This is a genomic window from Apibacter sp. HY039, from assembly GCF_004023655.1.
GTDB classification, from domain to species: Bacteria; Bacteroidota; Bacteroidia; order Flavobacteriales; family Weeksellaceae; genus Apibacter; species Apibacter raozihei.
In genome coordinates, this window is sequence record NZ_SAYM01000003.1 from 346,030 (window position 1) to 453,327 (window position 107,298).

At 31.5% G+C, this 107,298-nt stretch carries 101 protein-coding genes (1 of these 101 only partly in view); 40 read left to right on the forward strand and 61 right to left on the reverse strand.

Features of this window, described 5'->3' with window-relative positions; translation table 11 throughout:
* The 7 genes from EQ921_RS08890 to lpdA form a co-directional block, all read right to left on the reverse strand.
* Positions 1-647, reverse strand: partial view of a T9SS type A sorting domain-containing protein gene (locus tag EQ921_RS08890; protein ID WP_128331386.1) — the 5' portion only. Its footprint begins 1,279 nt before the window's first position; the window shows 647 of its 1,926 coding nt (coding positions 1-647); it begins with the start codon at positions 645-647; the stop codon falls past the left edge of the window.
* A gap of 161 nt (positions 648-808) precedes the next feature.
* Entirely contained in the window at positions 809-2,149 is a 1,341-nt protein-coding gene (locus EQ921_RS08895) for a peptidylprolyl isomerase (protein ID WP_128331387.1), read from the reverse strand.
* Between the two features lie 61 nt (positions 2,150-2,210).
* Complete coding sequence (locus EQ921_RS08900; RefSeq protein ID WP_128331388.1) at positions 2,211-4,076, reverse strand: hypothetical protein; 1,866 nt, start codon at positions 4,074-4,076, stop codon at positions 2,211-2,213.
* A gap of 35 nt (positions 4,077-4,111) precedes the next feature.
* Positions 4,112-4,879, reverse strand: coding sequence for a hypothetical protein (locus EQ921_RS08905; protein WP_128331389.1), 768 nt, complete (start codon positions 4,877-4,879; stop codon positions 4,112-4,114).
* Positions 4,880-4,888: 9 nt separating this feature from the next.
* Positions 4,889-5,452, reverse strand: coding sequence for a Maf family nucleotide pyrophosphatase (locus tag EQ921_RS08910; protein ID WP_128331390.1), 564 nt, complete (start codon positions 5,450-5,452; stop codon positions 4,889-4,891).
* Between the two features lie 121 nt (positions 5,453-5,573).
* On the reverse strand, positions 5,574-5,900 hold the full coding sequence (locus EQ921_RS08915) for a DUF4870 domain-containing protein (protein WP_128152574.1): 327 nt from the start codon (positions 5,898-5,900) through the stop codon (positions 5,574-5,576).
* Positions 5,901-6,141: 241 nt separating this feature from the next.
* The gene (gene lpdA / locus EQ921_RS08920) at positions 6,142-7,530 is read right to left on the reverse strand and encodes a dihydrolipoyl dehydrogenase (protein WP_128331391.1); all 1,389 of its coding nucleotides are present in this window, start codon (positions 7,528-7,530) and stop codon (positions 6,142-6,144) included.
* Positions 7,531-7,641: 111 nt separating this feature from the next.
* Between lpdA and EQ921_RS08925 the strand changes: the two genes are divergently transcribed.
* Complete coding sequence (locus EQ921_RS08925; protein WP_128331392.1) at positions 7,642-7,947, forward strand: TM2 domain-containing protein; 306 nt, start codon at positions 7,642-7,644, stop codon at positions 7,945-7,947.
* Between the two features lie 64 nt (positions 7,948-8,011).
* On the opposite strand, the gene EQ921_RS08930 is transcribed toward EQ921_RS08925, so the two are convergent.
* Together EQ921_RS08930 and pheS are read right to left on the reverse strand one after the other, a co-directional pair.
* The gene (locus EQ921_RS08930; protein ID WP_128331393.1) at positions 8,012-9,748 is read right to left on the reverse strand and encodes a thiamine pyrophosphate-dependent enzyme; all 1,737 of its coding nucleotides are present in this window, start codon (positions 9,746-9,748) and stop codon (positions 8,012-8,014) included.
* Positions 9,749-9,863: 115 nt separating this feature from the next.
* The gene (pheS, locus tag EQ921_RS08935) at positions 9,864-10,880 is read right to left on the reverse strand and encodes a phenylalanine--tRNA ligase subunit alpha (protein WP_128152570.1); all 1,017 of its coding nucleotides are present in this window, start codon (positions 10,878-10,880) and stop codon (positions 9,864-9,866) included.
* A gap of 499 nt (positions 10,881-11,379) precedes the next feature.
* Here pheS and EQ921_RS08940 point away from each other — a divergent pair, with 499 nt between their 5' ends.
* The 8 genes from EQ921_RS08940 to EQ921_RS08975 all read left to right on the forward strand — a co-directional run bounded on the left by EQ921_RS08940 (position 11,380) and on the right by EQ921_RS08975 (position 21,445).
* Complete coding sequence (locus EQ921_RS08940) at positions 11,380-12,444, forward strand: peptidylprolyl isomerase (protein WP_128331394.1); 1,065 nt, start codon at positions 11,380-11,382, stop codon at positions 12,442-12,444.
* 234 nt (positions 12,445-12,678) lie between these two features.
* Entirely contained in the window at positions 12,679-15,456 is a 2,778-nt protein-coding gene (locus EQ921_RS08945) for a TonB-dependent receptor (protein WP_128331395.1), read from the forward strand.
* A 12-nt stretch (positions 15,457-15,468) separates the two neighbouring features.
* A complete protein-coding gene (locus tag EQ921_RS08950) occupies positions 15,469-16,164 on the forward strand; it encodes a rhodanese-like domain-containing protein (RefSeq protein ID WP_128331396.1) in 696 nt (231 codons plus the stop codon).
* A gap of 3 nt (positions 16,165-16,167) precedes the next feature.
* A complete protein-coding gene (locus tag EQ921_RS08955; RefSeq protein ID WP_128331397.1) occupies positions 16,168-17,364 on the forward strand; it encodes a carcinine hydrolase/isopenicillin-N N-acyltransferase family protein in 1,197 nt (398 codons plus the stop codon).
* 130 nt (positions 17,365-17,494) lie between these two features.
* The gene (locus EQ921_RS08960; protein WP_128152565.1) at positions 17,495-18,088 is read left to right on the forward strand and encodes a DUF4199 family protein; all 594 of its coding nucleotides are present in this window, start codon (positions 17,495-17,497) and stop codon (positions 18,086-18,088) included.
* Complete coding sequence (locus tag EQ921_RS08965; RefSeq protein ID WP_128331398.1) at positions 18,048-19,007, forward strand: glycosyltransferase family 2 protein; 960 nt, start codon at positions 18,048-18,050, stop codon at positions 19,005-19,007. Before EQ921_RS08960 ends, EQ921_RS08965 begins: the two co-directional genes overlap by 41 nt.
* A 2-nt stretch (positions 19,008-19,009) precedes the next feature.
* Complete coding sequence (locus EQ921_RS08970) at positions 19,010-19,726, forward strand: GIN domain-containing protein (RefSeq protein WP_128152563.1); 717 nt, start codon at positions 19,010-19,012, stop codon at positions 19,724-19,726.
* Between the two features lie 15 nt (positions 19,727-19,741).
* On the forward strand, positions 19,742-21,445 hold the full coding sequence (locus tag EQ921_RS08975) for a phospho-sugar mutase (RefSeq protein WP_128331399.1): 1,704 nt from the start codon (positions 19,742-19,744) through the stop codon (positions 21,443-21,445).
* 638 nt (positions 21,446-22,083) lie between these two features.
* Here the strand turns inward: EQ921_RS08975 and epsC are convergent.
* The 8 genes from epsC to EQ921_RS09015 form a co-directional block, all read right to left on the reverse strand.
* Positions 22,084-22,944, reverse strand: coding sequence for a serine O-acetyltransferase EpsC (epsC, locus tag EQ921_RS08980; RefSeq protein WP_128331400.1), 861 nt, complete (start codon positions 22,942-22,944; stop codon positions 22,084-22,086).
* 152 nt (positions 22,945-23,096) lie between these two features.
* Positions 23,097-23,879: a zinc ribbon domain-containing protein gene (locus EQ921_RS08985; RefSeq protein WP_128152560.1), complete on the reverse strand. Its 783-nt coding sequence runs from the start codon at positions 23,877-23,879 to the stop codon at positions 23,097-23,099.
* 162 nt (positions 23,880-24,041) lie between these two features.
* On the reverse strand, positions 24,042-25,142 hold the full coding sequence (locus EQ921_RS08990; protein WP_128331401.1) for a Nif3-like dinuclear metal center hexameric protein: 1,101 nt from the start codon (positions 25,140-25,142) through the stop codon (positions 24,042-24,044).
* 119 nt (positions 25,143-25,261) lie between these two features.
* Positions 25,262-25,726, reverse strand: a complete 465-nt coding sequence (rplI, locus tag EQ921_RS08995; RefSeq protein WP_128152558.1) for a 50S ribosomal protein L9 — start codon at positions 25,724-25,726, stop codon at positions 25,262-25,264.
* Between the two features lie 19 nt (positions 25,727-25,745).
* Positions 25,746-26,051, reverse strand: a complete 306-nt coding sequence (gene rpsR, locus EQ921_RS09000; RefSeq protein WP_128152557.1) for a 30S ribosomal protein S18 — start codon at positions 26,049-26,051, stop codon at positions 25,746-25,748.
* Between the two features lie 3 nt (positions 26,052-26,054).
* Complete coding sequence (gene rpsF, locus EQ921_RS09005; RefSeq protein WP_128152556.1) at positions 26,055-26,396, reverse strand: 30S ribosomal protein S6; 342 nt, start codon at positions 26,394-26,396, stop codon at positions 26,055-26,057.
* Positions 26,397-26,532: 136 nt separating this feature from the next.
* On the reverse strand, positions 26,533-27,585 hold the full coding sequence (gene aroB, locus EQ921_RS09010) for a 3-dehydroquinate synthase (RefSeq protein ID WP_128331402.1): 1,053 nt from the start codon (positions 27,583-27,585) through the stop codon (positions 26,533-26,535).
* 16 nt (positions 27,586-27,601) lie between these two features.
* Complete coding sequence (locus EQ921_RS09015) at positions 27,602-28,303, reverse strand: zinc metallopeptidase (protein WP_128331403.1); 702 nt, start codon at positions 28,301-28,303, stop codon at positions 27,602-27,604.
* A gap of 142 nt (positions 28,304-28,445) precedes the next feature.
* On the opposite strand from EQ921_RS09015, the gene EQ921_RS09020 reads away from it, so the two are divergent.
* Both EQ921_RS09020 and EQ921_RS09025 read left to right on the forward strand, forming a co-directional pair.
* A complete protein-coding gene (locus EQ921_RS09020; protein WP_128331404.1) occupies positions 28,446-29,570 on the forward strand; it encodes a GNAT family N-acetyltransferase in 1,125 nt (374 codons plus the stop codon).
* Positions 29,570-30,274, forward strand: a complete 705-nt coding sequence (locus tag EQ921_RS09025) for an acyltransferase (RefSeq protein ID WP_128331405.1) — start codon at positions 29,570-29,572, stop codon at positions 30,272-30,274. Before EQ921_RS09020 ends, EQ921_RS09025 begins: the two co-directional genes overlap by 1 nt.
* A 4-nt stretch (positions 30,275-30,278) precedes the next feature.
* Here the strand turns inward: EQ921_RS09025 and EQ921_RS14925 are convergent, their stop codons facing one another.
* From EQ921_RS14925 to EQ921_RS09085, 13 genes are all read right to left on the reverse strand, one after another.
* The gene (locus tag EQ921_RS14925) at positions 30,279-30,596 is read right to left on the reverse strand and encodes a GNAT family N-acetyltransferase (protein WP_370449520.1); all 318 of its coding nucleotides are present in this window, start codon (positions 30,594-30,596) and stop codon (positions 30,279-30,281) included.
* The gene (locus tag EQ921_RS14930; protein WP_255424464.1) at positions 30,524-30,769 is read right to left on the reverse strand and encodes a hypothetical protein; all 246 of its coding nucleotides are present in this window, start codon (positions 30,767-30,769) and stop codon (positions 30,524-30,526) included. Before EQ921_RS14930 ends, EQ921_RS14925 begins: the two co-directional genes overlap by 73 nt.
* 80 nt (positions 30,770-30,849) lie before the next feature.
* Positions 30,850-31,626 (reverse strand): succinate dehydrogenase/fumarate reductase iron-sulfur subunit, encoded by a 777-nt coding sequence (locus tag EQ921_RS09035; RefSeq protein WP_128152550.1) that lies wholly within the window; start codon positions 31,624-31,626, stop codon positions 30,850-30,852.
* Positions 31,627-31,645: 19 nt separating this feature from the next.
* On the reverse strand, positions 31,646-33,661 hold the full coding sequence (locus EQ921_RS09040) for a fumarate reductase/succinate dehydrogenase flavoprotein subunit (RefSeq protein ID WP_128152549.1): 2,016 nt from the start codon (positions 33,659-33,661) through the stop codon (positions 31,646-31,648).
* Positions 33,662-33,691: 30 nt separating this feature from the next.
* Entirely contained in the window at positions 33,692-34,342 is a 651-nt protein-coding gene (locus tag EQ921_RS09045) for a succinate dehydrogenase cytochrome b subunit (RefSeq protein WP_128152548.1), read from the reverse strand.
* A gap of 561 nt (positions 34,343-34,903) precedes the next feature.
* A complete protein-coding gene (locus EQ921_RS09050) occupies positions 34,904-35,425 on the reverse strand; it encodes an energy transducer TonB (RefSeq protein WP_128331406.1) in 522 nt (173 codons plus the stop codon).
* Positions 35,426-36,062: 637 nt separating this feature from the next.
* Positions 36,063-36,680 (reverse strand): energy transducer TonB, encoded by a 618-nt coding sequence (locus EQ921_RS09055; RefSeq protein WP_128331407.1) that lies wholly within the window; start codon positions 36,678-36,680, stop codon positions 36,063-36,065.
* 593 nt (positions 36,681-37,273) lie between these two features.
* Entirely contained in the window at positions 37,274-38,107 is an 834-nt protein-coding gene (locus tag EQ921_RS09060) for an energy transducer TonB (protein WP_128331408.1), read from the reverse strand.
* Positions 38,108-38,126: 19 nt separating this feature from the next.
* Positions 38,127-38,660 (reverse strand): biopolymer transporter ExbD, encoded by a 534-nt coding sequence (locus EQ921_RS09065; RefSeq protein ID WP_128152544.1) that lies wholly within the window; start codon positions 38,658-38,660, stop codon positions 38,127-38,129.
* A 36-nt stretch (positions 38,661-38,696) separates the two neighbouring features.
* Positions 38,697-39,308: a biopolymer transporter ExbD gene (locus tag EQ921_RS09070; protein ID WP_128331409.1), complete on the reverse strand. Its 612-nt coding sequence runs from the start codon at positions 39,306-39,308 to the stop codon at positions 38,697-38,699.
* 77 nt (positions 39,309-39,385) lie between these two features.
* A complete protein-coding gene (locus tag EQ921_RS09075; protein WP_128331410.1) occupies positions 39,386-40,204 on the reverse strand; it encodes a MotA/TolQ/ExbB proton channel family protein in 819 nt (272 codons plus the stop codon).
* Positions 40,205-40,387: 183 nt separating this feature from the next.
* Entirely contained in the window at positions 40,388-40,852 is a 465-nt protein-coding gene (gene coaD / locus EQ921_RS09080) for a pantetheine-phosphate adenylyltransferase (protein ID WP_128152541.1), read from the reverse strand.
* 4 nt (positions 40,853-40,856) lie between these two features.
* Positions 40,857-41,855, reverse strand: coding sequence for a D-alanine--D-alanine ligase (locus EQ921_RS09085; protein ID WP_128152540.1), 999 nt, complete (start codon positions 41,853-41,855; stop codon positions 40,857-40,859).
* Between the two features lie 140 nt (positions 41,856-41,995).
* Between EQ921_RS09085 and EQ921_RS09090 the strand changes: the two genes are divergently transcribed.
* The 8 genes from EQ921_RS09090 (at position 41,996) to fabD (ending at position 51,229) form a co-directional block, all read left to right on the forward strand.
* The gene (locus EQ921_RS09090; RefSeq protein WP_128331411.1) at positions 41,996-43,024 is read left to right on the forward strand and encodes a PASTA domain-containing protein; all 1,029 of its coding nucleotides are present in this window, start codon (positions 41,996-41,998) and stop codon (positions 43,022-43,024) included.
* A 13-nt stretch (positions 43,025-43,037) separates the two neighbouring features.
* Positions 43,038-44,087 carry an RluA family pseudouridine synthase gene (locus EQ921_RS09095; RefSeq protein ID WP_128152538.1) on the forward strand — a complete coding sequence of 350 codons (1,050 nt, stop codon included), beginning with the start codon at positions 43,038-43,040 and terminating at the stop codon, positions 44,085-44,087.
* 94 nt (positions 44,088-44,181) lie between these two features.
* Positions 44,182-45,000, forward strand: a complete 819-nt coding sequence (kdsA, locus tag EQ921_RS09100; RefSeq protein ID WP_128331412.1) for a 3-deoxy-8-phosphooctulonate synthase — start codon at positions 44,182-44,184, stop codon at positions 44,998-45,000.
* A gap of 48 nt (positions 45,001-45,048) precedes the next feature.
* Entirely contained in the window at positions 45,049-45,585 is a 537-nt protein-coding gene (locus tag EQ921_RS09105; protein WP_128331413.1) for an NIF family HAD-type phosphatase, read from the forward strand.
* A 7-nt stretch (positions 45,586-45,592) separates the two neighbouring features.
* The gene (gene hemN, locus EQ921_RS09110) at positions 45,593-46,954 is read left to right on the forward strand and encodes an oxygen-independent coproporphyrinogen III oxidase (protein ID WP_128331414.1); all 1,362 of its coding nucleotides are present in this window, start codon (positions 45,593-45,595) and stop codon (positions 46,952-46,954) included.
* A 109-nt stretch (positions 46,955-47,063) separates the two neighbouring features.
* On the forward strand, positions 47,064-48,653 hold the full coding sequence (gene bshC, locus EQ921_RS09115; RefSeq protein ID WP_164875613.1) for a bacillithiol biosynthesis cysteine-adding enzyme BshC: 1,590 nt from the start codon (positions 47,064-47,066) through the stop codon (positions 48,651-48,653).
* Positions 48,654-48,694: 41 nt separating this feature from the next.
* Positions 48,695-50,308: a LysM peptidoglycan-binding domain-containing protein gene (locus tag EQ921_RS09120; protein ID WP_128152533.1), complete on the forward strand. Its 1,614-nt coding sequence runs from the start codon at positions 48,695-48,697 to the stop codon at positions 50,306-50,308.
* 30 nt (positions 50,309-50,338) lie between these two features.
* Positions 50,339-51,229 carry an ACP S-malonyltransferase gene (gene fabD, locus EQ921_RS09125; RefSeq protein ID WP_128152532.1) on the forward strand — a complete coding sequence of 297 codons (891 nt, stop codon included), beginning with the start codon at positions 50,339-50,341 and terminating at the stop codon, positions 51,227-51,229.
* 92 nt (positions 51,230-51,321) lie between these two features.
* Here fabD and EQ921_RS09130 read toward each other — a convergent pair whose 3' ends face one another.
* A complete protein-coding gene (locus tag EQ921_RS09130; protein WP_128152531.1) occupies positions 51,322-51,711 on the reverse strand; it encodes a group III truncated hemoglobin in 390 nt (129 codons plus the stop codon).
* Positions 51,712-51,805: 94 nt separating this feature from the next.
* Here EQ921_RS09130 and EQ921_RS09135 point away from each other — a divergent pair, with 94 nt between their 5' ends.
* The 7 genes from EQ921_RS09135 to trxA all read left to right on the forward strand — a co-directional run bounded on the left by EQ921_RS09135 (position 51,806) and on the right by trxA (position 60,827).
* Positions 51,806-52,501 (forward strand): ABC transporter ATP-binding protein, encoded by a 696-nt coding sequence (locus tag EQ921_RS09135; protein WP_128152530.1) that lies wholly within the window; start codon positions 51,806-51,808, stop codon positions 52,499-52,501.
* A 9-nt stretch (positions 52,502-52,510) separates the two neighbouring features.
* Complete coding sequence (locus EQ921_RS09140) at positions 52,511-53,743, forward strand: ABC transporter permease (protein ID WP_128152529.1); 1,233 nt, start codon at positions 52,511-52,513, stop codon at positions 53,741-53,743.
* A gap of 30 nt (positions 53,744-53,773) precedes the next feature.
* Positions 53,774-55,030: an ABC transporter permease gene (locus EQ921_RS09145; RefSeq protein ID WP_128331416.1), complete on the forward strand. Its 1,257-nt coding sequence runs from the start codon at positions 53,774-53,776 to the stop codon at positions 55,028-55,030.
* A 185-nt stretch (positions 55,031-55,215) separates the two neighbouring features.
* Positions 55,216-57,834 (forward strand): valine--tRNA ligase, encoded by a 2,619-nt coding sequence (locus EQ921_RS09150; RefSeq protein ID WP_128331417.1) that lies wholly within the window; start codon positions 55,216-55,218, stop codon positions 57,832-57,834.
* Positions 57,835-59,472, forward strand: a complete 1,638-nt coding sequence (locus tag EQ921_RS09155) for a hypothetical protein (protein WP_128331418.1) — start codon at positions 57,835-57,837, stop codon at positions 59,470-59,472.
* A 58-nt stretch (positions 59,473-59,530) separates the two neighbouring features.
* Positions 59,531-60,226 carry an aspartate/glutamate racemase family protein gene (locus tag EQ921_RS09160; RefSeq protein ID WP_128331419.1) on the forward strand — a complete coding sequence of 232 codons (696 nt, stop codon included), beginning with the start codon at positions 59,531-59,533 and terminating at the stop codon, positions 60,224-60,226.
* Positions 60,227-60,335: 109 nt separating this feature from the next.
* Complete coding sequence (trxA, locus tag EQ921_RS09165; RefSeq protein WP_164875614.1) at positions 60,336-60,827, forward strand: thioredoxin; 492 nt, start codon at positions 60,336-60,338, stop codon at positions 60,825-60,827.
* A gap of 38 nt (positions 60,828-60,865) precedes the next feature.
* Here trxA and EQ921_RS09170 read toward each other — a convergent pair whose 3' ends face one another.
* Positions 60,866-61,381, reverse strand: coding sequence for a matrixin family metalloprotease (locus EQ921_RS09170; protein WP_164875615.1), 516 nt, complete (start codon positions 61,379-61,381; stop codon positions 60,866-60,868).
* 256 nt (positions 61,382-61,637) lie between these two features.
* Here EQ921_RS09170 and EQ921_RS09175 point away from each other — a divergent pair, with 256 nt between their 5' ends.
* Positions 61,638-62,534 carry a hypothetical protein gene (locus tag EQ921_RS09175; protein ID WP_128331421.1) on the forward strand — a complete coding sequence of 299 codons (897 nt, stop codon included), beginning with the start codon at positions 61,638-61,640 and terminating at the stop codon, positions 62,532-62,534.
* An 85-nt stretch (positions 62,535-62,619) separates the two neighbouring features.
* Here the strand turns inward: EQ921_RS09175 and prmC are convergent, their stop codons facing one another.
* From prmC to EQ921_RS09190, 3 genes are all read right to left on the reverse strand, one after another.
* Positions 62,620-63,486, reverse strand: a complete 867-nt coding sequence (gene prmC / locus EQ921_RS09180; RefSeq protein WP_128331422.1) for a peptide chain release factor N(5)-glutamine methyltransferase — start codon at positions 63,484-63,486, stop codon at positions 62,620-62,622.
* Positions 63,487-63,575: 89 nt separating this feature from the next.
* Positions 63,576-66,902 (reverse strand): preprotein translocase subunit SecA, encoded by a 3,327-nt coding sequence (gene secA / locus EQ921_RS09185; RefSeq protein WP_128331423.1) that lies wholly within the window; start codon positions 66,900-66,902, stop codon positions 63,576-63,578.
* A gap of 95 nt (positions 66,903-66,997) precedes the next feature.
* The gene (locus EQ921_RS09190) at positions 66,998-67,219 is read right to left on the reverse strand and encodes a DUF2795 domain-containing protein (protein WP_055424695.1); all 222 of its coding nucleotides are present in this window, start codon (positions 67,217-67,219) and stop codon (positions 66,998-67,000) included.
* A gap of 133 nt (positions 67,220-67,352) precedes the next feature.
* Between EQ921_RS09190 and EQ921_RS09195 the strand changes: the two genes are divergently transcribed.
* Positions 67,353-68,300 carry a nitronate monooxygenase family protein gene (locus EQ921_RS09195; protein WP_255424465.1) on the forward strand — a complete coding sequence of 316 codons (948 nt, stop codon included), beginning with the start codon at positions 67,353-67,355 and terminating at the stop codon, positions 68,298-68,300.
* A 52-nt stretch (positions 68,301-68,352) separates the two neighbouring features.
* Here the strand turns inward: EQ921_RS09195 and EQ921_RS09200 are convergent, their stop codons facing one another.
* From EQ921_RS09200 to EQ921_RS09235, 8 genes are read right to left on the reverse strand one after another with little or no spacing between them, the layout of a single operon-like run.
* Positions 68,353-68,952: a porin family protein gene (locus EQ921_RS09200; RefSeq protein WP_128331424.1), complete on the reverse strand. Its 600-nt coding sequence runs from the start codon at positions 68,950-68,952 to the stop codon at positions 68,353-68,355.
* Positions 68,953-68,981: 29 nt separating this feature from the next.
* Positions 68,982-69,854 carry a succinate--CoA ligase subunit alpha gene (gene sucD / locus EQ921_RS09205; protein WP_128152519.1) on the reverse strand — a complete coding sequence of 291 codons (873 nt, stop codon included), beginning with the start codon at positions 69,852-69,854 and terminating at the stop codon, positions 68,982-68,984.
* A gap of 53 nt (positions 69,855-69,907) precedes the next feature.
* The gene (locus EQ921_RS09210) at positions 69,908-70,819 is read right to left on the reverse strand and encodes a UDP-3-O-(3-hydroxymyristoyl)glucosamine N-acyltransferase (protein ID WP_128331425.1); all 912 of its coding nucleotides are present in this window, start codon (positions 70,817-70,819) and stop codon (positions 69,908-69,910) included.
* A gap of 25 nt (positions 70,820-70,844) precedes the next feature.
* On the reverse strand, positions 70,845-71,408 hold the full coding sequence (gene efp / locus EQ921_RS09215; protein WP_128331426.1) for an elongation factor P: 564 nt from the start codon (positions 71,406-71,408) through the stop codon (positions 70,845-70,847).
* Positions 71,409-71,436: 28 nt separating this feature from the next.
* Positions 71,437-72,231, reverse strand: a complete 795-nt coding sequence (gene lpxA, locus EQ921_RS09220; protein ID WP_128152516.1) for an acyl-ACP--UDP-N-acetylglucosamine O-acyltransferase — start codon at positions 72,229-72,231, stop codon at positions 71,437-71,439.
* Positions 72,232-72,234: 3 nt separating this feature from the next.
* Entirely contained in the window at positions 72,235-73,629 is a 1,395-nt protein-coding gene (locus EQ921_RS09225; protein WP_128152515.1) for a bifunctional UDP-3-O-[3-hydroxymyristoyl] N-acetylglucosamine deacetylase/3-hydroxyacyl-ACP dehydratase, read from the reverse strand.
* A 50-nt stretch (positions 73,630-73,679) separates the two neighbouring features.
* Positions 73,680-74,702 carry a UDP-3-O-(3-hydroxymyristoyl)glucosamine N-acyltransferase gene (lpxD, locus tag EQ921_RS09230; protein ID WP_128331427.1) on the reverse strand — a complete coding sequence of 341 codons (1,023 nt, stop codon included), beginning with the start codon at positions 74,700-74,702 and terminating at the stop codon, positions 73,680-73,682.
* A 44-nt stretch (positions 74,703-74,746) separates the two neighbouring features.
* Positions 74,747-75,979 carry an HD domain-containing protein gene (locus EQ921_RS09235; protein ID WP_128331428.1) on the reverse strand — a complete coding sequence of 411 codons (1,233 nt, stop codon included), beginning with the start codon at positions 75,977-75,979 and terminating at the stop codon, positions 74,747-74,749.
* A 55-nt stretch (positions 75,980-76,034) separates the two neighbouring features.
* Between EQ921_RS09235 and EQ921_RS09240 the strand changes: the two genes are divergently transcribed.
* On the forward strand, positions 76,035-77,579 hold the full coding sequence (locus EQ921_RS09240) for a PglZ domain-containing protein (RefSeq protein WP_128331429.1): 1,545 nt from the start codon (positions 76,035-76,037) through the stop codon (positions 77,577-77,579).
* A gap of 102 nt (positions 77,580-77,681) precedes the next feature.
* Here the strand turns inward: EQ921_RS09240 and EQ921_RS09245 are convergent, their stop codons facing one another.
* Entirely contained in the window at positions 77,682-78,131 is a 450-nt protein-coding gene (locus EQ921_RS09245; protein ID WP_128331430.1) for a thioesterase, read from the reverse strand.
* A 211-nt stretch (positions 78,132-78,342) separates the two neighbouring features.
* Between EQ921_RS09245 and EQ921_RS09250 the strand changes: the two genes are divergently transcribed.
* Together EQ921_RS09250 and EQ921_RS09255 are read left to right on the forward strand one after the other, a co-directional pair.
* The gene (locus EQ921_RS09250; protein WP_128331431.1) at positions 78,343-78,951 is read left to right on the forward strand and encodes a hypothetical protein; all 609 of its coding nucleotides are present in this window, start codon (positions 78,343-78,345) and stop codon (positions 78,949-78,951) included.
* A 50-nt stretch (positions 78,952-79,001) separates the two neighbouring features.
* Positions 79,002-79,616, forward strand: coding sequence for a DUF4230 domain-containing protein (locus tag EQ921_RS09255; RefSeq protein WP_164875294.1), 615 nt, complete (start codon positions 79,002-79,004; stop codon positions 79,614-79,616).
* A 77-nt stretch (positions 79,617-79,693) separates the two neighbouring features.
* Here the strand turns inward: EQ921_RS09255 and EQ921_RS09260 are convergent, their stop codons facing one another.
* Genes EQ921_RS09260 through EQ921_RS09275 form a run of 4 tightly spaced genes read right to left on the reverse strand, consistent with a single transcriptional unit; the run spans position 79,694 to position 83,412 of the window.
* Positions 79,694-80,944 carry a DUF1015 domain-containing protein gene (locus EQ921_RS09260; protein ID WP_128331432.1) on the reverse strand — a complete coding sequence of 417 codons (1,251 nt, stop codon included), beginning with the start codon at positions 80,942-80,944 and terminating at the stop codon, positions 79,694-79,696.
* 23 nt (positions 80,945-80,967) lie between these two features.
* The gene (locus EQ921_RS09265) at positions 80,968-81,921 is read right to left on the reverse strand and encodes a D-2-hydroxyacid dehydrogenase (RefSeq protein WP_128331433.1); all 954 of its coding nucleotides are present in this window, start codon (positions 81,919-81,921) and stop codon (positions 80,968-80,970) included.
* 17 nt (positions 81,922-81,938) lie between these two features.
* Positions 81,939-83,009 (reverse strand): 3-phosphoserine/phosphohydroxythreonine transaminase, encoded by a 1,071-nt coding sequence (gene serC, locus EQ921_RS09270; protein WP_128152506.1) that lies wholly within the window; start codon positions 83,007-83,009, stop codon positions 81,939-81,941.
* A gap of 52 nt (positions 83,010-83,061) precedes the next feature.
* Complete coding sequence (locus tag EQ921_RS09275) at positions 83,062-83,412, reverse strand: 4Fe-4S dicluster domain-containing protein (protein ID WP_128152505.1); 351 nt, start codon at positions 83,410-83,412, stop codon at positions 83,062-83,064.
* A gap of 64 nt (positions 83,413-83,476) precedes the next feature.
* On the opposite strand from EQ921_RS09275, the gene EQ921_RS09280 reads away from it, so the two are divergent.
* The 8 genes from EQ921_RS09280 (at position 83,477) to rarD (ending at position 92,142) form a co-directional block, all read left to right on the forward strand.
* Complete coding sequence (locus EQ921_RS09280; RefSeq protein WP_128331434.1) at positions 83,477-84,511, forward strand: acyl-CoA reductase; 1,035 nt, start codon at positions 83,477-83,479, stop codon at positions 84,509-84,511.
* Between the two features lie 121 nt (positions 84,512-84,632).
* Positions 84,633-85,520: a 4-hydroxy-tetrahydrodipicolinate synthase gene (gene dapA / locus EQ921_RS09285; protein ID WP_128331435.1), complete on the forward strand. Its 888-nt coding sequence runs from the start codon at positions 84,633-84,635 to the stop codon at positions 85,518-85,520.
* Between the two features lie 122 nt (positions 85,521-85,642).
* A complete protein-coding gene (locus EQ921_RS09290) occupies positions 85,643-86,521 on the forward strand; it encodes an outer membrane protein assembly factor BamD (RefSeq protein WP_164875293.1) in 879 nt (292 codons plus the stop codon).
* A gap of 26 nt (positions 86,522-86,547) precedes the next feature.
* Positions 86,548-86,868 carry a DNA-directed RNA polymerase subunit omega gene (locus tag EQ921_RS09295; RefSeq protein ID WP_128152501.1) on the forward strand — a complete coding sequence of 107 codons (321 nt, stop codon included), beginning with the start codon at positions 86,548-86,550 and terminating at the stop codon, positions 86,866-86,868.
* Positions 86,869-86,885: 17 nt separating this feature from the next.
* Positions 86,886-88,088 carry a bifunctional phosphopantothenoylcysteine decarboxylase/phosphopantothenate--cysteine ligase CoaBC gene (gene coaBC / locus EQ921_RS09300; protein WP_128331436.1) on the forward strand — a complete coding sequence of 401 codons (1,203 nt, stop codon included), beginning with the start codon at positions 86,886-86,888 and terminating at the stop codon, positions 88,086-88,088.
* A gap of 10 nt (positions 88,089-88,098) precedes the next feature.
* Positions 88,099-89,007, forward strand: a complete 909-nt coding sequence (locus EQ921_RS09305) for a DUF4835 family protein (RefSeq protein ID WP_128331437.1) — start codon at positions 88,099-88,101, stop codon at positions 89,005-89,007.
* Positions 89,008-89,012: 5 nt separating this feature from the next.
* A complete protein-coding gene (recN, locus tag EQ921_RS09310) occupies positions 89,013-90,668 on the forward strand; it encodes a DNA repair protein RecN (RefSeq protein ID WP_128331438.1) in 1,656 nt (551 codons plus the stop codon).
* Positions 90,669-91,230: 562 nt separating this feature from the next.
* Entirely contained in the window at positions 91,231-92,142 is a 912-nt protein-coding gene (gene rarD, locus EQ921_RS09315; protein ID WP_128331439.1) for an EamA family transporter RarD, read from the forward strand.
* Between the two features lie 42 nt (positions 92,143-92,184).
* On the opposite strand, the gene EQ921_RS09320 is transcribed toward rarD, so the two are convergent.
* The 9 genes from EQ921_RS09320 to EQ921_RS09355 form a co-directional block, all read right to left on the reverse strand.
* Complete coding sequence (locus tag EQ921_RS09320) at positions 92,185-92,508, reverse strand: hypothetical protein (protein WP_128331440.1); 324 nt, start codon at positions 92,506-92,508, stop codon at positions 92,185-92,187.
* 2,379 nt (positions 92,509-94,887) lie between these two features.
* Positions 94,888-95,352: a DUF4375 domain-containing protein gene (locus tag EQ921_RS09325; protein WP_128331441.1), complete on the reverse strand. Its 465-nt coding sequence runs from the start codon at positions 95,350-95,352 to the stop codon at positions 94,888-94,890.
* A 324-nt stretch (positions 95,353-95,676) separates the two neighbouring features.
* The gene (locus tag EQ921_RS09330; RefSeq protein WP_128331442.1) at positions 95,677-95,979 is read right to left on the reverse strand and encodes a hypothetical protein; all 303 of its coding nucleotides are present in this window, start codon (positions 95,977-95,979) and stop codon (positions 95,677-95,679) included.
* Between the two features lie 6 nt (positions 95,980-95,985).
* Positions 95,986-96,153, reverse strand: a complete 168-nt coding sequence (locus tag EQ921_RS14750; protein ID WP_164875616.1) for a hypothetical protein — start codon at positions 96,151-96,153, stop codon at positions 95,986-95,988.
* Positions 96,107-96,487 carry an RHS repeat-associated core domain-containing protein gene (locus EQ921_RS09335; protein WP_185144511.1) on the reverse strand — a complete coding sequence of 127 codons (381 nt, stop codon included), beginning with the start codon at positions 96,485-96,487 and terminating at the stop codon, positions 96,107-96,109. Before EQ921_RS09335 ends, EQ921_RS14750 begins: the two co-directional genes overlap by 47 nt.
* A gap of 501 nt (positions 96,488-96,988) precedes the next feature.
* Positions 96,989-97,525 carry a hypothetical protein gene (locus tag EQ921_RS09340; RefSeq protein WP_128331443.1) on the reverse strand — a complete coding sequence of 179 codons (537 nt, stop codon included), beginning with the start codon at positions 97,523-97,525 and terminating at the stop codon, positions 96,989-96,991.
* A complete protein-coding gene (locus EQ921_RS14935) occupies positions 97,503-98,045 on the reverse strand; it encodes an RHS repeat-associated core domain-containing protein (RefSeq protein WP_128331444.1) in 543 nt (180 codons plus the stop codon). The genes EQ921_RS09340 and EQ921_RS14935 overlap by 23 nt, the downstream gene beginning before the upstream one ends.
* A gap of 456 nt (positions 98,046-98,501) precedes the next feature.
* Entirely contained in the window at positions 98,502-98,843 is a 342-nt protein-coding gene (locus EQ921_RS09350) for a hypothetical protein (protein ID WP_128331445.1), read from the reverse strand.
* Between the two features lies 1 nt (position 98,844).
* Positions 98,845-99,432, reverse strand: coding sequence for an RHS repeat-associated core domain-containing protein (locus EQ921_RS09355; protein WP_128331446.1), 588 nt, complete (start codon positions 99,430-99,432; stop codon positions 98,845-98,847).
* A 45-nt stretch (positions 99,433-99,477) separates the two neighbouring features.
* Between EQ921_RS09355 and EQ921_RS09360 the strand changes: the two genes are divergently transcribed.
* A complete protein-coding gene (locus EQ921_RS09360) occupies positions 99,478-99,753 on the forward strand; it encodes a hypothetical protein (RefSeq protein WP_128331447.1) in 276 nt (91 codons plus the stop codon).
* Between the two features lie 65 nt (positions 99,754-99,818).
* On the opposite strand, the gene EQ921_RS09365 is transcribed toward EQ921_RS09360, so the two are convergent.
* From EQ921_RS09365 to EQ921_RS14760, 4 genes are all read right to left on the reverse strand, one after another.
* On the reverse strand, positions 99,819-100,313 hold the full coding sequence (locus tag EQ921_RS09365; protein ID WP_128331448.1) for a hypothetical protein: 495 nt from the start codon (positions 100,311-100,313) through the stop codon (positions 99,819-99,821).
* Between the two features lie 8 nt (positions 100,314-100,321).
* A complete protein-coding gene (locus tag EQ921_RS09370) occupies positions 100,322-104,641 on the reverse strand; it encodes a DUF6531 domain-containing protein (protein ID WP_128331449.1) in 4,320 nt (1,439 codons plus the stop codon).
* 10 nt (positions 104,642-104,651) lie between these two features.
* Positions 104,652-105,986: a hypothetical protein gene (locus EQ921_RS09375; RefSeq protein WP_128331450.1), complete on the reverse strand. Its 1,335-nt coding sequence runs from the start codon at positions 105,984-105,986 to the stop codon at positions 104,652-104,654.
* Between the two features lie 15 nt (positions 105,987-106,001).
* Positions 106,002-107,298: phage baseplate assembly protein V (locus EQ921_RS14760; protein ID WP_221410482.1), on the reverse strand; the 1,297-nt coding region annotated here is incomplete at its 5' end.

Sequence of the window (107,298 nt, forward strand, 5' to 3'; positions counted from 1 at the left end):
ACATTATTCCAAGAATTCACTCTGAATTTAGCATGCTTATAAAGAGCATAAAAATCTCCTGCTTTTAATCCTTCCCAATCTCCGTTCATACGACCTCCACCAGGCATTAAATTGAATCCGTACACATTTTTATTAGGTTCAAACCAATATCCATTACTAAAATCACCACTTCCTATAAGATTAACTGCTGCCGGATTATCATTGGGTTTGGCTCCTAGATATTCTTTAATATCTGTATAGGATCCCGTACCACACATAGCAAATAATTGATTAAAATCACTCATATTCGGAAATCCCCATCCTGAAGATAGTTTGTTATTTTCATACATTTCACCATAAGGTAAATCATCTGGTCCATAATATCGTCCGTAATACCGATCGAAATCTTTTGCGGAAACATTATAAGGGACTCCCCATACATCCATGTGTTTATGAATTACCTCCTCAGATGCATATCCTACAGATCCTATTGGCTCATATAAATTATTATCTATCCAATAATATTCTCCAATTTTAACTCCATTGTAAATTGTCTTACTATCGCGAACCTGGTATTCTAATTTTAATACTTCGTTCTTCGTTAAATTTTGTCCTTTTACCTGCCACAGGCTGAATGACATTATTAAAAGTAAAAAATAGTTTTTCATATAGCTTATTTTTATTATTAGGATACAAATATACGTAATCTATCCCATAAATATTTATATATATAAATGTTATATATCATATTAGTATACAAAATAATTTTTTGCACAAAAAAAAGTCTGTGTAATCACAGACTCTTAAATAAAATAATATATATTTAAAATTATTTTTTATTTGTTTGCAACCAATTTAAAGAAAATTTACATTTTTTATATTGATCCTGAACAGTTATAAAAGTGGTTGGTATTTGATTTTCAACCCATTTCTCTACTATTTCATTTTCTTTGGTCTTTTGAGCAAAGTTTTTAATTCTATTATAATCTATATCCAAATTCATTTTATGAGGAGGTATAACGTCTGTAATTTTTAATAATTTAACTACTGTTCTATTATTATCTGTATCTTCAAATACTTCAGAAACATCCCCTTTAACTAATCCTGACAAATTATATAATATTTTAGTAGGTAACTTAATTTTCTCAAATCTATTATCTCCCGTCTGTTGATTAGACAATACTCCTCCATTATATTTTGTATATCTATCATTAGAGTACTTTAAAGCAGCTTCACTAAATGTTAGTTTACCAGCTTTTATATCTGATTTAATCTGTTCTAATTTCTTTGTAGCCTCTCTGATTTCATCTTTATCAGGAACTGCCATAAGCAAGATATGTCTTAGGTTAAGTACCTGCCCTTTTTTCTTTTCCAGATACACTATGTGATAACCATATTCTGTTTCAAACGGATCCGAAATCTGTCCTTCATCCAGACTAAAAGCTACAGCATCAAATTCTTTAACCATTTGTCCTCTTTTAACGTTGGTTATAAGTCCACCACTTTCTGCTGAACCCGGATCCTGAGAATATTTTTTAGCCATATCAGAAAAACTGGCACCTTCCTGTATCTGTTTCTTGATGCCTTTAAGCTGATCAATTAATTGCTGCTTATGCGTTTCTGATAATTCAGGATATAAAAAAATTTGTGCATATTCAATTTCTTCATTTAGGTTAGGAAATTCAGATTCATGTGAATTATAAAATTTCTTAAGATATTCGGGTGAAACATCCACATTTTTAGTAATACTCATCATTTTTCTCTGAGTATACATTTGATTTTTTATCATGGTTTCCAAAACATTTCTTAATTCTCCCATGGTTTTAAACTTGAAATTCTTTAAAACATTTTCATCGGATCCGAAATAATTCCTATAACCATCTAAACGAGAATCGGCTTCTCTGGAAACTTCATCTTTACCTACGGTTACCAATGTGTCTTGTTTCGCTTTATAAAGAATGATTTTTTCTTTCATCATGGTTTCAACAAAATTACATTTGTCTGAAACTATTTGCCCTTCTGAACGAGCATAATTTTCAGCATCATTAATGTCTGATTCTGTAATGATTTCATCACCGACTACTGCTACAATTCCGTCAATTTTCTTCTCCTGACCAAAAGTCAATAATGTGAACGAAAAAAACATGAGCGTTATAAATAATTTATTCATTTCTGTCTTTCTATTTCTATAATTTAATTTTTATTACTGTTCTTAATATATTGTTACCTGTTTATTTTGAGTATTTAGTCTCCAATTCTTTTTCTTGTGAAGGTACAATTTCAATTTTAGCTTTACTTTTCAATTTTTTTATTTCCTGATCTATTTTAAAATCAATGTATAAATCTATATAATTTGTTCTAAACTCTTCCAAATCCATAGGATCATTATTTTTAATATCTTTAATATTAATAACTAATTTTTTAGTTTTATAGTCTGTTGTGTAAACTTTTTTATCGAGTTTGGTATCATTAGGCAAATTCAAAGATTCTCTAGTTAATTTCCCTTGATTAATTATCAGCAAAGGTTCATTTTGATCGTTTACCTTATCTTTATACAATAATTTTATTTCTTCAACAGATTTTTTATCGTTTAGTAATTCTAAAACTTTATTTTTAACTTCATTATTTAAACAATAGTAAAAGTCACCATTGATTCTTTCTTTCCAAATAAACTGTTGCTGATTTTCTTTCAAATACTTTTTTTGACCTTCTGTATCATTTATAGCTTTATCTGTGATTATTGATATGGCTGCATTGATCAAGAGTTTATCATTCAATTTTTTCCATTCCTCTTTATATCTATCAAGTTCAAAATAAAAAAAATCGTAATATTGAACTAAATATGTATTTTCCCATGAATTAATATAAATATTAATTAAATTTTCTATTTCATTAATATTTTTATCAGTAATATTCTGTTTAAGTATCTTAAGCAAGTCTTGATTAGTATACAAATATTCACCATTTCCAATATTAACTAAAGTTTTTGTGTCTGAAAGAGTGAAATTTTTAAAATCATTATAATTTTTAGGTAAATTTTGTTTAAAAAGTTTAATTTCATCTTCATCTTCTTTAAAAGAAACTTTATTTTTTAATTCATTTATAAGATTCAAATTTAAATCTCCAACCATATTAGATTGTAACAATCTGTTGTATAGTCTTTTTCTGACTTTAGAATATTGATCATATTGAATTCTGTCTTTTACCACATAGACAGAATAACAACTATCTGTACGAATAGGCTTTAAAACTGCTGAACTATTATTTAAAACCTGATTGTATAAATCATCGTTATTAATAACTTTTAGTTTTATATCATGGAAAAGCAAAATTGAATCATTATTTTTCAGAATATTATCTACACTTTTATTATTTTTTAAATCATCGTATATTAAATCAGCAATATTTTTGCTAGAAGGTGAATTATTTTTTATTCTGTATTCCTTTAATTCTAATTCACCTAAATAATTTCTTTCTTCAGAAACTAAAATCAAGTAATTACCTTGATCTTGATTTACTTCATACACCTTGTTTAAAGGAGCTTTATAAATTTCATTAACCAAAGATTTATTTAATATAAAGAGGTCATAATATGCTGGAATTTTAAAATTAAGCAAAATTGAATACTTTTCAACGGCTTCACTAAATTTGGTTGTATTATTATTAATATTTTTTATTAAGTCCTGAACAAACTTTTTTCGGTTTTTTCCATGTGAGGATAAAAAATTGTCTTCAAAAAACAGAATTTGAATTTTCCTGTCTTTAATAATCTTTTGATAATAATCTTGTAGTAAAGGTTCAATTAAATCTTTTCTGTAATAAAGACTATCTTTCAATTTTTCGCCTTCTTTTATTAAAAGTCTTTCATACATTTCTGATTTATCTACTTTGTATGATAAAGCATATTGTTTAAGTAAATTAAAATCAATGTAATTATTAATGGTTTGCTGAACACCTATTAATTTTAAACTTTTTTGTTGTTGAATTTCAAAATCTTTTGTAAAAATAGTATCACTGTTGATTTTCATCAAAACAGCTTGAGAATACATTGAGATCCCATACAATAAAACAAAAATTGAAAAAAATATTTTTTTCATTTTATTATTATTTTTATACAAAAATAGAGAAACTCCTAAGACCTTGAAAATATTTTTTTGGCTTCATTGTATGACGATTCAAAACTTAACATATTAAACTTGAAATTAGTATTTTTATCCGCTAAAAATGTTAGTATTTTTTCGGTCGGGGGTAAGAAACCAAAATTGTTGCTGACTCGACCATCAGTACTTACCTCCAGGAATTTACACTTCAATGAATTCAAGAGCATGAATAATTCTTTAATTACCATGTCATTGTTTAGATAAAAATGTCCTCCTGAAGACAATCCAGGAAAATTTTTATCACAGAAATCAAAAACATTTTTTACTATATCTAAATCTAATAAAGAATTTTCATTACTAAATTTAACAGCGTAAATTTTGTTATTATACAGAACATCTATTTCTGTATCTATTTGATTTAAAATTATAAGCTCACCGTTTGAAAAATCAATATTTATTCTTACTACAATTTTTTCTTTTTGTAATGAATTTAAATTTTCAACTAAATAAATCAAATTCGAAGAAATTTCTATAAAATCAATATTATCAATATCTAAAGCTTTAAAAAAGTTTTTTTCATCCGAAACTCTTATATATATTTTAGTCTTGGCTTTATCTATTGAATTTATAAAACCATCTGTTTTTTTCAATAACATTGTATTATTTAAATCAAACAATCCTAAATCAATAGCAAAAAAACCTATTTCTGATAATCGGTTTATATAATTTATTAAAATTTTATCAGAGAGTTTTGCTGAATTACGATTAAATACATCTCCAATATTTTCAATTAATTTCATTGCTAAAATTTATTCAAAAGATTTTAAGTAATTATAAACTAAATGTGTAGGAAATCCCATAATGGTAAAGTATGAACCTTCTATTTTTTCAATTTTTGATAAACCTATCCAATCCTGTATACCATAAGAGCCAGCTTTGTCCATTGGATTAAAGTTATTAACATAATAATTAATTTCTTTTTGATCAAGCTTTAAAAAATGCACCTTAGCAGAGTCAGTAAAAACTTTGTAGTTATCTTTAGTACTAAATCCAACAGAGGTAAAAACTTCATGAGAATGACCTGATAGACTTTTCAACATATTTTCGGCCTCTAATGAATTATTAGGTTTTTCTAATGCTTTATTGTTGTACCATACAATGGTATCAGCTGTAATCAGTATTGTCTTTTCCGGAATTTCCCCATAACTCTTTGACTTATTATATGCTAAATATTCGGTTATTTCTCCGGCTTTCAAATTTCCAGGATAAGATTCATCTATATTTAAACTAATGGTATCAAATTCATATCCAAGACCTTTTAATAATTCCTTTCTTCTCGGAGATTGAGACGCTAATACAATTTGATAATCCATAGGTTGTTATATAATTTGCTAAATTATAAAGACTATTTAATTTTGCAAAAAATCAGATTAAATATTATTAATAAAAAAAGCCTTAAAAAAAGGCTTTTTCTATCTATTAAAATTATTTGAATTAAGGAATAAAATTAAATTTTCCTTCAAACATTTTTCCTATAACAGGTAAAGGTTTTTCTTCTCCTTTATTGGCATTTAATATCCCTATAATCATCAATACTAAAAAAACAAGTGATAGTATTCCTAATATGGAAAAAACATTAGAGATTTGCATTAAAATACTAGTCAGTACATTGTAAACAACTGCAACTATCATTAGACCAAATGATTGTCTTAAATGATAGGAAACAAGTGAATCTTTAGGCTGTCCTTTGTATGTAAAAAAAGAAACAAGCCATCCAATAAGTGTAATATACGACACAAGTGCTAAAGTCTTATTATTCATAATTTAAAAATTTAATAATTATTTTCTATCTTTTTGCTAAAATACATTATATTTCTTAATTATGATCTTTTGAATAACAGAAAGTATAAATTTTTATGAAATTTATTTCTATACCTATTAAATAGTGAATTATTTAGCTTGTCTATAAGTTAATATATGTAACTTAGATTACAATAATCAATATTCAAATAAAAAAACCTTGCAATTTTATTGCAAGGTTTTTTTATTTAAAAGTACTTTTTTATAAATCTATTGCTTCTCCGTATGCATCTTCAGTAGCACCTTTAAAAGCTTCAGATAGAGTTGGGTGTGGATGAACCGTTGTCAAAATTTCATGAGCGGTAGATTCCAGTCTTCTTACAGCAACTGCTTCTGCAATCATATCTGTAACTCCATTTCCCACCATATGACATCCTAAAAGTTCACCATATTTAGCATCATAAATTACTTTGATAAATCCTTCTGTATCTCCGTTAGCTGTTGCTTTACCAGAAGCTACAAGAGGAAACTTTCCAACTTTCAGTTCATATCCGGCATCTTTTGCTTTTTGTTCAGTCATTCCAACAGAAGCTATTTCCGGAGAACAGTAAGTACAACCTGGAATATTACCATAATCAATTGGTTCTACTTCTAAACCTTTAATTTTCTCAACACATAAAACACCTTCTGCAGATGCTACGTGAGCTAAGGCTGGTCCAGGAATAACATCCCCTATTGCGTAATATCCCGGTACGTTCGTTTTATAATAATCATCTACAAGAATACGTCCCTTGTCAGTAGCGATTCCAACTTCTTCTAATCCTAAATTTTCAATATTAGCAGCAATTCCTACTGCTGATAGAACAACATCAGCTTCTAATGTAACTTCACCAGCGGCAGTTTTTACATATGCCTTAACACCTTCACCATGAGTCTCTATTTTTTCGACTGATGAATTTGTCATAACTTCTATACCTTGTTTTTTGAGTGATTTTTCAAGATATTTAGATACTTCATTATCTTCTACAGGTACTATATTAGGTAAAAATTCTACAACGGTTACTTTTGTACCCATAGTTGCGTAAAAATATGCGAATTCAATTCCGATTGCTCCTGAACCTACAACTATCATAGATTTTGGCTGTGCAGGAAGAGTTAATGCTTCTCTATATCCTATAACACGAACCCCATCTTGAGGAAGATTAGGTAGAACCCGAGATCTGGCACCGGTTGAAATTATAATATGTGAAGCAGAATATTCAGAAACTTTTCCTTCACTATCAGTAACTTCAATTTTTTTACCAGATTTTACTTTAGCATTTCCCTGAATAACATCAATTTTATTCTTTTTCATGAGAAAGCCTACTCCCTTATTCATCTTATCAGCTACTCCCCGACTTCTTTTAACAATGTTGGAAAAATCAAAAGAGGCTTCAGTTTTATTCAAACCAAACTCTTCTGCATGTTTAATATATTCATAAACGTGAGCACTTTTAAGAAGCGCTTTTGTAGGGATACACCCCCAATTTAAACAAATTCCTCCAAGATTCTCACGTTCTACAACAGCTGTTTTAAACCCTAATTGTGATGCTCTGATAGCTGCCACATATCCTCCAGGTCCGCTGCCGATAACTACAATATCATAATTCATTATCTCAAGTATTTTTAAGGACAAAAATACATTATTTTTATAAATTGTTTATTATAAATTCAAAGTAAAAAAATATTGTCTTATTTTTGTTACTAATTTTATCATACCAAAATGGATCAAAAAAAATATTATCAGGAAGATAGTACTTCCAACGAATTTAATTTAACTCCTAAACAGGAAAACAAAAAAGTTGTCAGCGGAATACTTGCTATATTACTTGGAGCATTAGGCATTCATAAGTTTTATCTAGGTTACACTAAAGAAGGGCTTATCATGTTACTTGTATCTGTACTTTCATGTGGTATTGCCTCAGGTGTAATGGGAATTATTGGTTTAATAGAAGGTATTATTTATTTAACTAAATCCGATGAAGAATTTTACGACACTTATCAGCTAAATCATAAAGGATGGTTCTAAAAAATAAATTAAAAAAACTAAAAAAACAGATTACTTTTAATCTGTTTTTTTAGTTCAAGTAAACTTATAAAATACTTTTTATATGCTTAATGTTGCTTTCTATTGTATCAGCAACTTCTCTAATATTTCCTCCCAACATCATTTTAGCCATAGAAGTAGCCATACCTTTAATTTGAGTCCATTCGATTTTTGGTGGTAATGCTAATGAATTAGGATTTGTCATAATATTAACCAGTACAGGTCCCTGAGTTGAAAATGATTCTAAAATAGCTGATTCAACCTCTTCAGGTTTATGTACATTTATCCCTTTAAAACCCATTGCCTGAGCTATAAGGCCAAAATCAGGATTCACCATATCTGTTTCGTTATCCGGAATACCATCTACTTCCATTTCTAATTTAACCATACCTAATGATCGGTTGTTAAAAACAAAAAGTTTTATCGGCAACTGATATTGATGTATAGTCGCTAAATCTCCTAATAACATAGAAATTCCACCATCTCCGCAAAATGCTATAACTTGCTTAGATGGACATGTTAGTGCGGCTCCTATAGCCATCGGCATAGCATTAGCCATAGTTCCATGACTGAATGATCCTAACATTTTTCTTTCTCCTGTTGCATGAATATAACGAGCCCCCCAAACACAACACATCCCCGTATCAACTGTAAATATAGCATCTTTATCAGCCAGACGATTTATTTCAGAAGCAACGTATTCTGGATGGATTAAATCTTCCTTACCTGGATCTTTTACATATACATTCAATCCGCTTTTTACTTCTTCATATTTTTTCAATTGTTTTTGTAAAAACGAATCTTCTGTTTTAGTATTTATTAATGGTAGTAATACATGTAATGTATCCTCAACTTTTCCACATAGACCTAAATCTATTTTGGCTCTTCTTCCTAATCTTTCCGGTCTTTCTTCAATCTGAATGATTTTTTTATTAACAGGCATAAAATTAGCATATGGAAAATCTGTTCCTAACAACAAAACGACATCGGCTTCATGCATACTTTGAAATGCTGAAGGTAGCCCCAATAATCCTGTCATTCCAACCTCATAAGGATTATTATATTGTATTCCCATTTTCCCCCTGAAAGAATATCCTACTGGAGATTTTAATTTTTCAGCTAGCTGCAATAGAAGACTATGTCCTTTGGACGCTCCTATCCCACAATAAATTGTAACCTTATCATTATCATTTAAAATATTTGCTAATTCATGTAATTCATCTTCAGAAGGATGAAGAACAGGACTGGTTTTAAATGTTTTAATTGAGCTTACTATATCTACCGCCGGTTTAGATTCTAAATCTCCCGGTAAACCAAAAACAGCTACTCCTTTTCTTGAAATTGCATGCTGTAATGCTGCCTGTAACATTCTGGGAGCCTGTTCCTGCGTTGTTGCTATTCTATTATAAATACTACAATCATCAAAAAGTTTTATTGTATTGGTTTCCTGAAAATATTCTGTACCAAATTCTTGGGTTGCACATGTAGATGCTATTGCAATAACCGGAACATTCCCTCTATTTGCTTCATATAAACCATTGATCAAATGAACATGTCCCGGCCCTGAACTACCGGCACAGCAGGCAATTCCATCCAATTCAGCTTCTGCTGCTGCTGCGAAAGCGCCTACTTCTTCATTTCTAACATGAATCCACTTAATATTCCCATTTCTTTTTATTGCTGCATTAAATTCATTCAAACTATCTCCTGTTACAGCGTATACTCTTTTTACACCTGCCTCTACTAACATTTCGACCAACTGGTCTGCTACTTTTTTTGCCATGCTAATTATTTTTAGATCTACAGTTCAAATTTTATTCCATACGTTTAAAAAAACAGATAAATAAACAACAAAAAAAGCCCTGCGTTTAACAGGGCTTTCAATTATTTTATTTTAATTAAATTTCATTGCTGAATTGTTGCAACATTCTTATGTCATTTTCTGTAAACATTCTTATATCTCCAATTTGATACATAAGCATTACAATTCTTTCAATTCCCATACCAAATGCAAAACCACTATATTTTTCCGGATCTATATTAACATTTTTTAAAACATTAGGATCAACCATTCCACATCCTAAAATCTCTAACCATCCGGTACCTTTAGTTATTCGGTAATCTGTTTCTGTTTCCAATCCCCAATAAACATCTACCTCAGCACTGGGTTCAGTAAATGGAAAATAAGAAGGTCTCATCCTAATTTCGGATTTCCCGAACAGTTCAGTTGTAAAGTATTGCAATGTTTGTTTTAGATCGGCAAAAGAAACATTCGTATCAATATATAATCCTTCAATCTGGTGAAACATACAGTGCGAACGTGAAGAAATATCTTCATTTCGATAAACTCTTCCGGGAGAAAGAATACGAATTGGAGGTTCATTCTCTTCCATGTATCTGATTTGTACCGAAGAGGTGTGAGTTCTTAAAACTGTATCTGGATTTTTTTCAATAAAGAATGTATCCTGCATATCTCTTGCAGGGTGATATTCTGACATATTTAGAGCTGTAAAATTATGCCAGTCATCTTCTATTTCGGGTCCGTCTGCTACAGTAAAACCAATTTTTTTAAAAATATTTATAATTTTATTTTTAACTATGTTAATCGGATGTCTGCTACCTAAGTTTAAAGGTATTCCGGGTCTGGATAAATCTAATTGAATGTCTGTATTTTTTTGGCCAGCTGTCAATTCTTTAAGAGATTCGATTTTTTGTGTAACCAGTTGTTTTAAATCGTTTACCTGTTTACCAAATTCTTTTTTTTCGTCGTTAGGAACTTCTTTAAATTTTAAAAAAAGATCATTAAGAATCCCTTTTTTTCCTAAATATTTTATTCTAAATTGTTCAACCTCTTCTGGTTTTGCCGAAACAAAACTTTCAACTTCCTTCAAATAATTTTTGATATTTTCGATCATTTTATATTCTTTACTTTCTATTGAATAAATGCTACTCTATTATTATGATGCAAAAATAAGAAAAGAAAAATATATTAATTAACATTTTTATTTTCTTATTAAAAAGTTTTGATTAGTACTTTTTATAATTTACATTAAATCTATAAAATAAAAAAACCTCCAATATTAGAGGTTTAAGGTTTTTTAAAAGGTTTTAAATTAAATAAACATGCTATATAAAATATATTATACAAAGTTTATAAGAAATAGTTTATTATTTTCGGTTTCTATTGTATTTTCAAATATCATACCACAAAAAAATTTATCCTTATATTTCTTACTCCTTTAAAGAAAAAAGCATCGTGTGTATAAGCTAAGCTGTTAGATTGAGAACACTTCATTATAATATTTTTATTAAAGGAACCTTTGCAAAATATTTAGTAAATCAAATGATTACTCTTCTATTTATAGTGTCATTTAATTTTACTAATTTTGAGTTTTATTAGATATACTCTGTATCATGCTAAAAAAAATAATGGCCGTATGCCTAATATTAACTTTAATAAATTGTAAAACATTGGAAATAGACAAACAAACGTACGATAGTCTTGAAAACGGACTTTACGCAAACATTAAAACAAATAAGGGAGATATGCTGGTAAAATTCTATGATAAAGAATCTCCAGTGACAGTTGCTAATTTTATAGGTTTAGCTGAAGGTAAAATTCCAAACGATGCTAAAAAAGCAGGTGTTCCTTTTTATGATGGAATTATATTCCACCGTGTAATTAAAGACTTTATGATTCAAACAGGTGATCCTCAAGGTACTGGAATGGGAGGCCCCGGATATAGATTTGAGGATGAAAAAAACGATTTAAAGCATAGTGGAACAGGAATTTTGTCCATGGCTAATTCAGGACCTAATACTAATGGCAGCCAATTTTTTATCACAGAAGTTCCGACTCCATGGTTAGATGGACGTCATACAATCTTCGGTACTGTTATTAAAGGTTTGGAAGTTGTCAACACAATTGCGAATTCAAAAACGGGTGCTCAAGATAAACCTGTTGAAACAATATCAATGGAAAAAGTATCCATTATTACTAAAGGTGATGAATATAAAAATTATGATGCTGCCCATTTTTTTGCTGAAAACAAAGATTTAATTTCTGAAAGAAATAAAAAGTGGCAGGAGGAGAAAGATAAACTTGCTACAACTAAACTTGAAGAACTTAAATCAGGTATGACGCAAACTCCATCAGGTTTATTTTATAAAATAACAGAAAATGGAAATGGTTCGCAAGCTAAAGCAGGGGATACAGTATCTGTTCATTATGAAGGATCTTTAACCAATGGAAATGTATTTGATTCATCTTTTGCCCGTAATGAACCTATTGAGTTTCCTTTAGGTAAAGGAATGGTTATTCAGGGTTGGGAAGAAGGAATTGCTTTATTAAAGGAAGGTGACAAAGCTGAATTTTTAATTCCTCCAGCTTTAGGCTATGGGGCACAGGGTGCCGGTGGAGGAGTAATACCTCCTAATGCATGGTTACTCTTTAAAGTTGAATTAGTTAAAACAAAATAGTTTTACTGAACATAAAAAAGGGGATATAGACATATATCCCCTTTTTATTTTACGATTATTGTTTAATAAATATAATTAATTAAACAATAATCATTTTTTATTGAAAATATTATTATAAGTTTTTCATGATTTTTATCATAAAAATTTAGCTAAATATAAAATAAAGAGATTATATTTGCATGAAATTCCTACTACATTGATAGGAATTACCTATATAAAATTAGTAACTTAAGTATGAAGAGAAATTTATTATCTGTAAAAACTGCCGGAATCATTCTATTTAGTTCAATAAGCAGTTTAATATCAGCTCAAACTATTATTAAAGGTAAAGTTCAGGATGAGAAACAATCAGGTATAGCTGAGGTTCGTATATCCGTATCGGGAATAGATAACTTAGATACGTATACTGACGAAAATGGAGAGTATAATTTAACACTTCCTAAAGGTAATTATACTTTAACTGCTATAACAGTTGACAATGATGAAACTTCGCAAAAAATCATCGTTGATAATGAGCCTTCTAAAAATGTTAATTTTATAATTAATACTCATCAAATAGATAATATTATTGTAATAGGAACCAGATCCAAGCCCAGAACTTTATTAGATTCTCCTACTCCTGTTGATATAATAGACATAAAAAAGGTTGCAGATAATGGTGCACAGGTTAACGTTAATCAAATATTGAACTATGTTGCTCCATCATTTACCTCTACTCCACAGTCATTAGGTGGAGGAACAGATATGACCGACCCCGCTTCATTGAGAGGGCTAGGTCCCGATCAGGTGCTAGTATTGGTAAATGGCAAAAGAAGATACAATTCTGCATTATTAAATGTAAACGGAACTTTCGGTAAAGGAACCGTGGGAACCGATTTAAATTCCATTCCTGTATCTGCAATAGAAAGAATTGAAATACTCAGGGATGCAGCAGCTGCACAATATGGAAGTGATGCCGTAGCCGGAGTTATAAATATTGTATTAAAAAAATCAATAAATAAACTCAGTGCTAGTGTAACAGCCGGACAATACCTAAGTAAAAATGATGCACAAGGAAAAACATCCCATGACGGTGAAAATATTCAGGTAGGTCTAAATTATGGTATCCCTCTGGGAAACGATGGAGGATATATTAATTTTTCCGCTTCTTATGATCAAAGAAATCCTACGGATAGAGGAGGAATATATAACGGAAGTATTTACAAAGATTATTCAAGTGGTACTGCCATAGACAAAACTGATGAATTTTTAGAATCAACCAATACAAATAGAAGAGATTACAGCTTAATTGTTGGACAATCCAAAGCCTTAAACGGTCAATTATCCTATAATGCTTCCCTTCCATTAAATACAAATACAGAAATTTATTCGTTTGGTATTTTCGGGTACAGAAACAGTATTGCTTCTCTATTCTATCGATATCCCAATTCAGTTAACAATGTTGAGGAAATATACCCAACTGGATTCAGGCCTCAGGCTGAAGCAAGTATATATGATAAGTCTGCTGCAATAGGAATAAAAGGACTTGTTGCATCGTGGAATGTTGAGTTAAGTAATACCTTTGGACAAAACACATTTAACAATAAAACCATTCATTCATTAAATGCCTCGATGGGAAGTAATTCTCCGACCAGTTTTCAGGGAGGAAAATTACAATTTACTCAAAATGTCGTTAACCTGGATGTTTCGAAAAAATTTGATTGGCTTTCCGACGTTAATATTGCCTGGGGAGGAGAATACAGATATGAAAGATACCAAATTATTGCAGGAGAAGAAACATCTTATGCTAATTATGCATTAGGTCGTGAAGTGGTTAATCCAGATGGATCTGTTTCTGTAATTCCGGATATAAATGGAACAATTCCTATTAAATTCGGTCCTGACGGAAAAACTCCTTTGCCTGGAGGCGCACAAGGTAATGCCGGTTTTTCTCCCCAAAATGAAACTGATGCTAATAGAAATTCCCTAGCCGGATATGCAGATGTAGAAATTAATTTTTCTCCTTCATTTTTGATTGATCTTGCAGGGAGATATGAGTATTTTAATGATTTTGGTTCCACTGTAAATGGAAAACTAGCATTTAGATATAAAATTTCGGATCAAATAACATTCAGAGGATCCGGAAGTACCGGATTCAGAGCTCCTTCTCTGCAACAAAAAAATTATTCCAGTACCAGTTCATTATATATAAATGGTAACATGTATGAAGTGGGAACGTTTACTAATGATAGTAAAGTCGCTAAACTTCTGGGAATTCCAAGCCTGAAACCTGAAAAATCAAGGAGTGTAAGTGCCGGACTAACTGCGAAAGCTGGTAGGTTCAATTTTAGTTTAGATGGATATTTTACACGTGTAAATGATCGAATCATATATACCGATTTATTTGGTGGAGATCCAAACGGAACGGAAACAGATAAAGAAATTTATGAAATCTTGCAAAAAGCGGGGGCTCAAAAAGCTCGTTTCTTTGCCAATGCTATTAATACAGAAACTAAAGGTTTAGATGCTGTTATATCGTATCATTCTTCGTTAGGTAAAGGAAAATTATCCGTTGATTTAGCCGGTACCATATCTTATACTCAACAAGTGGGTACTATTAATACATCTGAATTGTTGAAAGGTAAAGAGGATATTTATTTTAGTAACGCCAGTAAAGTTTATATTGAAAATGTAATACCTAATCAAAAGTTTAATGTTTCAGTGACTTATTCAATTACAAAATGGAATTTCTTTGTTAGAAATAATTATTTCGGAGGTGTCACTGAACCATCATCTACTCTGGCTTTTCAGCAGTATTATAATCCAAGATGGGTCACTGATGCATCAGCCAGTTATCAAATAAATAAAGCAATTAAATTAACAGTCGGAGCAAATAATATATTTAATACTTATCCTGAAAAAGTAGACATTGCGGCTAACAGCAATAGTGGTCAGTTCGTATATTCCAGATATGTAAGTCAGTTTGGCTTTAACGGACGTTATATCTTTACCCGTTTAAATTTTGATTTTTAAATTATTAAACCTATGAAATATATTTTTTTAACACTAGTATCTTTATTGGGAATTTTCCTGTCTGGACAAACCAACGACCAATTATTAAATCCTAAAGAATTTGCAGAAAAATTCAATGATCCTAATATTGTAATTTTAGATGTCAGAACTCCTAAAGAATTTGTTACCGGTCATATTGAAAATGCTATTGACGTTGATTACAGGAATGAAGATTTTAAGGAACAGATTAAAAAGCTTGATCCGGATAAAACCTATCTTGTTTATTGTCGTACCGGAATACGTAGTGCTTCAGCAATAGATTCTTTAAAATCACTGGGATTTAAAAATTTATATGATTTGAAAGGAGGTATAACAGCTTGGAACCAACTAAGTATGCCAACTACAGGAGGACAGCCAGATAAAATATCTTCCGAAGAATACAACAAAATAATTTCATCAGATGCAATTGTCCTTATAGATTTTTATGCGCCTTGGTGTGGTCCTTGTTTAAAAATGGAGCCTATGTTTAAAAGACTTTCCGAACAATATAAAGACCGTCTGACTATTGTAAAAATTAATGCCGATGAAAACAAAGTTTTAGCTAAACCTTATATTGAGAGAGGCTTTCCATTACTTATTGCTTATAAAGATAAGTCCATACAATGGGAACGTGCAGGATTACTGGATGAAGCAGAACTTATAAATTTAATTAATGAATTAATACACTAAACCATGAAAAAAAATATTTTAGTTGTTTTTACACTTTTTATAATGGCCGTATCTGGAGTATACAGTTTTGCTTGTACTACGGCTGTTATCTCTGGAAAAGCAACTCCGGATGGAAGACCATTACTATACAAAAATAGAGATACTCCCTCTTTACATAGCCGTTTAATTTATTCCGATAAGGGAAAATATACTTTTATAGGAATGGTTAACCCTAATGATATTGAAAATAAGCAGGTTCTTAATGGTCACAATAGTGCCGGATTTGCGATAATGAATTCCGATAGTTACAATATTAACTCTGTTGAGTTAAAAGAAGATGACAGACAAGACGGCGAAATAATGAGACTTGCTCTTGAAACTTGTGCTACGTTAAAAGATTTTGAAAATCTGCTTAATTCTCTTCCTAAACCATTAAAATTAAGTTCTAATTTTGGTGTTATTGATGCAAACGGAGGAGCTGCTTATTACGAAACCGGAATTAATGGTTTTGTGAAATTTGATGCCAATAATCCTCAGACTGCTCCTTTCGGATATATTATTCGCACCAATTATTCATTTTCCGGTGATGTTTCCAAAGGAAAAGGATATAGCAGATATCTGCAGGCTCAAGAATTGATATACAATGGTTCTCTTTCAAATTCTTTAACTCCTAAGTACTTTATGCAGAATATTTCACGCAGCCTTGTACATGGACTTACTAAGACTGATTTAAATCAATATAAAGAAACGTATGCTGCATTCAGGGATTTTATTCCAAGATATTATACTGCTTCAAGCGTAATTTTTCAGGGAGTAAAGCCTGGAGAGTCTCCTTCCCTTACCACGGCTTGGACGGTTCTGGGTTCAACCTTAGGGTCAGTAACTATCCCAATCTGGATAAACGGAAAAAAATCTTTTCCAAAAATACTGACCGCTGACTCTAAACAAAATACACCTATGGACCAGTGGGCAACTCAAATCAAAAATAAACTTTTTCCTATTGAACGAGGAGAAGGAAATGATTATATTCAAGTTCCTTTGCTACTTTCAGTAACACCTCAGTTAATTTCTATTGAAAATTCAATTTTTGATAAATCATCAGAAATATTAACTCAATGGTATGAAAAAGGTAAACCCAACGAACAGGCACTTCAGGAGTTTTATTCTTGGATAGATTCCTATGTCACGCTGGAATATAAAAACAGATTTTTAAAAAATTAGTTTTGTAGATTATAAATGAAAAAATCCGGTCTAATGACCGGATTTTTTCATTTTGCTTTCTATTAATTTATAACCATGTTTCTGTAAGTTTCCATTCCATAAAAAAACAGTAAATTTGCGTTTATTGATTATGAAAAATACACCTTTACATTACGGAATCTCACTTGCAATTCTAACTTTAGCCTTGTTTTTTGCTGTCTACTTTTTCTTTTCGGGCTTTAACTATTATTTAATAAGTCTGAGGGTAAATGTATTTGTTTTACCTTCTATATATGTATTATTTACTGTTGTATTATTATATAAACGTACCTCAAAATACAGATTATCATTTAAAGAATGTTTCAAAATTTCATTTACTACTCTTTTTATTGGAGGCACTTTATCTTTACTTTTAATAATATTATTTTTGAATTATGCAGATCCGGATGCACAGATTTTATTACAACATCAAAGAATAGAACAAAACTTAAATAATCTTCATAGTGACTATAATTCTTTAAAAGAACCAACAAAAGAAGAAACAGCCTTGTATAAAGAGCTGGTAAAAAGTTTATCTTCTGACACTACAAAAAATGAACTTTTATTTAATTTTAAAAATTCTTTTGCTATTTTAGGCGTTATATATTTATTTTACCTAACAATATCCTTATTTTTGTCAATATTTTTTAGACTAAGAAATCCAAATGCAATTATCCATAGTAATACCCCTGCTCAACGAAGCTGAATCTCTTGATGAGCTCTTTACAAGAATACGTAAAGTATGTGAAAAAGAAAATTATACTTACGAAGTTGTTTTTGTTGACGACGGAAGTACGGATAGTTCCTGGGAAGTTATTTCCAAATTAAATCAGGAATATCCACAAGTCAAAGGAATCCGGTTCGCCCGCAACTATGGAAAATCGCAAGCTCTTAATGCAGCATTTAAATGTGTACAGGGAGAAGTAGTAGTAACCATGGATGCTGATTTACAAGATTTTCCAGAAGAAATTCCCGGATTAAAAAAGATGATTCTTGAAGATCATTTTGATTTAGTTTCCGGCTGGAAGAAAAAGCGTTACGATAACGTATTAACAAAAAACCTTCCTTCCAAATTATTTAATTGGGCTGCTCAGTCTACTTCCGGAGTAAAACTGCACGATTTTAATTGTGGGCTCAAAGCTTATAAAAATAGCGTTGTTAAGGCTATTGATGTCTACGGAGATATGCATAGATATATTCCTGTGCTTGCAAAAAACGAAGGTTTTTCTAAAATAGGAGAAAGAGAAGTTCCTCATCAAGCCCGGTTATATGGCAAATCAAAATTTGGAGCTAATCGTTTTGTAAGAGGATTTTTAGATCTTATTACTATTTGGTTCATGTCCAGATTTGGTTCCAGACCGATGCATTTTTTTGGTTTTATAGGTACGCTGATGTTTATCATCGGTTTTATATCTTCTGCCTGGATGGGTGTAAACAAACTGGTTAAAGTATGGAATAATATTCCTGCCCGTTTAATTACTTCCGATCCTTTATTTTATATTGCCTTAACCATGATGGTTTTAGGTGTACTGTTGTTCATTGCCGGTTTTTTAGGTGAACTTATAGTCCAGTTAAAGAGAGGTAAAAAAGAAGATTATACAATTTCTAATTATTTAAATTTATAATAATGAAAAAATATTTATTGAATTTTACAATTATTTCCGCTCTGTTTTTAGTATTATCTTCATGCAGTTTTTCAGTAAAAGGAGAAGGTAAAGTTACTACAAAGGAAATTAAGTTGAACAATATTTCACAATTGAAAGCTGAAGGAAACTATCGCGTAATCTATTTATATGATAATAAAAATCCGCGAATGGTTATTGAAACTTATAAAAATCTGATTGAAAATCTTAAAATCAATAATGCCGGAGGGCAGTTAAGTCTTTCAGAATCCAGAAAAGTTAAAGATACGGATCTTTATAACATTTATATTTATAATCCCGAAATTGAACGATTTGATTTACATAATTCTGTAAACGTAGATATAAATTCTCAGTTAAGAGTTTCCAAATTAAATTTAACTCTTTCTGAAACTTCCAAATTTTTAGGAAATAATATAATTACAGATGAATTAGTTGTAAAAGCGTCCAATACTTCTAAAATAAGTTTACAAGGCACAGCTAATAAAATTATTCTTACAGGAAAAGACCAAAGTGATTTTTCTGCTCCATATCTTGAAATTTCTGACGCTCAAATACTACTTTATAATGTAGCGACTGCTGAAATTAATGTTAAAAACAAACTTACAGGAACTATATCTGACAATTCACAACTTACTTTACTGGGAAATCCAGCTAAAGATTTAAAAGAAAAAGATTTAGCTCAAATAAAGAAAAAGCAATAACAAAAATTACATAAAATGAATTCATTAGAAATTGCAAAAACTTGGTTAAAGGAACCTTTTGATTCTGAAACACAAAAGGCTGTACAAAATTTAATTGATACAAATCCTACCGAACTGGATGATTCCTTTTATAAAAACCTGGAATTTGGTACTGGAGGAATGCGTGGAATTATGGGTGTGGGAACCAATAGATTAAATAAATATACATATGGGCAGGCAACTCAGGGTTTAGCAAATTATTTGCATCAGCAATTTCCTGAGGGTAAGATAAAAGTAGCTATTGCTTTTGATGTTCGTCACAATAGTGACACATTTGCCAAATTGGTGGCAGATGTACTTACTGCTAACGGTATTTTTGTTTACTTATTTGATGAATTCAGACCAACTCCCGAACTATCATATATAGTACGTGATCTCAATTGTAATGCAGGAATCGTTTTAACTGCATCGCATAATCCTCCTGAATATAACGGTTATAAAGTCTATTGGAATGACGGAGCACAGATTGTTCCTCCCCACGACACTGCTATTATTCAAGAAGTTAGAAACGTTAATTTTAAGGATATAAAATTTAACGGAGATGAGACAAAAATTACTTATATAGGTGCAAAAGAGGATGAAAAATTTATAGATGCAGCTATTGAAAATAATCTGTATTTAAAAGGAAAGAAAGATTTAAAGATTGTTTACACCTCACTTCATGGAACTTCAATTACAATACTTCCGGAAACTTTAAGCAAAGCAGGTTATGAAAATGTATTTATAGTTCCGGAACAAAAAAATCCTGACGGAGATTTTCCAACGGTTAAATCTCCTAACCCTGAAGAACCTGAGGCCCTTTCTCTTGCATTAAAATATGCAGAGGAACAAAATGCCGATATTGTTTTTGGTACGGATCCGGATGCAGACAGGCTGGGTATTGCTGTTAGGGATTTAAATGGTAAGTTAGTTTTATTAAACGGTAATCAGGCAAATACTATACTAACTGATTATATATTGCAAAAATGGAAAGCCGATGGAAAAATTGATGGGAAACAATTTATCGGTTCTACTATTGTTACATCTGATATTTTCTTTTCATTAGCTAAATTGTATAATGTAGATTGTAAAGTTGGGCTAACCGGTTTTAAATGGATTGCCGATTTAATTAGAAAAGCGGAAGGTAAAGAAAAATTTATTTGCGGAGGTGAAGAAAGTTTTGGTTTCATGCCTAGCGATTATGTTAGAGATAAGGATTCTATATCTTCTATTCTAGTTGCTTGTGAAGCTGCACAAGAGGCTAAAAATGAAGGTAAAACGTTGTTTGAGAAACTTATTGAAATTTATGAAAAAACAGGTTATTTTTATGAAGAATTAGTTTCTATCGTAAAGAAAGGAAAAGATGGAGCAGAACAAATTGCAAAAATGATGGAAGAATTCCGCATGAACCCACCTAAAGAATTAGTAAGTGAAAAAGTAACCAAAATGGATGATTATCAGTCTTCCGTATCTTTAAACCTTCTTACAGGTGAAAAAACATCTATTGATATTCCTAATTCTAATGTGTTGATTTTCTATACAGATAAAGGTACTAAACTTGCTTGCCGTCCTTCAGGAACAGAACCTAAAATTAAATTTTATTTTTCTGTACAGGATTCACTATCATCTAAAAATGAATTTAATGCTCAATTAGCCAAAGCGAAAAATAAAATTCACAAAATAAAAGAATTTTTAAGTTAGTTCTTTTTACGAGAAAAAAATGTCTGAATTTATCAGACATTTTTTTATTAGTATAATCTGATTTGTAAACTATAAAACTAAATCATAAATATGTTATACAAATGGTTAAATTTTTTTGTAATGTTAAAGCTTAAAAACTAATCTATATCTTCACTTAATATATCCACTTTGGATTTAATTATTCTATTTACTTATCTTTTTATGGTATTTTTACCTGATTGCTTTACTATTTGAGATTTTTTAATAATCATATTTAAAATTAATAATAGTCCTATAGAAAAAATTAAATGGTATATAGTTTGGGGTTTTATTTTATTTATTTATATCAATATAATAATATATATTTGGCTTATTCCCTTGTATTTGGATCGGTAGTGATCTATACTATATAATTAATGTTTGAGGTATAAAACACGCACCTAATCCTTGCTGTGAATGAGAACATGGAATTCCTCCCGAAATAATCGGAGAATCTGAAGGCTTAACGGAATTGACTTTTATGGAATGACTTTTTTTAGCACTTAACCAAACCCTGTTATCAAAAAATCTACTCCTTCAGGAAAATCTTCTATTATTTTTTAGCTGTTGCTTTTGAATATATTTTAGGTTACTCAAAATTTACTTTTATCTTCTTCTTTTTATATTATAAAATTTAGAGGTTCTTTAAAATCTTTGATCGTTTTTATTTTCATTTCTGATGAATAATAAGCCAAAGTATATGGTTCTACAGAATGTGTAAGCCAAACATTTCCTCCTATAACAGAATCATGACCAATACTTGTTTCACCTCCTAAAATAGTCGCTCCTGCGTAAATGACTACGTTATCCTCAACGGTTGGATGTCTTTTAACTTTAGATAGATTTTTAGTTACAAAAAGAGCTCCCAAAGTAACTCCCTGATAAATTTTAACATTATTACCAATAATGGTAGTTTCTCCTATCACTGTCCCAGTTCCATGGTCTAAAAAGAAATTATCTCCTATTTTCGCTCCCGGATGTATATCAACACCCACTTTAGCATGAGCATATTCAGAAAAAAGACGCGGTATGATAGGCACCTGCATTTTATAAAATTCATGTGCAATACGATGAACTGATAATGCAAAAAATCCTGGATAGGTCAATACAATTTCTTCAAGTGATTCTGCGGCCGGATCATGAGCTAAGAATGTTTTTGCATCATTATAAAGTCTTTGTTGAATACTTGATATTTTAGTAAAAAAATCAATAATTATCTTTTCAGCTTTATCAGCTTCCATAAGTCTTGAAAAATTGGAAAGCAAAATTTTATAAATAAGTAATAGTTCTGCTTCTGATTGATTATTATCCGGAATTTCACAAATTGGAAACATTTGAGAGAATAATTTTTCAACAACATTTTCCAGCTCTTGTTTATTAATAGGTAAATAAATAGGCTTGGATCTAAACTGAGTAATAAATTCATTTATCCGTTTATTTATATCTGAGGGAATAGTATCATTGTCTGATGATTTTTTCATTATTTGTCAATTAAGATTAATCAGGTTTTATTAATTCTAATTTTTAACCATTAAATTGGTTCAATTAAAATCTTAAAATTTATAATTAAAGTTAAAAAAAAAAGCAATTCTAAAATAGAATTGCTTATAATTTATTATTATTAAAGAAATATTTATTTCAATAAATCTTGCATTTTTTCTTGTTCTTCTCTGGCTAAGTACTCATCTACCAGAATTTTACCGCTATGCTCATCTAAAATTATTTTTTTTCTCGAAGCAATTTCTACTTGTTTTTGAGGAGGTACAGTAAAGAATGAACCTACTACAGCACCTCTATCTAAACTGGTTATAGCTAGACCGTTTTTAGAACTTTTTCGGATTCTGTAATAGCTATTAAGAAGTCTTTCATCTATTTTAGAAGCAAATTCCTGAGATTTTTCCAAAAGAAAATTTTCTTCTTTTTCAGTTTCTTTTATTAAGTTGGATAATTCCGCTTTTTTATGATTTAAGTGATCTTCAAAACTAGAAAATTTTACTCTTTGTTCTTCTATCTGTGACTTTTTGAACTCGATTTTAGCATTAAGCTCTTTAATTTTCTTGTTCTGTAATTGAATCTCCAGCTCTTGATATTCAATTTCTTTTGTTAAAGCTTCAAACTCTCTGTTATTTCTCACATTATCTTGCTGAGATTTGTATTTTTTAATCTGAGCTTCAGAATTTTTGTTTAATTCGTTTTTTACTTTAATATCATTCGTCAGGTTTACTACTTCATCTTCAATTTTTCCAATTCTTTTTTCTAAACCAGCAATTTCATTTTCCAAATCCTCAACTTCTATAGGTAACTCACCCCGTAAATTTTTTAACTCATCCAAACGAGAATCTATGATTTGTAAATCATATAATGCTCTCAGCTTTTCTTCTACTGTAGTGGTATCCGCTTTTTTATTTGTAGCCATAGGGTTGGTATAATTATTTTTAGAATTTATTTTCAACTTTCTTTAAGATTGCAAAATTACTAAATTTTATGATATATTTGATATTTAATCAAAGATTTCCGCTTAGTAACTAGCAACTTTATCTGACTAATGTCATCTACTCATGTTACTATTTATTATATTTCATAAAAAATAATTTACCGGATTAGTTTTTACTTCAGAAATTACCATTTTACAAGATTCAGAAATATAATTTTTTAAATAATTGAAGAGCAAATTTTTGGTAAACTGTTCACTTTCATAATGACCTATATCTGCTAGTAAAATTTTTCCTTCTGCCTGAAAAAACTCATGATACTTAATATCAGAAGTTACAAACGCATCTGCTCCGGCTGCTATAGCTTTTTTTATAGCAAAACTACCTGAACCTCCAAGCAGTGCCACTTTTTTCACTTTTTTACTTGTAAAAGATGTATGACGAATGCACTTTGTAGGTAATGATAATTTTAATTTTTGCAAAAAGTCAGTTTCGGAAATCTCATATTCAAGCTCTCCAATCCTACCCATACCTAAATCCTGATTTTCATTTTCCAGAGTATATATTTCATATGCAATCTCTTCATAGGGGTGCGATTCACGCAGGGAATTCAATATCTTGTATTGTTTGTAATCTTCAAAAATTACACTAACCTGTATTTCATCAACTTCTTCCGGTTTATTAATCTCTCCGATATAAGGCTGAGAATTTTCCGTGGGTAAGAATGAACCTTTACCCTCAATTTTAAAGCTACAATTCTTATAATTTCCAATTTCACCAGCTCCAGATTCAAACAATGCTTTTTGAACATTCTCTACATGTGAAACAGGGACATAGGTTTGTATTTTTTTTATTCCTTGAATTTTAGGAATTAGAGGTTTTAAATTGTGTACTCCTAAACGTTTTGCTATTTCGTAATTTACTCCTTCTTTGGCAATATCTAAATTCGTATGTATAGCATATATATTAATATTATTTCTAATTGCTTTAATCACTGCTTTTTCAACATAGTTTTTACCAGTTATTGATTTCAAACCTGAAAAAATTATAGGATGGAACGTTACTATCAGATTGCATTCGCAATGTATCGCTTCTTCTACTACTTCTTCCAGGCAATCTAATGTTATAAGGATTCCTTTAATATTATCGGATTGATTGCCAACAAGTAAACCTACATTATCAAATGATTCAGCATTGGAAACCGGAGCTATTTTTTCTAACAAGCTAGATATATCGGCTACTTTCATTTCTTTTATTTTATTTTCAAATATATTATATGACCATCTAAATAGCAAGATAAATAAAAAGAAAAACGGCTGATAAATCTATCAGCCGTTTATATTATTACCGATTATACTCGGATAAATTAATCTTCAGCAGTTACTCCATCTGAAACAACATCAAATGAGTAATCATATTCTACAGTTCTGTGTAAACGAACTTTAGCAGTATATTTTCCTAATCTTTTGATTGTATTTCCAGGAATTTTGATGTATTTTTTTTCAATTTTAACACCTGCTTTAGCTAAAGCTTCTGCTAAATCGTTATTGTTTACAGAACCGAAGAGTCTGTCACCTGTACCTACTTTTGCAGGAATAGTAACGGTAACTTCTTTTAATTTGGCAACAATTTCGTTAGCTGTTTTAACTAATGCTGCTTCTTCTGCAGCTCTTTCCTCTAAAGTAGCTTCTAAAGCTGCTTTATTTTTAGGTGTAGCTAGTAAAGCTAATCCTTGAGGAATTAAAAAATTACGAGCATAACCTGGCTTAACATTAACCACGTCAAACTCTAATCCTAAATTTTCTACGTCTTTTTTAAGAATTACTTCCATGATTTCTTTTTTCTTTGAATTAAGGTTTTAACTGATCTCCTACATATGGTAATAATGCCAAATGTCTTGCTCTTTTAATTGCTTGAGATACTTTTCTTTGAAATTTTAAAGAAGTTCCGGTAAGTCTTCTTGGAAGAATTTTACCTTGTTCGTTTACAAATTTTAATAAAAAATCAGGATCTTTATAATCAACGTATTTAATACCGTATTTTTTGAAACGGCAATATTTTTTTTCTGTTTTGGTGTCAATATCTAACTGACTTAAAAACTTAACTTCGCTGGCATTTCCTCCTGCTGCCTGTTTTGCTAGATCATCTATTGCCATGTCTTATTTTTTTAAAGATTTAACTTTTTCTTCTCTTTTTCTAGCCCATTCTACTCCGTGTTTATCTAATTTCACGGTAAGAAATCTTAAAATTCTTTCGTCTCTTTTGAATGCTAATTCCAGAGTATTCACAATATCTCCGGGAGCTTGAAACTCAATAAGATGATAGAATCCGTTTCTTTTAAGCTGAATTGAATAAGCTAATTTTTTTAATCCCCAGTTTTCCTGGTTTACAATAGTTGCGTTGTTTTCTTTGAGAAGGTTCTCAAAAGATTTAACTGCTTCCTCTACCTGAGAATCCGATAGAACGGGAGTTAATATGAAAACAGTTTCATAATGATTCATAAATCAAATTTTTTATTATTTTTTCGAACGGCAAATATAGGGCGTTTAATTGATTTTACAAAATTAAATTAACTAGAGCATAGTATTTCAAAATAAAAAGAGAGAATATATATTCTCTCTTTTTATTTATCTATATTTACAATTGATTATAATTACGCAAGGCCTGCTTTACAATATCTTCATCTACCGTAACATCGAATACGGCTTTTCCTATTCTTTCCAGTAATACAAATTTGATTTCATTATTTGTATTTTTCTTATCATTCTGCATAAAGTTAAATATCTCCTTAAAATAATCTTCTTTAATATCTATCTTTTTATACAATGACAAAATATACTCTTTGATATCTTCATACTCCAATTCTGATAATAATCCTTTTTTAACAGATATGTAACTTTCCACTATCATTCCCATCGCTACACCCTCCCCATGTAAAATAGGATTACCCTGTTCCAGAAAGAAACTTTCAACAGCATGTCCAATGGTATGTCCGAAATTTAATATTTTTCTTAATCCTGTTTCTGTAAAATCCTGAGAAACTACTTCTTTCTTAATTTCAATACTGGTTCTGATTAAGTCATCCATATCTTCCAGATGTATTCCGTTAAGAGAAGTTATTTCTTTCCAATATTTTTCGTCTGCAATTAATCCGTGTTTTATAATTTCTGCAAAACCACTGAGGATTTGTTCTTTTGATAAAGTGGATAAAAAACCTGGATCTACCATAACCAATTCAGGAAGAGCAAAATTTCCTATCTGATTTTTGTGACTGCCCAAGTCTACCCCGGTTTTCCCCCCTATAGAAGCATCTACCATAGATAACAGGGTGGTCGGTACATTTATAAAACTTACACCTCTTTTATAACAGTTGGCTACAAAGGCTCCCATATCTGTAAGCACTCCCCCTCCTATATTTATGATAAGACCTTTTCTATCAATTTTTAGTTCAGTCAAAGCTTCCCAAAGATTGATACATACGTATAAATTTTTATTGACCTCACCGGATTCTATTTCCAGAATTTCAATTTCAGATTCTGATTCTATCTCTGATATAATTTGAGGCAGGCAAAATTCATGCGTATTTTCATCAACAAGAAAAACTATTTTGGTAGGATTATTAGTTTTTATAAACTGATTAATTTGTTTAATTCCTTCCTCGGCGTAATATATGGGATTAATAACGTTCATTTTTTGGTATATATAATTATTCGCTTCTTCTGTTTCCTAATAAAATCATAACAAAATAAAGTAATTGAGCTAAAGACCCTAGAGCGGCTACTAAATAAGTTCTTGCTGCCCACTTTAGAGCATCTTTACATTCATCATATTCATTAGGCTGTACAACCTGATTGTTTTCTAACCAGGCTAATGCTCTATTACTTGCATCATATTCTACCGGTAGGGTTACAAATGCAAAAAGAGTAGTGACTGCAAACAGTGCTATACCTATAGCCAAAACAATAGTGTTACCTGAATAAGCCATTATTGCTATTCCTGCAAGCAAAACCCATTGCAGAAGATTAGAACTGATACTAACCACAGGCACTAATTTTGAACGTAACTGAAGCATCGAATATCCTATGGCATGCTGAACTGCATGTCCACACTCATGAGCTGCTACAGCTGCTGCAGCTGTAGATCGCTGACTGTAAACTCCTTCAGATAAATTAACTGTTTTATTAGCCGGATTATAGTGATCTGTAAGCATTCCCGGAGTGGAAATTACTTCAACATCTGTAATTCCATTGTCTCTCAACATTTTTTCAGCTATCTCTTTACCGCTCATCCCATTGGATAATCTTGTCTTTGAATACTTATCAAATTTAGATTTTAACCTGTTTTGGACTATTAAGCTTATCACAAAGATAGCTCCAGTTATTAATAAATAAATTGGATCATATGCCATACTATATAATTTCTAAATATTATTTTAATAAATGTAATTTTCGTACTTAAATTTTAATATTCATAATTCATAACTATATTTGCTAAAATTATGCCTTTTTTCATTAACATAACAAATCGACAGTAAAAATAAAATCATGCCTATGAACTCAATTGAAGTTAGAGAGGTTATAACATCATCAGATTTAAAAAAGTTTATAAAATTTCCGAATAATTTATATAAAAACAATCCGTATTATGTTCCGGCTTTGATTTCAGAAGAGATGGCTATTTTTGACGAAAATACAAATCCTGTTTTTGAGTTTTCTATATGCAAAAAATATCTTGCTTATAAAAGCGGAAACATTGTCGGACGCATTGCCGTAATAATCAACAAAAAAGAAGTTACAGATCTTGGAATAAAAAAGGTGAGGTTTGGATGGTTTGATGTTATAGATGATATTGAGGTTACAAAATCTTTATTAGCTAAGGCTTACGATATGGCAAACGAAAATCAGTTTCGCCGAATTGAAGGTCCCGTAGGATTTACCAATCTGGATAAAGCAGGTCTGCTCAGCAAAGGATATGACAAATTGGCTACTATGATTGGTATCTACAACTTTCCTTATTATCATGAACATTTCAAAAATTTAGGTTTTTTAAAGGCTAATGAATGGGTTGAATTTTATATTGAAGTAGTATCTGAACTACCTGAAAAGGTAATTCGTTTTTCTAAACTTTTGAAAGAAAAATATAAATTGAAAGCTCTTCAATTCAAGACTAAAGAAGAGTTAATGGAATACAGCGATCAGATTTTTCAATTACTTGACGATACCTACAAAGTATTACCTACCTATGTTCCGTTTTCAAAAAAACAAATTGATTATTACAAAAAAAAATATATTCCTTTTATTAATAAAGATTACGTTATATGTATAGCAGATGAAAATAATAATCTGGTCGGATTTGCAATAACAATGCCTTCTTATTCCAAAGCTTTACAAAAAGCTAATGGTAAGCTTTTTCCTTTTGGATGGTTTCATCTCTTACGTGCTTCTAAAAATAATGAATGGGCTAATTTCTACTTAATAGGTATACACCCGGATTATCAGAGAAAAGGTATTACTGCCATTGTTCTTAAAGAATTTTTTGAATTATTTACTTCTAAAGGAATTAAATATCTGGAAACTAATCCTGAACTTGACGATAATAAAAGTATTCAGTTATTATGGAAAGATTATAATCCGGTAAATCATAAAAGAAGAATAACATATTATAAAGAAATATAATGATTAAAGGATTAATAAATAAAAATAAATTTATTAATAAATATTTTTATAAATTTTATTATTTTATAAAAAAAAGCGCACTTCGTTTTAAAATTAATAATGACATAATTGGTGAAAATAATCTGATTTTTTATAGTCCAAATTGTGTTTTTTCTAATATAACTTTTGATATTAAAGGAAATAATAATAAAGTAGTAATTAATGGTAATTGCAAGCTTAATAATGTTACTTTTTATATAAGGGGTAATAATTGTATCATCGAACTAGATGAACATATTTATTTTAATGAAAAAGGAACGTTGTGGATAGAAGATGATCATGGGAAAATCATAATTGGATCCCATAGTACTTTTGAAGATATTTTAATTGCTTCAACAGAACCTAATTCTGAAATTATAATAGGTAAAGATTGTATGTTTTCTCATGGAATTGAAATCAGAACCGGAGATTCTCATTCAATTTATGATATAAATACAAATAAGCGGATCAATTATGCTAAAAATATATCTATTGGTGACCATGTCTGGGCAGGTGCAAACAGTACATTTTTAAAAGGATCAAAAGTTTCTTCAAATTCAATTGTAGGTATTAAAAGTTTAGTTACGCAACAATTTGTTGAAAATAATGTAATTATCGGAGGCATTCCCGGGAAAATAATAAAGCGTAATATTACTTGGGGAAGAAAAAGGACTTATGATAATTAATATTTTAAACTTCTTTTTCCATTATATAGTCTTCCATTAAAAATCCTTTTCCAATATCTATATTTTCACTCCCAGAAATGGAAAAACCCATATTTTTATAAAATGATACTGCTTTATTAAATCGATTTACATTTAAAATTAATAACTTATTTTTTTCTTTTATTGCTCGTTTTTCAACTTCTTGGATTAGTTTTTTCCCAATACCTTTACCCTGAGTATCTGGTAATACATAGATTTTATGTATTTTAGTTATCTGGGGTTTGTAATTGATTTGGTATGACAGATAACCAAAAAAATTCCTTTTTCTGCAATCAGAAAATATTTATGATTTAATTCAGTGATTTGATTTTTCATTGCCTCGATGCTATACATCATACTCAGCATATAATCAATTTGATCTTTAGATAATATTTGGCCGAAAGTATCAGGCCAGGTTTTGTGTGCAATATCTTTAATTATTGAATAATGTTCTTGAGTAGCATTTATTATTTCCATACCCTTTTATATTAATGAAAAGAAAACAGCCCGAAAAAAAAATTTTTTCGAGCCATTTTTTATACTAAAATATTTGACAATTATTCCGCTTTAATATCATTAGATAAGCTGGCAAATAAGAACTCTCTGTTCATTCTTGCTATATTTTCCAATGAGATACCTTTTGGACATTCCACTTCACAGGCTCCGGTATTTGTACAGTTACCAAAACCTTCTTCATCCATTTTCCGAACCATATTAAGAACCCTGCGGGTAGCTTCCACTCTTCCTTGTGGTAACAAGGCATATTGTGACACTTTTGCTGATACAAACAGCATCGCAGAACCATTTTTACAAGTTGCTACACAAGCTCCGCAACCAATACAAGCTGCAGCTGCAAATGCTTTATCCGCTTTTTCTTTTTCTACAGGTATTGCATTGGCATCAATGGTATTTCCTGAAGTATTAACAGAAACAAATCCTCCGGCATGCTGAATCCTGTCAAATGCAGTTCTGTCCACAATTAAGTCTTTAATCACCGGGAAACCAGCAGATCTCCAAGGTTCTATCACAATTGTATCTCCATCATTAAACATTCTCATATGCAACTGACATGTAGTGATCCCTCGGTCAGGACCATGTGCTCGCCCATTAATAAATAGAGAACACATTCCGCAAATACCTTCACGACAATCATGGTCAAAAGATACCGGCTCTTTATCTTGTTCAACCAGCTGTTCATTTAGCATGTCCAGCATTTCCAAAAATGAACTTTCAGTTGATACTCCTTCTAATTTATATTCTTCAAATTTTCCTTGTTGTCCACTACCCGCTTGTCTCCAAACTTTTAATGTTAGGTTTAATAATTTTCCTGCCATTTTTCTTATCTTTTACAGGTTATTTATAATTTCTTGCTGCTATTTTAATATACTTGTAATTCAGGTCTTCTTTATGAAGAATTTCCTGATTTATATCTTCACCATTATATTCCCAAGCCGCAACGTAAGAATATTGTTCATCATCACGTAAAGTTTCACCTTCTTCTGTCTGATATTCCGTTCTGAAATGTCCGCCACACGATTCATTCCTATTTAATGCATCTATAGCCATTAATTGTCCTAATTCAAGAAAATCAGCAACCCTTCCGGCTTTTTCAAGTTCCATATTGATTGTTTTGTCAGATCCAGGAACTTTCACATCTCTCCAAAACTCTTTTCTAATCTCTTCTATTTCTTTTATAGCTTCTTTTAATCCTTCAGCATCCCTGGCCATACCTACTTTGTTCCACATGACTCTTCCTAATTTTTTGTGGAAATAATCAACGGTTTTCGAACCTTTGTTTGTTAAGAAATGCTGTATTCTTTCATTAACCTGTTTTTCAGCTTCTTCAAATTCTGGTGTATCAGTAGAAATAGTACCCGTTCTGATATCATCTGCTAAATAGTCTGCGATTGTGTAAGGCAATACAAAGTATCCGTCAGCCAGTCCCTGCATTAATGCAGATGCTCCTAAACGGTTAGCGCCATGATCCGAAAAGTTAGCTTCTCCGGTGACAAAACATCCCGGAATTGAGCTCATCAGATTATAGTCTACCCATACGCCTCCCATAGTGTAGTGAACTGCCGGATAAATTTTCATCGGAGTTTCATACGGATTATCCCCTGTAATTTTTTCATACATGGTAAACAGATTTCCATATTTTTCTTCTACTACTTTTTTACCTAACTTTATGATTTCTTCCTGAGAAGGATTATGAATATCTAATTCGTTTGCTTTTTCTTTTCCATATTTAACAAAGGATGCTGAAAAGTCAAGATAAACACCTTCACCTGTAGCATTATTCTCAATACCAAAACCAGCATCACATCTTTCTTTAGCTGCACGGGAAGCTACGTCTCTTGGTACTAAATTACCAAATGCCGGATATCTTCTTTCAAGATAGTAATCTCTATCCTCCTCTGCAATATCGGTAGGTTTAAGTTTACCTGCTCTAACAGCTTCTGCATCTTCTTTTTTCTTAGGTACCCAGATTCGTCCATCATTTCTCAAAGATTCTGACATCAATGTAAGTTTAGATTGTTGATCTCCGTGAACCGGAATACAAGTCGGATGTATTTGGGTGAAACAAGGATTAGCGAATGCAGCTCCTTTTTTATGAATTTTCCATACTGAAGTCCCGTTAGAGCCCATAGCATTGGTTGATAAGAAAAAAACATTTCCATATCCTCCTGACGCTATTACTACAGCATGCGCAGAATGTCTTTGAATTTCTCCGGTAACCAAATCCCTTGCAATAATTCCTCTGGCTTTTCCGTCAACCACAACCAGCTCCAGCATTTCATGCCTGTTAAACATTTGTAAACGTCCTTTTCCAATTTGTCTGTTCATTGCAGAGTACGCTCCTAACAATAACTGCTGACCGGTTTGACCTGCGGCATAAAAAGTTCTCTGAACCTGAGTTCCACCAAAAGAACGATTATCCAAAAGCCCTCCATATTCTCTGGCAAAAGGTACTCCCTGAGCTACACACTGGTCTATAATTGATCCGGAAACTTCAGCAAGTCTATATACATTTGCTTCACGAGCTCTGTAATCTCCTCCTTTAATAGTATCGTAAAAAAGTCTGTAAACACTATCTCCATCATTCTGATAATTTTTGGCAGCATTTATTCCTCCCTGGGCAGCAATGGAATGCGCTCTTCTCGGAGAGTCCTGATAACAAAAAGCTTTCACATTATATCCCATTTCTGCTAAAGAAGCAGCTGCAGCTCCACCAGCTAAGCCGGTTCCAATTATTATAACATCTATTTTTCCTCTATTATTGGGTGCGACCAAGCGCATATGATCTTTATGATTTTTCCATTTTTCATGGATATCACCTTCTGGAATTCTTGAATCTAATTTTATACTCATTGGGTATTGTCTTAAGATTAGTAATTATAGTTAAACTAAAGCATTGCCTTTTAAGAAAAAATATACGGCAATTGAGGCAAAACCAATTGCTATAAATATAAAGTAAGCTTTACCAAGAATTTTTATAACCGGAGTATAAATTCTGTGATTAAACCCTACTGACTGGAATGAGGATGCAAAACCGTGACTTAAATGTAATCCTAAAAAGATGAATGCTACTACATATATCAGAGTATATACCGGACTTTTAAATAATTCGGTAACTAATAAGTAATCATCTTTAACCTCACCAAATTTGATGGGTACAAAATAATTATATAAATGCAATAATAGAAATACAAGAATCAGCACTCCTGTATAAATCATCGTTCTTGAATTAAAAGGGGTGTTTGCTGAAAACTGATTTACAGCATACCTTTCTTTTCCTCTAGCTTTTTGATTTTTTAATGTAAGCACGATTCCTAAAAGAATGTGGTAGATGAAACCAAAAGCCAGCACATATTGCATAACCTGAATCAACGGGTTAGTAGCCATGAAATGAGAAGCTTCGTTAAATGTTTCTCTACCTATAAATAAAGTTAAATTAACACTTAAATGAACTAGTAAGAAAATCATAAGGAAGAACCCTGTCAAAGCCATCATAAACTTTCTCCCAATCGAGGAAGAGTAAAATCTTGTCATAATATTTCAATGTTTTATTTTGGATAACAAATTTAAGTAATGAACCCCTGAGGATGCTATGACAAATATCACATTTTATTCTTTTAGAATCCATCTAAATAAAGAATTTGTTATTCCGGACTAATATAAATTCAAAATTTATAAAAAAATATATTATATTCTATAAATAATTTAAATATTTATATTTAATCATTCGCTTACTTCAACTATTTTCCAGTAAGTAGTAATTAACTTTAAGCCATTAAAAATATGAATTAATTATTGCTTTAAACATGTTCTTCTCATAACTACCAAAAGACCAATTTAAGGACAGACAGCTTGTTTTATATGAGTAAATTATCTATAGGTAAGTTTTATCTTTTGTCATTAGATTTATTTAGACTTTATTAAATTTAAGATATTTTAATTGTAACATTAGGTTTAACAGTTATAATTAAAAGTATAAATTCTAAATCTATAAAAAAGTAATATTTATCAAAAAAAATATATAGTATTTGTTTTGAATAATATAAAGTTGATACTTTCAAAAAAATGATAGTTCATATGAATTTTATGTAATTTCTATTCTGGAGGTAAACGGAAAGTAATTGGCAAAAGGATGTTTGTTCTAACAAGCTTACCATCCACTTTAGCAGGCTTCCACATTTTATTGGTTTTATACACTGCTTTAACAACCATTTCATCTAAACCATAACCTAGATTTTTACCGAAAACCCCTACATTACTGATTGTTCCGTCTTTTTCAATTATAAAATTAATTAAAATTCTTCCTTCGATACCATTATATCTTGCTTCATCAGTATATTCTATAAACTGAGAAATATATTGAGTTACGTCTCCTTTAATAAATATGGCATTTGACTCAGAAGTTTCATATAATGTAACTTTTTTTTTGGGCTCAGGAATTATCATTGTTTCAGATACTTTTTTATTATCGGATTCTCTATACACATTAAAAACTTTTTTTTTATTTTCAGTTTCCGGTTTTAAAAATAAAAATACCAATCCTAATATGATAAATAAAAAAATAATCATGACAATTTCAATTCTTTTTTTTATATAGAATAACCATTTATTTTTCATAACCAATTTTAATATTTCATAGTTCTCACAAAAATAACCTATTTTAAGATACCTTAATATTTAAATATTATTTATCATGAAAATAGGTATGGACATAGACAAAGGATAATTGATTTTTAGAGAGCTATTCAAATCAATTAGAATAAATTACATTATTTTTTTAATGGATTCAATAGAAATACCTTTCAGAGCATATTCTAATTTGCTCCTACAAAATAAACTTTAATTTATCTTCCTTTTTTTAACTCAAAAAAGGATTACAATGTTTCTCTCAATACTACTTTTAATTTTTGCTAAACCAGGATTTTTTTTGCTTTAAAATTTTTCTTATTCTGAAACAAATTAATTGTATTAAATATAATCATTTACATATTAGCTTCAGAATTATTATGATTAGTTAAATTTAGAGTATAAAAAAAAATTATATTATGTTTCTACAATTGTCTCTAATAATTTTATTTAAATATTTATTAGGAACTATTTTAAATTTAGATAATTGATTTAAAATTATTCATTGATATCAAAATTAGAACATCAATCATTCGTCTTTAATCGTAATCTTAATTCATATGAATTAACAAATAGGTAAAAAAACTACCTGCTAAAAGAGATAGTTTTTTATAAATTTTAAAAAATTTTATTCTGGGGGTAAACGGAAAGTAATAGGCAAACGGAAGTTTGTTCTTACAGGCTTTCCATCCACTTTAGCAGGCTTCCACATTTTATTGGTTTTATACACTGCTTTAACAACCATTTCATCTAGACCATCACCCAACTTTTTACTTGCCACCCGTACATTTGTTATAGTTCCATCCTTTTCAACTACAAATTTAATGAGAATATTTCCTTGAGTACCGTTATCACGTGCTCGATCTGTATATTCTATAAACTGAGAAATATATTGAGTTACATTACCTTTAGTGAACTCTGCATTTACTTCAACTTTATCAAATATTTGATCATCATTAACCGAAGGTACTGGAGAAGGATCAGGATTCTTTGCCTGACTAGTGGTAGCTTTCCCTTCTTTGGTTTCATTTGATAAAACCCTATTCTCTGTTTCTTTAGCCACAGGAACTAACAATGTTTCAGATACTTTTTTATTATCGGATTCTCTATACACATTAAAAACTTTTTTTTGATTTTCAGTTTCTGGTTTTAAATAAAAAAATATCAATCCTAATACGATTAGTAAGAAAATAATCATTACAATGTCAATTCTCTTTTTGATATAGAATAACCATTTATTTTTCATAATCAATTTTAAATTTTCATAGTTCTCACAAAAGTAACCTATTTTAAGATACCTTAAAATTTATATATATTATTTATCATAAAAAATAGGTAAGGATATAGACAAAGGATAATAGATTTTTAGAGATCTATTTAAATCAATAACAATAATTTACCATAATTTATATTATGGTATTTTTATAATGGATTCAGTAGCAATACTTTTCAGAGCATATTCTAATTTGCTCCTACAAAACAAACTTTAATTTTTCTTTTTTTTTAACTCAAAAAGGATTACAATGTTTCTCTCAATACTACTTTTAATTTTTGCTAAACCAAGATTGTTTAGACTTTTAATTTTTTTCTTATTCCGACACAAATTAATTGTATTAAATATTATCATTAACTTATTAGCTTCAGAATTATTATGATTAGCTAAATTTAGACTATAAAAAATGTTGATATATGTTTATACAATTTTATATAATAATTTTATATCAAAATTAGAACATCAATTATTCGACTTTGATCGCAATGTTAATTCATATGAATTAACAAATAGGTAAAAAAAAACTATCTCTTTTAAGAGATAGTTTTTTTAAATTTTAAAAAATTTTATTCTGGAGGTAAACGGAAAGTAATAGGCAAACGGAAGTTTGTTCTTACAGGCTTTCCATCTATTTTACCTGGTTTCCACATTTTGTTGGTTTTCTGAACGGCTTTAATTGCCAGCTCATCTAAACCATCACCCAACTTTTTACTTGCCACCCGTACATTAGTTATAGTTCCATCTTTTTCAACTACAAACTTAATAAGAATATTTCCTTGAGTACCGTTATCACGTGCCCGATCTGTATATTCGATAAACTGAGAAATATATTGAGTTACATTTCCTTTAGTGAACTCTGCATTTACTTCAACTTTATCAAATATTTGATTATCATCAACCGGTGGTTTTGGTGGTGGTGGTCCTGGGGGAGCTTCAACCTTAGGACCCGGATTTCCAGCTTGACTGCTAGTAGCTTTCCCCTCTTTGGTTTCAGTTGATATAACCTTATTCTCTGTTTCTTTTGCCTCAGGAACTGTTTCTTCTTTAACAACCACTTTCTTAGGTTCCGGAACAACTACTTTTATAGAAGCAATTTCTTCCTGTTCTACTTTAGGTGGAGGTGGTGGCTCATTATTTTGTTCAAAAATTTCTTCTTCTTCTTTGGGAGTTTCTATTTCCGTAAGATTAGCAACCACTGAAACTTCTTTTTCTTTTTTGCCTGCCTGCCATCTGTTATAAAAAAATAACACCAGCACAAACAGAACAAAAATAGTCGTTCCTATAAGAAAGGCTTTTAGAAGATACCCCTTCTCATTTTGTCTAAGTCTATAGGCTCCATAGCTTTTGTTTTTTTGCTCAAATACTATATCATCTAAAGACTTTAGTTTATTTTGTGCCATTTCTATTAATTTTTCTGTTTTACTTTATTTTTTCCTGATAAACCTGTTTTTCTTTAGATGATAAATCTTTAATACCATACCTTGTGGAATTAGTTATCTCCATTTCATCTAAAATATCAACCAGATTTTTATAATTTGAATCATCCGCTGGTTTAATAATAATAGTAAATTTATCTTTATCGGCCTGCTTTTGTGCTGTTAAAATCTCTTTTCTGATACCTTCTTTAGAATAATCAGTAACATTAAGATTAGAAGCATTTAAGTCACTTTGTTCTAATTGATGCCAATAAATTTTATCATCTTTACCTAAAATCAGTGTCAGGGAGTTTTTTATTTTAATCTCAGGAATTTCACTTGGTGGAATATCCACCTTAGGCGGCATATTCAAATGCATAATATTGGGCTTAGTAAACGTAGTAGTAAACATAAAGAAAGTAATAAGCAAAAAACCTAAATCACACATGGGAGCCATGTCGACATTTAGATTCATTTTTTTTGCACGTACTTTTCCTTTATCTCCACCGCTACTGCTTGTATCTACACCTGCTGACATATTGTATATCTCTTTTTTTAATTAAAATAAACGAAATTATTCAGGTTTACTTTCCGATGAAGTAATTAACTGAAACTTATTCATACTCTTTTCCTGTAAACGAGCTAAAAGATTTTTAAACATAGGGTATTGGGTTTTCATGTCCCCTTTTATACCTAAATCTATTGAATCCCCTGCTTTTTTCACGACCTGTCTAGCTTCAAAAACCCAATCCACTATTTGAGGATTTATACTATCTCCCGGAATACCCGGAATCTGCACACGTTCTCGTTGACTTTCTGACAGTGCTAAATATTCTTTTAGCTGCTGAACAGGTACTCCAAAATCAGAAATATTTTTAAATTCTTGTTTTTCTTTATTTGAAAATTGAATTTTATATTTATTTCCCATAGCCTCTAATAACGGAATTTTATATTTATCATCATCCATTGAAAAATAATATTTTCCATCCTGAGTTACGGAAATTTTCATCATTCCATGATCTTTTAATTTTATTTGAGATACAGATGAAGGCGGATCAATTGTGACAGTTTCTTTAGGTTTGAACTGAGTGGTCAAAATAAAGAACGTCAAAAGCAACCAAGCCAAATCGCTCATAGGCGTCATGTCTATGTGTATCCCATGTCTTTTTGGTTTAACTCTTGCCATTTTTTGTTTTTAAATTATTATAATAATTTTATTATTAATTTTTTATGTCTATTATACGAATAGAAAGTAAAAAATAATTAATGGTGAGCTGCAAAAGACTGCTGAATGCTTAAACCAACTTCGTCAATCTTGAATGTTAAAGTATCGATTTTTGAAGTAAAAAAGTTATAAGTTATAATTGCTAAAGCAGAAGCTCCAATACCTAAAGCCGTATTAACCAATGCTTCAGAAATACCTACTGATAAAGCTGCTGCATCCGGAGAACCTCCTCCATCACCTAAAGCAAAGAATGCTTTAATCATACCTATTACTGTTCCCATTAAAGCTACTAAAGTACCAACGGAAGCTATCGTTGCAAGAATAGTCATGTTCTTTTCCAACATAGGCATCTCTAACGTAGTAGCTTCTTCCAAAGTTTTACTTAATGATGCTAGTTTTTGTTCTTTATCTAAAGTAGTATCGTTTGCCAGATTCTTATATGAAATCAATCCTTCTTTAACAACATTTCCTATGGAGCCTTTTTGCTTGTCACATAGACTGATTGCCTCATTGATTTGATTTTTGTCTAACAAACTTCTGATTTGATTCACAAAATTGGTTAAGCTTCCGGTTCCTTCTGCTTTCCCGATAATAAAAAATCTTTCAATTGAAAACACAAGTACCATTAGTACAAAAGAAATTAAGAATGGTACAATAATACCTCCTTTGTGAATAATCCCCATAAAGGTAGTAGGTTTACCATCAGTGGTACCTCCTTCAAAATTTGAAGAATTTCCTAAAATTAGATGATAAATTAATTCTCCTATTACAAGTAAAATAACAATTGTAATAAAAGGATTTAATCCCCCTGCTTTTCTGGCTGGTGTGTTTGATTGAGTTAATTGTTGTTTTTCCATCTGATATTAAATTAATTTTTTAATGATTTTTAAAAATTTACGTAAAATAAATACAAAAAAGTTTAACTAGCAATAGTTTATGTTAAGTTTATATTAAGTTTAACTAAAGCAAAGCTTAAAATTCACAATATTTATGCCATGATTCTTCGAAATATTTATTACGTAATTATCTGTTTATTTATTTTACAATAATCTTACTGACTCAGGAACAAAAGCTTCATAATTCCCTTTGTACTTGATTATCTCTCTTACAATACTGGAACTAATAAAGGATTTTCCGGAAGAAGTCAGAAAAAAAACGGTTTCTATTGATTTTTTAGATAGTGTACGATTGGTATGAGCAATTGCCTTTTCAAATTCAAAATCGGCAGGATTTCTAAGCCCTCTTATGATGTAAGGTGCTTGTTTTCTGTGACAGTAATCAATGGTTAATTCTTCAAAAGAATCTACCTCCACGTTTGGATAATTCTTTACAGTTTCTCTGATCCATTCCATTCTCTTCTCAAGAGGAAACATATAACTTTTGGTTGAATTATTACCTATAGCTACAATTATTTTCTCAAATAAGGGTACGGCTCTTTCTATAATATCGAAATGACCGAGGGTGATAGGATCAAAAGAGCCTGGAAATACTGCAACTCTTTTCATTATTTTAGTTAAATTTTATTATTTTTTGTGCTCTTTCTATAGCTAAAGAAATTTCGTTATCTAAAAGATCTGAAAAATTATATCCTGCTTCTTTTACTTGTTGCGGAAATATACTAGCCGGCGAACAACCCGGATTAGTATTGATTTCAAGAAAATACGGTTCATTTTCTATAAGAATAAAATCCAGCCTTGAAAAACCCGTCATATCTAAGGACTTATAAATAAATGCAGCCGCTTCTCTAATTTTTTCATTCTGTACATCAGAAAGATTTGCTGGAGTTATTTCTTCTGAAGCACCCATATATTTTGCTTCATAATCAAAAAATTCATTTTGCGAAATTATTTCAGTGGTACTTACTACAGTCACCTGATCTTTATATTTCATTACACCAACCTGAACTTCTCTACCGTCTAAAAAACTTTCAATTAACACAGAACGATCTTCTTTAAAGGCTAATTCTAAAGCAGGAAAAAATTCTTCAACATTTTTTACCTTTGAAACTCCCAAACTGGAACCTGATTGGTTAGGCTTAACAAAACATGGAAGTCCTACCTGACTGATTATTTGTTCTGCTTGTATGGATTCCCCTTGGTTTAAATAAACTGATTGAGCCATAGATACACCAAATTTTTTCAATACAGATAAAGTATCTCTTTTATTGAATGTAAGGGCAGAATTGTAAAATGAGCATCCTGAATAAGGAATATCAAGTAATTGCCAATACGCTTGAAGCAAGCCATCTTCTCCGGGGGTACCATGAATTGTGTTCAACAAAACATCAAAGCGTACTTTATTACCATTTAAATTAAAACTGAAATCTCCTTTATCTATAGGGTAATGATTTTCCCCAACAATTACTTCCCAGCCTTTCTTTAAAATATGTATCTGATAAACCTCTTTATATTTATTCTTGTTTATCTGTGAAAAAAAATAATTACCACTTTTTAGGGAAACAACACTTTCGTCTGAGTAACCTCCCATTACAATTCCTACTGTTAACATATATTGTACTGCTAATTAACTACTTTCGTTGCATGAGGCTGAATTCAGCTTAACAGCCCACACTACAAAAGTAAAACATATTTTCATGAATAAACTATATTATTTTTATTATTTATATATTTGCTTTGTAAAAAGTATGTATGAAAATCATCAAATTGTTAGCCACTTGGCAATTTTGGGTTAGTTTAATCCTTGCAGTAGCAATATTTTTCGGCCTTATGCAAGGAACTTTTTTATGGTTGAACGCCTATACTAATCATGGAGTTCAGGTAGAAGTTCCTAATATTAAAAATTTAAATTTGGATCAAGCTGTAATTAAACTGGATGAAGTTTCACTGGAATACGAAATAGACACATCTAAATACGATCCTAAATATAAACCTTATGAAATTTTAGATATTTATCCCCTTATAGGCTCAAATGTTAAAAAAGGAAGAAGGATATTTATAAGAGCTAACGCCAAAACATGGAAACCTGTAGCTGTTCCTAATATCATTGGAAAATATAAATATCTTGCATTTAGCCAGCTTAACCTGGTAGGACTTAAAGTATCTGATACTATCTATGAACCTAGTTTAGCAGTGAATACGGTAATAAAACTTTTATACAAAGGAAAAGAGATTCAACCGGGTGTAACTCTTCCCCGATTTTCACAATTAACAGTAGTGCTTGCCAAAGGCCTGGCTAAAAATGTATCTGTACCAAGTTTTATTGGTATGGATGAAGAAGGAGCAAAAAGAGTTATTACTGAAAACTTATTCTCTGTAGGCTCTATTATCTACGATGATCCTGAAGACAAGACCAACACCCGAGTATATTATCAGGTGCCTGCGGCTGCTTCTGTATACGATCAGGGGCAACCTATAGACTTATATTTAAGTTCAAGACCTATTGAGGAATTGAGAATTAAAATACAAAATTTAGATGCTACTTTTAACCGTAATTATGTTGAACAACCTATAGACTCATTAAGCATACCTGATGAACCTGATTTTACTACGCAGGAACACCCTGCCGCTCCACCGTCAAGTCCTTCAGGCTCTTCTGGTAGCCAGCCAAATAGTTCAAGTACAAATAATAAATTTCCTAAGCCGACGGAAAATCATACTAAACCAAATTCCGTAAATAAAGAAGAAAGTAGAAGACCTAACAGAGTTATTGTAGAATAACCAAGAAATTTATATGAAAGATTTAGATAATGGTTCATTGGAAAATGAAACGGATGAATTGTATGAACATTTCAAACTAATTGTTGATAAAGGTCAGAGTCTGGTACGAATTGATAAATATTTAATCAACTTTATTGAAAACGCTACCCGAAATAAAATACAACAGGCTGCTAAAGCAGGAAATATATTGGTTAATAATCTACCGGTAAAATCTAATTATAAGGTAAAACCCAGCGATAAAGTTTCTATTGTTCTGGCACACCCTCCGCGTGATACTACCATTATTCCACAGAATATTCCTATTACAATTATATATGAAGATGAAGATCTTCTGGTGGTAAACAAAGAGCCAGGAATGGTTGTGCATCCCGGTTTTGGTAATTTTGAAGGGACACTGATCAATGCACTGGCCTATCATTTCAGCCAGCTTCCCTTTTTTCAAACAGATTTAGACAAACGCCCCGGCTTAGTGCATCGTATAGATAAAGATACATCCGGACTTTTAGTAATTGCTAAAAACGAGTATTCAATGAATCATTTAGCCAAGCAGTTTTTTAATAAGACTACTAAAAGAGTTTACAATGCTTTGGTTTGGGGGAATTTTGAGGAAGATGAAGGTACTATAACTGGGCATATAGGTAGAGATTTGAGAGATCGTATGCAAATGGCTGTTTTTAAAGATGGTTCTCAAGGAAAACATGCTGTAACTCACTACAAGGTCATAGAAAGATTCCGATATGTGACGTGGGTGGAATGTCAACTGGAAACAGGAAGGACTCATCAAATACGTGCTCATATGAAATCTATTGGCCATACTCTTTTCAACGATGCAAGATATGGTGGTGATATAATTTTAAAGGGAACTACCTTTACTAAATATAAACAATTTGTTGAAAATTGTTTTCAACTTCTTCCCAGACAAGCATTGCATGCAAGAACTTTAGGATTTATACATCCTACATCTAAAAAAGAGATGCATTTCGAAGCGGCACTACCTGAAGATATGAATCAGGTTCTTGATAAATGGAGAATCTATACCAACACGCGAACATCAGAGGAATAAATTTTACTGATTGGCTTATTATTAATACTTTTTATTTATCAATACATTTTTAAATTAAAAACAATAAATTTGTAATTCATTGTAATATTGTAATATGAAAAACAGCTTATATAATATTCCTAAAATAAAAAATACAGATAAAAATAACTTTGCATTAATTGCTGGTCCATGTATAATAGAAGGAGAACAAATGGCAATGGATATTGCCGGGAAAGTTATTGAAATAACGGATAAATTTGGAATACCCTATATTTTTAAGGGTTCCTTCAAAAAGGCAAATAGATCGAGAGTAGATAGTTTTACTACAATCGGAGAACAAAAATCTTTAGAAATTCTTAAAAAAGTGGGTGATACTTTTTCTATTCCCACAACAACCGATATTCATGAAAATGAGCATGCATCTCTGGCAGCTAAATATGTTGATGTATTACAAATACCTGCATTTTTAATCCGACAAACCGATTTATTAGTTGCAGCAGCCGAAACTGGAAAATATATTACTCTTAAAAAAGGTCAGTTTCTTTCCCCTGAATCTATGCAATTTGCTGCACAAAAAATTAAAGATTCAGGAAATGATAACTATGCAATTATCGATAGAGGATCTTCTTTTGGTTACCATGACCTTATAGTAGATTTCAGAGGTATACCTACGATGCGTAATTATGCTCCTGTAATATTGGATGTTACGCATTCCTTGCAACAACCGAACCAGACAACCGGTGTAACAGGAGGACGTCCGGATATGATCGAAACCATAGCTAAAGCAGGAATCGCTGTAGGTGCTGACGGTATTTTTATTGAAACACATCCCCATCCAGCCCAAGCCCTTTCTGACGGTGCCAACATGTTGAGATTAGATTTACTTGAAAGTTTATTGGAAAAGTTAGTTAAAATCCGAGAAGCTATCATATAATTAATTGCTTAGCAATTTTTAATTTATGACGATTATTTATTGTTCGGTATGAATTCAAATTTATTAATTCTAGATTTAGATGAAACACTTATTCATTCTATTGAAACAAAACTTGATGTAGAGCCTGATTTTTATTTTGAACCTTATTATGTATACAAAAGGCCATATTTAAGCCATTTTCTAAATGAAATAAAAGAACATTTCAAAATTGCAATCTGGAGTTCAGCTGATGACAATTATGTTTCACATATAGCAGATCAGATTAAACCTGAATCTTTAAATTATGAATTTGTATGGGGACGCTCAAGATGTTCTCCAAAAAGAGATAGCTTTATGGACAGATATATCTATGAAAAAAGGCTCTACAAAATTAAAAGTAAAAAATATAATCTTGAAAAAACTATCATTGTAGACGATACTCCGGAAAAAGTACGTGTTAATTATGGGAATGCCGTTTATATAAAAGAATTTAACGGAGAAAGCACTGATGAAGAACTTACTTACTTATTACCTTATCTGATATCTTTGAAGAATGTCACAAACATTCGTAATATTGAAAAAAGAGGTTGGAGATCCTTGGTTTAAATAAATTATGACGGATACGAATTTAATACAAAAATATAATGTTCCCGGGCCCCGATATACGAGTTACCCGACAGTGCCATACTGGAACGAAAATAATTTTACAATAGAAAGTTGGCTTAGCTCTCTACAAAAATCCTTTTTGGAAAGTAATACAAAAGAAGGTATTAGTTTATATCTTCATTTGCCTTTTTGCGAAAGCTTATGCACATTTTGTGCCTGTAATAAAAGAATTACAAAGCAACACAACGTTGAAACCCCTTACATAGAAGCTGTTTTAAAAGAATGGATGCTTTATGTTAACCTTTTGCCAGAAAAACCAATTATACGAGAAATACACTTAGGAGGAGGAACACCTTCATTTTTTTCTCCAGATAATTTACGTTTTCTATTAGAAAATATTTTATCTGAAGCTATAGTTCATCCGGATAAAGAATTTAGTTTTGAAGGTCATCCTAACAACACTACTTATGATCATTTAAAAACTTTATATGATTTGGGTTTTCGAAGGGTAAGCTTCGGCGTTCAGGATTACGATCCAGAAGTACAAAAAGCGATACACAGAATGCAACCAGTAGAAAATGTAAAGGAAGTTACGGAAATAGCTCGTGAAATTGGCTATGATAGTATCAGTCATGACCTTGTTTTTGGATTACCTTTTCAAAACCTGGATAAAGTTATAAATACTATAAAAATTACAGAAAGCTTACACCCTGATAGAATTGCTTTCTATTCCTATGCTCATGTTCCCTGGATTAAAGGCGTCGGACAAAGAGGTTTTAAAGAAGAAGATCTTCCTAGTGGAGAAGAAAAACGTGAACTGTATGAAAAAGGAAAGGAATTATTAGAAAAAATAGGTTACTGGGAAATAGGTATGGATCATTTTTCCTTAAAAACCGATTCTCTTTATCAATCAATGCTTAATAAAAAAATTCACAGGAATTTTATGGGTTATACCTCATCTTCTACTCAAGTGATGATAGGTCTGGGTGTTTCATCTATTTCTGATAGCTGGTATGCTTTTGCACAAAATGTAAAAACTTTGGAAGAATATTATGCCAAACTGGAAAATAATGAATTTCCTGTTTTTAAAGGTCATATTTTAACGAATGAAGATCTACTCATTAGAAGACATATTCTTAATCTGATGTGTTTACTTGAAACACACTACGATACTAAATTTTTGAATGATTTTCCTGAAATATTTGATAGATTGCGTGAATTTGAAGATGATCATCTTATACAAATCACTGATAATTCTATCTTTGTCAAAGAAGAAGGAAGGTCATTTATCAGAAATATTTGTATGGCTTTTGATTTACGAATGATGGAAAATGCTCCTCAAACTAAACTCTTTTCAATGACGGTTTGACATTAGTATTAAGTTAATGAAAAGAAAGTTAATCATATTATTTAATACTCATCATTTTAAAACTATGTAAATTTTAAAAAACGCTGAGATTTTAATGTAAATTTGTTTTGTGAGAAAGTCAATTAATCTAACTAACATATCGGGAGTTTCCCCATTAATCAAAGATTACCTACAAGGGAATAACTCTGTTTCTTCGCTTTATGATAAAAATCTAAGCTTTGAAAATTTAATTTTACAAGGTAAAGAAAAAGTTGAAAAATATAAACACAGAAAAGTTTTAGTTACAGAACTTCTCAATCAATATAAAAAAATTGATTTAACAGAGATACAAAAAAACAATCTTCATAAGTTATCATTAGAAAATACCGTCACAATTACAACTGGTCATCAACTTAATTTAATGACAGGGCCCTTATATTTTATTTATAAAATATTACAGGTTATAAAGCTTTGTGAAAGTATGAACAGGCAACAATCTGAATTATTTTTTGTACCCATTTTTTGGATGGCAACTGAAGATCATGATTTTAAAGAAATAAATCATTTTTATTTTAAAAATAAAAAAATTGAGTGGAATGGAGATTATAATGATTTTGTAGGTGAAATTTCAATTAATAATTCCAACTTTAAAAACACACTAACAGAATTTTATAATGAACTTAAATATTTTCCTAAAGGAAAAGAGTTAAGAGAAATTATTGAAAAATCATATTTTATTGAAGAAAATCTAGTTGATGCTACCCGGGTTCTTGTGCACGAATTATTTAAAAACTACGGTTTGTTATCTATTGATGGTAATAATAAATCACTGAAATCGCTTTTTTCATCTTTTGTTAAGGATGATATTGTTGAAAAAAAATCTTACCAACTAGTTACAGAAACCATTCAGGATATCAAGTCAGATTATAAAATACAAGTAAACCCAAGAAAAATTAACTTCTTTTATCACTTAAATCAACAACGTAATAGAATTGATGAAACAAATGGAAAGTATTATATATTAGGTACCTGTAAAAATTTTACACAAGAGGAAATTTTAAAAGAACTTGAAAACTTCCCTGAAAGATTTAGTCCTAATGCACTTTTGCGCCCTGTTTATCAAGAACTTATTTTACCAAATGTGGCTTATGTTGGAGGGAATGCCGAAGTTGCCTATTGGCTGGAATTAAAAAATTACTTTGATCATCAGGATCTGCCCTACCCTATATTGATTCCCAGAAATTCATTTCTCTTAATAACAGAAAATCAAAAAGAAAAATTAGATAAATATCAATTAGATAGTGAAAAATTATTCTTACCAAAAGAAAAAATAATCAAAAATCTTGTGTGTCAAAATTCAAAAGAAAAATTTGATTTTAATAAATATGAAGAACGATTAGCAACTATTTTCAACGATTTACTTCTTGAATCTTCTAAAACTGATGATTCATGGAAGAATATGATTCTTGCACAACAAAAAAAGCAATTAAACGGATTAAATAAAATAAATAAACGCTTTTACAAAGCTGAAAGACGAAAGTATCATGATCTAATTAAAAATTTTGAACAGTTATATTCTGAACTATTTCCTGCTGAGAACTGGCAAGAAAGAAGAGTTAATTTTTCAGAATATTTTGCCGTATATGGAGACGATTTTATTAAACTTCTATACAATGAAATATCTGAATATGAATCAGTTATAAATTTATCTACCTTATAATTAAATATTTAATTACATTTGCATCAAAGTATTCTAATAAAATGAAAAAGTATTTTATAATATTGTTAACATTTTTTATTAGCTCATTTTTTATTGCTCAGCAAAAAAAACATGTAGTTGAACCTAAAGAAACATTATATGGTCTTAGTAAAAAATATAATGTAACGATCGATGATCTTAGAAAAGCTAACCCACAGCTGAATACCAGAGTTCCTCAAATAGGAGAAACTTTGATCATCCCGGATAAAAACACTATAATTGAAACGACCAAACCTTCAAAACCTGTTAAAGAAGTTATTACTTCTAATAATGCCATCAAAACTGAAGAGAATTCATCTGATTATATTTTTATAACAGTTGAACCTAAAGAAACTTTATATAGATTAAGTAAAAAATACGGTACAACGGTTGAAAATCTGAGAAAGCTCAATCCGAATATGGATGAAAAAGGTCCTAAAATTGGTGAGATTTTAAAAGTTCCGGCTATAGCTAGTAGTAATTCCGACTCTGATAAATCTACTACTAAAAAAGATAAAGAAAAAAACAAAACAAAAAATAAACAAGATATTCAGGAAACTACAGAAACTGAAATTATCAGCAGTACTGTCCCTGATACCACGGTTGACGAAAATAAACCTGGTATAACAAAAGATGCTTTGAACATTGTGCTATTTTTACCTTTTTACCCGGATACCACAGGTTTTTTAAAAGAAAAGGAAATCTCAACCCAATTTTATTCTGGAGTAAGGCTAGCTTTAGACTCTCTAACTCATAAAGGGAAAAAAATTAATCTTGAAATACTTGATAGTGGAAATGACACCAAATTTCAAAATAGTCTTTCTACTTATGACTTTTCCAATACTCACCTGATTATTGGTCCACTGTTTAAATCTAGCTTAAAACAGGCAGCAGACGTTTTGAACAAAATACCGATTGTTTCTCCTTTTACTTCCAGTGACGATTTAGATACTTACGATAATTTAATTCTGTATGATACAAAAGAACAAATACTTGCAGAAAAATTGGTTAATGAAATGCTTAAAAAATACGATAACGAAAAAGTCTATATCGTTTATGATGATGATCATAATCAAACAGCAGCATTTTTTAAATCCTATATTCTAAATAAAAAAAGTAAAGCCGAGATTATTCTTACTAAAAATGTTGATGATATAAAACCTGTTCAAAATTTAGTTACAGATGAATACAATAAGTTTTACACAATCTTAGTTTCCGATCAAAATAGCTTAACTCAAAACTATTTGGATCATTTGATTGAATTTGACAGAGATCAGGTTCAACCAATTTCTCTTTTTTATTCTTCATTATTTGATGATAAAAAATATATGGATAAATTATTAGATTTAGGGCTTATATATTCTGATACTAATTATGTAAACGAATACGGTTTTAATGAACAAAAAACAATTAACATCTATAAGAAAAAATTCTGTACTATTCCAGGAAAATATGCTGTTGCTGGTTTTGATGTGACTTATGATATTATAAGCCGCATGGATTCTAAGGGAAGTTTGTCAAATTCTGCCATGAAAACAGAAGGAAAACAACTTAGCAACAAATATTCCTTTATAAGGGTTAAAAAGAATGGAGCTTGGGCCAATCAGGGTGCCAGAATTATACAACTTTTAAAATAACAACTAAATTATAAAACATACGAATACTAAATGAATTCATTAATATTTCCCGGACAGGGATCTCAATTTCCCGGAATGGGGAAAGATTTATATGACAGCAGGTCTGACATTAAAGAAATGATGAACTCTGCTAATGATATCTTAGGATTTAATATTCTGGATATTATGTTTAATGGAACTAAAGAGCAATTAATGCAAACAAAAGTTACTCAGCCAGCTATTTTCATTCATTCAATAGCAGCAGCTAAAGTAATTGAAAATGCCCGGACAGAAATGGTAGCCGGACACTCTCTTGGAGAGTTTTCTGCCTTGGTAGGTAATGGTGTACTTTCTTTTGACAATGGGTTAAAATTGGTATATGAAAGAGCGTTGGCAATGCAGGAAGCCTGTGAAGAAAATCCATCTTCTATGGCTGCTATAATAGGCTTATCTGATGAAATTGTAGAAATTGTATGTAAAGAAATTTCTTCCGAAAATCATCTGGTAGTTCCAGCAAATTATAACTGTCCAGGACAACTGGTTATTTCCGGACATACTGAGGCTGTAAAAGAAGCTTGTGAAATACTTACTGAAAAAGGAGCAAGAAGAGCTCTTCTTTTACCTGTAAGCGGTGCCTTCCATTCTCCCCTTATGCAAAGTGCACAAGATCGCTTAGCTTCTGCTATAAACAATACAAAATTTAATCATCCTAGCGTTCCTATTTATCAAAATGCAACCAGCTCTGCTGTAAAAAATATTGATGAAATAAGACTAAATTTGATTAAACAATTGACTTCTCCTGTAAATTGGACTCAGACAGTTAAAAATATGATTGATGATGATTGTTCTGTTTTTATTGAAACAGGTCCTGGAAAAGTATTACAAGGACTAATTAAAAAAATTGATGAGTCTGTAGAAGTATCTTCACTTTCTTCAAATTAAATATTAGTTCGTATACATAAAAATTAAAATCGGAAAAAATTCCGATTTTTTTTCTTATATGCTCTTATCAAAAATTATCATGAGAATTTTTTCTACATTATAGGTTTGTTATTGTTCTGCCTGTAATATTCCAATTTTGAATTAAATAAATTAGCCATACTTACAGCTCTCTTTTTAGTCTCATCGGCATTAATACCAGAAAATTGTTCATCTATATTTTTTATAAAAATATCTATCCAGCGATCAAAATGTATTTTTGTTACAGGCATAGTACTATGAGGAGCAAACGGACTACCATAATACGTATGTTCTTTTAAAATTACTGTCTGCCAAAATCGGTACATCTTCTCCAGATGAGATGTCCAGTTATCTTGGATTATATTTTCAAAAATATCTTTTAACAAATCATCTTTTCTTATTTTACTGTAAAAAGTATCAACCATTTGTTTGATATCATTTATTCCCTCAATATCATTTTTCATAAATCCTTACTATAAAATGACTAATTTAGATCTTTTAAATGTAACAATTATAAATTAATCAATACTTATACAATTAGCAAGTTAACAGAAGATCATGATTTCATTAAAAAATATCCAAAAATATTACGACATTGGCCACAATAAACTACATGTACTCAAAGGAATAAATTTGGAAATAGCAGAAGGTGAAATGGTCGCAATAATGGGCTCTTCAGGTTCTGGTAAATCAACATTACTTAATATATTAGGAATTCTTGATTATGCAGATTCCGGAGACTATATTTTAGACGGAGTAAATATAGGTAATACTATCAGTGAAAATAAAGCCGCAGATTATCGAAATAAGTTTTTAGGTTTTGTATTCCAGTCTTTTAATCTGATAGGATTTAAAAATGCACTTGAAAACGTTGCTTTACCCTTATATTACCAAAAAATTAAAAAATCTAAAAGAAATAAAATAGCAATGGAATACCTTACTCAGGTAGGATTAAATGATCGTGCAGATCATATGCCTAATGAGCTTTCAGGTGGACAAAAACAACGGGTTGCTATAGCTAGGGCTCTTGTTACTCACCCTAAAGTAATTCTTGCTGACGAACCTACCGGAGCTCTGGATAGCCAGACTACTTACGATGTAATGAAGTTTTTTCAGCAAATTAATAATGAAGGCAAAACTATCCTGATAGTAACACATGAGCCTGAAGTAGCAAAGCAATGTAAAAGAATTGTTTTCCTAAAAGACGGAGTTATTGAAAGTGATGAAATCATTGAACAAGAAGTTTTAAAATAAACAAGAATTATGTTTGATTTAGAGCGTTGGCAGGAAATATTTTATTCAATTAGTCAAAATAAACTCAGAACTTTCCTTTCCGGTTTTACTATTACCTTAGGTTTATTTATTTTCATAATATTGTTTGGCATGGGAAACGGTCTTCAAAATGGGTTTATGGAGCAGTTTATTAATAGGGCCAGCAATGTAATCACTTTTAAGCCGGGTAAAGCTTCTGAAGCCTTTCTGGGTTTACAGGAAAACCGAACCATTACACTTAAAAACGAAGATTTAGATTTAATTGATAAAGAACACGGAAAAAATTTAGAATATAAAACTTCACAATTTTCAAAACCAAACACTCCTATAGTTTTTGGTAAAGAAACCGGTTACTATACTGTTCAGGGAACATACCCGGACAAACAATATATTGAAAAAGTTACCCTAACTGCCGGCAGATTTATAACGAAAAATGATATGGACAGCAGAAATAAATTTGCAGTTATCGGTCGATTGGTTGAAAGAGATTTGTTTAAGAGAGAAAATGCTTTAGGAAAATATATATCCATTGCCGGAATAAATTATCGAGTCATAGGAACTTATACTGATGAAGGAGGTGATGCTGAAGAAAGGATTATTTATACTCCCCTTACCACCATGCAGTTAAATGATAAAAATTCTGATACAATCAAACAAATCGATATTTCTTATACTCCTACTATGGATCCAAAAAGGGCTATAGAATTAGGAAAAAACATTGACAGGGACTTAAGAGCCAAATTAAAAATCTCACCTACTGACAAATCCGGCTTATATTTACGAAACACGGCTGAGGCAATGGGCAACACTTTTGCAATATTGACCGTAATTACCGTTCTGGTACTTTTCATTGGGTTTGGAACTATTATAGCTGGTATCATAGGTATAAGTAATATTATGGTTTTTATTGTTAAGGAAAGAACAAAAGAAATAGGTATAAGAAAAGCTTTAGGTGCGCGTCCATCCAGCATTGTAGGATTAATATTACAAGAATCTATATTTATAACTATAATCTCTGGTTTTGCCGGAGTAGGTCTGGGTGTACTAACACTGAACTTAATCGGGAATAAATTTGATAGATATTTTATATTAAATCCTTCTGTAAACTGGAGCACTATTATTACCGCTACGATTTGTCTTATTTTTTTTGGTGCAATTGCAGGATTTATTCCCGCTAAGAAAGCAGCCAAAATTAAACCTATAGAAGCATTAAGATCTGAATAATATGCTTAAACCTTATTTAAATGTATTAAAATGTTAATTTTTGAGAAAGAAACCTGGAGCGAGATATATTATTCTCTAAGTAAAAATAAATTGCGAACTATTCTTACCATGATTGGGGTTGCCTGGGGTATGTTTCTTTACGTTTTTTTACTGGGTGCTGCAAAAGGAGTTGAAAACGGTTTCAACCGCATATTTGAAGGATTTGCTACTAACAGTATGTTTATATGGGCGGCGAATACTGGAGAAGCCTATAAAGGATATCCTAAAGGCCGGGAAATGAGTATCCGCTTAAAAGATGTTCAAGCTTTAAAACAAGAAATACCGGAAATTGATTTCATAGCCCCCAGAAATGTAAGTGGAATGTTTGGTACAGAACCCAGCAGTGTTTCCAGAGGTAATATTACTAAAGTTTATACTGTTTATGGAGACTATCCCATCGTTTCTAAAGTTGAAAAAAAAGATTTAATTAAAGGAAGATTCATTAATCAGGATGATATTAATCAGAAAAGAAAAGTTGCTGTTATAGGAAAAGAGGTTGCAGAGCAATTATTTAAAAATAATGAAGATCCTATAGGTAAAAATATTAAAATTAGCGGGATTTACTTTCAGGTTATCGGAGTATATAAAATTTCAGCGGCTACAATGTCTAATGAATCAACTATATATATATCTTTTGACACTTTTCAAAGTTTATACAATCAGGGAGATAAAATAGGTTGGATGATTATTTCCATCAAACCTCAGTATAATGTAAAAGATGTTGAAAAAAAAGTAAAAAGTATTTTAAAAGAAAGAAATAATGTATCTCCAACCGATGAATTAGCTTTCGGAGGCTTTAATTTTGCTGAAGAATATGGTAAGCTTACCGGTTTTCTTTCCGGAATGCAAATACTTACCTGGATAGTAGGCGGGCTAACTATTTTAGCCGGTGTTATTGCTATTTCCAACATATTACTTATAACCGTAAAAGAACGAACTCTTGAAATAGGTATCCGTAGGGCCTTGGGTGCTAAACCCAGAGAAATTAAAGAACAAATACTTATTGAAAGTGTATTTTTAACTGTTTTCTCAGGTGTAATCGGCTTTATTGGAGGAGTATTGTGCTTAATGCTGGTTACAACATTAGTAGATGATCCAAAAGCGTTTCCTTTTTACAATCCAACCGTAAATTTATGGAATGTTTTTGCAGCACTTTGCCTGATGGTTACCTTAGGACTAATTATCGGGTTAATACCTGCTCAAAAAGCTGTACAGGTAAAACCTATTGAAGCTTTGCGTTCAGAATAAATATCAAGTTTTAAGTCTTTTTAGGAATTTAATAATTTAAAATTAAGTTAATAAATACTCAATCTTTCTTATTATAAAAGAAAAGATAATATATACTTTCTAATTAGTTGTATTTGGAATTTAAATGCTTCCAAAAACAACCTAAAATATTATCTTTGCATTATTCTCAAAAATAAAATAAATCCATGTCAGAAATAGCTGCAAAATATTCACCTAAAGAAGTAGAAAATCATTGGTATAAATTCTGGATTGAAAACAATTTTTTTCATTCGGAACCCAACGATAAAAAACCCTATACTATTGTTATTCCTCCTCCTAACGTTACAGGAGTACTTCACATGGGGCATATGCTTAACAACACAACTCAGGATGTTCTCATCAGAAGAGCCCGGATGTTAGGTTATAATGCCTGCTGGGTACCTGGCACAGACCATGCTTCCATTGCTACAGAGGCCAAAGTGGTAAATAAGCTAAAAGAAGAAGGTATTAGTAAATTTGACATAGGAAGAGAAAAATTTCTTGAACATGCTTGGGAATGGACCAACAAACATGGAGGTATTATTCTGGAACAATTAAAAAAGCTAGGATGTTCCTGTGATTGGGAAAGAACAAAATTCACATTAGATGATGATTTGTATGATTCTGTAATCAAATGTTTTGTTGATTTATATAATCGTGGGTACATCTATAAGGGACATAAAATGATTAATTGGGATCCTGAAGCTAAAACCAACATTTCTGATGAAGAAGTTATTCACAAAGAACAGAATGGAAAGCTATTTTTTCTTAGATATAAAATTGCAGGAGAAAACAAGTATGTTGTAGTTGCTACTACCCGCCCCGAGACCATATTCGGTGACTCTGCCATATGTATAAACCCTCAGGATGAGAGATATTCATTTCTTAAAGGTAAAAAAGTCATTATACCCATATGTGGAAGAGAAATTCCGGTTATTGAAGATGAATATGTTGATATTGAATTTGGTACAGGAGTTTTAAAAATAACCCCTGCTCATGATGTAAATGATTATAACTTAGGAAAAAAACATAAGCTTCAAACCATAGATATATTCAATGACGATGCCACTTTAAATGAATTAGGGCTTAATTATAAGGGTAAAGATCGTTTCACAGTACGTAAAGAAATAGTTAAAGAATTAAAAAATCTTGACTTGTTGGAAAAAGAAGAAGAACACATCAATAAAGTGGGTACTTCAGAGAGAACGGGAGCTGTTATAGAGCCTAAAATTTCAATACAGTGGTTTATGAAAATGAAAGATTTTGCTGAGCCTGCCTTAAAAACTGTACTGGATGATGAACTAAAATTATACCCTGATAAATTTAAAAATACATACAAACACTGGCTGGAAGATATTCATGACTGGAACATTTCCAGACAACTTTGGTGGGGACACAGAATACCAGCTTATTATTATGGAAAAGGAGAAAATGAATATGTAGTTGCAGAAACTATTGAGGCAGCTCTAACCTTGGCCCAACAAAAGATCCCTTCTCTTGTACTTGAAGATTTAAAGCAAGAGGAAGATGTTTTAGACACCTGGTTTTCCTCATGGTTATGGCCTATTTCCGTATTTAATGGTATTAATGAACCAGAAAATAAAGAAATTAATTATTATTATCCTACACAAGATTTAGTGACAGGTCCGGATATTATATTTTTCTGGGTTGCCCGAATGGTTATGGCTGGATATGCATTTCGCAATGAACGCCCTTTTTCCAATGTTTATTTTACAGGAATAGTAAGAGATAAGCAACGAAGAAAAATGTCCAAACAGCTAGGAAATTCGCCGGATCCTCTTGATTTAATCGAAACCTATGGTGCAGATGGAGTACGTGTGGGAGTTTTATTAAGTTCTTCAGCAGGTAATGATTTAATGTTTGATGAAGATTTATGCACACAAGGTAGAAATTTTGCTAACAAAATATGGAACTCATTCCGGTTGGTAAAATCATGGGATGTAGACCATACAAAAAAATCTCCTGCAGAAAGTTTAGAAGCTATATCCTGGATTAAAAATAAGATAGCACAAACTATTCATCAAATAAACCAGGATTTTGATAAGTATAGAATCTCAGATGCATTAATGTCTATATATAAACTTATATGGGATGACTACTGCTCCTGGTATCTGGAAGTAATAAAACCAACTTATGGTGAATCAATTGACGCAGAAACTTATCAGCAAACTGTATCTATTTTAGAGGATTTATTAAAATTACTACATCCTTATATGCCTTTCTTGACAGAAGAAATATGGCAGAATCTTAATGAAAGAAAAACACAGGAAAGTTTAATAGTATCAGAATATCCGGTAGCCACCGATTTTGACATATCCTGCATAATAAATTTTGAGACTACAAAAGAAATAGTAACCTCTATTAGGAATTTCAGATCCGGTAAAGGAATATCTCCTAAAGATTCAGTTGAACTTTATATAAAAACAAGTTATGAGTTGCAAAATACAAATTCAATAAAAAAATTGGCCAATATTTCTACCATTCATACTTATAACACTTTAGAAATTCCTGTATTTAGTTTTCTTGTTGGAAAAGACGAATTTTCGATTCCATTTGCCGAAAGTCTGGATCTAGAAGCAGAAAAAGAAAAATTAAAAGAAGAAATTAATTATTTTCAAGGTTTCTTAAAAAGTGTAAATGCCAAGCTTAACAATGAAAAATTTGTTACAAGTGCTCCTGAGAAAGTAGTTGAAATGGAAAGAAAAAAACAATCCGATACTTTAGAAAAAATTGAAATTTTAGAAACTAAATTAAAAAATTTATAGATGAATTCTAAAATAATTAAAAGTACAATATTAATTTTATCTATAGTTCTTTATTTTTTTCTATTATGTAATTTATATCAGTCAATACTGGGATATGTAAATAATAATTTTACTTATCCATTAGATGATTCTTATATTCACCTAGCTATAGCTAAAAATATTGCTGAACATGGCGTATGGGGTATTAATTCTAATGAATTTAGCTCAGCTTCATCTTCTCCTTTATTTACAGTCATATTATCATTATTTTTATTTATTTTTGGAAATAATTCTTATATACCTCTTATATTAAATATATTATTTTCTTTATCTACTATTTATTTAGCATGGTACTATTTTAAAGATAAATTATCTTATATACTTTTGAGCCTGTTGTTGATTTCCATAATAATATGGACTCCACTTCCCGGTTTAACGATAATTGCTATGGAGCATATAATTCATGCTTTCCTAACCCTTTTTTATTTACTTTTAATTTGGGAAATTTTAATCAATAACAATCAATCTAAAAAAATAATTTATTTATACTATCTCATTAGTTTTCTATTACCTATATCCAGATATGAGGGCTTATTTATAATTATTGGAGGAAATTTAATTTTATTTTTTTCTAAAAAATTCAGAATCTCTATCATTGGGGTTTTATGTTCAATATTATCAATTTCCCTTTTTGGATTATACTTTATATACAATGGAGGTACTTTTTTCCCTTATTCAGTTATCATTAAAACAAGTCTTTCTAATTCTGTTGTTTTTTATAAACTTCTACCTTATAAAAATATACTCCTATACTATATTAAGGATATTGCATCAAGACAACTTCTTATATGTTTTATATTCGTTTTAACATTTTCATTTTTAGTACAACTCAAGCTGAAAAAAAATATATTAAAGATTATTATAATATTATCAATAGGCATAATTTTGCATGTAATGTATTCAAAATTTGGTTGGCTGAATAGGTATGAAGCTTTTTTATTTCCAAGTATATTATGCATATTATTTTATTCTATACAACAAGCCTGTATTAAATCAAAAAATCTATCATTTAAACATCAATTGTTATATTTCTCATTATTTATCTTATTAATTTATCCTTCTTGTTTTTTTACCAAAAGAAGTTTAATCAATCATGAAAAAATAATAATTGGAGCTGAAGAAATACATAATCAACAATATCAAACTGCTCTATTTATTCAGAAATATTATCCTAATAAAAGTGTTGCAATAAATGACATAGGCTATCCTTCATATTTATCTAATAATACTCATATAGTTGACATTTATGGTTTAGGCAATACCCAAATAGCTTTAGCAAAAAAAAATAAATCTAAAAATATTAATCCTGTCATTATCAATGAAATTAAAAAAAATAATGTAAAGGCAGCATTTATTTATAAAAAATGGTTTTCTGATGATTTATATAAAGACTGGGTTGAGATAGGATATTGGGAAATTAATCATAGAGTTCGTTACATAGGAAAATTAGCAATCAGTGGTACTACAGGTGGAGCATGTGTTTATATTTTTAGTACAAGTACAGAGCTCAATGATATTGAATATTTAAAAAATTCTTTAAAAGAATTTAATAAGAATCAATTAACTCAAAATGCTCATTTCACTAAACTTGAAAAATAATTATCTAAAATAATTTATTTATTCTAAATTAAATATATTAGCATAAAATAATAACAAAATGAAAACCATTGGTCTTATTGGTGGAATGAGTTGGGAATCCACAGCAGAATATTATAAAATTATTAATCAGGAGATTAAAGAACTGGCCGGTGGTTTTCATTCTGCTCAAATTGTTTTATATAGTGTAGATTTCGACGTTATTGAAAAGTTTCAGTCTGAAAACAAATGGGATGAGGCCGGTAATTTTCTCTGTCAGGTAGCCCAAAATCTTGAAAGAGCGGGAGCTGATTTTATTATTATAGCCACAAACACTATGCATAAAGTCTTTTCACAAATACAAAAATCTGTCAGTGTCCCTTTAATCCATATTGCTGAACCGGTGTTAGCTCAGCTAAAAGAATTAAATTTAAATAAACTTTTATTGTTAGGTACAAAATATACTATGGAACAGACTTTTTATAAAGAGGAGTACATAAAAAATGGAATTAATATTGTAATACCCTGGCAAGAGGAAATTGACTTAGTTAATGATATTATCTACAATGAATTATGTCTTGGTAAGTTTTTACATTCATCGGAAAGTATGTTAATCAATATTATAAACAAAGCCGTTGAGCAGGAAAATATTCAAGGAGTTATATTGGGATGTACAGAGCTTGAACTTTTGCTACAACAAGATCAAATTCAATTACCTCTTTTTAAAACTGCAGAATTACATGCAAAATATGCAGCAAAGCAAGCTTTAATTAATTGATTTATTTATTATCATATATATATATATCATTTTGAGATCTAAAAAAATAATCATAAGTTAGCTTCTTAATTAGTATAACATCATTTAAATATCAATATTACTTTATAAAATGAAATTAAAAAATACCCGGTTACTTATATATAGCCTCTTTACTTTAGTAATTTTATTGATATTATCTAATTCAAAATATACTGAATCAGCATCAACTAAAAAATCAAATTATAAAACCATGAAAACCATACCTTTAACAATTGAAGATTTTGCAAAAAAAATTATGGATTATAAAAGTAATCCGGAGGTATGGAAATATTTAGGTGATAAACCGGCTATTATTGATTTCTATGCTGATTGGTGTGGCCCGTGTAAAATGATAGCCCCTATGCTCGAAGAACTTGCAAAAGAGTATGAAGATGAAATTTATATTTATAAAGTTGATACCGAATCTGAACGTGAATTAGCCGCTATGTTTGGAATCAGAAGTATTCCTTCTATTTTATTTATTCCTATGGAGAGTGAACCTCAGATGGCGCAGGGAGCTATGCCTAAAGAAGATTTTCAACGTTTAATTGAAGAAATTTTACTAAATAATAAAAAAGAATAATCTGTATGAATCAAGAAATATTTTAGTTTATACAATTACTATTTTTTTTCAGTTACAGCAAAAAATCCTTTATTAATTAAATAAGATTTGCACTTAGGACAAAATTCATTTTCTTCATTTAACGGATTTCTTCCTTCAGCATCCCTCATAATACATGATTTATCCGGACAATGATCTAAGCCTTGAGTATGACCAAATTCATGGGCTGTAACCTTATATAATTGCTCAGATAATTGCTTTTTATTTAAACGATAGGTAGATACTATACAAGATTTTCCGGGTCTATAACCCAACCCCATGACCCCCCAATCATTTATTTTACCTTTGCTTGTACTAATATCTTTATTAGTAATTCCAATAATGACTGTATCATTCTTTACTCTTCCCCTAAGAAATTTTATAAGAGAATCTGCTCTATATCTATTTCGTTTTTGATTATATGCATTTTTTGGTAATGGTATAGACGGATTTATATAGACTTTGGAAGATATGCCGGTAAATTGCTTATAAAGTTTATTGAGTTCATCATCTGAAAATTTTTCAAATGGCTGCAATATAATTACTTTGTTACTATCTATACTTTTACATTGGTTTACTAATGAATAAATAAAAACAATAAATAAAAATTTAAAAAAAATTAAATACTTTTTACAGTTAACCATATTCTAAATATTTTTTAATTTTAATAGTTTACTCTTAAGGAATAACAACTATTTTTTAAACTGAGATATTAATTTATTATTATCACAATAATAAATTAATTTAATTCTTTTTTAAAATCTCATGCTGAATTTTATGTATATTAACTGCATGAATAAAGCTTTATTATTTTTATTATTTATCCCTTTGGTTAGTTGGGGCCAGAATCAAGTTGATACTTTAGATTTATCAGAATATGAAAATAAGTATGAATTGTCTAAAATTATTAATGAAACTTCCGGAGTTGAATTTTATAATAATTTTCTTTACACATTTAACGATAGTGGTGGTAAACCAGAACTATATAAACTAAATTCTTCAAATGGAAAAATTGTCCAGACTATTGATATAAAAGAAGCTATTAATATAGATTGGGAAGAAATTACAAGAAATAATGATACTTTATATATCGGCGACTTCGGAAATAATTTAGGGACAAGAAAAGATTTAACCATTTATTCTATTAAAATACCACAAAACAACACCAATGAAAATATTTCTACTACAATTATTAATAAATTAAAATTTGTTTACGAAGATCAAATGGATTTTAAAAATTATGGTCATTTAAAAACAAATTTCGATTGTGAAGCTATGATTTATTACAATAATCTTTTGCACTTATTTTCAAAAAGATGGGGAGATAATAAAACCGTTCATTATATATTAAATCCCAAAATAAACGATTCGGTTCAGGTAGCAAAAAAAATTGAATCATTTGATACTGAATGTGTAATCACAGGGGCAGACATTTATAATAAAGAACTTTATTTAGTTGGATATACTAAAGAAGGAGCAGCTTATTTATGGAAATTTATGAACTTTACCGATCATCATTTTTTTTCCGGAAATTCAAAAAAAGTATTGTTAGGACTGACTGCAGCTATCAGTCAGATTGAAGGGATTGCTGTGACTGAAAACCAAATTTATATTACAGGTGAAGAAATGAATTATTCACTTTTTAAAGCACCTCCTATACTCTATATTATAGATAAAAATGAGTTATAAATTATCGATAAATTCCTGCTTAGTTTTAAATCTTTTATATATGAAACTATATAACCAAATGAAATATCTGAATCTATGTATTAATTTATTTTTGTATACCGTGGGCTTTAATCATCCTGAAATTGCCAGAAATATCCTGTTTTAATTCGACAAAGCTAAAATAGTCAAGAAATAATTCTTTAGTTTCTCTTCCCAATTCCTGATTGATTTCTATAAACACTTCGCCATTGTCCTTTAAGTTATTTTTTGCAAAATCAATTATTTTTTGATAAAAAATTAAAGGTTCAGAATCAGTAACGAACAATGCTTGAGCAGGTTCAAAGTTCAACACTCTTTTATCCATAGCTACTTTTTCAGAATTTCTTATATAAGGTGGATTTGAAACTATAATATCAAAACGTTCATTATTAGAGAGTTGATTGCTATTTAATAAATCATAAGAAAAAAAATCAACTTCTACATTATTCAAATCTTTATTTTTATTGGCTGTTTCTAAAGCTTTTTCACTAATATCCAATCCAAATACTCTGAAGTTCTGTAAGCTCTTAGCCAATGCAATAGCTATACATCCACTACCTGTACATAAATCTATAATGTTCAGATTGATCTTATTTTTATATCTATCAACTATCCACTCTACCAGTTCTTCAGTTTCAGGACGAGGTATAAGAACGTCTGAATTTACTAAAATTTCACAACCGTAAAATTCTGTATTTCCTAAAATATATTGATAAGGTTCATCTTCCATTAATCTGTACAATGCTGTCTGAAATAAAATATTTTGAATATCCGAATCATCTCTTTGCTCGTTTAAACCCAATTTTAAAACAGAACGCGACTTATGAAGATAATTTTCCGCTAGAGAATAGAAGATAATGTCAATTTCTTTAGCATTATATTTTTGAGATAACTGATTATAAAATTGTTCTCTTAACTGTCCTAATGTTTTCATAAACTAAATTTACAATTTTTATTAAAGAAATAACCGGAACAAACTATTTTATTCCGGTTATTTTATTAGTTGATATAAACTATATAATCTTAATCCTGATCTTCTATTATCCAGCCTCCTTCATCTAAAAGACTTTGAGCCTGTTTGAATTTTAATGATTTCACTTCTCCGCTTCTTAAATTTCTAACATTAACCATTTCATTCCTTCCAATTTTATTTACTCGTAAAGGTTCTGAAGGTACTTTATCTTCTGAATCTGTATTTTTATTTTCTTCAAAATCTCTACTTTCAACAGTTTTCTGTTTCACTTCTTTAGCTTGTTCAAATTTTGTTTCCTCTGGCTCTGTTGGAAAACCACCTTTAAATAAAAATGAAATAATTTCTTTATTGGTTTTATCCAGCATTTCACTGAATAATTTAAATGATTCCTGTTTGTAAATTACTAATGGATCTTTTTGTTCCCATACTGCTGACTGAGCTGACTTTCTTAATTCATCCATTTCTCTTAGATGCTCTTTCCAGTTTTCGTCAATAAGAGCAAGAGTGATTCCCTTTTCAAAATCCTGTAATAAAGCTCTTCCCTGCGAATTATATGCTTCTTCCAAATTAGTTGTTACATTCAAAATCTTAGTTCCATCAGTAAACGGAACTGAGATATTTTTATATCTATCTCCCTGATTTAAAAATATTTCTGAAACGAAAGGATATACTGTTTTAGATGTATTTTCTAACTTTTCTTTATAATTAGCTTCTGCTTGTTCAAATATTTGGTTAGTTAATTCATTTTCATTTAATCGACTAAATTCATTTTCATCTATAGGAGTATCCATAGCAAAAATAGTAGCCAATTCAAATTCAAAGTTCTTGAAATCTCTGTTTGCTTTATTAATTCTTACAATTACTGATGACGTATCATAAATCATATTAGCAATATCAATACTCAATTTATCACCAAACAATGCATTTTTTCTTCTTTTGTATATTACCTCCCGTTGTTTGTTCATGACATCGTCATATTCAAGCAAACGCTTACGTATACCAAAATTATTTTCTTCTACTTTCTTCTGGGCTCTTTCAATAGAATTGGTTATCATAGAATGTTGAATAACATCTCCTTCTTTATGTCCTAGCCTATCCATCATTTTAGCAATTCTATCCGAACCGAATAAACGCATCAAATTATCTTCAAGTGATACATAAAATTGAGAAGAACCTGGATCCCCCTGACGACCAGAACGTCCTCTTAACTGTCTGTCAACTCGCCTGGAATCATGTCTTTCTGTACCTATGATAGCTAAACCACCTGCAGCTTTTACTTCATCTGTCAATTTAATATCTGTACCCCTACCTGCCATATTGGTTGCTATAGTTACAACTCCTGCTTTACCTGCTTCAGCAACTATATCTGCTTCTTTTTTATGCAATTTTGCATTTAATACATTGTGAGGAATTTTTCTCATTTGCAAAGCTTTGCTTAGCAATTCTGAAATCTCAACGGAAGTTGTACCTACAAGAACCGGTCTGTGTTCCTCTTTAGATAAACGAATTACTTCGTCCAATACAGCATTAAACTTCTCACGATTTGTTTTGTAAACCAAATCCTGACGATCATCCCGAATAATTGGTTTATTTGTAGGAATAGCTACAACATCTAGTTTGTATATCTCCCAGAACTCACCAGCCTCAGTTTCAGCTGTACCTGTCATCCCTGCAAGTTTGTTATACATTCTGAAATAATTCTGAAGAGTAACAGTGGCAAACGTTTGTGTAGCCGCTTCAACTTTTACATTTTCTTTAGCCTCTAATGCCTGATGTAAACCATCTGAATATCTTCTTCCATCCATAATACGGCCGGTCTGTTCGTCAACAATCTTAACCTGACCATCTATCACAACATACTCTACGTCTTTTTCAAATACTGTATAAGCTTTTAGTAACTGACTTAAAGAATGAATTCTTTCTGACTTTATAGCAAAGTATCTTAAAAATTCCTCTTTTTCTTTATGTTCTTCTTCTTTTGAAAGATTTTTATTTTCAATTTCAGCTAGTACAGTTCCAAAATCTTCTAAAACAAAAAAGTTTGGATCTTCATTTCCTTTAGATAAAAACTCAATTCCTTTGTCTGTAAGTTCTACCTGGTTATTTTTTTCATCGATTGAAAAATACAAATCTTTGTCTGCCTCCGGCATCATCCGATTGTTATCAGAAATAAAGTAAGCTTCCGCTTTTAATAAAATAGCTTTGTTTCCTTCTTCAGATAAAAATTTAATTAAAGGTTTATACTTAGGCATACCTCTGTATACCTGATAGAGTTTATGACCTCCTTCTTTTTTATCGCCAGTACCCAACAATTGTTTAGCTTCCTGAAATATTTTTGATATTTCATTCTTTTGAGCATTATAAATAGTTTCTACCACAGGTTTTAAATCCTGATATTCTTGTTTATCTCCCTGCGGTATTGGACCGGATATAATCAATGGAGTTCTGGCATCATCAATTAATACTGAGTCCACCTCATCCACTATTGCATAATTGAGCTGTCTTTGAACTAAATCAGTGGGCGAATTTGCCATATTGTCACGCAAATAATCAAATCCAAATTCGTTATTGGTTCCATAAGTAATATCTGCCAGATAAGCTTGTCTTCTGGAATAGGAATTAGGCTGGTGATTATCGATACAATCAACTCTTAGTCCGTGAAATTCAAAAATTGGAGCCATCCATGCAGAGTCCCGCTTAGCCAAATAATCATTTACTGTAACTACGTGAACTCCTCTACCCGGCAAAGCATTTAAATACATAGGAAGAGTACCTACCAGGGTTTTACCTTCCCCTGTTGCCATCTCAGCTATTTTTCCCTGATGCAAAACAGTTCCACCTATATATTGAACATCATAGTGAATCATATCCCATTTCACATCTTTACCAGCAGCATTCCAGCTATTTTTCCAAACAGCCTTATCTCCTGACAGTGATACATATTCTTTGCTATCGGCCAATTCTCTGTCAAAATCAGTAGCAGTCACTTCTATGCTTTCATTCTCTGTAAAACGCCTTGCGGTTTCTTTGATAAGCGCAAAAGCCTGAGGTAAAATTTCCTCTAAAACTTCTTCTTCTACTTTATATGATTCTTTTTCAAGTTTTTCAATTTCCGTATAAAGAGACTCTTTTTCGTCTATGTTTTCGGTTTGTTGAGCTTGATCTTTTAACTCATTAATTTTCGTATTTAAATCGAAAGTAGCTTGAGAAACGCGCTCTTTGAATTCAATAGTTTTATGTCTAAGTTCATCTATGGATAATGAAGATATTCCTTCCTCTTCTTTTTTAATTTTATCCAAATATTTATTTAGTAGTTGTAGATCTTTTTTATGTTTATCCCCAATAAATAATTTGAGAACAGAATTTAAAATGTTCATTGTATGTGATTAATTTTAAGCTTACAAATGTAGTAAAAAATGTATTATCCTAGGTAATTAAATAGTAAAGCCCTATCGAGCTAGGGCCTTAATATTCAATATTCGTCTTCGTTCCAGAGAAAATCATCATCGGTAGGATAATCAGCCCATATTTCTTCTATACTATCATAAATTTCACCTTCATCTTCTATTGCCTGAAGATTTTCGACTACTTCGAGTGGAGCTCCTGTTCTGATAGCATAGTCTATTAATTCATCCTTAGTTGCGGGCCATGGTGCATCACTTAAATAAGATGCAAGTTCTAAAGTCCAATACATAAATGTCAGCTTTATATTATAAATAATTTAGGTTCGACAGAGCAAACTTCAAGCCAAATTATTCTGTAATTTTTATTTTTATTTCAATTAAAAGCAATATATTTAATAAACGTATATAACAACAATAGAGAAAGTGATAAAAAAGTCAAAAATAAGTGAACTTTTAAATATTAAATACCCGATTATTCAAGGGGGCATGGTATGGAACAGCGGATGGAAATTAGTATCTGAAGTTAGTAACTGCGGAGGCTTAGGTCTGCTGGGATCAGGCAGTATGTATCCTGATGAATTACAAAAAGAAATAACTGAATGTAAGAAACATACGGATAAACCTTTTGGTGTTAACCTTCCCTTATTTTATCCTCAGGTTAATGAACATATAGATATAATTGTAAAAAATAAAATTCCGGTTGTGTTTACTTCCGCTGGAAGCCCTAAACTTTATACCGATCTATTTAAAAAACATAACATAAAAGTTTTTCATGTAGTATCTTCTTTAAAATTTGCACTAAAAGCAGAAGCGTCAGGTGTTGATGCCATTGTTGCTGAAGGATTTGAGGCAGGTGGACATAATGGCATTGAAGAAACCACAACATTTTGTCTGGTTCCTAATCTTAAAAAGCATATCAACTTACCTGTTATAGCTGCTGGTGGAATTGCTACTGGGCAACAAATTTTGGCAGCTTTAGTATTAGGAGCAGAAGGAGTGCAGATAGGTTCTAGATTTGCCGCCACTCTTGAATCATCATCACATATAAATTTTAAAAATGCTATTGTGCAGACCAAAGAAGGAGACACGCAACTTACACTAAAAGAATTAACTCCTGTTCGATTAATAAAAAATTCTTTTTTTAAAGAGATACAATTTGCTTATGAAAAAGGTGTTTCATCAGAGGAATTAAGATCTATACTTGGAAAAGGAAGAGCAAAAACGGGGATGCTCGAAGGAAACTTAATTGATGGGGAGTTGGAAATAGGTCAATGTTCATCTTTGATTGATAATATTGTATCAGTAAAAAGCGTTTTTAATGAACTAATTAATGATTTTAATAAAGCTTATTCAACTATATATTCTTTATAAAAAAAGGTCGAAATTTTACAAATTCCGACCTTATATTTTTTTTAATTTTAATTTATTCAAACATATATGCTAATGCAACTCCTATATTTGAAGTTCTTTGCTGCTCTGGATATTTTTTATAAACATCTGTTAAACCATAATTGTATCTTATTGAAATTTCGTACTTTCTCAAGAAACTATATCCGATTCCTGCACCAATTGATAAGTTTAAAGATTCTGGTTTACTATAATTTAATCGATCTTCCTTTTTACTTTTCTCATAAACTAAAATTCCGATTTGAGGTCCTAATTCTCCAAAAAATTCATTATCAGACTCAGAAAAATATGCTCTGAACATTAATGGTATATTAACGTAGTTTTGGAAATAATCCTGACGCATCAGAATTCCATGAGAATCTCCATCATCCTTTTCTCCTTCCAAAGAATATAAAACTTCAGGCTGGAAAAAAAACTGATTGTCGTATCCAAGAGGAATCTGAATAACTCCTCCTAAAGATCCGGCTGTTCTTCCAACTGATTCCCAATGAACTTTAGAAATATTCGTTCTGTGAACTGAACCTCTAATTCCAAATCTTACTTGAGAACATAAATGAGATGGTAATAAAGCCAAAAATAATATAATAAAAAGAGCTTTGTAAATTTGTTTTTTCATCTTTAGAAATATTTATGCATTTTACATCATTACTTCAATACTGAAGCAACTGTTTTACCTATATCTGCAGGCGAACTAACAACATGTATTCCACAATCAGACATAATTTTCATTTTAGCTTGTGCCGTATCATTCTCTCCCCCTACTATAGCTCCGGCGTGTCCCATAGTTCTTCCTTTGGGAGCCGTCTGACCTGCTATAAATCCAATAATAGGTTTAGGTGCGCCTATAGATTTATACCATTGGGCTGCATCAGCCTCAAGCTGACCTCCGATTTCTCCTATCATAACAATACAATCTGTATCTCCATCATTCATTAATAATTCAACTGCTTCTTTGGTCGTAGTTCCAATAATTGGATCTCCTCCGATACCTATGGCAGTAGAAACACCATATCCTGCTTTTACTACCTGATCAGCAGCTTCATATGTCAATGTACCGGATTTGGAAACAATTCCTACTTTTCCTTTTTTAAATACAAACCCTGGCATAATTCCCACCTTAGCTTCATCTGCAGAAATCACTCCCGGACAGTTAGGTCCAATTAGTGTACAATTATATGATTTTATGTAATTTTTTACTTTTACCATATCTTCTACAGGAATTCCTTCTGTTATACATACAATAACTTTAATACCTGCTTCTGCTGCCTCCATGACTGAATCTGCAGCAAATGCTGGAGGTACAAAAATAATTGATGTATCGGCCTGAGTCTTTTCAACTGCTTCTTTAACAGTATTAAAAACCGGTCTTTCCAAATGTGTAGAACCTCCTTTTCCTGGAGTAACTCCTCCAACTAAATTGGTTCCAAACTCTATCATTTGCTCTGCATGAAATGTACCTTCCTTTCCAGTAAAGCCTTGGACTATAACTTTTGAATTTTTATTAACTAATACTGACATATTTTCTCATTTTTTGTGTAAAACTAATATATTTATTTTATATTATTCCTAAATTATTTACCCAATTTTTTTAATGCGGCTAATTCTTTCAGCATCTTTCTGGCTTCATCCGCCGGATAACCAAAATAGGTTTTTCCTCCTTCCAAATCTTTGGAAACACCTGATTGGGCTAATATTACTGCTTTTGCTCCTATAGTTAAAGAAGAAGCAAAACCTGCTTGTCCCCAAATAGTAACTTCATCTTCAATATTACAGCATCCTGCTATTCCAACCTGCGAAGCAATTAAACATTTTTTTCCAATAATAGTATCATGGCCAATCTGGATTAAGTTATCCAGTTTACTTCCCTTTCCTATAATTGTTGTTGCGGTAACTCCCCTATCGATAGTACAATTTGAACCGATTTCAACTTCATCTTCAATTTTTACATTACCTACCGACTTTAATCGATCGTAAGAATCACCCCGGTTTTTATAATAAAAACTATCTCCTCCTATAACTGTTCCAGACTGGATAATCACATGATCTCCTATTTCAGTAAAATCATGTATTGTTACATTAGGAAAAATAATACAATTTTTTCCAATCTTTACTTGTTTTCCAATATATACCCCTGGCTGAATAGTCGTACCCTCTCCTATCTTTACATCAGAAGAAATTATCTCTTCTTGCTTTTCAAACTTTCTAAAATAGGAATTGATAAGATTAAAATCTCTGAAAGGATCTTCAGAAATAATCAGACTTTTCTCGGAAGGACATTCTACTTCCTTATTTATTAAAATGGTAGTAGCATTGCTTTGAATAGCTTTATCATAATATTTAGGATGATCAACAAAAACAATTTCTCCTTTTTCAATTCTATGGATTTCATTGGTACCATAAATAAGAAAATTGTCATCACCTACATAATCTGCTTTTATTATGTCAGCAACTTCTTTAAGTGTATAAGGTCTTGGAAATTTCATATCTGATTAAAGATTAAAAAATTTACTATTTTACTCTTTCAATATAAGAACCATCATCGGTATTAATTTTAATTTTTTCTCCAGCTTCAATAAATAAAGGTACTAAAACTCTGGCTCCTGTTTCTATAATAGCATTTTTAAGTGCATTAGTAGCTGTATTCCCTTTTACACCCGGTTCGGCTTCAATAACTTCCATAATAACACTCGCTGGTAATTCTGCTGATAGCGGTGTTTCATCTTCTTCCTTCAAAACAATCATTAATTCTTCACCAGCTTTCATAAATTGAGAATTCTCAATTAAATTTTTATCAATATAAATCTGAGAAAAATCATCATTATTCATAAAATGGAATCCATGATCGTCATCATACAAATATTGATATTTGCGGGTAATAACTTTTACTTCTTCAATTTTGCTTCCTGCAGAAAATGTATTTTCAACAACTTTTCCAGAGGTTAAAGATTTTAATTTTGTTCTTACGAAAGCAGGTCCTTTTCCTGGTTTAACATGTAAAAACTCAATTACTTTATAAATATCATCATTAAAATTGATACAAAGACCCTTTTTAATGTCTCCCATTGTAGCCATAAAACTATATTTTAATCTAAATTTATATTTATTCTATATTTCTAACTGCATTAAAGCCTTTCATTACTCCTCTCATACTTGATTGTATAAACTGAATAATTTCATCTCTTTCCGGAGTAGCTTCAAATTCTCCTTCAACGACAGATAAAGCCTGAGAAATATTTAACTTTTTCTGAAAAATAACACGATAGATACTTTGAATTTCCGCAATTTTTTCTGAAGAAAATCCTCTTCTTCTTAAACCGACCGAGTTTATTCCTGCGTAGGAAAGCGGATCTCTTGCTGCTTTAGAATAAGGTGGCACATCTTTTCTTACTAATGAGCCTCCTGCAACAATTGAATGTCTTCCTATTTTATTAAACTGATGAACTGCAACCATTCCGCCAATTATAGCAAAATCCTCAACTATAACGTGCCCGGAAAGACCTACTCCATTTACTATAATAACATTATCACCTATGACACAATCATGGGCTACGTGGGCAGTGGCCATAATATAGGAATTACTTCCTACTTTGGTATATCCTAAAGCAGTAGTTCCTTTATTTACTGTCACACACTCACGAATAACTGTATTGTCTCCTATATAGGTAAAGGTTCTTTCACCTTTATATTTTAAATCCTGTGGTTCAGCAGATATAACTGATCCGGGGAATATTTTACAGTTTTTACCAATTCTTGCGCCTTCCATGATAGTTACATTAGAACCTATCCAGGTACCTTCTCCTATTTCAACATCCTTATATACAGAGGAAAACGGCTCAATAACAACGTTATTTGCTATTTTTGCATCAGAATGTACAAATGCTAGTGGTTGAATCATCTTTTATTCTTTTGTTTTTATTACCTGGGCCATCATTTCAGCTTCAACGACCATCTGACCGTTACAATATCCATACCCTTGCATATGAACAATTCCTCTTCTAATAGGCTCAAGTAAGTCTATTTTAAGTATAAGGGTATCTCCAGGAACAACTTTTCTTTTATGTTTAACTTTGTCTAATTTAATTAAATAGGTAGAATAATTCTGAGGATCATCCACATTCTCCAAAACAAATATTCCTCCGGTTTGTGCCATTGCTTCAATCTGCAAGACTCCTGGCATAACAGGTTCATTTGGGAAATGACCTACGAAAAACGGCTCGTTTATTGTTACATTTTTAACTCCGATAATATGCTTCTTATCCACTTCAAGAATTTTATCTACCAATAAAAACGGTGGTCTGTGCGGAAGCATACGCATAATATCATTGATATCATACACAGGTTCTTTTTCAAAGTCAATTTCAGGAATGTTTTTTCTTTTGAACAATTTATACAATTTATTCAATTTTTTTGCAAATTGAGTATTGCTGTGATGTCCTGGTTTAGTAGCAATAATTTTCGCTTTTAATTTAACTCCTACCAAAGTCAAGTCACCAACAACATCTAATAATTTATGTCGGGCAGCTTCATTAGGATAATAAAGAGTCACATTATCCAGAATACCATTTGGACGTACACTTACTTCCGGTTGTTCAAATACAAGCTTTAATTTTTCAAGTGTTTCTTGCGATAGTTCCTTATCTACGTATACAATGGCATTATTTATGTCTCCACCTTTAATAAGTCCGGAATCTAATAGCATTTCTAATTCATGAAGAAAACTAAATGTTCGTGCTTTAGCAAATTCTTCTTTGAATTCTTTTATATTCTTCATGGTTGCATTTTGTGTACCTAAAACTTTAGTACCAAAATCTACCATTGTGGTTACTTCAAAATAATCGGAAGGAATAGCTGTAATTTCAGAGCCGGTTTCCGGATCTGTATAGGATACTATTTCTTTAATTGCAAAGTATTCTCTTTCTGCTTCCTGTTCAACAATACCAGCATCATCTATCGCTTCAACAAAAAATTTGGAAGATCCATCCATAATCGGAGGTTCAGAGCTGTTAAGCTCAATGTATGCATTATCTAAATCCATACCTGTAAGAGCTGCCAGAACATGTTCACAAGTATGTATTTTCACACCTTTTTTTTCAAGAACAGTTCCTCTTTCGGTAGATGTAACATAAGTAGCATCTGCCTCAATGGTAGGTTGTCCCTCTAAATCAACTCTTACAAAAACAAATCCTGTATTTACCGGAGCTGGTTTAATGGTCATGGTTACTTCTTTACCTGTGTGAAGTCCTTTACCTTTTAAAGTAAACTCCTGTCTTAGCGTCTTCTGCTTTTCTGACATTGTCTTATATTTTGTTATATTTTATTTAACTTTAGATATTCGATTTTATTTTATTTTTCCATTTTTTTTTCAAGCTGATCAATTCTTTTAACTATTTCTGGAAATTGTTTGAAGTAGATAAAACTTTTTTGATATTTCATATATTGCATTGCCGGAGAACCAAACAATCGTTGACTGTCAGGTACGTCATTGGTTATTCCACTCTGAGCCTGAATAACTACTTTATTTCCTATTTTAATATGTCCTGAAATGCCGACCTGACCACCTAGCATACTCCAGCTTCCTATCTTAGAAGATCCTGCGATTCCTGACTGAGAAGCTATAACAGTGTGTTCTCCTATTTCAACATTATGGGCTACCTGAATAAGGTTATCAAGCTTTACTCCTTTTTTTATTATGGTTGAACCTATGGTTGCTCTGTCAATGGAACAATTAGAACCAATTTCGACATTATCTTCAAGCACTACATTACCCAATTGTGGTACTTTTTCATACCCATTGTTGGTTGGCTGAAAACCAAATCCATCTCCACCTATAATTGTTCCTCCATGAATCACACAGTTGTTTCCTATAATACAATCATTATAAATTTTAACTCCGGGACCTATAAAACAATTATCACCTATACTAACATTATCTCCCAAATATGTTTGGGGATAAATTTTTGAGTTGTTACCAATTTTAACATTATTTCCCACATATGCAAAAGCACCTATATATATGTCAGTTCCAAGAGTTGTAGAATCAGAAATAAAAGAAGGTTGTTCAATACCCGATTTCTGAGATTTCATTTCATTGTAAAATCTCAACAATTGATTAAATGCCGAATAAGCATCTTCAACTAAGATAATTGTGGGTAATCCCGAAATATCTTCGGGTAATAAGTTTTTTGAAATCATTACAATGGAGGCCTGTGTATCCTTAAGATAAGCCTGAAATTTTTCTCCACCTAAAAAAGTTAGAGTTCCCGGTTTTCCTTCTTCTATTTTTGAAATATAAGAAACTTTTACATCCGGATTTCCTAATACCTCTCCTTTGACTAAATTTGCTATTTGCTCAGCGCTAAATTCCATAATTGGCAAATGTAATGATTTTATTAAAATTACAAAAATGTTTATTAAAGAGACTCTAAGCCTCTGGGAATACAAAAATGATAGCGGGAAATTTTCCTTTTCAGATCTTTTATGAATACCTGATTATCCATATCCTGCAACTCTATTACGGTACCATTTTTCAATACTAACCGTATAGGATCTTTCTTGTCTTCGTAAGCAATGATACTTAATTTATTTTGATGTACAAAATAGCTACCGTCTTCAACCTGATAAAAATCAGCCGCTTTCTTTTGTAATTTTTTCAATTCAGAAGCAGAAATAGGTTGAGAAGTTATTCTTGAATAAGGTAAATTTCTTTGAATAATTACTTTACTTAAAATACTCAGAATTTTATCCTCATGATTCTGCCAAATTTTTAAAGCAGATAATATATCTGAATCATCTAGCTGAGCAAACTTATTGATGTCTTCAACCGTTAAATTACTGTAGTCAGATTTATTGAGAAAATATTTTAGAATTCCAGATGCAGGCAGGTCTACTCCTTTTTTTGTTAATAATTTTGCTCGTTTCAAAGCCTCTATGAGATAAAATTCAGCAGTCATTGAGGTTTTATGAAAATATACCTGCCAATACATAAACAATCGGGAAGTAAGATATTTTTCAATTGAATAAATACCTTTTGCTTCAATGACTAATTCATCATTTACTACATTCATCATTGTTATAATTCTTTCTGAATTTACATTACCTTCAGAAACTCCTGTAAAAAAGCTATCTCGTCTTAAATAATCTAATCTGTCTAAATCTATTTGTCCGGATATTAGCTGATGAAAAAATTTTCTGGGATATTGATCTAGAAATATATCAATAGCTAATTGCAATTCTCCGTTAAATTCTTTGTTAAGCAAATTCATGAAAGTGATTGAAACTTTTTCGTGATGCATGCCTTCCATAAGCGTAGATTCCAAAGCATGTGAAAACGGACCATGTCCTATATCATGCAACAGTATAGCTGTTACTACAGCCCTTTCTTCTTCTTTAGATATTATTACACCTTTATCTTTAAGCACCTGCAATGCCAGCTGCATTAAATGTGTACTTCCCAAAGCATGCAAAAATCGGGTATGAGTAGATCCGGGATAGACATAGTTGCTTAATCCTGTTTGAGAAATTCTTTTTAATCTCTGAAAATAAGGATGTTCCAATAAATCAAATAATAAATCATCTGAAATTGAAATAAATCCTAACACAGGATCATTAAAGATTTTCCTTTTATTTTTTTTACTTTGTTCCAAAGGGTATATTTTTTGTATTTTTATTGCAAAAATATAATAAATAAAGAATATACAAATGGCTGTAAAAATATTGTGGATTGATGATGAGATAGAAATGTTGGAACCTCATATCATTTTTTTAAAGAATAAAGGATATGAGGTTTCGGGTATAAATAATGCCGCAGATGCTCTTGAATTAATTCCAAAAGGTAACTATCAGGCAGTTCTGCTTGATGAAAATATGCCAGGTATCGGAGGGCTTGAAGCTTTACAGAAAATTAAAGAAATAGATGTTCGTCTGCCTGTTGTAATGGTTACAAAAAATGAGGCGGAAGATATCATGGAAGAGGCTATTGGCGAACAGATTGCAGATTATATTTTAAAACCGGTCAATCCTAATCAGGTTTTGCTTAGCCTGAAAAAAATTTTAAAGAGTGAAGAAATTATTGAAAAGAAAACTGTTTTAAATTATCAACAGGAATTTCGGAAAATTTCAATGGACTTAATGTATGCCCAAAGTTATGAAGACTGGGTGCAAATTTACCTGAAGCTAATCCAATGGGACTTAAAGTTTGATAAACTTTCAGATTTGGAGATGAGTCATATACTTCAGAATCAAAAAGAAGAAGCCAATAATTTATTTTCTAAATTTATTGAAAATAATTATCACGACTGGCTACATTCTGATCAGAAGCCTGTGATGTCTCACACTGCATTTAAAGAAGTTGTACGTCCTGTTATTTCTGAAAATAAAAAAGTTTTATTGTTAATGATAGATAATTTAAGATATGATCAATGGAAAACTATAGAACCTCTTTTTACAAAATATTTTAGTTCTGCTAAAGAAAAATCTTATTTCAGTATTTTACCATCTGCCACCCAATATGCAAGAAATTCGTTTTTTGCAGGATTAATGCCTTTGGAAATCGAAAAAAAATATCCGGAATATTGGATAGGAGAAAATGATGAAGGGCATAAAAATCAATATGAAAATGAATTATTATCTATGCAGTTACAACGTTTAGGCTTAAAGGGAATCAGAAATAAATACTTTAAAATTTTAAATGCTGAATTTGAAAGGAAAATTTATGAAGAGTTTAAATCGCATAGCAGCAATGCTGATTTCATAACTATCGTCTATAATTTTATTGATATCCTTTCTCATGCAAAGACGAATAATAATATTGTTAATGAACTTATAAGGGATGATAAGACTTTTCGTTCATTAACTTATACATGGTTTGAAAACTCAAGTATTTTAAAAATTATTCAACTAGCAGCCGAAGATGGATTTAAGGTTGTAATAACTACGGATCATGGAACTATATATGTTAAAAAACCTAGCCGGGTAATTGGTGATAAAGAATCATCAACAAACCTGAGATATAAGCTGGGTAAAAATTTACAATTTGAGGATAAGGATGTTTTTGTCGTTAATAATCCTGAATCGTATTATTTGCCTAAAGTAAATGTTAATTCCAAGTATATTTTTGTTAAAGAAAACAAATTCTTTGCCTATCCTAAAAATTACAATCATTTTGTAAATTACTATAAAGATACATATCAACATGGAGGTATTTCAATGGAAGAAATGATTATACCAATAACCATTTTGGAATAAATAGTAATAAATTTAAAATATAAAGAAAAGGTTCGTAATAGAACCTTTTTATCCTAGATTGAATGTGTTTATACTTGAATTCTCTAGTATATTATAAATATTTTATTGCCTAACTTTAAAGCTCCATGTAAAATAAAAGATTGCTACACAATCGCCCGATTCATCAATTCCTTCAGATTTAACAATTATGGATTCTCCCTTTTGAGAAATAATGGATTTTGCTATTATATTTTCTATTTCTTTTCCTTGTACACAAGTAAACGTTAACGTGCCAATCGCTTTTTTAAAGAATTCAGCTTCTTGTTTAATTACCAACATGGAAATATCATGTTTAAATTTATTTACAGCATTCATGCACAATACACCTGAAGATAATTCAGCAGCCATTCCCTGAACTGCCCAAAACATGGATTTAAACGGATTCTGATTTATAAAAGCAAGACTTACCTGCGTTTTTGCTACTGTTTCTGAGGAAAATTGTAATGTTATACCTGCCAGTTCTGCGATGGGTAAATGATCTTTGATAAATATTGCAAAGTTTTCTTTTGTCATTTTTTAAGGTTTTAACAAATATACATTATTTAATATTTGATAGAATATTAAAAATAATTATACACTTTGACTGGACAAAAGTTTAGTTTTTAAATCAACTATCATTATTTAAATATATATAAACTATCAAATATTCATTTATGAAGGTTATTTACAGATAATTATTGTCAACATTTATGATAGTTTGTATCTTTACAAAAATTATTATCGCATGAATTTAAAGCAACTTGCATTTTCATTTATCATTTTCAGTCTTGTAATTAGTTGTGGTACCAGTGAAAGAATTATTGTAAATAAAAAAATTATCGATATTGAAGGAGAACCTATGCTTGTGGGAAGAATCACCCAAGAAGCTCTTTCTGATTCTGTTTTCAATAGTTGGTACTCAGAACAATATGACTCATACACTCCTGATCTCAATGTTGTAAAAAAAATTAAATCAAGACTTAAGCTTTATAATATTGAAGTTTTTTTAGGCACCTGGTCAGAAGAAACTCAGAAACAACTTCCCAGATTTATGAAGGTTCTTGAAACTTCTAAATTCCCCGAGAGCAAATTAGCTTTATATGCTGTCAATAGAAATAAAGAAAGTTTTTACGGAGAACAAAATCAAAAAAATATTAATGAAATACCTACCTTTATTATATATAAAGGAAATATTAATAAAAAACGCGGTCTTTGTGAGATAGGAAGAATTAGCGGAAAACCAAATCAAACATTTGAATTAGACCTTTATAAAATAGTAACCGGCAAAAAATTCAATGAAGTTACAAACAAGCCTAAACATATAAAGATAAAAAAAAGTACTAGAAAAAAATAACTTACATACTGCCTTTTTAAAATAATTAATTGTCTGATATGTATAAAAATATGTTAAGTTTAGTAAAAAAAATATCCATCACTCTTTTAATAGTAATAATTGTTTCATTAGTCATTTTTTTAATTTTTAAACATAGTGGAAGTGAAAATACTGTAGCTGATACACGTATCATAAACCATGAACTGCAAAGACTAAATAAAATGATTGTAATTGAGCAAAATTATTCTGCTTTTCGTACCAAAAAATATAATGATTATAACCCCAGATATTTAAGCTTTTTAAATAAAAATATTGTATTATATATAACGGCTAAAGCTCAGGTAACTTATGATATGAAAAAAATGAAGGTTGATATAGATTCTATCCATAAAAAAATTCATTTAATTTCGATTCCTGCTCCCGAATTGCAAATATATCCTAATGTTGAAATTTACAGTATGGAGGACGGTTTATTTAATCGTTTTTCTAAGTCCGACTTAAATACGGTTATGGAAGAAGGAAAAAATGATATTAAAAACGAAGTTGAAAAATCCAATATAAAAACATTAGCTCAAAACCAGCTTATAACCAATTTAAAAGAACTATATGCTACAGCTAAGTTATATGACTGGGAAGTTGTTGATGATACTCCTTATGCGAAACAAATACAATCAATCAAAAACTGAGAAAATACTTTAGATTCATAAAATAAAAAATCCGGAAATTAGTAAAAATCCGGATTTTTATTTTATAACTACATGGATTACTTCATGTCAAACATTAATAATCCTAGTAGCAATTTAGGTTCTATAAACGTACTTTTTGCCGGAATTTTTAATCCTAAATCAGAAATAAGCTGTAAATCTGAAAAAGATACAGGATAAAATGCGAACCCAATTTTATAATCACCGTTATCAACTGCGACTTTTATATCAGTTATTCCTTTTATATCCCCAGAACCTTTAATGTAAGAAACCTTTTGTTTTTCTTCTTTATTTGTTGAAATATCAAAGATAGGCCCTAAAACAAATTTATTAAAAAGATAAGTATCAATATTTCCTAATCCTTCCGGTGTTCCCCTGAATTCATGTTTAATATATAATCCATAAAACTTTCCTTCAAAATACATGCTTATATGATGTTTATGCGATGGAAAATAAGGCTGTACTCCTTTTTCATTAATTGTGAAATGCTCTTCCAGTTTGGCAAATAATTCATCACGTGTCAATCCGTTTAAAGATTTTATTAACCGGTTATATTCATGAATTCTGATAGATTGGCTAGAAGCAATCAGTGACATTACATGATGGTTCTGATCAAATAAAAAATCTTTGGACTTACTTTTTTCTTTAATTTTATCAGAATGCTCTACAGCAGCTGCCATACGGTAATGTCCGTCGGCAAGATACAGAGCAGGAAGTTTTTCCACAGCATCTTTGAACTGAGCCAGTTTTAGCCGATTGTCCACTCTCCATAACTTATGAGAAATCTCCAGCTCATCTATAATTTGAATTAAAGGCTTACTTTTCATTTCCAAGTCCATCATTACTTCCAACTTTGAGTTGGAATCATAACTTAACAGTACTGGATTAGATTGTAAATAAGTAATGTCCAGAAACTGAGTAAACACTTTTTGTTTTTGTTCATTGGTTTGTTCCGGAACTTTAACATTATTTTCTTTAAAGTCATCTACTGAAATTAAACCGATAATACCTTTAAATATTTCTCCGTTTCTCTTTTTTTGTTCATAAATATATATTGAGGCAGGGTCATTTTCAACAAAATTTTCATTCAGATAATCTTCAAATCTTTTCCTTACTTTCTTAAACCTGTTTTCAAGGGGACTTTCTCCTTTAAAAAAGGTTGGTTTTATTATATCAACGTAAGAGGGTGTTTTCCCTCTGAGCTTTGATTTAATTTGCTCTTCTGAATAATTTTCAGGAGAATACATTGGAAAATCAGAAGTATTTTCTTCTTTTGCATGAATTCCTTTGAACGGTTTAAAACTTAGCATAAAATATATTTACGAATCTTCAATTATTTTTTATAAAATTCAATAATTTGATCGGCTAATTCCAATCCAACTCTTTCTTGTGCTTCAAGAGTGTTACCTCCAATGTGAGGAGAAAGAGATAATTTAGGATTCATTAATAAGGTAATTTCAGGTTTAGGCTCTTTTTCAAAAACGTCTAAAGCTGCACCAAAAATTTTATCTTCATTTAAAGCATTTACTAAAGCTACTTCATCTATAACTCCTCCGCGCGAAGCATTAACGATGATAGCATTTTTTTTCATTTTTTCTAATTCCTCCTTACCTATTACATATTTTGGCTGTTTAGGTACGTGTACTGAAATTGCATCTGAGTTTTTAAGAACTTCTTCCATAGATACGGTAGATATTTCAAAATTAACTTTTTGCCCATCATAAAAATCCAGTGTTACAGTTTTAGTTATATCCACAGCATCTGTAACTAAAACTTTCATCCCTAGTGCCAAACCGATTTTTACCACTTCTACACCTATACGTCCAAACCCGATAACTCCTAAAGTTTTACCTCCTAATTCCATGGCTCCGCCATATGATTTTTTAAGTGCAGAAAAATTAGTATCTCCTTCCAGAGGCATATTTCTGTTGGAATCCTGAAGATAACGATAAAGTGAAAACATATGGGCAAACACTAGCTCTGCAACCGAACGCGAAGAAGCTGCCGGCGTATTTATAACCTGAATTCCTTTTTCCTTTGCATAGGCAACATCTATATTGTCCATACCTACTCCTCCTCTTCCTATAATTTTAAGTCCCGGACATTCGTCTATAAGTTCTTTTCTCACTTGTGTAGCACTTCTTACCAATAGAACTTCAACTCCATTTTCATTAATGAAGTTTGCCAATTGTTCCTGAGCAACTTTATGATTTAAAACTTCCAGTCCGTTATTTTCCAAAACTTCTATAGCAGAAGCCGATATTCCATCGTTAGGTAATATTTTCATGTTTTTATATATAATTTTTATGCAGTTCTTTCTAATTCTTTCATTACATTAACCAAAGCTTCCACTCCTTCCACCGGCATTGCGTTATAGATACTGGCCCGGTATCCTCCGACAGTTCTATATCCTCCTACCCCTATAATATTGGCATCTTTCCACATTTGGTCAAATTTTGCTTTATATTTTTCTTCATCATTAAGGAAAAAACATACATTCATCAGGGATCGATCTTCTTCAACGCATACTCCTCTGAAAAGTGGATTTCTGTCAATTTCGTTATAAAGAAGTGCTGCTTTCTCTATATTTCTTTTTTCAATACCCGCAGTTCCTCCTTGTTTTTCCAACCATCTTAAATTCAATAATGTTGCATAAACCGCAAAAACAGGAGGTGTATTTGCCATACTTTCTTTAGCTATATGAACCTGATAATCTAAAGAAGAAGGTAATTCTCTTCCAGATTTACCTAAAAGATTTTTGTTTACTACGACTACTGTTACCCCAGCTGGTCCTAAATTTTTTTGAGCTCCGGCATAAATGATTCCAAACTGGTTATAATCTATATCTCTGCTTAATATATCTGATGACATATCGCATACTACAGGAACAGACGTTTCAGGAAATGATTTCATTTGTGTTCCATACACCGTATTATTAGAAGTTATATGTAAATATGCAGCATCTTCAGGAATTGTGTACCCTTTAGGTATCTGAGTATAATTATTTTCTTTTGAAGAAGCAATAACTTCAATAGCACCTATTTTTTTTGCTTCTTTAATAGCTGCTGATGCAAAGTTTCCACTATCCACATATACAGCTTTGGAATTATCATTTAACAAATTATAAGGTGCCATAGCAAATTGAAGACTGGCTCCTCCCTGTAAAAATAAAACCTCGTGATCGTCATCCAGTTTCATCAGCTTTTTAGCTAATGCACGGGCTTCATCCATAATAGCGATAAAATCTTTACTTCTGTGCGAAATTTCTATTAAAGAGGTTCCGCTGTTATTGAGATCAAGCACGGCTTGTGCTGCTTGTTGAAGAACTTCCTCCGGTAATGTAGAAGGACCTGCACTAAAGTTATATTTTTTCATTAGTTAAGATATATTTCTTTTGTTTAGTTTGGGTGATTTATTAAGGTGAATATTAGTCTATATGTAAAAATTCTTTTTTTGCCAGCAATTCTTCATCCGATTCTACTTCATTTTCATCAGGAACACAACAATCTACCGGACATACGGCGGCACACTGAGGCTCTTCATGAAAACCTTTGCATTCCGTACATTTATCTGCTACAATATAATAAACATCATCCGATACTGGCCTTTGGGGGGCATCTGCATCAATGGAAAGACCACTTTTAGTTACTAGCATCCCTTTTAAGCTCGTACCTTCTGACATTTTCCAATCTACAGCTCCTTCATATATCGCGTTATTAGGGCATTCCGGCTCACATGCTCCACAATTGATGCATTCATCCGTAATTTTTATAGCCATATCTATTTTTTAATTTATTTTTGTGCAAAATTAATCATTTTTTTTCACATAATTTATATTATAAATGAGTTTAGAGCTAAGAATAAAGTCCCTGGAAGGTGTACGAAATATTTTACATCAATTTATAAAAAATGAGGTTACAGATACCCCTTCTTATTCTGAATTTGAGAATTCTCTTCGACTTGCAGAAATTAAAAACCCATGGTTTACAAAAAAAAATATATTAACAGCACTGGAATATTGGGACAGAGTATTGACAAGCAATACCCTTTTTTCCTGGCTTGAAAAATACTCTTACAAAGATGTACAAACTAAGACAATAGGTCTTGTACTGGCAGGAAATATTCCTATGGTAGGACTGCATGACTGCCTATGCGTACTACTCCTTGGCTTTAAAGCTAAAATTAAACTTTCGTCTAAAGACAATGTTTTGATTCCTTTTATTTTGAATCTATGGAAAGAGTTTTGTGATGAACTGGAATTTGAATTTGTAGAAAAACTTGAGAAGTTTGATGCTGTCATAACAACCGGAAGTAATAATACTGCCCGGTATTTTGAATACTATTTCAAATACATTCCTCATATTATAAGAAAAAACAGAACTTCCGCTGCAATACTTACCGGAAATGAAAGTGAAGACGAGCTTATAAAGTTAAGTAATGATATATTTACTTATTTTGGTTTAGGTTGCCGAAGTGTTACCCAGGTATTTATTCCTGAGAATTTTGATTTGGATCGATTATTTCAATCATTTATTCAACAGCAGGATGTCATCCACCATAATAAATACGCTAATAACTATGATTATAATAAAGCTATTTATTTGATGAATAATGATCAATTCTGGGACAATAACTTTATTATGCTTAAAAATTCAGAGGAACTGTACAGTCCCATAGGTGTTTTGTATTTTACAAGGTACGACACCCTTCTTTCAGTTGAAAGCTTCATGAATAGTCATTCAGATAAAATACAATGTATTGTATCCGGCTCCCATGCGTTTCCGTTTAAAACTATTCCGTTTGGTGAAAGTCAAAATCCAGATATATCAGAATATGCTGATGGCATAGACACAATAAATTTTTTACTTTCCATTTAAAAGAAATAGCTATCTTTTATCAATTAAATGTGAAACTAGAAGTACTTTTAAAATAATTTTTTTATTTTTTGAAAATTATTCTATTTTTACTTTTTCAATAAATGAACAAATTGTTACTCTTATGAAATCATTACAAGGTTTAGGTGTTGCACTAATAACACCTTTTAACGAGGATGGGACGATTGATTTTCCTTCTCTTGAAAATTTAGTAAATTATAATGTTGATAATGGAGTGGATTATCTGGTAGTTTTAGGTACTACAGCAGAAACAGCTACTTTAAATTCTGACGAAAAAAAACAGGTAATCGAGGTAATAAAGAAGAGTAACAATAAAAGATTACCCTTGGTTCTTGGAATTGGTGGAAACAATACTGTAGAAGTAACGAAACAAATAATTGATTCAGATCTTGAAGATTTTGCTGCGGTGCTATCTGTTTCACCTTATTATAATAAACCGACCCAGGAGGGGATTTATCAGCATTTTAAAACGATTGCCATTCAGTCTCCTGTACCGATTATCGTGTACAATGTCCCTGGAAGAACAGGTTCAAATATGGAAGCCGCCACTACCTTAAGGCTGGCGAATGAAGTATCCAATATCATTGCCATTAAAGAAGCCAGTCCTAATTATTTACAATCGACAGATATTATTAAAGATAAACCGTTTGATTTTCTGGTAATTTCAGGTGATGATGAATTTGCGCTACCAATGACTCTTGCCGGCGGAAGCGGAGTTATTTCCGTTTTAGGACAAGGTATGCCTGAAATGGTATCGAAAATGATTCATTTCGGACAGAATAAACAGGTGGAAGAATCCTATAAAATACACTACGACCTACATAGTTTATTCAGATTAATATTTAAAGAAGGAAATCCTGCTGGTATAAAAGCATTATTATCTGTAAAAGGAATATGCAAACCGTATACCCGGTTACCACTGATTCCGGCATCTAAAAGTCTTATTTCATCTATTGAAAAAGAATTGGAGAAAATATCAGTTCTGTCATAATTTCAAATTTAAGTAAACTTAATAGTATTATTTATTAAACAATATTTCTTTAAACTTCGAGTTAAAAGACGTATGGATATTTATTTGTATAAAACATTAAAAATATGTATTTTTGCAAGCTGATGAAAAGACTAATTCTTATAATTTTACCGCTTGTGCTTCTGACAAGCTGTGAAAGACGACTTAATCAAGCATTAAAAAGTGATAAGAAAGACTTTATACTCAAAGTTGCCGAGGAGTATGAGCAAAAAAAGAAATATACGCAGGCTATAAGCTTGTATGATTATGCGGCCAAATTTGTGGTAGGTACCGATGAAGCTCCTGAAGTAGCTTACCGAACTGCCAATCTAAACTACAGAGATGGAAATTTCAGGCTCGCTGCCCATCAATTTAAAAATTTTGTTGTTTCCTATCCTAAAGATCGTAGAGTTGATGAAGCTTCCTATATGGCAGCTTACTGTTATTATTCAAATTCTCCGGATTACAATCTGGATCAAACCAATACCTATGATGCTTTGCGTGAATTACAGCTTTACATAGACGGACATCCGAATTCTGATAAGGTTGCTTATTGCAATGAAATGATTAGTGATCTGAACAAAAAACTGGAAAAGAAAGCATTTGAAAATGCCAAGACTCTTTATAAAATAACTGAATACAAAGCAGCTATTGTTTCTTTTGACAATGTGCTGGAAGATTTTCCAGATACCAAGTTTAAAGAAGATATTCTTATTTATTCCTTAAGAGCAAAAACTGAACTTGCAGTAAATTCGATCCACCGTTTACAGGAAGGAAGAATTAATGATGCGGTTAAATCTTATGAAGCTTTTGTAAAATTATATCCTTCATCTGAATATTCAGATGAAGCAAAACGTTTAAATAATCGTTTGGACAATGCACGTGATTCATTTAAAAATAAAGAAAAACTTTTGAATGAAGCAAATGATAAATTAGATGAAAAGAATAAGGATTTAAATAAAGAAAGAAAAAAAATAAGTTAATAATACAACATAATAGTATCCCAAATATGAACCTAAAAGAATTAAATGCACCCTCTACAACTATTACTTTCAACAGAGAACAAATTGAAAGTAAGGTAGGAAACATTTATGAAGCCATTGTTATTATAGGAAAAAGGGCAGAACAAATCAATACCATTATTAAAAATGATTTGAATCAAAAGCTGGATGAATTTGCTTCAAACAGTGATTCTCTTGATGAAATATTCGAAAACAGAGAACAAATTGAAGTATCCAAATATTATGAAAGACTTCCTAAACCGGCACTTATTGCTATTCAGGAATGGCTGGATAATGAAGTTTATTTCAGAAAAACCGAAGCTCAGTAAAAAGTACATATAAAATTATGTCGGTTTTACAAGGAAAAAAGATATTATTGCTCGTAACTGCCGGAATAGCAGCTTACAAAACTTCTTTCCTTGTAAGACTTTTAAAAAAAAAGGGAGCGGATGTTCAGGTTCTTATGACCCCGGATTCCCATCATTTCGTAACCCCTCTTACGTTATCTACATTATCTAAAAACCCTGTTTACACCGAATTTTTTGATGGTGAAACCGGGGATTGGAATAATCATGTTGATTTAGCACTTCATGCTGATTATATTCTTATCGCTCCTGCTACTTCAAACACTCTATCAAAAATGGCCAGTGCAGAAGCAGATAATCTGGTTCTTGCCACTTATTTATCCGCAGTTTGTCCGGTTTTTTTTGCTCCTGCCATGGATTTGGATATGTATAAAAATCCTTTTAATCAAGAAAATATAAACCGACTTCAAAACAAAGGAGATATTCTTATTCCACCCAACAAAGGAGAACTTGCCAGCGGATTGGAAGGTGAAGGCCGAATGGCTGAGCCTGAGGAAATTGTTTCTTTTGTTGAATCTTATATAAAAAAAGGTCTTATTTTCTATGGAAAAAAGTTATTGATAACTGCCGGCCCCACTTATGAGGCTATTGACCCGGTCAGATTTATTGGCAATCATTCTTCGGGTAAAATGGGTTTTGAACTGGCAAAAACTGCTGAAAAATGGGGAGCTGAAGTAACTCTTATCTCAGGACCTACCCATGAAAAAACAGGTTCTTACTCTTCCATTGAATTACTTTCGGTTACTTCTGCTCACGAAATGCTTCAGGCAGTACTTGAACATTATTCTTCTGCAGACATAGCTATAATGTCCGCAGCAGTTTCTGATTATCGACCGGAAATTGTGTCTGACACTAAAATAAAAAAAGACGATGATCGATTAACTCTTTCACTGGTAAAAAATGAAGATATTCTTCTTCGTATGGGTAAAGAAAAGAAAAATCAGTTTTTGGTTGGTTTTGCTCTCGAAACTAACGATGAAGAAAGCAATGCTTTAAAAAAACTAAAAAAGAAAAATCTGGATGCTATCATTCTCAATTCATTACAGGATAAGGGTGCCGGTTTTAAGTCCGATACAAATAAAATTACTATCTTTGATAAAACCGAAAGCAAAGAAATTTTTTCACTCAAATCTAAAGAAGAAGTTGCTGAGGATATTTTAAAATATATACATTCAAGAATTTAAAAATTTGTAAATGAAGCGATTATTTTACATTTTATTATGGTCATTACTGCCTGTTTTCAGTTTTTCACAGGAATTACTGGCAGAGGTAGTTGTTAATTATAGTAAAGTACAGGGTTCAAATACCCAGGTTTTTAAAACTCTTGAAAAAAGTCTGAAAGATTTTATAAATAATACCAGCTGGACCAATCAACCGCCACTGGCATTGCAGGAAAGAATTCGCTGTTCGTTCAGTATATTAATAGACGAACGTCCATCTACCGATAAATTTAAAGGATCCATCCTTATTCAGTCTTCACGACCTGTGTATAATTCTACCTACTCTACACCGGTTTTAAATTTTCAGGATAATCATTTTAGCTTTGACTATATAGAATTTGAACCTCTGATTTTTAATGATAGAAAATTCAGTGGTAAAAATCTTATTGATGTGATCTCTTTTTATGTGTATATGGTGTTAGGCTATGATGCGGATACTTTTTCCCAGCGAGGCGGAACGGAATATTTTACCATAGCTCAGAAAGTAGCAAACAATGCGGTGAATCAGGGATTTAACGGATGGAATTCCTTTGACGGTCCTAAAACCCGCGGAGGTTTAATTGCTGATCTTATCAGCGATCAATCGAACACCCTTCGTGGTATCACCTATCAGTATCATCGATTAGGATTAGATAATATGCCTTCCAATGAATTACAGGCTAAAAATGTTATCGCATCCAATTTGATGAAACTTAATAGTTATTCAGGTAATTATCTATTTTTTCCTCTGGATATATTTTTAACAGCAAAAAAAGAGGAAATAAAAAATATATTTTCCGGAGGACAACCGGCAACATCTGTAAACGTCAGCGATTTAAAAGCTCTGCTTCAGACCATAAACCCTATTAACAGTACCGAATACTGGGATAAAATTAAAAATTAATTCTTATGTTACACCATTTATCAATCCGCAATTATGCTTTGATTGATGTGCTTGATATTTCCATTCCTTCAGGAATGACCACCCTGACTGGTGAAACCGGTGCAGGTAAATCGATCATACTGGGTGCATTAAAGTTGGTAATGGGAGAAAGAGCAGATCTTAAATCTTTAAAAAAAGAAGATGTCAAATGTATTATTGAAGCTGAATTTATTCTGAATAAGGATCTGTTTGCTGGTATCTTTAAAGAATTAGAGCTGGACTTTGAAGAGCATACTTATCTACGCAGGGAAATTCTTCCCTCCGGTAAATCAAGAGCTTTTGTAAATGACAGTCCCGTTACTTTGGATTTTTTGCAAAAATTATCTGCTCATCTTCTGGATATACATTCTCAGTTCGAAACTTCTCAATTGCTGAACGAAAATTATCAACTTCGACTTCTTGACAACTTTTCATCGCTAAAGAAAGATCTGAATGAATACAAAATTGTTTTTGACTCTTTTCGGGATGTAAATAAAAGATTGGCATACCTTCAGGAAAAGCTTGCAGCAGGTAATCAGGATTTTGAATATTCTCAATATTTGTTAAACGAATTGGAAAGTGCTGAACTGGATCATCTAAACTTTACTGAAGTTGAGGAGGAATTAAATGTAATGAAAAATTCCGAATTCTTAGCTCAGCTGTTATCAGAAACTAAACAAATTCTGGATAATGATGATTTAGGTCTATTGGTCAAGATACAAGAAATTTTATCACGGCTGGATAAAGGAACTCAAATCTCTTCAGATTTGGATAATTTAGAATCCAGAATTCAAAGTGTGAAAGCTGAACTTCAGGATATTTCGGATGAAGCTGAAATTATGCTGGAAAAGCTAGAATTTAATCCCGCCAAGTTTGAAGAGTATACTCAAAAAGTAAATTTGATACACGGCCTTCTGGTTAAGCACAAAGTTTCTACAATAGAGGAATTGGTATCCGTACGTGACGAATTACGAACGGCAACTTCCAGTATTTCCGATTTTGAAACAGAAATAGCTGACATACAAAATAAATTGCATAGTCTTACGGAAAAACTTACTAATTTATCCCAAAAATTACATAAAAAAAGAAAGAGTCATATTCCGTTGCTTGAAACCAAGCTCGTGGAAACACTGGCCCGTCTGGGTATGGATAAATCTACTTTAACCATTGATATCACAGATGCTCAGGAATTTACATTTTCCGGTAGGGATAAGATTTCCATTTTATTTTCTGCAAATACCGGAATGAAAGTTCAACCTATATCAAAAGCTATATCAGGAGGTGAACGTTCCCGAGTAATGATGGCTATCAAAAAAATAATGGCAGAAAATGAAGAACTGCCGACTCTCATTTTTGATGAAATTGATACCGGTGTATCTGGACGTATCGCTAATGAAATGGGAAAACTTATGAAAGAAATGGCTCTTCATATGCAGTTGATAACCATCACCCATTTACCACAAGTTGCTGCCAAGGGGAATACTCAATTTAAAGTCGAAAAAAAAGAAGTTAACAGGGAAACTATTACTCAGGTGAGGGAACTTAACCATGAGGAAAGAATTGAGGAAATCGCCCAACTCTTAAGTGGCTCAGATATAACAGATAGTGCCAGACAACAGGCTATAAGTCTTTTTTCCGAATAAATTTATTTCTAGTTAGTAAGAAAATAAGCCCTATTTTTAAATATTTCCATAAATCCTATTTTATGGGAATACCCAATTATATTTTAATTGTATATTAGTCAAGGGTGCTGTATATTTTAACGTGATTTTAATGTGTATCTAAACCTTTGGTTTAGTTATTAAATTAAATAAAGCTGTTATAATTCATTTATTACATAATTTTTATGATAGCTATAAAAAAAATCTATCAAGATGATACATCTTACTGTTATATTTATAACACCAAAAATAAACTTATGATCATTCTTGTAGTATTTTACATCTAGTTTAAAAACATTTAGCCTTATATCTAATTAATTATAATATCATCTCCTTCAATACTCGTAGAAAATTTTTATGCACTCCTAAAATACTCTTACTTTCAAATTTATATTCTTCAGGATTCAAACCAGTCTGTTTTCTTTTATCGTGAACAATAAAAACGACATACACTTTACACAAAATATTTTATTTCAAAAATTTAGACTCAAACAATATTTAATATCTTTGTTGATTCATTAAAAATTTCAAATCAATTATTTTTATGCAGGAGTCCCCGTCATCTACTAAAGGTTTTTTTTATGCTCTTTTTTGTTATATCTCCTGGGGTGTTTTCCCTTTGTACTGGCATATGTTAATCAATGTTCCTTCGTTAGTTATATTATCGAACCGGATGCTATGGTCTTCTGTATTTCTTTTAGCCTTTTGTGTTATTTTAAATCCTGGATCTTTGTGGAAGGTAATGAACAACAGACGAAATATTTATTATATGTTTATTGCTGGGGTATTAATTACCTGTAATTGGGGAACTTATATTTACGCTGTGAATCATCAGTTTATCGTAGAATCCAGTTTAGGTTATTATATCAATCCTTTAATAAATGTTTTACTCGGTGTTTTATTTTTTAAGGAAAAGCTAAGCCGCCTGGAAAAACTGGCAACCTTACTAGCTTGTATCGGGGTATTGTACTTTACTTTCAGTTATGGAGAATTTCCTTCTATTGCCTTTATGCTGGCTATCAGCATGGGAATTTACGGAATGGTTAAAAAGAAAGCAAATCTGCCCCCTGTCCAAGCACTAACGCTGGAAACCCTACTCGTAACTCCTGCCGCAATTATTTACCTGTTTTTTGCCATGAATACCGGTCAGTTCATTATCTCTGAATTACCTGTTTTAACAACTGTTTTACTAATTTTAGGCGGAATTGTTACGGCTATACCACTCCTTTTATTTGCATCAGCTGTTAAAATACTCCCCTATTCTACGCTGGGATTTATTCAATATATTGGCCCTACCATACAATTAATTATAGGGGTATATGTTTTTAAAGAAAAGTTTACATCAGCTCATGCAGTATGTTTTATTTGTATATGGACCGGGTTACTTTTTTTTACAATCAACCTGATACAAAAGTCTTCTGCAAAAAGAAAACTTGCTAAAAAATTAAAATCCTAATCAATACTAACTATTCATTTTAATAATTTATAGTTACAATATTTAGTAATTTACTGTTTTATTATAGCCACAATTGTTTGATAGCTCTACTTTTATAAGCTTATTTTTTTCGTAGGTATAAACATATTTAAAAAATAATCGATTATTTATATATTTTTCTACCACCTGTAACTTTTGATTTTTATAAGTACTTTTAATGTATGATTGTAAATGTTCTACCTCATGAAAACTAATTTCATTGATCATCTGTACCGGATGATTATAACCTGAAAAACTTTCATAGTATTTGGTACCCTTAGGCATTTCTACCTCACGATTACAGGATAATATTAAGTTCACAAATACTAAGATATACCACTTCTGCATAGTTTTAAAGATATCATAAAAATTAAATTTATCTAATTGCTTATATTCTGAACGTAACGATAAACAGAAAATTTTTTTAAAATTTTCTAATATGCAGTGTTATTAAATTGATTTCATGTTTATACGGAAATTAAACAATAGTATAACTTTTTTGAGTTTGTAAGGAAAAATATAGATCCTTTATACAATAATTCAATTTTATATAAATGATTACATTTAAAATTTTGACATTGTGGATATCCTCCCATTTTTTATTCCTGTAAATTTAAGACTATTATTCTTTAGCCAAAATGTAAAAACTTATATTTTTATACTTTTTATCTTATTATATTTTATATTTACGGATTTCCTTTTTTTATGCTCATTAAAATGTCTTTATTTTGCACTCAACATTAAAACTTTATTAAGACCTAATTAGAAGCTATTTTAGATATACCCAAAAATGTATCTAAGAAAAAAAGAAAGCTAACACCTTTCTTTTTTTCTTTTAGCTACTTTACCAATTAAAAAACCATAGCTACTTTCAATTTTGTGAATTTAAGTTTTTAAATCCTTGTATCTACTTATCTAAATTCCATTAAAACATTCCTTATAAATAATAAAAATACACTTGTCAAGCACATTCAATTCTATTTGTGATTTCTTTCTAATCAGTCTCTACTGATGATCTACTATTATATTACCCAAAATACAAGATAAAAAATGAGATAATCATTATTTTTATCTTATTTTATTTAGTATTTTACGGATTTCCTTTTTTTATGCTCATTAAAATATATTTATTTTGTACTCAACATTAAAACTTTATTAAGACCTAATTAGAGGCTATTTAGATATACCAAAAATGTATCTAAGAAAAAAAGAAAGCTAACACCTTTCTTTTTTTCTTTTAGCTACTATACCAATTAAAAAATCATAGCTACTTTTAATTTTGTGAATTTAAGTTTTTGAATCCTTGTATCTTCTTATCTAAATTTCTATTATAACATTCCTTATAAATAATAAAAATACACTTGTCAAGCACATTCAATTCTTTTTGTGATTTTTTTCTGATCAGTCTTTACTGATGATCTATTACTATATCACCCAAAATACAAGATAAAAAATGAGATAATCCTTGTTTTTATCTTATTTTATTTAGTATTTTACGGATTTCCTTTTTTTATGCTCATTAAAATGTCTTTATTTTGTACTCAACATTAAAACTTTATTAAGACCTAATTAGAGGCTATTTAGATATACCCAAAAATGTATCTAAGAAAAAAAGAAAGCTAACACCTTTCTTTTTTTCTTTTAGCTACTATACCAATTAAAAAATCATAGCTACTTTTAATTTTGTGAATTTAAGTTTTTGAATCCTTGTATCTTCTTATCTAAATTTCTATTATAACATTCCTTATAAATAATAAAAATACACTTGTCAAGCACATTCAATTCTTTTTGTGATTTTTTTCTGATCAGTCTTTACTGATGATCTATTACTATATCACCCAAAATACAAGATAAAAAATGAGATAATCCTTGTTTTTATCTTATTTTATTTAGTATTTTACGGATTTCCTTTTTTTATGCTCATTAAAATGTCTTTATTTTGTACTCAACATTAAAACTTTATTAAGACCTAATTAGAGGCTATTTAGATATACCCAAAAATGTATCTAAGAAAAAAAGAAAGCTAACACCTTTCTTTTTTTCTTTTTGCTACTAAACCAATTAAAAAATCATAGCTACTTTCAATTTTGTAACTTAAGTTTTTGAATCCTTGTATTTCCTTATCTAAATTTCTATTATAACATTCCTTATAAATAATAAAAATACACTTGTCAAACACATTCGATTCTTTTTGTGATTTCTTTCTGATCAGTCTCTGCTGATGATCTATTACTATATAACCCAAAATACAAGATAAAAAATGAGATAATCATTTTTTTTATCTTATTTTATTTAGTATTTTACGGATTTCCTTTTTTTATGCTCATTAAAATGTCTTTATTTTGTACTCAACATTAAAACTTTATTAAGACCTAATTAGAAGCTATTTCAGATATAGGCTAAATATATCTGAGAAAAAAAGAAAGCTAACACCTTTCTTTTTTTCTTTTTGCTTATAAACCAACTGTAGACTCAAAAGTATTATTTAGTTTTATCCTTTCATTTCTTTACAAAATACCTCTAATAGCTTTACTGATAAAAATTTCTTTCTCAAATTAAAAGGAGTCTCTACAATATCTTGCAACTCCTGCATTCCCTTATTCCCGAGGATGAATTGGAATTACTCAATATATTTAATAAAGAATAATCAAAAATAAACCGATAATTATCGGTCTTTTTTTTAATTTTTATTGAATTTTTGTTAAAGACTATTTTAAAAGGGTTTTATTATTTCTTTAAATATTTAGTTAGTAAATCCAATATTTTTACTTTATTTTCTGTCTCATAGTATTCATCACTGAGAAGATCTAATTCATCTATAAGTTTATAATCATCAATTAAACCTTTTATTTGCTTTTTTAATAACTTATTACGAAAAAATTGATCATCTAATTTATCTTTATTGACAGAATCATATGCCTTTTGTACAATAAATGCTTTTTCATCTGCTTCAATATCTAAAAGAGCTCTTATTGTTAATAAAGAAAATTGTCCATAACCATTAATAAAGTATTGATCAAAACCTCCATTAAAAACTTGATTTTGAAGAATAGTAACTAAATATGTAATTCTTAATTTCAATGATAATTCAAATATATACTCATACCATTTAATACTTATTTCACCACTAAACCAATCTTCCTTAATACCTTGAACTGAAAGATTATAATACCTATCAATTATTGATTCCATTATTTTATTATTGTATTATTGTATTTTTTTGAGCGCACAAGATACATTTCTTTATTCATCTTAATCAATTTTTGTAAAGTAAAATTAAGAATTTCTGAATATGCTCTTCTTGACTTTAAAGCATCTCTAGCAATAACTTGACGGGCTTTATTAGCAGAAATTTCGTTCCCTAATTATACGGAACACAACCAATGGGTTATCTACAACATCCTGCAACTCCTGCGTTCTCTTATCCCCGAGGATGAACTCGAACTCCTCGATAAACTGAATGCTTAAAAAACAAAAAAGCCAACTTTAAATGTTGGCTTTTGTTTATATTTATGGTTAATCTCCTGTTATCCTTATTTTTTCAATATTCTCACCATTAATTTTAGTTAAAATTAATTTAACTTCATCTTTATATGGTGTTAGATTTTTAATTTTTTCAAGTTCCTGAATAAATATTTGTAAATCTTTTCCTGAATATTGGGTATTAGTTTTATAATAATCCTTTATTTTAAAAATTTCTATAAATTCTTTAGGGTTTAAATTAGCTTTACTAAATAACCAATAATGAAAATTTTCATTGATTTCAAAAATTTCATTTTTTTCTCCTTTTTTGTTATATGTTAAAATTTCTAATCCCATAATTTTTTAATGACATCTAATTTTTTCATGATCGGCTAATTCTTTGAATTCTTTTTGAGGAAAAGCAGTAACTAGTTTTCCATCAGCTTCAACAACTACACGTGATTTATGTAAAGGTGTTGTACCTTCAGCATCTAACCCTATATGTTTTTTCATATATAAATCTATCTCCACTTTGAACAACTCTATCTGGATTTTTAAATGTATCTCTAGCAGTTGTTTTCCATTCTGATTTGTTCCCAGTCCATTTACTTTTATGTGCCCAATCTTCTCCCATACTAACATGTCCTTCTAATACATGCTCTGTTCCTGGTTTTAAATCAATTGTTGGTGGTAAAGGTACTTCTTTAACTTTTAATCCAAATGGATCTATCCAAGTATTCGAGTCGTGAGTATAAGCGTATAAATTCGGGTTATTTCCGGCGAGTCCAATAGGGTCTTTGGAGAGGTAGGAGCCGGTTTGAGGGTTATAGTATCGGAACCGGTTGTAATATAACCCGGTTTCCACATCTTCGTATTATCCTAACTGGCGGAAAGGTATTCATTGAGAATCTCCATTTAAATTCCTAAGGTTCCCGTAGATATCATACTCCGTTTCCCAAATACATTCGCCTTGCTCATTGTATGCCTGTGCCAGTCGTCCTAAATAATAACTATTTCAAAAAACAAGTAATTTATTATTCAAAGATATAAAATTTATCTTATTTATGATTTCAAAAAACTTAAATCTATTCCCGATTACGAGAATTTAGGCTTTACCCTCAAATCTCTTTGTAATATTGCACAAACAGCTTTACTGGCCGAAACGGAATGCAAAAGACTTACTCTTTGCCACAAACCGCTGGACTTATACAATATCTTTACCCTTATTAAAATCCTTATTCCCAAGGACGAACTCGAACTCTTAGATAAGCTCTATGCTTAAAAAATAAAAAAGCCAACTTTAAATGTTGGCTTTTGTTTTCTAATATATAGCTATACTAATTTGTATACAAACAAGAATTAAGATCTAATATGGTAATCCTTTAATACTCTCTAACCATTTATCATAGTATTCATGTAATTTCATTACAGTTACAATTTTATCAGAACTATCTTTAGGTGCAAAAATATTAACTTTTATAGGCTTTGTTGATAATCTTTCACCTAAATCTAATTTGACTGTATAAAGTGAATAATTAGCTCTAGGTATCATAAAATATCCATATGAACAACCTTTTATAAGCATTTTTATTCTATTTTTTTCAACTTTAGTACACAAACCATAAAAAGCATTACTAAGCCTATCTGAACTATTCTCAAAAATATTACCTAGTTCATCAATATATTCAATAAAATAAATTTTATAAGTACCGTTAAATTTATATTTTTTATTAAAAATCAGATCAGTTATTTCGGGATCATCAATTTTTTGTGTCCATATACCAATTGTGGCTTCTATACTTCGCTTTTTTGAATCTAAACAATTTATATTAAAGCTTTGAAAATTTTCTTTATTGTTCATTATTTTTATATTATAAGCATTAATGACAATTCCATTTAACATGATTAGTGTCTGCAATATCTTTAGCATGGGCATGACCTTTTATATTATCATTTGGTATTTGATTTATAACTGCAAATTCTTTTTCATGTGGATAAGGACTATAATCCTTTAAAGTTTTATTTACATCAACCCCTTTGCTATCATCAATCTCAATTTTGTAAACGAAACCTTCTCTATCATAATAATCTGTTGCAAATTCTAATGTACTTTCTAAACTATAACTAGTAGAAATATATTGAGAGGGAACATTGTTTTTAGCATAATTATACAAGTCTACATTTGCATTGAGCTCCTTTGCCTTAAATCCTCCTCCAGCTTTTATTTCTAATGGAGATCGCTCATCAAAACGATAAACGGTAATAATATCCAACCCAAACGGGTCGACCATCGTATTGGAGTCGTGAGTATAGGCGTATAAATTGGGGTTATTTCCGGCGAGCCCGATGGGGTCTTTGCTAATGTAGGAACCTTTTTGTGGAGAGTAGTACCGGAAACGGTTGTAATATAACCCGGTTTCCACATCTTCGTATTATCCTAACTGGCGGAAAGGTATCCATTGAGAATCTCCTTTTAAATTCCTAAGGTTCCCGTAGATATCATACTCCGTTTCCCAAATACAGTCGCCTTGCTCATTGTATGCCTGTGCCAGTCGTCCTAAATAATAACTATTTCAAAAAACAAGTAATTTATTATTCAAAGATATAAAATTTATCTTATTTATGATTTCAAAAAACTTAAAACCATCCCCGATTATGAGAATTTAGGCTTTACTATTAAATCTCTCTGTAAAATTACGCAAACAGCCATTTTAGCAGAACTATCTTTTCCTAATTATACGGAACATGATAAATGGGACGTGTACAACATCCTGCAACTCCTACGCTCTCTTATCCCTGAGGATGAACTCGAATTGCTGGATAAACTCAGTTAAAAGTAAAAAACCGCTTTTCAGCGGTTTTTTGGTTTTAGATATATTTTAAAATTTTGTTTCAAAAATATCACTATCATTTTCTTCAATATTTATCATAGATGCTACAACATAATATTTAATTTTATCCCCATTAAATACATAGACTTCTTCTAAATTAATATTTTGATTTAAAAAATCATTCATTATTACTTGATCTTCTTGTATAGAAATAGAGGTAATACTATTTCCTTTAAATATATTAGGAAGTTTTATAATTTTGACACCTGAAAAAATTAAATCAATGTTTGTAGTAAATTCTGAATTTTTTGGACTTCTAAGTAATAACATAGAATGAGTTACACTGTATTTCCAAATTTTAAATATTCTATTTTTTAGTTCTATTCTCATTTTAAGTACATTTAAATGGATTTTTAACTTCTTTTAAAACACCATTTTCATCTGTTTTCCAATACTTCACATCCCATATAGGTGCCTCAGCATCCATTTTTAATTGGAACAATTCCCAATCTGTAGCACCTCCAATCCCTCTTGCATGTCTAGATAAACCTTCCGATATATCTACTCCATCTAGGTTAAAATGTACAGTATTTCCTTTAGTACTTGCTAAATCTAAAAATTTACTTTTCCAATTAAAAACATCATCTTTAGCCCATTGTTTCCAAGTTTGTCCATCTATGTTTTTAGCAAAATCATCTAAAAAATCTTCAATACCCAAAGCTATATTTAACAACCCAAATGGGTCAACTTGTGTATTAGAATCGTGCACATACGCATACAAATTCGGGTTATTCCCAGCCAGTCCGATAGGGTCTTTGCTTATGTATTGGCCGGTTTCAGGACTATAGTAACGGAAACGGTTGTAATATAAGCCGGTTTCCACATCTTCGTATTGTCCTAACTGGCGGAAAGGTATCCATTGAGAATCTCCTTTTAAATTCCTAAGGTTCCCGTAGATATCATACTCCGTTTCCCAAATACATTCGCCTTGCTCGTTGTATGCCTGTGCCGGTCGTCCTAAATAATGATTATTTCAAAAAACAATTTATTTATCATTCAAAGATATAAAATTTATCTTATTTATGATTTCAAAAAACTTAAATCTATTCCCGATTACGAGAATTTAGGCTTTACCCTCAAATCTCTCTGTAATATTGCAAAAACGGCTTTACTGGCCGAAACGGAATGCAAAAGCCTTACACTTTGCCACAAACCGCTGGACTTATACAATATCTTTACCCTTATTAAAATCCTTATTCCCAAGGACGAACTCGAACTCTTAGATAAACTCAATGCTTAAAAAATAAAAAAGCCAACTTTAAATGTTGGCTTTGTTTATTATACTGATAATTAATTTAAGTACTATCATCTAATTAATACATTACTTTCATCCCATTTTTTTAAATACTCATATACATAATGTTCTTCATCAGAAAATATTTGTATAATATATTTATTCTCATTAATATATCCATAATCTAAACCTACATGACTATCTATTTTTTTTTGTAATTCATTTGAAAAAAAATTTTCGCTATTAACTAATTCCAATCTAAGACCAAACTCTCCAAATAAAATATTAATAATATTATTATCGACAGTATGAATTAAAATATTATTTAGTATCCAATTTTTAATATCCTTTTTACTTGTTAATCCATTCAGTTGTAATTTAGAAGTAAAAAAATTATTATTAGTTTTTATAGTCTCTTTGAAATATTCAGAATATAAATTAATTGCTACATCTTTTGAAAAATCAATGACTTTACAATATTTATTTTTATCATACTCTTCAAATATTTTGTTCTTCCTATTTCTGAGTAATATTTCTGCTTTTCTATTTTGTATTGATTGGTTCATTATGCCTCTTATTTACATTCTACTTTAACAAATAAATGATGATCTTTTAAATTAGGATCATCTATCTTTGCATATCTATTCGTCTTAAAATCATAAGAATTCCATCCGTGAGGGTATTCTCCTTTAGGATTTCCAGCATGAACATGTAATTGTCCATCATTGGTGTGTACTGCTATTACTTTTTTATGTCCATTAGCATCAGTAAATTCATACATTCTTCCATGAGAACCTGGGTTTGAGTCATATTGATAATTAGCAAGATCACTTCCTTTCTTAGTAATATCATCACCTATTTTCCATTGTCTGTCAGGTTGTTGACTTCTAGGAATACCTGCTAAATCTTTAGCCTTATTCATGGCTTGTTTCAAAGAAGTAAAGGGATTATCTTTAGATCCTAAAAGGCTTTCATCCAACCCCCACGGGTCGACCATCGTATTGGAGTCGTGAGTATAGGCGTATAAATTCGGGTTATTTCCGGCAAGTCCTATAGGGTCTTTGGAGATATAGGAACCTGTTTGAGGAGAGTAGTACCGGAAACGGTTGTAATATAACCCGGTTTCCACATCTTCGTATTGTCCTAACTGGCGGAAAGGTATCCATTGGGAATCTCCTTTTAAATTCCTAAGGTTCCCGTAGATATCATACTCCGTTTCCCAAATACATTCGCCTTGCTCGTTGTATGCCTGTGCCGGTCGTCCTAAATAGTCCGAGACTATGGAAGTGGTTTCCCGTTCCGTAATTTTTCCGCTCGGTACCAAGTTTCCTTCTTCATAAATCCAGGTGACCAGATTTTCCACCGGTTCCGGTGCATTCCATGTCGGCATTCCCAGTTCATCCGTAACTACCTGAGGCCGTTGTGATTTCAAATAGCTCCATTCGTGCAAGATAACATTGCCTTCCCAAAGGTAGCGATAAATTTTATCTCCCGCAAATTTTGCGGTTCTCCGGCCCAGGGCATCGTAAGTAAAGGATATAGTCTTGCCTTCGGGAGTACGTACGGACTTTAGCATTCCGTTGCCCTGCCATTCGTAGCCCCAGTCTCCCAACTTCCAGCAGGTATCCGCCTCTTGCGCTTCCTGTGGCGGCTGGCGCAACCGGTCATAGGCTCGTCGTTCGGCACGGGAATAGTTGCGTATTTCGGCCTTCCGGTCAAATTCATTTTCTTCTATCCAAAAGCCCTGTTGCGACTGATTGGGGCTTTCAGTCACTTCAAAAGGCGATGATGAGCGTAACGGTGCGGAAACGGAAGCTGAAATATCTATTTTTCGCCGGGTTTTCCGTTTGAGGTTTCCTTCCTTGTCATACACGTAATACCAATCCTTATCTTTCAGGAGCTTACCGGAGGCTCCGTAAACCTGTTCGGATTTTCCGGAATCCTTATACAGGTTTCCGACTTCATCCGGTAATTTATAATCGTAACTTCCATCTTCATAGCGGGCACTGGCCAGACTGCCGAAGGCATCGTAGGTAAACTCGGTTTTTCCCTGGGTTAAGCCATTCAGCACCTGGGAGAGCTTGAAGCTGGGATTCCAGGAATATTGCCGATTGTAAGTTTCTTTACGTCCGGTATGCACCTGACTGCTGATGACCCTTCCGTAGGAATCGTAACGGGTAGTCAGCCGTATTCCTCCACTAAGTTCTTTTTCAATTTCCTGTCCTAAGTGATTTCTTTGAATTCGGGCCTGCCATCCGGCAGATTCTTTCGTGTCTTTCAGGTGGGCCGTCAATGCAATCTGGTTTCCGTATTCGTCATACGTATTTTCAATACAGGCACCTAAGGAGCTGGTAATCTGGACTCGTCTTCCGTTTTCATCGTACTGGCTGGCAACCCTGTAACCGGTTTCATCCGGTAGTCCGCAGGATTGCATTTCTTCTATAATCCGTCCGACCTCATCGCGGTTTAATTTTACGCAATGGTCCTGATTTCGGGCTTCTGTTAGTTGTCCGTTTTTATTATAGTCATAGGTTTCCCAAGTTCCGTCGGAATGTTCCGAGCGAATTACCTGTCCTCGCAAATTATATTCGTAGAGGGTCCAGGCTCCTCCGCTTTTTTGTACTTTTATTACTTTTCCGGCACGGTCGCGGCTATAGTTTACCTGTGATCGATCAAACCCAATTTCCTGGTTAATGTCTCCTCTGGCATTTCTAACCAATTGGAATCTTTCCTCTTTTTCGTTGCATATCTCTTTGATACGTTCCATTTTGTCGTAAACAAAACGAACCTTTACCCCGTTCTGCTCCCTCATAAGTAAGCTTCCCAAAGGGGTATACTGGAAAGTCATTTTGTTTTTCCCGTCAAAAGCTTCAAGTATTTCTTCGTACGCATTATAGCGGAATTGGGTTTTTATTTGTTCGGATTGTACGCTGGACACTCTTCCCAGTTTATCGTAATTAAAATGCTGTGACAAACCCGATGCGTCTTTTACACGAGTTACGTTTCCCCTAAAATCATATTCCCACCGGGTGCTTATTCCCTTTGGATCGGTTAAGGTCGTAAGGTTGTTATGTGCATCATAACTCATGTACAGGGATTCTTCGTTTTTCCGGATTTCTGAGGGCAGGTTTTTCTCATTGTATCCCAGTACGGTAAAACTATCGTCCGGTTCAATTACGGCATGCAGCAATTGACTTTCTTCATTATAAATGTAGGTACGCTTTTGTCCTTCCGGAGAAATCATGAGGGTTAAACGGTCTTTTTCATCGTACATGAAAATCTGCTGGCTGCCATCAGCAAAAGTAATCGTTGTTTGATTTCCCCTGTCATCATAACTATATCCCGTGCAATTACCTTCTTCATCAATTTCCCGATATAGTTCCATAAATTCGGTATAATGGAAAAAACGGGAATTACCTAAAGGATCTTTGATTTGGGTAACCAGCTGATCCGCGGTATAATAGTAATAGGTTGAGGCTCCCTGTGCATCGGTAATGCGATTATAGCCTTTTTCCGGAAAATATTCCATCCGGCCTTCCTGTAACCCTCCATCTCCCCAGGTATGCACGCATTTTGCTCCACAGGTGGTTCCGTCATACTCCCAATAAAACGATTGCCCGTTTCTATCGGTTTTTTTTACCATCAGTGTGCCCTGATATTGGATATGGGTGGTTTGTTGTAAACTATCCGTAATACCGATCATATTTCCTGATTCATCATACCGGTATTCCACCAGAGTTTCTTCTGTGGTCGGATCTTCCCCTTTCAGGGCTATCCGGGTTATTTTTTGCTCTGCAGAGTAAATTTTAATTTTTCTTTTTGCCGTATCGGTAATTTCTGATAAGATATTCCCCTGATAGGTGAATTCAAGGGTAAATCCTGCGGGATTTTCAAGGGTGCTGAGTTTGTATTCACGTTCGGAAACTTTATGGTTATAACGATAGGTTTGTTGATTTTCATGAAGATGCAAGTCAAAAGAATTCGGATTTCTCTTCAACGTCATTTTTTCCTGTCTCAGGTAAAATTCATCTCCTACATCCAGCAGGGGAAAAGCTATCACGCGGCCATCTTCGACACGTACAGCTATCGCATCTTCTTCGGGAATAATTTCAATTTCCAGGTCGTAATTGGCATGTACTCCATGTCCTAAAGCTCCGCAATAAGAAGAATCAGAATACCAGGTCCGCTTCCATTCCAGAGGAATAACCCCGGGAAGACTAAAATCGGTTCCCTCGTAAAATACAGCACCGTTAATTAAATTAACCGGTTCAAAACCTGCATGACAAAGGGCCTTTCTCAACCATTTGGGGCCTTTGCATTTTTTTAAGATTTTGCTGAACGCTTTTCTACCCATATTCATTATGGCTCCAAAGCCGAAACTCATGGCCAGTCCTCTCAATACTCCGCCCCAGTCAGGCGGATACGGGCCTCCTACATTTACATTGGAACCGGTGGGAATGGGTAGCGAATAAGACGTAGGAGCAAACAGGGTGGGTACCAGTTTCCAGAATTTTTTCTTTCCCGGTTGTATGGATAAGGGAATCCCAATATCATTACAAGTCATCAGCATATGCCCTTTAGGGCTCAGCCGGGTACCTTCTGCCGTTACGGTTTGAGAGGCAAAAAAATTCATTGATTCGTGCCCGATAATTGGAGCCATCAGCCAGGGAGGTGTAAATAAAGGAATATGTACCAACGGAATAATGATGCCGCTGGTATCTGATACGCCCCTTTTGATTCCGTTTACATGTACATTGGCTCCTATAAAAGGAATATAATCCATCGGATCTAATACCAGCCCTATGTAAGGATGAAAAGGATTAAACGGAGGTAATGTGGTAAAGTGTATGTCTATTCCCAGTACCGGGGTAAAATGATTATCTGTAAGTAGCATTTTTTTAATTTTAATTTATACTAACCTGCGGAGATACTTCCAGTTTTGAAAAAGCCCGGTGTCTCCACTGTTTTCCATATAGCCGGATCATACGTTCATCAATTCTCTGGTATTCTTCTTTTGAAATACGGGAAGAATGACTCAGATAATAATTGGCAAGAAAGCTAAACTCGGTTGCCTTTATAAAGTCGTCTTCCTGCTGGTACAGTTCGTTAAAGCATTCAGCTTCCATATAGCGCATCATATCCGACTTCATGAAATTTTTCTCCGCCAGAATAATGGCGTTTTTACAACTGCTGACAGCTTCTCCGTACTGTTGGTTTTTTACTGCTTGGGAGGTGCTTTTTATAAACCATTCCCAGGCTTTTTGAGGGTGTCCTTCAATACTGTAATAAGAAGCTTTGTAATTATACAACTGTAGCTGAATACCTAGGGCTGAGGATGCCTGACTCCCTTGCAGGGAGCTACAAATTTGCATGCCTCTATCGAGCAACCCATGTATTTTACTATCTTTAAATCCAAATAAGAAACCTGCATAGATCAGGTGGGCGGAGGCCCATACTTCTTTTTGTCCGGTAGACTGTCCAATATCCAGTATTCTTTCTCCCCAGTGGTGCACTCCCTTGCTATTTCTCAAAGAAGCTTCTTTTCCCATCTCCAGCATGCAGGTTCTGAATTTTACCTGCGGATCATTAGGATTTCCTCCTTTAATGAGCTCTTCATAGGCTCCTTTCATATTTTGATCTTCTATAAGCAGGGTACATCCGGAATAATCCGGGTTTTTCATCAGTCTGGAATAGTACGAATCCTGTGAATAGTCCGTTAAAACTATTCCTATATTTTGCGGAAGCTGTAAGGCTAATTTATCCAGCCATATGGCAAAGTCCTTATAACTGTGTACTTTTCTGGGGACAATCCCTATTCTTAGTTTTTGAGGTTGTTCAGGTATATAGTGCTGATAACTGGTAAGCATTTCTATTAGCAGATGCCCCTGAGGTTGCTGGGAATTGGCTTTTAATACCTTTTCTTTATACACAGGAAAATCTATCCACGGTAAATCCGGGATTTTATCCAGGCTTTTTTCGTATTCATTAATCCAATCCTTTGCTAATTGATACGAATAATTATCTGCAGTTTCAAAATCCGTCAGTAGTACCACTAAAACCTCGTCTATTGTGCGGTGTACGGAAGATTCCCATTTGTAAAAACCGTTAACCAGTGGCAAATCGTCTTCATTCGTTAAAGATAAACGTACTACTTTATACTTCCTCCCCTGTACTTTATTCTTCCATTTCTGCTGTATATGATTGATTCTCACAGCCACCGGGTTGTGCTCATTCGTCATAAACGTACTTTTAGGTTAATTTAGATTTACGGATCCGGATCCTTTAATATTGGATATGGTTGATTCTACATCAATGGTTTGTCCTGATTTAATTTCAACCTGTCCTTTGGCTTTTACGGTAATTTTAGGTGCTTCTTCTTTTATGAGGGTATTACTCACCGTTTTTACCACATCAATGCCTTCGGTCTTATGCGATTTGGTTTTGGTTTCTATTTTATCTTCTCCTTCTACTTTTATTTCCTTACCATTAATTTTGATTTTACCGTCTTTATGGAGTTCTATACTGGAAGCTCCACAGGTTATTACAATTTTATCCCTGGAGTCTAACGTAGTATTTCCGGCTCCATCCATGACCAAACTTGCCGGACCCTGATCAGCCAGTTTCATATCTCCTTTCTGGTCGTTAAAAGTGAGATTAGAGCCTGCTGCGGTTTGTAACCCTTTCATATAATTTCCTGCGCCTCCGTGTCCGCTCTTTCCTTCTCCGTTAAACATGGCGCCAATAACTACCGGTTTCTCTGCATTTCCGTTCTCAAAGCTTACAATAACTTCTTCACCTATCTCCGGTATCACGTGCATTCCTTTGCCTTTTCCTGCATACGGAGTGGTTACTCGTATCCACGGACTTTGTCCCTGGGTAGGTTCCTGCCACGGAAATTGTACCCGTATACGGCTCATGCCGTCCGGATCGTTGTTATCGGTTACTATGGCAGATTGTTCTTCGCACTCCGGTATGGCATTTTCATCCATGTAGGCCGGCACTTCATTGTCCATCGGTACGCCTATCAGCTGGTTGTAATATCCTTCGGTAATGTCCTGATGGTGGCTGATTTCTATGACTTTATAGGATTCCAACGGAACTTCCCCGTTTTTAAATATCTCATGCCCCGGCATCCAGGCTTTCATCTTCACAATATCCCCCAGTCTCAGGTTCGGGTTATTGGTCCTGGCTTCCAGAAAGAATACATTCTGGCGGCTCAGCTTCTGTCTTTTTACCGCCTCTTTGAGTTCCGGCTCTCCTTTTTCTAATAAGGACTGGTTATACAGGGACAAAGGTACCTTGGAATAGACTTCTTCAGAGGCTTTGATGGCATGCTGCTGGAAAGGATTCACCAGCTGGTGGGTAATGGGCACACTGTCCGAGTTTACCGTATGGTTTTTTGCTTGCTTGGCATCGTAACCTATATAGGTAAACTTCTGGGGTACCAGTCGCATACTCAGCTCATAGCTGTAAATATCCTGTTCTTCCACCAGTTCTTCGGTCTTTCCTCCACTGCCTCCAAAAACGATTTTTTGTCCGTTGTAATACAGC

Excerpts from the sequence above, each read along its gene's own strand:
- EQ921_RS09050 (WP_128331406.1), bottom strand. The coding sequence starts at position 35,425 with ATGAAAAATAAATGGTTATTCTATATAAAAAAAAGAATTGAAATTGTC.
- EQ921_RS09320 (WP_128331440.1), bottom strand. The coding sequence starts at position 92,508 with ATGCAGAAGTGGTATATCTTAGTATTTGTGAACTTAATATTATCCTGT.
- EQ921_RS08960 (WP_128152565.1), top strand. The coding sequence starts at position 17,495 with ATGAAAAATACACCTTTACATTACGGAATCTCACTTGCAATTCTAACT.
- EQ921_RS09210 (WP_128331425.1), bottom strand. The coding sequence starts at position 70,819 with ATGAAATTTCCAAGACCTTATACACTTAAAGAAGTTGCTGACATAATA.
- EQ921_RS09340 (WP_128331443.1), bottom strand. The coding sequence starts at position 97,525 with ATGTTAAATGGAATTGTCATTAATGCTTATAATATAAAAATAATGAAC.
- prmC (WP_128331422.1), bottom strand. The coding sequence starts at position 63,486 with ATGAAAACATTAGGACAGTTAAGAGAACAATTTTATAATCAGTTATCT.
- EQ921_RS09040 (WP_128152549.1), bottom strand. The coding sequence starts at position 33,661 with ATGAGTATAAAATTAGATTCAAGAATTCCAGAAGGTGATATCCATGAA.
- serC (WP_128152506.1), bottom strand. The coding sequence starts at position 83,009 with ATGAAAAAATATAACTTTAGTGCAGGTCCTTCTACATTACCGGAGGAA.
- EQ921_RS09025 (WP_128331405.1), top strand. The coding sequence starts at position 29,570 with ATGATTAAAGGATTAATAAATAAAAATAAATTTATTAATAAATATTTT.
- EQ921_RS09090 (WP_128331411.1), top strand. The coding sequence starts at position 41,996 with ATGAAAATCATCAAATTGTTAGCCACTTGGCAATTTTGGGTTAGTTTA.
- recN (WP_128331438.1), top strand. The coding sequence starts at position 89,013 with ATGTTACACCATTTATCAATCCGCAATTATGCTTTGATTGATGTGCTT.
- EQ921_RS08985 (WP_128152560.1), bottom strand. The coding sequence starts at position 23,879 with ATGGCTACAAATAAAAAAGCGGATACCACTACAGTAGAAGAAAAGCTG.
- EQ921_RS09015 (WP_128331403.1), bottom strand. The coding sequence starts at position 28,303 with ATGGCATATGATCCAATTTATTTATTAATAACTGGAGCTATCTTTGTG.
- lpxA (WP_128152516.1), bottom strand. The coding sequence starts at position 72,231 with ATGATTCAACCACTAGCATTTGTACATTCTGATGCAAAAATAGCAAAT.
- secA (WP_128331423.1), bottom strand. The coding sequence starts at position 66,902 with ATGAACATTTTAAATTCTGTTCTCAAATTATTTATTGGGGATAAACAT.
- coaBC (WP_128331436.1), top strand. The coding sequence starts at position 86,886 with ATGTCGGTTTTACAAGGAAAAAAGATATTATTGCTCGTAACTGCCGGA.
- EQ921_RS08910 (WP_128331390.1), bottom strand. The coding sequence starts at position 5,452 with ATGGATTATCAAATTGTATTAGCGTCTCAATCTCCGAGAAGAAAGGAA.
- EQ921_RS09175 (WP_128331421.1), top strand. The coding sequence starts at position 61,638 with ATGAATAAAGCTTTATTATTTTTATTATTTATCCCTTTGGTTAGTTGG.
- EQ921_RS09085 (WP_128152540.1), bottom strand. The coding sequence starts at position 41,855 with ATGTTAACAGTAGGAATTGTAATGGGAGGTTACTCAGACGAAAGTGTT.
- EQ921_RS09130 (WP_128152531.1), bottom strand. The coding sequence starts at position 51,711 with ATGAAAAATGATATTGAGGGAATAAATGATATCAAACAAATGGTTGAT.
- EQ921_RS09280 (WP_128331434.1), top strand. The coding sequence starts at position 83,477 with ATGAGTTTAGAGCTAAGAATAAAGTCCCTGGAAGGTGTACGAAATATT.
- rpsR (WP_128152557.1), bottom strand. The coding sequence starts at position 26,051 with ATGGCAATAGATGATCTAGCAAAACAGGCAGCAGGAGGAAATGCCAGC.
- EQ921_RS08990 (WP_128331401.1), bottom strand. The coding sequence starts at position 25,142 with ATGAAAGTAGCCGATATATCTAGCTTGTTAGAAAAAATAGCTCCGGTT.
- EQ921_RS14930 (WP_255424464.1), bottom strand. The coding sequence starts at position 30,769 with ATGGAAATAATAAATGCTACTCAAGAACATTATTCAATAATTAAAGAT.
- EQ921_RS09065 (WP_128152544.1), bottom strand. The coding sequence starts at position 38,660 with ATGTCAGCAGGTGTAGATACAAGCAGTAGCGGTGGAGATAAAGGAAAA.
- pheS (WP_128152570.1), bottom strand. The coding sequence starts at position 10,880 with ATGATCGAAAATATCAAAAATTATTTGAAGGAAGTTGAAAGTTTTGTT.
- EQ921_RS09020 (WP_128331404.1), top strand. The coding sequence starts at position 28,446 with ATGAACTCAATTGAAGTTAGAGAGGTTATAACATCATCAGATTTAAAA.
- EQ921_RS09250 (WP_128331431.1), top strand. The coding sequence starts at position 78,343 with ATGAATTTAAAGCAACTTGCATTTTCATTTATCATTTTCAGTCTTGTA.
- EQ921_RS08950 (WP_128331396.1), top strand. The coding sequence starts at position 15,469 with ATGAAATATATTTTTTTAACACTAGTATCTTTATTGGGAATTTTCCTG.
- fabD (WP_128152532.1), top strand. The coding sequence starts at position 50,339 with ATGAATTCATTAATATTTCCCGGACAGGGATCTCAATTTCCCGGAATG.
- EQ921_RS09240 (WP_128331429.1), top strand. The coding sequence starts at position 76,035 with ATGGCTGTAAAAATATTGTGGATTGATGATGAGATAGAAATGTTGGAA.
- EQ921_RS09305 (WP_128331437.1), top strand. The coding sequence starts at position 88,099 with ATGAAGCGATTATTTTACATTTTATTATGGTCATTACTGCCTGTTTTC.
- EQ921_RS09295 (WP_128152501.1), top strand. The coding sequence starts at position 86,548 with ATGAACCTAAAAGAATTAAATGCACCCTCTACAACTATTACTTTCAAC.
- EQ921_RS09105 (WP_128331413.1), top strand. The coding sequence starts at position 45,049 with ATGAATTCAAATTTATTAATTCTAGATTTAGATGAAACACTTATTCAT.
- EQ921_RS09200 (WP_128331424.1), bottom strand. The coding sequence starts at position 68,952 with ATGAAAAAACAAATTTACAAAGCTCTTTTTATTATATTATTTTTGGCT.
- EQ921_RS09145 (WP_128331416.1), top strand. The coding sequence starts at position 53,774 with ATGTTAATTTTTGAGAAAGAAACCTGGAGCGAGATATATTATTCTCTA.
- EQ921_RS09120 (WP_128152533.1), top strand. The coding sequence starts at position 48,695 with ATGAAAAAGTATTTTATAATATTGTTAACATTTTTTATTAGCTCATTT.
- EQ921_RS09365 (WP_128331448.1), bottom strand. The coding sequence starts at position 100,313 with ATGAACCAATCAATACAAAATAGAAAAGCAGAAATATTACTCAGAAAT.
- EQ921_RS09075 (WP_128331410.1), bottom strand. The coding sequence starts at position 40,204 with ATGGAAAAACAACAATTAACTCAATCAAACACACCAGCCAGAAAAGCA.
- EQ921_RS09135 (WP_128152530.1), top strand. The coding sequence starts at position 51,806 with ATGATTTCATTAAAAAATATCCAAAAATATTACGACATTGGCCACAAT.
- EQ921_RS08900 (WP_128331388.1), bottom strand. The coding sequence starts at position 4,076 with ATGAAAAAAATATTTTTTTCAATTTTTGTTTTATTGTATGGGATCTCA.
- EQ921_RS09155 (WP_128331418.1), top strand. The coding sequence starts at position 57,835 with ATGAATTCTAAAATAATTAAAAGTACAATATTAATTTTATCTATAGTT.
- EQ921_RS09045 (WP_128152548.1), bottom strand. The coding sequence starts at position 34,342 with ATGACAAGATTTTACTCTTCCTCGATTGGGAGAAAGTTTATGATGGCT.
- efp (WP_128331426.1), bottom strand. The coding sequence starts at position 71,408 with ATGGCTACAATGGGAGACATTAAAAAGGGTCTTTGTATCAATTTTAAT.
- EQ921_RS08975 (WP_128331399.1), top strand. The coding sequence starts at position 19,742 with ATGAATTCATTAGAAATTGCAAAAACTTGGTTAAAGGAACCTTTTGAT.
- EQ921_RS09150 (WP_128331417.1), top strand. The coding sequence starts at position 55,216 with ATGTCAGAAATAGCTGCAAAATATTCACCTAAAGAAGTAGAAAATCAT.
- coaD (WP_128152541.1), bottom strand. The coding sequence starts at position 40,852 with ATGAAAAGAGTTGCAGTATTTCCAGGCTCTTTTGATCCTATCACCCTC.
- EQ921_RS09370 (WP_128331449.1), bottom strand. The coding sequence starts at position 104,641 with ATGCTACTTACAGATAATCATTTTACCCCGGTACTGGGAATAGACATA.
- EQ921_RS09160 (WP_128331419.1), top strand. The coding sequence starts at position 59,531 with ATGAAAACCATTGGTCTTATTGGTGGAATGAGTTGGGAATCCACAGCA.
- EQ921_RS09095 (WP_128152538.1), top strand. The coding sequence starts at position 43,038 with ATGAAAGATTTAGATAATGGTTCATTGGAAAATGAAACGGATGAATTG.
- EQ921_RS09245 (WP_128331430.1), bottom strand. The coding sequence starts at position 78,131 with ATGACAAAAGAAAACTTTGCAATATTTATCAAAGATCATTTACCCATC.
- EQ921_RS09330 (WP_128331442.1), bottom strand. The coding sequence starts at position 95,979 with ATGGGATTAGAAATTTTAACATATAACAAAAAAGGAGAAAAAAATGAA.
- EQ921_RS08955 (WP_128331397.1), top strand. The coding sequence starts at position 16,168 with ATGAAAAAAAATATTTTAGTTGTTTTTACACTTTTTATAATGGCCGTA.
- EQ921_RS09140 (WP_128152529.1), top strand. The coding sequence starts at position 52,511 with ATGTTTGATTTAGAGCGTTGGCAGGAAATATTTTATTCAATTAGTCAA.
- EQ921_RS09060 (WP_128331408.1), bottom strand. The coding sequence starts at position 38,107 with ATGGCACAAAATAAACTAAAGTCTTTAGATGATATAGTATTTGAGCAA.
- EQ921_RS08965 (WP_128331398.1), top strand. The coding sequence starts at position 18,048 with ATGCAATTATCCATAGTAATACCCCTGCTCAACGAAGCTGAATCTCTT.
- EQ921_RS08940 (WP_128331394.1), top strand. The coding sequence starts at position 11,380 with ATGCTAAAAAAAATAATGGCCGTATGCCTAATATTAACTTTAATAAAT.
- EQ921_RS09225 (WP_128152515.1), bottom strand. The coding sequence starts at position 73,629 with ATGTCAGAAAAGCAGAAGACGCTAAGACAGGAGTTTACTTTAAAAGGT.
- EQ921_RS09035 (WP_128152550.1), bottom strand. The coding sequence starts at position 31,626 with ATGGCAGGAAAATTATTAAACCTAACATTAAAAGTTTGGAGACAAGCG.
- EQ921_RS08915 (WP_128152574.1), bottom strand. The coding sequence starts at position 5,900 with ATGAATAATAAGACTTTAGCACTTGTGTCGTATATTACACTTATTGGA.
- EQ921_RS09375 (WP_128331450.1), bottom strand. The coding sequence starts at position 105,986 with ATGACGAATGAGCACAACCCGGTGGCTGTGAGAATCAATCATATACAG.
- EQ921_RS09275 (WP_128152505.1), bottom strand. The coding sequence starts at position 83,412 with ATGGCTATAAAAATTACGGATGAATGCATCAATTGTGGAGCATGTGAG.
- EQ921_RS09360 (WP_128331447.1), top strand. The coding sequence starts at position 99,478 with ATGATTATTTCAAAAAACAATTTATTTATCATTCAAAGATATAAAATT.
- EQ921_RS09350 (WP_128331445.1), bottom strand. The coding sequence starts at position 98,843 with ATGAGAATAGAACTAAAAAATAGAATATTTAAAATTTGGAAATACAGT.
- EQ921_RS09290 (WP_164875293.1), top strand. The coding sequence starts at position 85,643 with ATGAAAAGACTAATTCTTATAATTTTACCGCTTGTGCTTCTGACAAGC.
- EQ921_RS09255 (WP_164875294.1), top strand. The coding sequence starts at position 79,002 with ATGTTAAGTTTAGTAAAAAAAATATCCATCACTCTTTTAATAGTAATA.
- EQ921_RS09260 (WP_128331432.1), bottom strand. The coding sequence starts at position 80,944 with ATGCTAAGTTTTAAACCGTTCAAAGGAATTCATGCAAAAGAAGAAAAT.
- EQ921_RS08895 (WP_128331387.1), bottom strand. The coding sequence starts at position 2,149 with ATGAATAAATTATTTATAACGCTCATGTTTTTTTCGTTCACATTATTG.
- EQ921_RS09190 (WP_055424695.1), bottom strand. The coding sequence starts at position 67,219 with ATGTATTGGACTTTAGAACTTGCATCTTATTTAAGTGATGCACCATGG.
- aroB (WP_128331402.1), bottom strand. The coding sequence starts at position 27,585 with ATGAACGTTATTAATCCCATATATTACGCCGAGGAAGGAATTAAACAA.
- EQ921_RS08970 (WP_128152563.1), top strand. The coding sequence starts at position 19,010 with ATGAAAAAATATTTATTGAATTTTACAATTATTTCCGCTCTGTTTTTA.
- rpsF (WP_128152556.1), bottom strand. The coding sequence starts at position 26,396 with ATGAATCATTATGAAACTGTTTTCATATTAACTCCCGTTCTATCGGAT.
- hemN (WP_128331414.1), top strand. The coding sequence starts at position 45,593 with ATGACGGATACGAATTTAATACAAAAATATAATGTTCCCGGGCCCCGA.
- lpdA (WP_128331391.1), bottom strand. The coding sequence starts at position 7,530 with ATGAATTATGATATTGTAGTTATCGGCAGCGGACCTGGAGGATATGTG.
- EQ921_RS09055 (WP_128331407.1), bottom strand. The coding sequence starts at position 36,680 with ATGAAAAATAAATGGTTATTCTATATCAAAAAGAGAATTGACATTGTA.
- rarD (WP_128331439.1), top strand. The coding sequence starts at position 91,231 with ATGCAGGAGTCCCCGTCATCTACTAAAGGTTTTTTTTATGCTCTTTTT.
- rplI (WP_128152558.1), bottom strand. The coding sequence starts at position 25,726 with ATGGAAGTAATTCTTAAAAAAGACGTAGAAAATTTAGGATTAGAGTTT.
- EQ921_RS08930 (WP_128331393.1), bottom strand. The coding sequence starts at position 9,748 with ATGGCAAAAAAAGTAGCAGACCAGTTGGTCGAAATGTTAGTAGAGGCA.
- EQ921_RS08905 (WP_128331389.1), bottom strand. The coding sequence starts at position 4,879 with ATGAAATTAATTGAAAATATTGGAGATGTATTTAATCGTAATTCAGCA.
- EQ921_RS09325 (WP_128331441.1), bottom strand. The coding sequence starts at position 95,352 with ATGGAATCAATAATTGATAGGTATTATAATCTTTCAGTTCAAGGTATT.
- epsC (WP_128331400.1), bottom strand. The coding sequence starts at position 22,944 with ATGAAAAAATCATCAGACAATGATACTATTCCCTCAGATATAAATAAA.
- EQ921_RS08925 (WP_128331392.1), top strand. The coding sequence starts at position 7,642 with ATGGATCAAAAAAAATATTATCAGGAAGATAGTACTTCCAACGAATTT.
- dapA (WP_128331435.1), top strand. The coding sequence starts at position 84,633 with ATGAAATCATTACAAGGTTTAGGTGTTGCACTAATAACACCTTTTAAC.
- sucD (WP_128152519.1), bottom strand. The coding sequence starts at position 69,854 with ATGTCAGTATTAGTTAATAAAAATTCAAAAGTTATAGTCCAAGGCTTT.
- EQ921_RS09070 (WP_128331409.1), bottom strand. The coding sequence starts at position 39,308 with ATGGCAAGAGTTAAACCAAAAAGACATGGGATACACATAGACATGACG.
- lpxD (WP_128331427.1), bottom strand. The coding sequence starts at position 74,702 with ATGGAATTTAGCGCTGAGCAAATAGCAAATTTAGTCAAAGGAGAGGTA.
- EQ921_RS09265 (WP_128331433.1), bottom strand. The coding sequence starts at position 81,921 with ATGAAAATATTACCTAACGATGGAATATCGGCTTCTGCTATAGAAGTT.
- trxA (WP_164875614.1), top strand. The coding sequence starts at position 60,336 with ATGAAATTAAAAAATACCCGGTTACTTATATATAGCCTCTTTACTTTA.
- kdsA (WP_128331412.1), top strand. The coding sequence starts at position 44,182 with ATGAAAAACAGCTTATATAATATTCCTAAAATAAAAAATACAGATAAA.
- EQ921_RS08945 (WP_128331395.1), top strand. The coding sequence starts at position 12,679 with ATGAAGAGAAATTTATTATCTGTAAAAACTGCCGGAATCATTCTATTT.